Genomic DNA, 113,829 nt, shown 5'->3' with positions numbered 1-113,829 from the left:
CTATCCGCCAGGGGCTGGCTACGCTGCACCTGTTCCCAGTCGAAATCGAAATGCCCCTCGGGGCCCAGCGGCAGACGGATGGTGGGCAACCCGGGTTTCAATCCCGGGGCCATGCCCGGCCAGTCATCGAGCTTGCCGATGAAGGCCAGGGCCGACTCGGAATGCTCCAGCACCTGGGCCACCGAATCGGCTGTGAGGTTGGGATACAGCGGCACCGACACATGCCCGGCCATCCAGATCGCCAGGTCGCTGATGATCCAGTGCGCAGAGTTCTTGCCAATGATTGCAATGTGGCTGCCAGGAGCCAGCTGCCGTTCCCGCAGCCACTGGGCGGCACGACGGGCCTGCTGGCCGACGTCGAACCAGCTCAACGCCTGCACCTGCCCTCCGGCGCTGGGCTGCACCAGGAAACGTTGCAGGGGATGACGAGCTTCGCGCTCGTAGAACACTTGCAGCGGCAAACGAAAAGCAGCAGCCATGACTCGCTCCTTTGTTTTTATTCTGTTCGCGACACCAACCAAGCACTTGCTTGGCTGACTATTCCACGCACAAAGGAGCGCTGCAAGTTAAGAAATGTAGCGGATCACGACCCGATACCGAGCGGGGGCAAAAGGTCATGACGGCCAGGGGATTCCCTGGCCGCCGCCAGCGTCAAGGGTGCTTGACGCCGTTGAGGGTCATCAGCCCCGCCAGAGGCCAGTCGCCTTCCAGCTCCGCCAGGCTGGCGGTGTTCATGGGCTGGGGATCACGCAGATGGCCATGCTGCAACAGGCCGATCAGGCTACCCACCAGGGGTTGATGGCTGACCAGCAGCAGATTGTCCGCACCGTCCAGTTGCTGCAGCACCTGCAGCGGATTGGCCTCCGGCGTCAGCCAGGACACGGTGCGGATCTCTGCTTCGAACCCCAGGGCCTCGCGTACCAGCTGGGCCGTTTGCTGGGCTCGTACATAAGGGCTGGCGATGATTGCGCTGATGGGCTGGCCAATCAGTTGCGCGGCGCTGCCCAGCACTTCCTCACGGCCGTGGGCGGTGAGATTGCGTTGGGCATCGGTGGGCGCGTGGGATTCGGCCTGGCCATGGCGCAGGACCCACAGTTTCACAGCTTGGGCTCCTCATCGCGCACCGGATGGGGCGCTGGCGGCACGCTATGGGGAGCCTCCCCTTCAGGTGCTCGTGGGGTTGGCCAATCCGAGAACGGCCAGGGCTTCTGTTCGGTATGGAAGCTGCCGAAACGGCCGATCTGAGCCAGGAACTGACTCAGGCTGTCACCGAAGTTCATCAGGCCGGCATTGGGTGCGCCGTAGATCAACCGATAAACAAGCTGCACCAGGACCAGGGCGCCAAGGAGGAACTGCGCTACCTGCCACACCATCACGAACACCAGCATCCACAGCACGCGCAGGAGGATGGATTCGTATTTGGCTTCGGAATTCGTATCGTTCATGTCTGGCTCCTGTGCTACTCAGTTGAATCCGCTGGTGGAGATAAAATCGACGTCGGTTTTCGGCTCGCCGCGCATCAAGAGTTCGATCACCTGATTCAGCGTACGCCCTTCGAACAGGATCGCGTGCAGCCCGGCTACCAGCGGCATGTAGACCCCCAACTCCTGAGCCTTGACCTTGAGCACCTTGAGGGTATTGACGCCCTCCGCCACTTCGCCAAGACGCGTCACCGCCTCTTCCAGGCTCAGGCCCTGGCCCAGGGCAAAGCCCACCTGATAGTTGCGGCTCTTGGGCGAGGAACAGGTGACGATCAAGTCACCGACACCCGCCAGACCGAGAAAGGTCATGGGGTTGGCACCCTGGCTCACGGCAAAGCGGGTCATTTCCGCCAGCGCGCGAGTAATCAGCATGCTCTTGGTGTTTTCCCCCATGCCCAGGGCCACCGCCATGCCGGCGATGATCGCGTAGACGTTCTTCAGCGCTCCGCCCAGCTCCACGCCAAAACGGTCGGCACTGGCATAGACGCGGAACGTCCGGCCATGCAACACCGCCTGGACCTGCTGGCACAGTTCTTCGTCTTCGCTGGCGACCACGGTGGCGGTCAGGGCGTGCTCGGCCACTTCGCGGGCCAGATTAGGCCCAGAGAGCACGCCGATCCGCGCTTGCGGGGCGATATCCTCGAGGATCTCGCTCATCAGCTTGAAGGTCTGGGCCTCGATGCCCTTGGTCAGGCTGACCAGCATCTTGCCGCTCAACAGTTGTGCGTGGGGGGCCAGTACCGAGCGCAGGGCGCTGGAAGGCAAGGCGACAAAGCACAGGTCACTGTCATTCAGGGTGGCCAGCAGATCGGTGACCGGCTCCACCGCCGGATGAATCTTGATGCCCTTGAGATAGCGCGGATTCTCGCGATTGACCCGAATGGCCTCGGCCTGTTCGGGGTCTCGCATCCACTGCCGCACCGGGTGACCGTTCTCGGCCAGCAGATTGGCCACGGCGGTACCAAAACTTCCGCCTCCCAGGACCGCAATAGGGCGCTGTTGTGTCATATGCAATCCGTTTATCCATAGCAGTGGCGATGGCGGCATTATACGGGGCGGTTTTCCCACCACCAGCCCCAGCGGCCATTCAGACGATCTGTCGGGAACGGGTGGACTCATTCGGGGAATGTCGGGCTTATCGACTGGAAAACTCGACTTTCTCGGTTAACATGCGCGCCATCTTTCAAGATTCAAGGCTGTGCCGTGTCCATTGGCCCCTCACCTCTTCGTCTGTCACTGCTGCTGGGCATGTTGTTCGGCTATCCAGCGCTGGCCGACGATTTGTTCATGGATGGCAGCGCCCTGCCCGAGGTCCTCACCGCCACGCGCCTGAAGCAATCCCCTGCCGCAGTGCCCGGCAGCATGACGGTGCTCGACAATGAACTGATCAAGGCCAGCGGCGCTCGGGACATCAGCGAACTGCTGCGCCTGGTGCCAGGGATGATGGTCGGCGCCATCAGCGGCAATCAGGCCACGGTCAACTACCACGGCACCAACGCCAGCGAAGCCCGGCGCATGCAGGTACTGATCGATGGGCGCTCGGTGTATCGCGCGGGCCTGGCCACGGTGGACTGGAGCGATATTCCGGTAGCCATGGAAGACATCGAGCGCATCGAAGTGTTTCGCGGCCCCAACACCGTCAGCTACGGCGCCAACGCGCTGATGGCGGTGGTCAACATCATTACCCGCTCACCCGCCAACAGCCACGGCACGCGCTTCAAGGTGACCAGGGGCCAGCGCGGCATCAACGACTGGTACGCCAGCCAGGGCACTGGCTGGGAAAGCGGCGACCTGCGGCTGTCGTTGTCGGGGCAGGAAGACGATGGCTTCGACAGCCGCCTCGACGGTTCGGACTACCGCGACAGCAGGCGCTTGAATCGTGTCAGTCTGTCGGTGAGCCAGATGTTCAATGAACAGCAGAGCATCGATTGGCAATTGAACGCCAAGGAAGGGACTAATCAGCGGCCTTATACCTATAAACCAGTTTTCAAAGACTATGCCGAGAAAGGCTACAACTCTGACATTGTCGCCAAGGACTACGCAGGATCTCTACGCTGGAATCTGGAGATCAATCCACAACACAGCCTTTATGTACAGGGCTCGGCCCAACACTGGGACCGCCAGCAGACATGGAGAGCCTGCGATGCCGCAGTTTCCTTCAGCCCTGAACTGACGCGTCTTTGGCAACTCAATCCCTATTACGCCGAGCGCCTGGCGAGGAATATGCCAAGTACCTTGAGCGGTGCGCCCTCAGGAACTGCGGCGGAACGGGCATTGGCAAGCCAAATCATCGATCAATGGAATGATGGTGGCCAAAACCCCGTCTGCGGCAATATCGACCAGAGCGCCCGGGAGACCCGCTACGACCTGGAGTTGCAGGACACCCTGAGCCTCAGCGATAACCTGCGGCTGGTCAGCGGCATGAACTATCGTTACGACCGGGCCGACTCCGAAACCTACTTCAACGGCACCCTCGACGACACCACCTGGCGCCTGTTCGGCCAGTTGGAGTGGCGGGCCAGCGAACACTGGCTGATCCAGGGCGGGGCTATGTACGAAGACACCCAGCTGACCGGCAACTCGCTGACGCCACGGATCGCCGTCAACTACCTGATCAACCCGCGCCACGGGCTGCGCGCGGTGTATTCGGAAGCCATCCGCTCTGCGGACATGTTCGAGAACAACGTCAACTGGAGCTACCGGGTCACCGGCCTGAGCGCTCCGGTCTATGGCCAGAACAGCGCCCAGTACTTCGTCAGGACCCGTGGCCCCGGCAATCTTGACCAAGAGCACATGCGCTCTCGGGAGCTGGGCTACAACGGCTATTTCAGCGACCAGGCACTGAATCTGGACATCAAGCTGTTCTACGACGAAATCAGCGGAATGATCAGCGAACCGCTGCGCAACAACCAGTACATCGCCAGCAACAACAACTCGGCGCGCTTCTCCGGCACCGAGGGCCAGCTGGACTGGCAACTGAGCCGCGCCGACCGCCTGCGCCTGACCTACGCCTATGTCCACGCGCAAGCCAGCAATCGCCTGGACCAGCACCTGACCGCCAGCAACAGCGGTTCTGCCGGCTGGCTGCGCAATTGGGGCCAGGGCTGGTCCAGCGCCCTCTTCTACTATGGTGACAACGCCCTCAACGGCTACCGCTTCCAGCGCATCGACACCCGCATCGCCAAGCGCCTGGCCCTGGGCAAGGCCAGCCTGGAACTGGCAGGCACGCTGCAACAGCGGCTTGACCATGAGCCCACCACCTTCGCCGACAACCTCTACGACTCACGGCACGTGGCCTACCTCAGTGCCGAGCTGGAGTTCTAGCATGGGCCAGCGCGGGCCCTGGAAGGCCCTGGGCATTCATCGCTGTCTCGGTATCTGCCTGATCCTCCTGGGCATGCTGCTGGCGACTCCGCTGCGAGCAGCCGACGTGTTGCTGACCGCCAGTGAAGGCAGCGACAGCGTGCACACCTTCACCGAGGAACTGGCCACCCAGCGGCCTCAGGATCAGGTGCGCTTCGTGCCATTGGCACAACTGCCGGCACCGAGCCAACTGCCCGCAGCCACGCGCCTGATCCTGCTGGACCTGCAAAGCCTCGACTGGCGCCTGCAAGACCCGCAAGGGCCGGCCACCCTGGTCCTGCGGATCAGCCGCCTGCAGGCCCAGCAGCGCCTGCAAGGCGCGCCTCACCCCAAACTCAGCCTGCTCTGGAGCGACCCACCCTTGAGCCGCCAACTGCGGCTGATCCACAAGGTGCTGCCCCAGGTGCGCCGGATCGGCGTGCTGTACAGCGAGGACAGCCAGTTCCTGCTCAGGGAACTGCGCGACGCAGCGCAATCCATGGACATGGAAATCGTCGCCGAACCCTGGGACAGCACCAATGACAGCCGCCCGCTGCAGAACCTGTTGCGCAACAGCCAGGTGCTGCTGGGCCTGGACGACCCCAAGCTGTACAACCCGAAAACCGTGAAGAACCTGCTGCTGAGCAGCTACGCCCGGCAACAGGCGCTGATCGGGCCCAATGCCGGCTTCGTCAGGGCCGGCAGCCTGGCCAGCACCTACAGCGACCAGCAGGACTGGCTGCAGACCCTGGACAGCCTGCTGGATCAAGCACCAGCCCACTGGCCCAGGGAGCTGTACCCGGCAGCCTTCAAAGTACTGAGCAATCCACAGGTGGCACGCTCCCTGGGCATCGAGGAAATCGACCCGCAAGCCGTCGCGCACCAGTTGAGTGAAGGAGAGAAACGCCCATGACATTGCGTCGCCGGTGGGATATCCAGACCCGCACTCAGCTCATCAGCCTGGGCCCGGCCCTGCTCCTGACTCTGCTGCTGATCAGTTTTTTCACCTTCGTGCGTCTCCAGGATCTGCGCCAGGAGTTGAACCATACCGGCCAACTGATCGCCAACCAATTGGCCCCGGCCACTGAGTACGGGGTGATCTCCGGCAACAACGAGGGCCTGGAAAGCCTGTTGCAAGCCACTCTGGCCACGCCTCATGTGCACTTTCTGGAAGTCCAGGACAGTGCCAACAACATCCTGGTGTATGTCGAGCAGCCGTCCGCCAGTCACAACCATGCCCAGCAGATCAAGGTCTTCCAGGCGCCGGTGCGCTTGCAGCGCATTCAGGTGCACAACGACTTTCTGCAGAATGATCCCGCCAGCCTGAGCCCCCAGGGCGACGGTTACCTGGGGCGGGTCATTGTCGGCATGTCCAATGACGCCTTCAGCCAGCGTCAACAGGAAATCCTCCTCAAGGCCGGGATTCTCGCCCTGTTCGCCCTGCTCTTCACCTTCTTCCTGGCCCGACGCCTGGCAGCCGGCCTGGCGCAACCCATCAGCGCCATGGGCCACGCGGTGAAGGCGATTCAGGAGGGCGACTTCAAGACGCCGCTGCCGATTGTCGACGACGGCGAGCTGGGCAATCTGGCGCGACATATCAACAACCTCGCCGCCGGCCTGGAACTGGCCAGCCGTGAGCAGCAACAGGCAATGTCACAACTGATCCAGACCCGGGAAGATGCCGAGCGGGCGAACAAGGCCAAATCGGACTTCCTGGCGATGATGAGCCATGAGCTGCGTACCCCGATGAACGGCGTACTGGGGATGCTGCAATTGCTGGAAACCACCGAGATGACCCAGGAGCAGAGCGAGTACGCGGCATTGGCCTCGGAGTCCACCGAGCACCTGCTGAAGGTGATCAATGACATCCTCGACTTCTCGCGCATCGAACGCTCGGCCCTGGAGCTGGAACACATTCCGTTCAACCTCGCCGAGTTGATCAGCAGCTGCGCCCAGGCCTTCCAGCACAGCGCATTGCAACGAGGCCTGGACCTGCAACTGCAGCTGCCGCCGGGCATGGAGTCGCTGCAGGTCAAGGGCGACCCTACGCGAATCCGCCAGATCCTGGTCAACCTGATCGGCAACGCGCTGAAGTTCACCGAACAAGGCAGCGTCACCATCGAGCCCCAGTGGCAGACCCTGGATCACGAACTCCTGTGGTTCACCTGCTCAGTGCGCGACAGCGGGATCGGCATCAGCCCGGCCAGCCTGGAACTGATGTTCGATGCATTCCAGCAGGCCGACAGCTCGATTTCCCGACGCTACGGCGGCACGGGCCTGGGCCTGCCTATCGCCCGGACCCTGGCTGAACGCATGGGCGGCACCCTGCGGGCCCAGAGCGAGGAAGGCCAGGGCTCGGTGTTCACCCTGGAAATCCCCCTGGCGCTGTTTCAGCAAAGCCTGCCCGTGCTGGCGCCGCGAGTGAACACGGCCGCTCACCAGGGCGAAGGCCGCAACGTGCTGCTGGTGGAGGACAACCCGGTGAACCAGACCGTGATCCAGGCCATGTTGCGCAGCCTGGGCTTCACCGTCAGCATCGTCACCGATGGCGCCCAGGCGGTACGCAGCGCCGAAAGCCTGATTTTCGAGGCCATTCTGATGGATTGCCGACTGCCACTGGTCGACGGCTACGAAGCCACCCGGCAGATCCGCCAACTGCCCGGCTGCGCTGATTTACCGATCATCGCCCTGACCGCCAACGCCTTGCAGGGCGACCGCGAAGCCTGCCTGGCGGCGGGCATGAACGACTACCTGGCCAAGCCGTTCAAGCGGGCTGATCTGCAGCAAATTCTCCAACGTTGGGTGCAGTAACAGGCTATTTTCCAACAGGTGCGACTGGCGTGACGGGCGAAAGTGCGGCAGTCTTAGGCACCCGACGGGCCCCGAAAAGGCCCTCAAAAAAAATTTCAGTGCACAAGTGTACATTCATGCCCTTTGCGCTGTGACTTTCACTACAACGCAATAGTCTATGAGTAGGCTGCCGGCTCGAGGCATGAACGCTTCGATCGGCCGGGAAGATTGCCCAACCCTGCCGCACGGGACTATTGAGGAGCTCGCATGACCAAACAAAACGCCTTTACTCGGGAAGACCTGCTGCGCTGCAGTCGCGGTGAGCTGTTCGGCCCAGGTAACGCGCAACTGCCCGCCCCCAACATGCTGATGGTGGATCGCATCACCCATATCAGCGAAGAGGGTGGCAAGTACGGTAAAGGTGAATTGGTCGCTGAGCTGGATATCACTCCAGACCTGTGGTTCTTCGCTTGCCACTTCGAGGGCGATCCGGTGATGCCGGGCTGCCTGGGCCTGGATGCCATGTGGCAACTGGTCGGTTTTTTCCTCGGCTGGCAAGGCCTGCCGGGCCGCGGCCGCGCCCTGGGTTCGGGGGAAGTGAAATTCTTCGGCCAGGTACTGCCGACCGCGAAAAAAGTCACCTATAACATTCACATCAAGCGCGTGCTCAAGGGCAAGCTGAACATGGCCATCGCCGATGGTTCGGTCAGCGTTGACGGCCGCGAAATCTATACCGCCGAAGGCCTCCGGGTCGGCGTGTTTACCTCAACTGACAACTTCTAAGGGTTATCCGCATGCGCCGCGTCGTTATCACTGGTCTGGGCATTGTTTCGTGCCTGGGCAATGACAAAGAGACCGTCTCCGCTAACCTGCGTGCAAGTCGCCCTGGCATCCGCTTCAACCCGGAATATGCCGAAATGGGTCTGCGTAGCCAGGTTTCCGGCTCCATTGACCTGAATCTTGAAGAACTGATCGATCGCAAGATCTATCGCTTCGTCGGCCACGCAGCGGCTTACGCCTACCTGGCCATGAAAGACGCCATCGCCGACTCCGGCCTGAGCGAAGAGCAAGTGTCCAACCCCCGCACCGGCCTGATCGCCGGCTCCGGCGGCGCTTCGACCCTGAACCAGATGGAAGCACTGGACATCCTGCGCGAGAAAGGCGTCAAGCGCGTTGGCCCGTACCGTGTAACGCGGACCATGAGCAGCACCGTTTCCGCCTGCCTGGCCACGCCGTTCAAGATCAAGGGCCTGAACTACTCCATCGCTTCTGCCTGCGCCACCAGTGCTCACTGCATCGGTACCGCCATGGAACAGATCCAGATGGGCAAGCAGGACATCGTCTTCGCCGGTGGCGGTGAAGAAGAGCACTGGACCCAGTCGTTCCTGTTCGACGCCATGGGCGCCCTGTCCACCCAGTACAACGAAACCCCGGAAAAAGCCTCCCGCGCCTACGACGCCAAGCGTGACGGTTTCGTCATCGCCGGCGGTGGCGGCATGGTGGTGGTCGAGGAGCTGGAACACGCTCTGGCCCGTGACGCGAAGATCTACGCGGAAATCGTCGGCTACGGCGCCACTTCCGATGGCTACGACATGGTGGCTCCAAGCGGCGAAGGCGCAATCCGCTGCATGCAGATGGCCATGTCCACCGTCGACGCACCGATCGACTACCTGAACACCCACGGCACCTCGACTCCGGTCGGCGACGTTGCCGAGATGAAGGGCGTGCGTGAAGTGTTCGGCGACAAAGCTCCAGCCATCAGCTCCACCAAGAGCCTGTCGGGTCACTCCCTGGGCGCCGCCGGCGTTCATGAAGCGATCTACTGCATGCTGATGATGGAAGGCAACTTCATGGCCGGTTCGGCCAACATCGACGAGCTGGACCCGGAAGTGGCCGACATGCCGATCCTGACCAAGACTCGCGAAGACGCCACCATCAACACCGTGATGAGCAACAGCTTCGGCTTCGGTGGCACCAACGCTACCCTGGTGCTGAAACGCTGGCAGGGCAAGTAAGCCCCGCCGCTTCGCCGAATGAAAAAGCCCCGACTGGTTCGGGGCTTTTTTTCGCCTGGCGTTCGCCGGTAAGCCGACGCCCAAGCAACCTGCACGAGCCTGCTTGCCAGCGAAAGCGCCTCACACCGAGAAGCGCGCCACCATGGTGTTCAGATCCACCGCCAGCCGCGACAGCTCCTGGCTGGCGGCGCTGGTCTGGTTGGCCCCCGCCGAGGTCTGCAACGCCAGATCGCGGATGTTCATCAGATTGCGATCCACTTCCCGCGCCACCGCGGCCTGCTGCTCCGAGGCACTGGCAATCACGATATTGCGCTCGTTGATCAGGGTGAAGGCCGAAGCGATTTCCTCCAGCGCCTGACCTGCCGCCTTAGCCACTTCCAGGGTCGAGCGGGCCCGGCTGTTGCTGTGCTGCATGGAACTGACCGCCTGGTCGGTGCCTTGCTGGATCCCGCCAATCATCTGCTCGATTTCCTGGGTCGACTGCTGAGTCCGATGGGCCAGGGCCCGCACTTCATCCGCCACCACGGCAAACCCGCGCCCGGCATCCCCGGCTCGCGCAGCCTCGATGGCCGCGTTCAGTGCCAGCAGGTTGGTCTGTTCGGCGATGGAGCGAATCACATCCAGCACCTTGCTGATGCCATAGACCTTCTGTGCCAGCTCTTCCACCTGGCTGGCATTGGTCGTCACATCCTCGGCCAGCAACTCGATGGAGAGCACCGTCTGATGCACCTGCTCACGCCCATGCTGGGCGATCCGGTCCGACTCCCGAGAGGCTTCGGAGGTGGCCACGGCATTGCTGGCCACCTCCTCCACCGCGGCGGTCATCTGATTCACCGCAGTGGCCGCCTGCTCGATTTCCAGGCTCTGCTGATGCAGGCCCCGGGTCGCATCCTCGGTCACGCAACTGAGCTCTTCCGAGGCGGAGGCCAACTGGCTGGAAGAGTCGGAAATGCGCCGGATGGTTTCCCGCAGGCTGTGCTGCATGGCCTTGAGCGCCTGCAACAGACGCGCCGGCTCATCCTTGCCAACCACCGTGATGTCACCCGTCAGGTCGCCGCCGGCCACCACCTCGGCGACACTCAGGGACTGGGCCAGGGGCAGGACGATGCTGCGGGTCAGCAACAATGCCAGGCCAATGGTCACCAGCGCCGCCACCGCGATCATGCCCACCACCCAGACCCGCGACTTGCTGAACACGGCCTGGGCCAGGTCCGTGGCCTGGGTCGCGCTCTGCTTGTTCAACTCGACCAGTTCATGCAGGGTCGCCGCCATTTCATCGGCCAATTGATTCATTTCGCCATTGACCACCTTGATCGCCTCTTCCAGCTGGTTCTGGCTGGAAAAGGCCATGACCTGGGCCTGGCGCTGCAGGTACTGCTTCTCAATGGCCTTGAAACGATCGAACAGGACCCGTTCCTGGGGCAGCACGATCAATGACTCATAGCGCCCCTGGGCAACCCCCAGGCCAGTCTTGATGTCGTTGATCTTCTTTTCGTTCTGGACAAGCGCTTGCGGGTCGCGATTGATCAGCAGACGCAGGGTCAGGGCACGGATGCGCAGCAGGTCCTGACTCATGTCACCGACGAACATGACGCTGGGCAGCCAATTGCTTTCCACTTCATCGGACTGCTGGCGCATATTGGCCATCTGCATCAGGGCGAATGCCCCGAGGGCAAACACCATCAGCGCCAGCAAGCCGAAACCCAGGCCTGCGCGCGGCGCGATATTGAGACTTCTAAGGCTCATTCCTCTGGCTCCTTCCTAGAGCGCTGCAAGAACTTGCAGCAGGGTGCTCTTAGACGGTATCGGGCCGTTGGAAAATTGCGTAAGACAAAAACGTGATATCAAAACGCCCTAGCACTCCAATACTTGGGCGTAAAACGATTCAGCGCACAGAAAATCGCTGTTCTGCCAACAAACGGTCGCCCTGAAAGACCATGAAGTGCCATTCGCCGGGCACCACTTCATGGTTCTCCGTGAATTCGTAGGCCATCACATCCTGAGGTGCATTAGGTACCAGTTTCTGGGTGATCTCGAACTTGTCGTGGCGCGCCCCGTCCGGGGTACGGATGCCCGGAGTCAGGTAGAGCAGAGTCAGGGGCTGATCCTCGGCCACCTTGCCCAGCAACTGGTAACGCATACCGAACTTGGTCCCCAGCTTGGCGGGCACCACCGAGGTTTGCTGGATCTTCTCGTTGCTGCGGCGCAGCACCCGCTCCCCCGATTGCAGCTCGGCCTTGGGCCCTTCGAACACGCCGTATTCCACCGGTCCTTCAACACGGACTTCGGCACTGGCCAGGCCAGTGAAGATCATCAGCGCCGCCAATGCGCTTAAACGAGTGAGGTGCATATCGCGCTCCTTGATTGAGATGGCGCGAGCTTATGAAGCAGGCGTGACAGGCTGATGACAGACTGGGGCCTGCTAGGGGCGACTTTTGGCGGGAAGGATGGCGAGGAAATTGTCATGGGCCACCTTGCGCGCCACCTCCTCCGGCAAGGCATCGAGGAAGACATCGAAGCTGTGCAGCTCGCGCCCCAGCTTGTTGAAGCGCCCGACCACATCCGAACCGAGCATGAAGCGCTCCGGGAAGCGCTCCACCAACTGCAGCCAGGCCTGGCTGGGGTTGCCCTGCTCATCCAGCAGATAGGGCGTGAGCAGGCTCCAGGACAGGTCGATGTACAGATTGGGGTAGCTCTCCAGCAGCCGCGTCAGGGTCGGCAGCAAGAATTCCAGGCGGGTCTGGTGACGATGGATCTCGGCGCTGGTGCCAGCGTGGGCCCAGATAAAGCGCGTATGGGGGTAATTGCGCAGCGGCGCTTCGATTTCTGCCAGGTACAGCGGGTTGCGTTCGCGCTTGGAGGTGATGTTGGAATGCAGCATGACCGGCAGGTCGTTCTCCGCCGCCAGGTGATAGACCTTGGTCATCGCCTCGTTGTTGGCCCGTGGCGTGTCTCCGGCAGTCAAGGCCGTGAGGTCGTCATGGCGGGTGAAGACCTCACCGATGCCCTGCCACAGCCCAGGATCAAGGTCGAGCATGCGCTGGATATGCGCCGCGGAGTTCTTGTCATTGGGATTGAAACCGGACAGGAAGGGATGAAAACGCTGACGCTGCTCAGGGGGCAGTTGCTTAACCGCAGCCGCCACCAGCACGTCGGTGGCGCTGTACCAGTAGGCATCAGCATCATCACCGGCGTAATAGCGTGGACGCTTGGGTTCATCCTCGTGCCATTTCTTGGCCACCGGAATTCCGGAAATCATCACCTGTTCAATACGGTTGTCAGCCATGGCCTCGAGCAACGCATCCATGCCCGCGGATTCCTGGAAGAAGTCCACGTAATGCAAGTGAGCATCGCTGTAGCGGTAATCCCGTGCCTGGGCCGCCACGCCGGGCAGCAGCATCAGCAACGCTGCGAGGCAGGTTCCGTATAAATGATTCCAGTACACCGCAGCTTCTCCAAAGGGTTGCAGCCGGGTAGACCCTGCACCCCAGCAGCAGGTTCAGAAAAAAGGGGAACGCCTGTGGCCCCCCATGCTCTATAACTTCAGCACCTTTACAGCCTGATCCGATATTCATCACTGCCTGAGGTTTGCCATGACCATTACCGTCAATACCGAGTCCAGCGAAGGTTTCCGCCACAGCATCCAGGTGGATGACCACCAGTTGTTCACCGACCTGCCCCAGTACGCCGGTGGCGAAGGCACCGCCCCCGAGCCCCATGACTACTTCGATGCCGCCCTGGGGGCCTGCAAGGCCCTGACCCTGAAGCTCTATGCGCAGAAGAAGAACATCCCGCTGACCGGGGTCACGGTGGAGCTCAAGCACGACAACAGCCAGGAGCCGCAAGGCAAATACGCCCTGCATGTAAAGCTGACCCTCAAGGGCGTGCTCACCGACGCCCAGCGTGAGGAGTTGCACCGGGTGGCCGACCGTTGCCCGATCCACAAGCTGATGACCACCAGCGAAGTCAGCATCGAGACTCACCTGTCCGAAGGCGCCTTCAGCCAATAGCGGCAAGGCTGGCACACGCGGGTTATGCTCCCGGGCATAACCCGATCAGCCTGGAATCCGCCATGAACTCACCCCTCGTGATCCGTCCCCGTGCCGAGGACGTTGAAGGCCAGCCCATCCTGCGCCCCCTGCCTTCGGCCCAGTGCCGCAGTGTCGGGCCTTTCGTGTTCTTCGACCATATGCTGGAAACCCGCTACCCGCCGGGCAAGGGCATGAATATCCGCCAACATCCGCATATCGGCCTGTCCACCCTGACCTACCTGTTCGCCGGGCAGATCCAGCACAAGGACAGCCTGGGCTCCGACCAGATCGTGGAGGCCGGAGACGTCAGCTGGATGACCGCCGGCAGCGCCATCGCCCATGTCGAACGCACGCCAGCCCCCTTGCTGGCCCAGGGGTTCGCCATGCACGGCCTGCAGGTCTGGCTGGCCTCGCCCCAAGAGCAGGAGCAAGGCCCGGGGCATTACAGCCATCACCCGGCCAGCAGCCTGCCGGTGAGCGACAACCTGGGGGTGAGCATCCGCATGATCGCCGGCAGCGGCTTCTGCCTGGAATCGCCGGTGCCGGTACTCTCCCCCACCCTGTACGCCGAACTGCGACTGCAGACCGCCACCAGCCTGCTGATTCCCACCGAGCACCCGCAGCGCGCGCTGTATGTACTGGACGGCGCGGCACAACTGGACGGCGAGCCTTTGCCCGTGCACGCGCTAGTGGTATTGCCGGAGGGGGAGAACGCCACGCTGTTCGCCGAAAGCGATTGTCACGCAGTGCTGATCGGCGGCGCGCCCCTGGACGGTCCGCGCCGGATCAATTGGAACTTCGTGGCCAGCGATCCGGCGCGTATCGAGGAGGCGCGCCAACGCTGGGCGGCCGGGGATTGGCCACAGGTGCCAGGAGAAAGCGAGCGCATCGAATTGCCACCCGCCCGCCACTGATCGCTAGGAGCCGGCTTGCCGGCGAACAGGCCCGTGAGTCTGGCGTTGCTCTCACTGACGCCTTCGCTGGCAAGCCAGCTCCGGAATCAGGGGCGACAGGTCAGCCGCGGAAAACTTCGTCCAGCAGGTAATGCATGGTGGCGAAGGCCCGCGCCGAGGTCTTGGCGTCGTACATCATCTTGCCCGGTACATTGGCGTGGGTATCGGTGAAGGAATGCACCGCACCGCCATAGCTGACCAGTTGCCAGTCCACACCCGCCGCATCCATTTCCGCCTCGAAGGCCGGCAGTTGCTCCTTGGCCACTAACGGGTCCGCCGCACCGTGCAGTACCAGTACCGAACCCTTGATATTGTTCGCGTCGCTAGGGTTGGGGGTGTCCAGGGTGCCGTGAAACGACACCGCCGCCTTCACTGGCGCGCCACTGCGGGCCAGCTCCAGGGCGCAGCAGCCACCAAAGCAGAAACCGAAGGTGGCCAGCCTGGAAGTGTCCACCGCTGCTTCGCCCTGACTCTGCAAGGCCGCAAAGGCCGCCTGCATGCGCTTGCGCAACAACGCCCGGTCATCCTTGAGCGGCATCATCGCGGCCCCGGCCTCACTGGCATCGCTGGGACGCAGCGACTGGCCATACAGATCAGCGATCAGTACCACGTAGCCCTTGGCCGCCACCGCCTCGGCGATCTTCTCCGCGCCGGCGCTGACGCCCATCCAGTTCGGCGCCATCAGCAACCCCGGGCGCGCGCCTTGATGGGCGGCATCGAAGGCCAGTCGACCTTCATAGGGCTGGCCATCGATCTGATAGACCACGGAACGCACTGTGATTTGACTCATGACTCAGCTTCTCCAGTAGAGGAACACCAGAATGAAAAAACCCGCCGAAGCGGGTTTTTCTTGCAACGTGGTTAAACCGACAGTTCAACCAGCAGCTTGTTCAGTCGGCGCACATAGGCCGCCGGGTCTTTCAAGCTGTCACCGGCCGCCAGGGCCGCCTGATCGAAGAGGATGTGCGACAGGTCGCCAAAGCGCTCTTCGCTCTGCTCACCGTCGAGTTTCTCGATCAGCGGGTGAGTCGGGTTGAACTCGAAGATCGGCTTGGAATCCGGAACCTTCTGCCCGCTGGCTTCAAGGATCTGGCGCATTTGCAGCCCCAGGTCCTGCTCGCCGATGGCCAGGATCGCCGGGGAGTCGGTCAGGCGGTGGGAAACCCGAACTTCGCTGACGCTCTCGCCCAGGGCGGTCTTGATCCGCTCCACCAGGCCTTCCTTGGTCTTGGCGACTTCCTCGGCAGCCTTCTTGTCCTCTTCCGAGTCCAGGTTGCCCAGGTCCAGGTCACCACGCGCCACATCGACAAAGCTCTTGCCGTCGAATTCGTTGAGGTAGCTCATCAGCCACTCGTCGATACGGTCGGTGAGCAGCAGCACTTCGATGCCTTTCTTGCGGAAGACTTCCAGATGCGGGCTGTTCTTCACCTGAGCGTAGGATTCGCCGGTGAGGAAGTAGATCTTGTCCTGACCTTCCTTGGCGCGAGCCAGGTAGTCGGCCAGGGACACGTTCTGCTCGCCGTCGTCGCCCTGAGTGGACGCGAAGCGCAGCAGGCCGGCGATCTTTTCCTTGTTGGCGAAGTCTTCGGCCGGGCCTTCCTTCATCACCTGGCCAAAGTTCTTCCAGAAGCCCTTGTATTGCTCTGGCTCGTTCTTCGCCAGTTTTTCCAGCATGTCGAGGACGCGCTTGGTCAGTGCCGATTTCATCGAGTCGATGATCGGGTCTTTCTGCAGGATTTCCCGCGAGACGTTCAGCGACAGGTCGTTGGAATCCACCACGCCCTTGATGAAGCGCAGGTACAGCGGCAGGAAGGACTCAGCCTGATCCATGACGAACACGCGCTGTACGTACAGCTTGAGGCCCTTCGGCGCTTCACGCTGGTACAGATCGAACGGTGCACGGGCCGGCACGTAGAGCAGCGAGCTGTACTCCAGCTTGCCTTCGACCTTGTTGTGGCTCCAGCTCAGCGGGTTCTCGAAGTCATGGGCGATGTGCTTGTAGAACTCCTGGTATTCCTCGTCCTTGATCTCGGTACGCGGACGGGTCCACAGGGCACTGGCGCGGTTGACGGTTTCCCACTCCAACGCCGGTTTCTCTTCGCCTTCGGCGGCAGCGGCTTCTTTGGGCAACTCGATCGGCAGCGCGATGTGGTCGGAGTACTTCTTGATGATGTTGCGCAGGCGCCAGCCATCGGCGAACTCGTCTTCACCGGATTTGAGGTGCAGGACGATGCGGGTACCGCGCTCGGCCTTGTCGAGGGTCGCCACTTCGAACTCGCCTTCGCCCTTGGACGACCAGTGCACGCCTTCGCTGGCCGGCAGGCCGGCACGACGGCTGAACACTTCAACCTGGTCGGCAACGATGAACGCGGAGTAGAAACCCACGCCGAACTGACCGATCAGGTGCGAGTCCTTCTTCTGGTCGCCGGTGAGGTTCTTCATGAAATCAGCAGTGCCGGACTTGGCGATGGTCCCCAGGTGAGTGATGACATCTTCACGGCTCATGCCGATACCGTTGTCTTCGAGGGTGACGGTTTTCGCGTCCTTGTCGAAGCTCACACGGATTTTCAGTTCGGCGCCACCTTCCAGCAACTCGGGCTTGGACAGGGCTTCGAAACGCAATTTGTCGACGGCGTCAGAGGCGTTCGAGATCAATTCGCGAAGGAAGATTTCCTTGTTGGAATACAACGAATGGATCATGAGGTGCAGCAGTTGCTTCACCTCGGTCTGGAAGCCCAGGGTTTCCTTTTGAGTTTCCACACTCATGGTCATCAAACTCCAATCAGATGGCTGTGGTCGCGCTCCGGAAGCGGAGAGCGGCGGGATGACATGGAAGTGGGGGTAGCTGACTGGATTTCAAGGGGCGAGACTCTCTTCAATCTTGAAATGTGCCCGGGCGGTAGCAATTGGCTCGTCGGCGGTGCTCTGCCAGGCCGTGATGGCGACGTTGGCCACTCTCCTCCCCTGCCGCCACACCTGGCAGCGAGCGAAGGTGTCACGAAACTGTCCGGCACGCAGGTAGTCGAGGGAAAAATCGATGATCTTCGGCACGCCGGGCGAGCCGGTGAGAATCAGCAAATGCAAGGCTGCCGCCAGCTCCATGAAACCGGCGATCACCCCACCGTGCAGGGCCGGCAGCAGAGGATTGCCGATATTGTCCTTATTGGCCGGCAGGCGAAACAGCAGCTCATCCCCCAGCGGCGTGCACTCGATGCCGATCAATCTGGCGTAGGGAATCTGCTCCAGCAACGCAGCGTAATCGCCCTGCTGACGAGCCTGCTCCAACAACCCTGCAAGACCCACGCTCATGCCCGCTCTCCCTTGATGGAGCCGGCGAACCCACGACTGCCCTTGAGCCCCTTGCCCATGCGCATGAAGGTACCGACCACGTGGGCCACGGGGCGTTCGGGATCGTCCTGATAGGCAAAGCCACGGGTGAAGATCACGTCAGTGGTGACCCGGTAACACTGGGCAAAGCCGTGCACGTCGTGATGAGGCATCGCCGGATGCATATAGTCTATGCGCAGGTCCAGGGTCGGACACACTTCGAACTCCGGCAGCACACAAAGCGTGGCCATGCCGCAGGCGCTGTCCATCAGCGTGGTCAAGGCGCCGCCATGAATGATCCCGGTTTGCGGGTCACCGACAATCTGCGGGCTGTAGGGCAAGGTCAGAGTCATGCCTTCCACCGAGGCGCTGTGTACCCTGATATCCAGCACCTGACAGTGGCGCAGAGCGGAAAGAAAGCGCGTCGCACGCTCGAAAATTGGGTTCTGCACCATGGCTTATGCCTCTTGTTATTGTCAGGAATGTGCATTGAATGAAGCAGACAAAAGTTCCGTGAAACGAATACTTAATATATCTGTGAGCCTCAAGGAACTTAAATCACAAGGCCATGATCGAAAGGCCAGTAGATATCTTCACTAAGGAGAAACACCCCATGCGTAAGACTTTAGCTATTGCCCTGATGCTGACCGCTTCCCTCGGTCTGGCTGCCTGCGACAAAAAATCCGAGGACAAAGCTCAAGATGCCAACCAACATGCTGAGCAAGCTCAACAAAAAATGAACGAAGCTCAGGATAAAGTGAACGAGGCAGCGAAAGAAAACGCCGAAGCCGCCAAAGATCAGGCTGAATCCAACAAGGCCGCTGCTGAAGAAAGCGCCAAGGAAGCAGCACCTAAAACCAACTAAGTCGGTTTTAGCGCAACACCAAAAAGCCCGCCAAGTGCGGGCTTTTTCTTGTCTGCAAAACAACAGCTCAATACAACGGTATTTAGTTGTCGAATAGATAACTAAGCACTGACGCTCAATACCCTGATTCCAGGAACAACTCATTCTGGAGCGGCTCTGCCTGCAACGGGTGTCCAGACACTCCACTGGCTGAAGTCTCCAACCCATAGCGCAAGGAACTGGATACGGGCAATAGCCTGATGGGAAAGTCGTAGTGGGCGGTAAAGGGTGCCAACCACTGGCGAGTCTGGTAATCGACCGCGGTGATACTCATGTAGCAAGGGTGCGGGGTGTCCTGGGGCGCGCGGCCGGCCAGCACCATCACCAGCTCCCAGTCGGTTGCCTGCTCGACCTGGAAGCGTCCGTCCTCGCCAGTCAGGAACTGCGCCCCACACAAGGTGCCCCTGGCCCCGGCGATCGGCATGCCGCTCAATGCATCCACCACCTGGCCACGGGCGTCGCCATTCAGATACAGGGTTTGCACCCGGCAACCGGACAACAAAATGAATGAAAGGCACAGGCACAGGCACAGGCACATCAGGGCACGCAGCTTACTCATTGGCCAACTCCTTTTAACCGGGCAACAGATCAATCGATCAGCCCTCCCCGCTCAGACTGCGTCTTTGGAGCTATCGGCCAAAGGCTGTTCAGTCGGGGTATAGACCATGACGTCAAGTACGTCGGAATGAAACTCCCGCCGGTACAGGACGAACACCACGCCTGCACTCATCAGCATGAACAACCAGGGGCTGACGAACCAGGCCAGCATGGTCATGCCGAAATAGTAGGAACGCAGCCCGAAGTTGAACTGGTTGGCCGCCATGGAAATCACCCGGGCTGCCCGCAAAGCAAACGCCTTGCGCTCCTGTTCGGAGACATGTCGCTCGCCGATCATCGGCGCCGACCCCACCAGCACCGCCGCAAAGTTGTACTGGCGCATGCACCAGCTGAAGGTGAAAAAGGCATATACGAACACCAGCGCCAGGCACAGCAACTTGATCTCCGACATGCCCTGGGACGCCTGCTGCACCAGCGGAATGTCCGCCAGCAGCGACACCGCGCGCTCCGATGCACCGAGCACTGTGAGGATGCCTGCCAGGATGATCAGGGTACTGGAAGCGAAGAACGAAGCGTTGCGCTCCAGGTTGCCGATCACACTGGCGTCGGCGATACGGTTGTCCCGCAGCAGCATGCGACGCATCCAGTCCTCGCGGTACAGGTGCAGGACACTGGCCAGGCATGCCGTGTCCCGGCCCTTCCAGGTGGCATAGCGGGTATAGCCGCCCCAGCAGACGACGAACCACAGAGCGGCCAGTAGATGAATCAGGTTGGCTTGGACAAACGACATGCAAATTCCTGTAAGGCGTTGGCAAAAGACAAGGACACTGCTTCGACGCCACGCCGAGGAAAAAGACACCGCACAAGCCCCATAAAAAATGCCCCGTATCGATGGATACGAGGCATTTTCCTTGGCGCTCATGGATCGCTTGTGGCGATCCAGAGCCATCAGCGGCAGATCAAGCCAGGGCTTGGGCCGGCTTGCCCAGAATACGGTCGAAAACCACCGCAACCGCCAGGACGATCACCGAAGGCACCAGCCAGGCCAGGCCTTGCTCGCTCAACGGCAAGTGGGCCAGCTGGCTAGGCAAACCATCGGCCAGGCCGGCCCCCTTGAGCGCATCGATCAGACCGAACACGAAAGACACCAGCATCACCGGGCCAACGATACGCCGCTGGTCCCGCCAGAAGTCCTTGCAGAAGCTCAGGGCCACCAGGGCAATGCACGGTGGATAAATGGCGGTCAGTACCGGGATCGAGAAGGCGATCAGCTTGGTCAGGCCAAGGTTCGACACCAACAGCGAGAAGACCGCGAGGATCACCACCAGAGTCTTATAGGACAACGGTGTTACGCGGCTGAAATACTCGGCGCAGGCACAGGTCAGGCCCACAGCGGTCACCAGGCAAGCCAGGGAGATCAGTACCGCGAGGAAGCCGCTGCCCAGGGAGCCAAAGGTGTGTTGGACATAGGCATGCAGCACCGCAGCGCCATTGGTGGCACCGGCGGCCACTTCATGGCTGCCCGAACCGAGACGGAACAGGCTGATATAAACCAGGGCCAGACCAACCCCGGCGATCAGACCGGCGATCACCGCGTAACGGGTGATCAGTCGAGGCGACTCGACTCCTCGCGAGCGAATGGCGTTGACGATAACGATACCGAACACCAGAGCGCCCAAGGTATCCATGGTCAGGTAACCATTGATGAAACCTTGAGAAAACGGCGCTGCCACATATTCAGGCGTGGCCTCGCCAACAGTACCCGCTGGCAGCGCGACCGCTGCAATACCCAGAACCGCCAGCGCGATGATCTTCAACGGCGCCAGGAAACGGCCAACGGTATCCAACAAGCGGCCCGGATACAGGGAGATGAAGAACACCAGCAGGAAGTAGGCCGAGCTGTAGAGGAACAGCGCCAGCGGGCTCTCGCCAGTCAGTGGCGCCAGGCCCACTTCAAAGGACACAGTGGCCGTGCGCGGCGTGGCGAACAGCGGGCCAACCGCAAGGTAGCAGACCGCCGCCAACAGACCGCCAGCGACTTTACCGATGGGGCTGCTCAGGGCATCCATGGCGCCACCGACCTTGGCCAGGGCAACCACGGTGATCACTGGCAGGCCGACCGCCGTGATCAGAAAACCTAGCGCCGCCATCCAGACATGGGGTCCGGACTGCAAACCGACGATAGGAGGAAAGATGATGTTGCCAGCCCCAACGAACAGGGCAAAAGTCATGAAGCCGAGTGCCAGAATGTCCTGGCCTTTCAACACTTTCATTAAGGAAATACCACACTACTGAATCGGAATTTAGAGAGGGATTTCCCTTATGGGTGAGGGAAATGCTGTCAATCCGTATAAGACTGACCCGTTTAGCGCGCAGTTACCTTGTGGGCAGCAGACGCAAAAAGAGGCGGCTAGCCTACCGAATCTGCAAGACGAACGCACCGGCGCAATGAGAATTTTCTGATATGCGACATTGGGATGTCGCATTTTCGAAATTATATTTCCATCGGGCTTAATCCCATCCCCGCACACCAGCCAGCATGCTGGGAGCCGAAGCCTATAGAAGCCGAATTAGGTAAGCGCGGCTTGTATAGGAGCTGGCTTGCCAGCGAAGCCCTCCCCCAAGGCAGCAACTGAACTGAAGGCCTCTTCCCAGCAAGCCGGCTCCTACGGCAGAAAGCACAAAGGCCACCCGAAGGTGGCCTTTGTGGTTGAAGCGTCAGTTAAGCGCGAGGCTTACTTGACAGCCCAACCGGTCAGCTCGGCCAGGGCCTTGCCGATGTCTGCCAGCGAACGCACGGTTTTCACGCCTGCGTCTTGCAGCGCAGCGAATTTCTCGTCTGCAGTGCCTTTGCCGCCAGAGATGATTGCGCCAGCATGGCCCATGCGCTTGCCCGGAGGAGCAGTCACACCAGCGATGTAGGAAACAACCGGCTTGGTCACGTGAGCCTTGATGTAGGCAGCCGCTTCTTCTTCAGCCGAACCGCCGATCTCGCCGATCATCACGATCGCTTCGGTCTTCGGGTCTTCCTGGAACAGCTTCAGGATGTCGATGAAGTTGGAGCCTGGGATCGGGTCACCACCGATGCCGACGCAGGTGGACTGACCGAAACCGGCGTCAGTGGTCTGCTTGACGGCTTCGTAAGTCAGGGTGCCGGAACGGGAAACGATACCGACCTTGCCTGGCAAGTGAATGTGACCTGGCATGATGCCGATCTTGCATTCGCCTGGAGTGATCACGCCTGGGCAGTTAGGGCCGATCAGGGTAACACCCAGCTCGTCGCACTTAACTTTAGCGTCCAGCATGTCCAGGGTAGGAATGCCTTCGGTGATGCAGACGATCAGCTTGATGCCGCCGAAAGCTGCTTCCAGGATCGAGTCCTTGCAGAAAGGAGCCGGAACGTAGATCACGCTGGCGGTGGCGCCAGTGGCAGCTACAGCGTCTTTCACGGTGTTGAACACTGGCAGGCCCAGGTGCTCGGTGCCGCCTTTGCCAGGAGTTACGCCACCCACCATTTGGGTGCCGTATTCGATGGCTTGCTGGGTGTGGAAACTACCTTGCGAACCGGTAATACCCTGGCAGATAACTTTGGTGTCTTTATTGATCAGGACGCTCATTATTTGCCCTCCGCAGCTTTGACAACTTGTTGAGCAGCGTCGGTCAGGCTGGTAGCAGCGATGATGTTCAAGCCGCTTTCTGCCAGTACTTTAGCGCCCAGTTCAGCGTTGTTGCCTTCAAGGCGAACAACAACCGGGATTTTCACGCCGACTTCTTTCACAGCGCCGATGATGCCTTCGGCAATCATGTCGCAGCGAACGATGCCGCCGAAGATGTTGACCAGTACTGCTGCGACGTTGGTGTCGGACAGGATGATCTTGAAAGCTTCGGTCACGCGCTCTTTGGTAGCACCGCCGCCCACGTCGAGGAAGTTGGCTGGCTTACCGCCGTGCAGGTTGACGATGTCCATGGTACCCATGGCCAGGCCGGCACCGTTGACCATGCAGCCGATGTTGCCTTCCAGGGCTACGTAGTTCAGTTCGAACTTGGCAGCGTGCGCTTCGCGCGGATCGTCCTGCGACGGATCGTGGAAGGTCTTCAGCTTAGGCTGACGGTACATGGCGTTGGCGTCGATGTTGATCTTGGCGTCCAGGCAGTGCAGATCGCCGTCAGCCTTGATCACCAGCGGGTTCACTTCCAGCAGGGCCAGATCGTGATCCTGGAACAGTTTGGCCAGACCCACGAAGATCTTGGCGAACTGGGCAACTTGCTTGCCTTCCAGACCCAGCTGGAAAGCCAGCTCGCGACCCTGGAATGGCTGAGCGCCAACCAGTGGGTCGATAGTGGCTTTCAGAATTTTTTCTGGAGTGTCGTGAGCGATTTTCTCGATGTCCACGCCACCTTCGGTGGAAGCCATGAACACGATGCGACGGCTCGAACGGTCAACGACAGCGCCCAGGTACAGCTCTTTAGCGATATCAGTGCACGATTCAACCAGGATCTTGGTGACAGGCTGGCCATTGGCGTCAGTCTGATAGGTCACCAGACGCTTGCCCAACCACTGCTGAGCGAATGCCTTAGCGTCTTCTTTGCTGCGAACCAGCTTAACGCCGCCCGCTTTACCGCGACCACCGGCGTGAACCTGGGCTTTGACAACCCACTCGGAGCCGCCGATTTTGTCGCAAGCTTCTGCTGCTTCTTCCGGGGTGTCTACCGCGTAGCCTTTGGATACTGGCAGGCCGTATTCAGCGAACAGCTGCTTACCCTGATACTCGTGAAGATTCATGCTTTTTACCGTCTTCGTTAGGTACTGCGCATTCGGCGCTGCGCTCAAGATTGAGTGCCGCACCACCTGTGACCGCTACTCTCAAACCAGCGCCACACCTGAACCCGGAGCCTGGGCCCCGGTCCAGTGTGTGGCGCTACCTCAAGAGGTCGAGTCCAGCGGATATTCCGCGGTGAGTCTTGCGCACAAGGCTCACGACGGGCCAACCGCCGTGGTTTCTTATTATTGCTTAGCGTTTCTTGCGGTTGGCAATGTGGATGGCAGTGCCATTCACAGCCAGAGCTGCTTCGTGCAGGGCTTCGGACAGGGTCGGATGAGAGAAAACCATCATGCCCAGGTCTTCGGCGCTGGTGCCGAATTCCATGCCGATTGCACCTTGCTGAACCAGTTCCGCAGCGCTTGGGCCAATCACGTGGACGCCCAATACGCGGTCAGTCTTGGCATCGGCGATGACTTTGACGAAACCACCGGTGTCGTTGGCTGCCATGGCACGGCCGCTGGCGGCAAACGGAAAGGTGCCGACGTTAACTTCAACGCCTTCAGCTTTCAAGGCCTGCTCGGTTTTACCGACCCATGCAATTTCCGGGTGAGTATAAATAACCGAAGGGATCAGGTCATAGTTCATCTGGGCCTTGTGGCCCTTGATGCGCTCGGCAACCATGATGCCCTCTTCCGAGGCCTTGTGAGCCAGCATCATGCCGCGCACCACGTCACCAATGGCGTAGACGCCCGGTACGGTAGTAGCGCAGTGATCGTCAACGTGCACGAAACCGCGCTCGTCGAGGGTTACGCCGCAGTCGGCAGCCAGCAGATCGGTGGTCACCGGACGGCGACCAACGGCGACAATCAGCTTGTCGAAAGTGATGGTCTGTTCGCCGTTGGCGTCGGTGTAGGTCACCACGACTTCTTCGCCGTTGACCTTGGAGCCGGTCACGCGAGCGCCCAGCTTGATGTCCAGACCCTGCTTGGTCAGGGTTTTCAGCGCTTCCTTGGAAACAGCGGTGTCAGCTGCCATCAGGAAGGTGTCCAGGGCTTCCAGGACAGTCACTTGCGCGCCCAGACGCGACCAGACCGAACCCAGTTCCAGACCAATAACGCCAGCGCCGATCACGCCCAGACGTTTTGGTACGGCCTGGAATTCCAGGGCGCCGGTGGAGTCGACGATGACATTCTGATCGACCGGGGCCGGTGGAATGTCGATTGGACGCGAACCTGGAGCCAGGATCACGTTTTCAGCTTCGATGACTTCAACCGAACCGTCCGGCTTGGTGACTTCGACTTTCTTGCCGGCCAGCAGTTTGCCGTGGCCTTGGATCGAAGTGACGCCGTTGGCTTTGAACAGGGTGGCAACACCGCTGGTCAGGCCTTTGACGATGTTGGCCTTGCGACCGACCATGGCCGGTACGTCCATGGTCACGCCAGCGTGGCTGATACCGTGGATGGCGAAACCGTCCTGGGCCTCATGGAATTTCCAGGAGCTGTCCAGCAGCGCCTTGGAAGGAATGCAACCGACGTTCAGGCAAGTACCGCCGAGGGCCAGCTTGCCCTCTTTATCGGTGTACTTCTCGATGCAAGCAGTCGTCAGACCAAGCTGTGCTGCCTTGATTGCAGCTACATAACCGCCTGGGCCCGCGCCAATCACTACTACGTCGAATTTCTGAGTCATAAAAAGGTTCCTTTTAACGGCAAGCTAGAAGCCGCAAGCCGCAAGCTTGAAGTCCCTTGCCTTAAGGGCTCGGAACTTGTCGCTTGCAGCTTGCAACTGCTTTTTAGATGTCCAGGAGCAGACGCGCCGGGTCTTCCAGCAGGTTCTTGATGGTCACCAGGAACGTCACAGCTTCTTTACCGTCGATCAGACGGTGATCGTAGGACAGCGCCAGGTACATCATCGGACGGATTACTACCTGACCGTTGATCGCCATAGGACGTTGCAGGATGTTGTGCATGCCCAGGATAGCGGCTTGCGGTGGGTTGACGATCGGGGTCGACATCATCGAGCCGAAAGTACCACCGTTGGTGATGGTGAAAGTACCACCGGTCATCTCTTCCATCGACAGCTTGCCGTCGCGGGCCTTCTTGCCGAAGGTGGCGATGCCGCCTTCGATTTCGGCCAGGCTCATCAGCTCGGCGTTACGCAGAACCGGAACCACCAGGCCACGGTCGCTGGACACCGCAACACCGATGTCGGCGTAGCCGTGGTAGACGATGTCGGAACCGTCGATCGAAGCGTTGACCGCAGGGAAGCGCTTCAGCGCTTCGGTGGCGGCCTTGACGAAGAACGACATGAAGCCCAGGCGCACGCCATTGTGGGACTTCTCGAACAGGTCCTTGTACTTCGAACGCAGAGCCATGACTTCGGTCATGTCGACTTCGTTGAAGGTGGTCAGCATCGCCATGTTCGACTGGGCTTCAACCAGACGCTCGGCAACCTTGGCACGCAGACGGGTCATAGGTACGCGCTTCTCGACGCGATCGCCGGCAGCGAAGACTGGAGCAGCAGCGGCTGGAGCCGGAGCCTTGGCAGGCGCGGCAGCCGGAGCGGCTTTCTTGGCGGCAACGGCAGCCACCACGTCTTCCTTGGTCACACGACCGCCTTTGCCGGTACCGGCAACGGAAGCGATGTTGATGCCGTTTTCTTCAGCCAGCTTGCGCGCGGCAGGAGCGGCGATTGGATCGTCTTCGCCGTCAGCGGCAGCCGGGGCAGCAGCGGCAGCGGCCGGAGCGGCGGCAGGAGCAGCGGTAGCGGCACCGCCTTCAACGATGGAGCCCAGAACTTCGTCGGACAGAACGGTGTCGCCTTCGTTCTTGACGATAGCGCCCAGTACGCCATCAGCGGTGGCCAGCACTTCCAGCACAACCTTGTCGGTCTCGATGTCGACGATCAGCTCGTCGCGCTTGACGGCTTCGCCCGGTTGCTTGTGCCAGGTGGCAACGGTGCCATCGGCAACCGATTCCGGGAAAGTGGGGGCTTTGATCTCGATAGCCATTATCAGTGGTTCCTTAAATTCGGTTTCAGGTGCGCGAAGGCGTTAAACAGTGAAGGCATCTTGCAGCAGTTTTTCCTGCTGCTCGGCGTGCATCGACGCGTAGCCACAAGCAGGCGCAGCAGAGGCGTCACGGCCCGCGTACTCGAGTACGAGCGACTTGTCGTGATTGCCTACGATGCGACGCATATGGTGCTGGCTGCAGTACCAGGCGCCCTGGTTCATCGGCTCTTCCTGACACCAAACCACATGCTTGAGGTTGGTGTACGGAGCCAGGACTTCGTTCAGATCGTCCTCAGGGAACGGGTACAGCTGCTCAATACGCACGACGGCGATGTCTTCACGACCTTCGGCACGGCGTTTTTCCAATAGGTCGTAGTAGACCTTGCCGCTACACAGAATCAGGCGCTCGACCTTTTTCGGGTCCAGTACGTCGATTTCCGGAATCACGGTCTGGAACGAACCTTCGGCCAGATCTTCCAGAGTCGAGATGGCCAGCTTGTGGCGCAGCAGCGACTTCGGAGTCAGAACCACCAGTGGCTTGCGCAGAGGGCGGATCACCTGACGGCGCAGCAAGTGGTAGATCTGTGCCGGAGTGGTCGGCATGCACACCTGAATGTTGTGCTCGGCACACAGTTGCAGGTAACGCTCCAGACGCGCCGAGGAGTGCTCAGGGCCCTGACCTTCGTAACCGTGAGGCAGCAGCATGGTCAGACCGCAGAGACGGCCCCACTTGTGCTCGCCGCTGGTGATGAACTGGTCGATCACCACTTGCGCACCGTTGGCGAAGTCGCCGAACTGGGCTTCCCAGATCACCAGCGCGTTCGGCGTGGTGGTCGAGTAGCCGTATTCGAATGCCAGTACCGCCTCTTCCGACAGGAAGGAGTCGTACAGGTCAAAGCGCGGCTGCCCTTCGAACAGATGCTTGAGCGGCACATAAGTGCTGGCATCTTTCTGGTTGTGCAGAACGGCGTGGCGGTGCGAGAAGGTGCCGCGGCCGATGTCCTGGCCGGTCATGCGGATCGGGTGACCTTCGAACGCCAGGGTCGCGTACGCCATGGTTTCAGCGTAACCCCAGTTGATCGGCAGGCCGCCGGCTTGCATCTTCTGACGGTCTTCGTAGATCTTCGCAACCTGACGCTGAACCACGAAGCCTTCCGGCAGCTCCAGCAACTTGGCGGACAGTTCCTGCAGGGTCTTGAGATCGAAGGTGGTGTCGTGACGTGCGGTCCAGGTGTGGCCCAGGTATGGACGCCAGTCCACGAACAACTCTTTGTTCGGTTCCTTGACCAGGCTCTTCACTACGTGCAGACCGTTGTCCAGCGCATTGCGGTACTCATCGACTTTCGCCTGAACACGCTCTGCGTCGAGCACACCGCTCTGGATCAGGCGATCGGCATACAGCTCACGGGTGGTGCGCTGCTTGGTGATCTGCTGATACATCAGTGGCTGGGTGCCGCTTGGCTCGTCGGCCTCGTTGTGGCCGCGACGACGGTAGCAGACCAGGTCGATCACCACGTCGCGCTTGTACTGCATGCGGTAGTCAATGGCCAGCTGGGTCACGAACAACACGGCTTCCGGATCATCACCATTCACATGGAGGATCGGCGCCTGGATCATCTTCGCAACGTCGGTAGCGTACTCGGTGGAGCGCGAGTCCAGCGGGTTGCTGATGGTGAAACCTACCTGGTTGTTGATGACGATGTGCACAGTGCCGCCGGTACGGAAACCGCGGGTCTGGGACATCTGGAAGGTTTCCATCACCACGCCCTGACCGGCAAACGCCGCGTCACCGTGGATCGAGATCGGCAGAACCTTGTCGCCGGTCTGGTCGTTGCGACGATCCTGACGGGCGCGCACCGAACCCTCGACCACTGGAGAAACGATTTCCAGGTGGGACGGGTTGAACGCCATGGCCAGGTGCACTTCGCCGCCGGCGGTCATCACGTTGGACGAGAAGCCCTGGTGATACTTAACGTCACCGGAGCCCAGCTCGACCTTCTTCTTGCCTTCGAACTCGTCGAACAGCTCGCGCGGGTTCTTGCCGAAGGTGTTGACCAGCACGTTGAGACGGCCACGGTGAGCCATGCCGATCACGACTTCCTTGGTGCCGTAGGAACCGGAACGCTGGATCAGCTCGTCGAGCATTGGAATCAGGCTTTCACCACCTTCCAGACCGAAACGCTTGGTGCCCGGGTATTTGGTACCCAGGTATTTTTCCAGGCCTTCGCCGGCGGTGACGCGCTCGAGCAGGTGGCTCTTGATGTCGGCGGAATAGGTCGGACGGCCGCGTACGCTTTCCAGACGCTGCTGGAACCACTGACGCTGTTCGGAATCGGTGATGTGCGTGAATTCAGCGCCGATGGTGCGGCAATATGTCTGCTGCAACGCTTCGTGAATTTCGCGTAGGCTCGCTTCCTCTTTGCCGATGAACAGGTCGCCGGCACGGAAGGTCGTATCAAGATCGGCATTGGTCAAGCCGTAATGATTGATCGACAGGTCTGCAGGTGCAGGACGCTGCCACAGCCCCAGCGGGTCCAGCTGGGCTGCCTGGTGGCCACGCATCCGATAGGCCTGGATCAATCGCAGCACTTCAACTTGCTTCTTCTCGTGCTCACTGCTCACGCTGCCGGCGGATACCGGTTGGGCGCGGCGCTGGTTCTTTGCCAGCAAGACGAAATGATCGCGGATTGTCGAGTGCGAAACATCGATGGCAGTGCTGCCGTCGGTAGGCAACTTCTGAAAGTAAGTGCGCCACTCTTCTGGCACAGCGTTAGGGTCGTGCAGGTAGAGCTCGTAGAGCTCTTCCACATAGGCAGCGTTACTACCGGATAGGTAGGCGCTGTTCCACATGCGCTGCATCACGCTTTCTTGCATGCTTGGTCACCCTCGGTTAGGGGAACACCACCGGCGAAGACACCGAGCAAGCTTGCAGAAGTCCGAATGCAGCGACCAAAACAAGCCACTTAGGATCACGCTGATAGTCCGGGTACCAGCCCGGATGCCCCTGCTTGTCTCATTTCTTCAAAAATAAAAGCAGCCACTTTGTGAGCTGCTGCTCAGGTTAGAGCCATGACGCGGGTTGAAGCCCGCGCCTTGGCTTTTACGGGTACAGCGGTCCTACGGGTACAACAGCTGAATCACACGCCACTCTGCAGCAACATGTTACGAATGTGACCGATGGCCTTAGTCGGGTTCAGGCCCTTCGGACAAACGTTGACGCAGTTCATGATCCCCCGGCAGCGGAATACGCTGAACGGGTCGTCCAGGGAAGCCAGACGCTCGGATGTCTTGGTGTCACGGCTGTCTGCCAGGAAGCGATAGGCTTGCAGCAGAGCAGCCGGCCCCAGGAACTTGTCCGGGTTCCACCAGAAGGACGGGCAAGAGGTCGAGCAGCAAGCGCACAGGATGCACTCGTACAGACCGTCGAGCTTTTCGCGCTCTTCCGGGGACTGCAGACGCTCGATGGCCGGAGCCGGCGTGTCGTTCTGCAGGAATGGCTTCACCTTCTCGTATTGCTTGTAGAAGATGCTCATATCGACGACCAGGTCACGGATAACCGGCAGACCTGGCAGCGGACGAACAACCAGCTTGTTCTTCTTGACCACGGCGGACAGCGGCGTGATGCACGCCAGGCCGTTCTTGCCGTTGATGTTCATGCCATCGGAACCGCAAACGCCTTCACGGCAGGAACGACGATAGGAGAAACCCTCGTCCTGCTCTTTGATCAGCGCCAGCACGTCCAGCACCATCAAGTCCTTGCCACCGGTGTCGACCTGGAAAACCTGGGTTTTCGGAGCCGAGTCGGTGTCAGGGTTGTAACGATAAACTTCAACTTGCAACATATCGATCACCCTTTAGTAAGTCCGGACTTTTGGTTCAAAAGTCGGAACAGTCTTCGGCGAGAAGTTGACCGCACGCTTGGCAACGCGCTTCTCACCCGGGAAGTACAGGGTGTGGCACAGCCAGTTTTCGTCGTCACGGTCTTCGAAGTCTTCACGGGCGTGAGCGCCGCGGGACTCTTTACGCACTTCGGCAGCGATGGCAGTGGCTTCAGCCACTTCCAGCAGGTTCTGCAGCTCAAGTGCTTCGATACGCGCAGTGTTGAAAGCTTGAGACTTGTCGTTGATCTTGACGTTGGCGATACGCTCGCGCAGCTCAGCCAGCTGAGCAATACCCTTCTGCATGTACTCGCCGGTACGGAATACACCGAAGTAGTTCTGCATGCAGTTCTGCAGCTCGCGGCGCAGGGTTGCAACGTCTTCACCGGTGGTGCGCTCGTTGAGCTTGGCCAGGCGGTTCAGGGCAACGTCGACGTCGGTGTCGCTGGCATCGCGGTATTCGATACCGTCGGTCAGCGCTTTTTCCAGGTGCAGGCCAGCTGCACGACCGAACACCACCAGGTCCAGCAGCGAGTTGCCGCCCAGACGGTTGGCGCCGTGTACCGATACGCAAGCCACTTCACCCACTGCGAACAGACCAGGGATGATGGTGTCTTCGCCAGCAGCGTTCTGAGTGATCGCCTGACCATGAATGTTGGTGGCAACGCCGCCCATCATGTAATGGCAGGTTGGAACGACCGGAACTGGAGCAACCACCGGGTCAACGTGGGCAAAGGTCTTGGACAGCTCGCAGATGCCAGGCAGGCGGCTGTGCAGCACTTCCTCGCCCAGGTGATCGAGCTTGAGCATCACGTGGTCGCCATTCGGGCCACAGCCGTTGCCGGCGATGATTTCCTTGACCATGGAGCGTGCAACAACGTCACGACCTGCCAGGTCTTTGGCGTTCGGAGCATAACGCTCCATGAAACGCTCGCCGTGCTTGTTGATCAGGTAACCGCCTTCACCGCGGCAGCCTTCAGTCACCAGTACACCAGCGCCGGCGATGCCGGTCGGGTGGAACTGCCACATTTCGATGTCTTGCACCGGAACGCCGGCACGCAGCGCCATGCCTACACCGTCACCGGTGTTGATCAGGGCGTTGGTGGTGGAAGCATAGATACGACCTGCACCGCCGGTAGCCAGAACGGTGGCCTTGGAGCGGATGTAGGTGGTTTCGCCGGTTTCGATGCAGATCGCGATCACGCCGACAAAGGCGCCGTCCTGGTTCTTCACCAGATCGACCGCGTACCACTCGTTGAGGAAGGTGGTGCCGGCTTTCAGGTTGCCCTGATAGAGGGTGTGCAGCAGCGCGTGACCGGTACGGTCGGACGCAGCACAGGTACGAGCAGCCTGGCCGCCCTTACCGTAATCCTTGGATTGACCACCGAAAGGACGCTGATAGATACGACCGGTTTCAGTACGAGAGAACGGCAGACCCATGTGGTCCAGCTCGAAGACCGCAGCCGGACCTTCCTGACACATGTATTCGATAGCGTCCTGGTCACCGATGTAGTCGGAACCCTTGACGGTATCGTACATGTGCCAGCGCCAGTCATCGTTCGGGTCCGCCGAGGCGATCGCGCAAGTGATGCCGCCTTGGGCAGACACCGTGTGCGAACGGGTCGGGAACACCTTGGTGATCACAGCAGTCTTGTGGCCGCCCTGGGCCAGCTGCAGTGCGGCACGCATGCCGGCGCCGCCGCCGCCAATGATGATGGCGTCGAAAGAAATGGTTGGAATGTTAGCCATGAATCAGATACCCCAGAGAATCTGCACACCCCAGACGAAGTAAGCGAACATTGCAACGCCGCATACTGCCTGGAAAAGGAAACGCACTGCTGTCGCCGACTTGCCCAGCGCCATCGGCGTCAGGTAGTCAGTCGAGATGGTCCACATGCCGACCCAGGCGTGAGCGCCCAGGGCCACCATGGCCAGCAGACTGAAGATACGCATCCAGTTGTTTGCGAACAGGCCATGCCACTGGGTGTAGTCAATGCCCGGATTCGCTACGAGGTATCCGATCAGGAAAATGAAATAAGCCGCGAGAACGACCGCAGACACACGCTGTGCCATCCAGTCATAAAGGCCCGAACGCGACAGGTTCGTAACGCTGGTTACCATATCCAAACTCCCGCCAGAACGATTACCACCACGGATACGGCGATAACGATTTTCGAGCCCAGCTTGCCGCCTTCCAGCGTCTCACCGATGCCCATGTCCATAATCAGATGGCGTACACCGGCCACCAAGTGATACAGCAAGGCGGACAGGAGGCCCCACGCAACGAATTTGGCCAGCGGACTGGTCAAGCACGCCTTCACCTCGGCATAGCCTTCCTCGGAGCCCAGGGATTTGCTCAATGCATAAAGCATGATGCCGATGCCCAGGAAGAGGATGATGCCGGAAACACGGTGAAGAAACGACGTAACGCCGGTGATGGGGAGTTTGATGGTCCTTAGGTCTAGGTTTACAGGTCGTTGGCTATTCACGGCTTTTTTCACACTGAAGAGCCCCTAACAATCAGGGCAAAGTTGTTGGGGAGTGCACTGGTCAGGTAACCACTACCCAGGGAGTGCGACCCCCAATAAAGCGGGCCCAGAAGCCTACGGAGGTCGGTGGCCGAGTATAGACAGTTAGGCTACTAATGACAACGCAAACACCTTCCCCTAATAGCTGATTGCGTTAGCCTTATAAAAGGCGTAAATGGCGCTGAATTTCGCTAAAAAATCCCTCCCAAAGCCTTCTGGGACAAGACTTTAGGCAAATTGACATTCAGATTTATCTCACTATAGTGGTGCGGGCCCTGCGTGGGGGGTCTGTCTGATGATTTCAAGCATAAATAGGAGGCCACATGGCTGACAAAAAAGCGCAGTTGATCATCGAGGGCGCAGCCCCCGTCGAGCTGCCCATTTTAACCGGCACCGTTGGTCCCGATGTAATTGATGTTCGGGGCCTGACGGCCACGGGCCGCTTCACTTTTGACCCGGGTTTCATGTCGACCGCCTCCTGCGAGTCGAAAATCACCTATATCGACGGCGACAACGGCATTCTGCTGCACCGCGGCTACCCGATCGAACAGCTGGCTGAAAAGTCGGACTACCTGGAAACCTGCTACCTGCTGCTCAACGGTGAATTGCCCACCGCCGAACAGAAGGCCCAGTTCGTCAGCACCGTGAAAAACCACACCATGGTTCACGAGCAGCTGAAGAGCTTCTTCAACGGTTTCCGCCGCGACGCCCACCCAATGGCGGTAATGTGCGGCGTAGTGGGTGCACTCTCGGCGTTCTACCACGACTCCCTGGACATCAATAACCCGCAGCACCGCGAAATTTCCGCCGTGCGCCTGGTCGCCAAGATGCCGACCCTGGCAGCGATGGTTTACAAGTACTCCATGGGCCAGCCGATGATGTATCCGCGCAACGACCTGTCGTACGCGGAAAACTTCCTGCACATGATGTTCAACACCCCGTGCGAGATCAAACCGATCAGCCCGGTACTGGCCAAGGCGATGGACCGGATCTTCATCCTCCACGCCGACCACGAACAGAACGCCTCGACTTCCACCGTACGCCTTGCCGGCTCCTCGGGCGCTAACCCGTTCGCCTGTATCGCTGCCGGTATCGCCGCGCTCTGGGGCCCTGCCCACGGCGGTGCCAACGAAGCCGTACTGACCATGCTCGACGAAATTGGCGATGTCTCGAACATCGACAAGTTCATCGCCAAGGCCAAGGACAAGAACGATCCGTTCAAACTCATGGGCTTCGGTCACCGCGTGTATAAAAACCGCGACCCGCGCGCCACCGTAATGAAGCAGACCTGCGACGAAGTCCTGAAAGAACTGGGCATCAACAACGATCCTCAGCTCGAACTGGCCATGCGCCTGGAAGAGATCGCCCTGACCGATCCGTACTTCATCGAACGCTCCTTGTACCCGAACGTCGACTTCTACTCGGGGATCATCCTCAAGGCGATCGGCATTCCAACCAGCATGTTCACCGTGATCTTCGCCCTGGCGCGGACCGTCGGCTGGATCTCCCACTGGAAGGAAATGCTCTCCAGTCCTTACAAGATCGGCCGTCCTCGTCAGCTGTACACCGGCTACGAATCGCGCGACATCACCAAGCTGGAAGACCGCAAGTAAGACCTGCCTTGCGCACACGTCTTAGCTGCACCGGATACGGCCTCTAACAGAGGTCGTATTTGTTTCTGCTCCCCTCCCCTCCCCTCACCTACCCCCTGTCGGAGCCGGCTTGCCGGCGAAGAACTCCGCAGCCCTGCCTCCCCCTCGAATATGCCTTCGCTGGCACGCCAGCTCCTTGTATCTCGACCATCGCTGCGCCCGCAGCCGAGGGTATCTGAACAGGGCGTGCAGACAAAAAATGCCCCGATCTTTCGAACGAGGCATTTTGCTATTACACAGCCTCTATATAGAAGCCGATACACAGGCCGAGCTTAGTGCGACACCGCCCCACTGGCGCCCAGGCCGGTCTGCGAACGCACGAACTGCGGGAAGAACAAGGCCCGCTCATTGGCCGCCGAGGCCGATTTGTCAGTGATGGAGAAGAACCAGATACTGACAAAGGCAATGATCATCGAGAACAGCGCCGGGTACTCGTACGGGAAGATTGCCTTCTCGTGGTGCAGGATCTGCACCCAGATGGTCGGACCGAGAACCATCAATGCCACCGCACTGACCAGGCCCAACCAGCCGCCAATCATGGCGCCACGCGTGGTGAGCTTCTTCCAGTACATGGAAAGCAGCAGCACCGGGAAGTTGCAACTGGCAGCGATGGAGAACGCCAGGCCCACCATGAACGCAATGTTCTGACTCTCGAAGAGAATGCCCAGGCCGATGGCCAGCACGCCCAAGGCCACGGTAGTGATCTTGGAAACGCGAATCTCATCCTTCTCGTTGGCCTTGCCCTTCTTGATCACACTGGCATAGAGGTCGTGGGACACCGCCGAAGCACCTGCCAGGGTCAGGCCCGCCACTACCGCCAGAATGGTGGCGAAAGCCACCGCCGAGATGAAGCCGAGGAACACGCTGCCGCCCACCGCATTGGCCAGGTGCACCGCCGCCATGTTGTTGCCACCCAGCAAGGCGCCTGCGGCATCCTTGAAGGCCGGATTGGTGCTCACCAGCAGGATCGCGCCAAAGCCGATGATGAAGGTCAGGATGTAGAAGTAACCGATGAAGCCAGTGGCGTAGAGCACACTCTTACGGGCTTCCTTGGCATCGCTCACGGTGAAGAAGCGCATCAGGATATGCGGCAGGCCGGCAGTACCGAACATCAGCGCAAGCCCCAGGGAGAATGCCGAGATCGGGTCCTTCACCAGACCGCCAGGGCTCATGATCGCCTCACCTTTGGGGTGAACCTTGATCGCCTCGGAGAACAGGGTGTTGAAATCGAAGTTGACGTGCTTCATCACCATCAGCGCCATGAAGGACGCACCGGACAGCAGCAGCACTGCCTTGATGATCTGTACCCAAGTGGTGGCCAGCATGCCGCCAAACAGCACATACAGGCACATCAGGATCCCCACCAGGATCACCGCCACATGGTAGTCGAGGCCGAACAGCAGCTGGATCAGCTTGCCGGCACCCACCATCTGCGCGATCAGGTAGAACGCCACCACCACCAGCGAACCACAGGCCGACAGAGTGCGGATCTGAGTCTGCCCGAGGCGATAGGACGCCACGTCGGCAAAGGTGTACTTGCCCAGGTTGCGCAGGCGCTCGGCGATCAGGAACAGAATGATCGGCCAGCCCACCAGGAAGCCAATGGAGTAGATCAGGCCGTCATAGCCGGAAGTGAACACCAGCGCGGAAATCCCCAGGAAGGACGCCGCCGACATGTAGTCACCGGCAATCGCCAGGCCGTTCTGGAAGCCGGTGATCTTGCCACCCGCGGCGTAATAGTCGGCAGCCGACTTGTTACGCTTGGAGGCCCAGTAAGTGATGCACAGGGTGGCCCCGACGAAGACCACGAACATCACGATCGCCGAGACGTTGAGGGGTTGCTTGTGGACTTCGCCAGTCAAAGCGTCAGCGGCCCACAGGGCAGGAGCGAAAGCGGCAAGACCGAGTGCTGAGAATAGACGTCGGATCATTGCTGAGCCTCCTTCAGGATCGCATTGTTCAGGTCATCGAACTCGCCGTTGGCGCGTCGCACATAGATACCGGTCAGGATGAAGGCCGAGACAATCAAGCCGACACCAATGGGAATGCCCCAGGTGATGGATGAAGTTGGACTGAGTTTGGCGCCCAGGATCTGCGGACCGTAAGCGATCAACAGAATGAAGCCCGAGTAAAGCCCAAGCATGATCGCCGAGAGAATCCAGGCGAACCGCTCTCGCTTACTGACCAGCTCCTTGAAACGCGGGCTGTTTTGAATCGAGAGGTAAATGCTGTCGTTCATTGTTTTTATCCTCGCAGCACAGATTTTAGGTAGAACCTAATCCACTCTATGCGGCTGTGAGGCAGGTTCCAGACGACCTTAGTATTAGAACGACATTAGCCACCTCGCCAACTTCCCCCCAAAAAAACACAAGGCCGGCCGCTGATTTCAGCGGCCGGCCTCACAACCCTCGTTCTAGACGCCTGACGGCTATTTAGCAGTCCACTCGGCAACCCGCTCCGGGTGCTTGCTCACCCAGTCCTTGGCTGCCACATCCGGTTTTGCGCCATCTTGAATGGCCAGCATGACCTCACCGATTTCATCCTTCGACGCCCACTGGAACTTCTTCAGGAACGCTGCCACCTCTGGCGCCTTCTTCTCCAGGCCCTTGCTGCCGATGCTGTTGACGGTTTCAGCGGCGCCATACACCCCTTTCGGATCTTCGAGGAAGCGCAGTTTCCACTTGGCGAACATCCAGTGCGGTACCCAGCCGGTCACAGCGATGGATTCCTGCTTATCCTCGGCCCGGGTCAGTTCGGCGATCATCGCCGCACCGGAACTGGCCTGCAGCTTGTAGTCCAGGCCGTAGTCCTTGATCGCCTGGTCGGTCTTGAGCATCACCCCTGAACCGGCGTCGATGCCGACAATCTTGTTCTTGAAGCTGGTATCGGTCTTGAGGTCCTCAATGGTCTTGGCCTTGACGTACTCCGGCACGATCAGACCGATCTTGGCGTCCTTGAAGTTGGGACCGTAGTCGACAACCTTGTCCTTGTTCTTGGTCCAGTATTCGCCGTGAGTCACCGGCAACCAGGCCGAGAGCATGGCATCGAGCTTGCCGGTGGCCACGCCCTGCCACATGATCCCGGTCGCCACCGCTTGCAGTTTGACGTCGTAACCGAGCTTCTGCTTGATCACCTCCGCCGCCACATAGGTAGTCGCCACGCTGTCGGACCAGCCGTCGACGTAGCCGATGCTCAGGGTTTTGCTGTCGGCACTGGCCAGAGTGGAGCTGATGGCAAGTACCAGTGCGGCACCTGCGCCTAAGAGTCGTCGCATCTTCATCGTTACTTCCCCGAAAAGTGCAGTGCCAGGCGGCTGCCGGGCACGTCAACGTATGGTTATGGTGCTCAGCGCCCCCATCACGCCTCACCGCGAACGCGTTCGATCATCAGCGGAGTACTGATGCTTCGATCATCAACCCGCCACCGCCCGCGACCTGCTCTGCCTGCGACCTCAAGGCAACCAGCAACGACATCAGATAGCCAGTAACCAGGTGCTGCGACCTCCCCGACTGAGGGCCCGCCCAAACTTTGCATGTCAAAATCATGCAGGCCACCAAGCTATGGACAAATGCGGGTAAGATGCCCCGCTTTGTTCCACTACGGCCTGACCATGTCCGCCACAGCCCGCTTCCCCACCCTCGCTTATCTGTTCGCCTGCCTGCTCGGCCTGCTGGCCCTTGGTAGTTACTGGTACGGCCTTGGCCGGCCGGTGTCGCTGCCGGACGTCGCCAGCGCCAGCCACAAACTGCAATGCGCCTCCTATACGCCGTTCGACAAGGACCAATCGCCCTTCGACCAGCCGTTCAAACTGCGCCCCGAACGCATGGACGCCGACCTGGCATTGCTGGCCACCCGCTTCGAATGCATCCGCACCTATTCCATGACCGGCCTCGAAGCCCTGCCCGAGCTGGCGCGCAAACACGGCCTGAAGCTGATGATCGGCGCGTGGGTCAATAGCAACCCAGTAGACACCGAGAAAGAAGTCGACCTGCTGATCGCCTCGGCCAATGCCAACCCGGATGTCGTCAGCGCAGTGATCGTCGGCAACGAGGCGCTGCTGCGCAAGGAAGTCACCGGGCCGCAACTGTCGCGGCTGATCCTCAAGGTCAAGGCCGGGGTCAAGCAGCCGGTCACCTATGCCGATGTCTGGGAATTCTGGCTCAAGCACCCGGAGATCGCGCCAGCGGTGGACTTCCTCACCATTCACCTGTTGCCGTACTGGGAAGACGACCCCTCGAACATCGACGCGGCCCTGAACCACGTGGCCGAGGTACGCCAGGTATTCGGCAACCGCTTTGCCCCAAAGGACGTGATGATCGGTGAAACCGGCTGGCCCAGCGAAGGCCGCCAGCGGGAAACGGCGCTGCCGAGCCGAGTCAACGAGGCCAAGTTCATTCGTGGCTTCGTTGCCCTGGCGGAACACAACGGCTGGCACTACAACCTGATCGAAGCCTTCGATCAGCCCTGGAAACGCGCCAGCGAAGGCGCAGTCGGCGGTTACTGGGGGTTGTTCGATGCCGATCGCCAGGACAAGGGCATCCTCGCAGGCCCGGTGTCCAACCTGCCTTACTGGCCACAATGGCTGGGGGCGGGCGCAGTGATATTCCTCGGCACCCTGATCCTGGGTGGCCGGGTTCGCAGCCGACGCGCTGCGCTGCTCTTGCCGCTGCTGGGCGCATTGGCGGCGTGCACCATCGGTACCTGGGGCGAACTGGCGCGGGTCACCAGCCGCTTCACTGGCGAATGGTGCTGGGCCGGACTGCTACTGGGCCTGAACCTGCTGATTCTGGCCCATGCCACCCTGGCCTTGAGCCCTCGCGAAGGCTGGCGTCTGCGGGCCTTCAATGCCCTGGAAAAGCGTGCAGGCTGGTTGCTGGCAACGGCAGGATTCGCCGCCGCGGTGATGATGCTGGAGCTGGTGTTCGACCCGCGCTACCGCAGCTTCCCGAGCGCGGCCCTGCTGCTGCCGGCGCTGGTCTACCTGTGCCGCCCGGTGCGCGTGCCACGCCGCGAAATCGCCTTGCTGACCTTTATCCTGGGTGCCGGCATCGCTCCGCAGCTGTATCAGGAAGGCCTGGCCAACCAGCAGGCCTGGGGCTGGGCTCTGGTCAGCCTGCTGATGGTGGCCGCGCTGTGGCGCAGCCTGCGGGCCCGCATCGCCTGAACTACAGCCCTAGCCGCAGGTTTCGCCTGCGGCTAGGGCTTGGCGGCGCGCACCAGGCGCAAGGCCGCAATCACCACCGCAAACACCGCCAGCGTAGTGTTATACAAGGCCAGGGCCGGAATGCCCGCCAGCAAGGCCAGCACCGCCAGCCACCAGCCCGCCCGACCGGGCACGACAAACCCCAGCAGCGCTGCGCCCAAGGCACTCCAGCCCAGCACCTTGAAGTGGATCATCCAGCCCAGGCTGGAACGTAGCGAACACTCCCAGCGACCGGCCTCATCGACACAGACGCCCACCCACCGAGCATCCTCCATAAAGCCATAGCGCAGGCCATAACTGGCGGCCAGCCACAGCGGCAGGACAACGAGCAGCACAATCACGGGAAGGCGGCGGGACATGAAACACTCCGAACAATCAAAACGGCGCCCAGCATAATCGCCCACGGACGCTTGGCAAGCACGACGCACAGATAACTGTTCAGCAAATAGCGGCAAAGTGTATCGTCCGACTACTATCACCCCCCAACAGGCCTGTGGCCGGGGTTATTTGTGCCCACCCATGGCACTTCGGCAGCAGCGCGGTGGTCATAGCCTGCGAACCTCATTCGGTACCTTCCTTCTAGGGATACAGTCATGCTTCGTTCCTTGCGCCTCGCTGCCCTGTTCGGCGGCCTTATCCTGAGTGCGTCCGCACTGGCGGTGGATGTCGACCCGGCCAGCTATGGCTACCCGTTGACCAACCCCTTTGAAGCCACCATCGCCACCACCCCCCCGGAGTTGCGCCCGGAACTGCCCGCCAACGATGACATCCGTCAGTCCGACTACAGCCTGAACCTGCGGCCGGAGCGCGAGTTCATCCTCCCGGACAATTTCTGGGCGGTGAAGAAGCTCACCTACCGCATCGCCACCCAGGACCACGCCGCGCCACTGATCTTCCTGATCGCCGGCACCGGCGCGCGCTACGACAGCAGCCTCAACGAGTACCTGAAGAAGCTCTACTACAAGGCCGGCTACCATGTGGTGCAGCTATCCTCGCCCACCAGCTTCGACTTCATTACTGCCGCCTCGCGCTTCGCCACCCCCGGGGTGAGCCAGGAAGACGCCGAAGACATGTACCGGGTCATGCAGGCCGTAAGGGCCCAGCACCCCAAGCTGCCGATCACCGAGTTCTACCTCACCGGCTACAGCCTCGGCGCCCTGGACGCGGCGTTCATCAGCAAACTGGATGAGACCCGACGCAGCTTCAACTTCAAGAAGGTGCTGCTGCTCAACCCGCCGGTCAACCTCTACACCTCGATCACCAACCTCGACAAACTGGTACAGACCGAGGTCAAGGGCATCAACAACAGCACCACCTTCTATGAACTGGTGCTGGGCAAGCTGACCCGCTACTTCCAGCAGAAGGGCTACATCGACCTCAACGACGCCCTGCTCTACGACTTCCAGCAGTCCAAGCAACACCTGACCAACGAACAGATGGCCATGCTGATCGGTACCTCCTTCCGCTTCTCGGCAGCAGACATCGCCTTCACCTCGGACCTGATCAACCGCCGCGGCCTGATCACCCCGCCCAAGTACCCGATCCGCGAAGGCACCAGCCTTACCCCGTTTCTCAAGCGCGCCCTGCAGTGCGACTTCGACTGTTACCTGACCGAACAGGTGATCCCGATGTGGCGCGCCCGCACCGACGGCGGCAGCCTGCTGCAACTGATCGACCAGGTAAGCCTCTACGCCCTGCAGGACTACCTCAAGGCCAGCCCGAAGATTGCCGTGATGCATAACGCCGATGACGTGATCCTCGGCCCCGGCGACCTGGGCTTCCTGCGCAAAACCTTTGGCGACCGCCTGACCGTCTACCCCCATGGCGGGCATTGCGGCAACCTCAACTACCGCGTCAACAGCGACGCCATGCTGGAGTTCTTCCGTGGCTAAACATCTCCTGCTTATCGCTGCGTTGCTCTGCGCAGGCTATGCCCAAGCCGACAACAGCAAGGCCCACACCCCCACGGTTCAGGACCCCGACGGCTTCACCGAGCCGTTGAAGAAACTCAAGTTCAACCCGGGGCTGGACCAGCGCGAGTTCGAGCGTTCGACCCTCAATGCACTGAATATCTATGACCCGCTGGAGTCATGGAACCGCCGGGTCTACCACTTCAACTACCGCTTCGATCAATGGGTGTTCCTGCCGGTGGTGGACGGTTATCGCTATGTGACCCCGAGCTTCCTGCGCAGCGGGGTCAGCAACTTCTTCAATAACCTCGGCGACGTCCCGAACCTGATGAACAGCCTGTTGCAGTTCAAGGGCCAGCGCTCAATGGAAACCACCGCGCGCCTGCTGCTCAACACCACCATCGGTGTTGCCGGCCTGTGGGACCCGGCGACCAAGATGGGTCTGCCGCGCCAAACCGAAGACTTCGGCCAGACCCTGGGCTTCTATGGCGTGCCCGCGGGGGCCTATCTGGTGCTGCCGATCCTCGGTCCGTCGAACCTGCGGGACACCGCGGGGCTGGCGGTGGACTACACCGCCGAATCGGCGATCAACTTCCTCAACGTCTCGGAAGTCAGCAGCAATCACCCCGAGATCTGGGCGCTGCGTGGTGTCGACAAGCGCTACCAGACCAGCTTTCGCTATGGCCAGCTGAACTCGCCGTTTGAATACGAGAAGGTGCGCTACGTGTACACCGAATCGCGCAAACTGCAGATCGCCGAGTAACCTGCTGTACCGGTTGCCGACCGCAAGAGCGGCAACCGGCTGACTCGGATCTCAGCCGCGCAAGGCGCGCCAGCCTTTGCCCAGTAGCGCCACGGCCAGCAGTACCAGCCCACCGGCAATGATCCCGGCCACGGCATTGAGCAGGGTCGGCATGATCACCGACACCGGGCCCATGACGGCGGCACTACGCTCGGCCAGGCCCTCGATCAGATGGTGCACGGCAGGTACGCCGTGGGTGAGGATGCCGCCGCCCACCATGAACATCGCCGCCGTGCCGATCACCGACAGACTCTTCATCATCCACGGCGCCGCTCGCAGGATGGCACCACCGATGCGTTTGGCCAGAGCGCCCGGTTTCTGCGCCAGCCACAACCCCAGGTCATCGAGCTTGACGATGCCCCCCACCAGACCGTAGACGCCAACGGTCATGACAATCGCAATCCCCGAGAGCACCACCACCTGCTGGCTCAGGGAGGCGCCTGCCACCGTGCCCAGAGTAATAGCGATGATTTCCGCGGAAAGGATGAAGTCGGTACGAATCGCGCCCTTGATCTTGTCCTTCTCAAAGGCCACCAGATCCACCTGAGGGTCTGCCAGCGCCTGCAAGGTCCGCTCATGTTCGGCCGCATCGTCGCCGTGGGGCAGGTACTTGTGCGCCAGCTTCTCGAAGCCTTCGAAACACAGGTAGGCCCCGCCGATCATCAGCAACGGCGTCACCAGCCAGGGCGCCAGGGCACTGATGGCCAGCGCCGCCGGCACCAGGATCAATTTGTTGCGAAACGAGCCCTTGGCCACGGCCCAGACCACGGGAATTTCCCGCTCCGCGCGAACCCCGGAAACCTGCTGGGCATTGAGCGCCAGATCGTCGCCCAATACTCCGGCGGTCTTCTTCGCCGCCATCTTGGTCATCAAGGCTACGTCATCGAGAACTGCGGCGATGTCGTCGATCAAAACCAGCAAACTGCTTCCTGCCATGGGCCAGGCTTCCCTGCGTGAAATAAGGCGCGCAGCATAGCGCGTCAAAGGCCGGACAAGCGAGATGTCAGAAGCAGGAAAACCGCGGCCAACGGGCATTCTTGAGCCCCTCGCGACCCCGGTGCTACCATGCGCAACCGCCCGAACAGGCAAGGAATCCCCCGGTTTATGAGCACCATCCGCGAGCGCAATAAAGAACTGATCCTGCGGGCCGCCAGTGAAGAGTTTGCCGACAAGGGCTTTGCAGCGACCAAGACCAGCGACATCGCCGCCAAGGCCGGGTTGCCCAAGCCCAACGTCTACTACTACTTCAAGTCCAAGGAAAACCTCTACCGCGAGGTGCTGGAAAGCATCATCGAACCGATCCTCCAGGCTTCCACTCCGTTCAATGCCGACGGCGTACCCAGTGAAGTGCTCAGCGGCTACATCCGCTCGAAGATCCGCATCTCCCGCGACCTGCCTTTTGCCTCCAAGGTGTTCGCCAGCGAAATCATGCATGGCGCGCCGCACCTGAGCCCGGAGCAGGTGGAACAGCTCAACGCCCAGGCCAAGCACAACATCGAATGCATCCAGACCTGGATCGATCGCGGCCTGATCGCCCCGCTCGACCCCAACCACCTGATGTTCAGCATCTGGGCCGCGACCCAGACCTACGCCGACTTCGACTGGCAGATCTCGGTGGTCACCGGCAAGAGCAAACTTGACGAAGACGACTACGAAGCCGCGGCGCAGACCATCATCCGCCTGGTGCTCAAAGGCTGTGAACTGGATCGCTGATCGCGTTTCGGCCCCTTCCCGTGCATTTGTGTTGTTGCTGCAAACTGCGCACAGGAATATCAAGACACCAGCAAGGTCCTGCGGACCTTTTCGCAGCCTCGCGGGCTCGGCAGCGGCTACGGGCCAGGGCCGGGCCCGCGAGGTTAAGGGCTAAGCGCTGACGCCGGCGTCAGCCGCCAGGCCCTGAGCCTCGATCGCGCTGATCGCGCATTGCTCATCGATGTCCGAGGTATCGCCACTGATGCCGATCGCTCCCAGCACCGCCCCCGCCTGATCCCGAATCAACACCCCGCCCGGCGCGGGCACCACGCCGCCCTGTCCCAGGCCATTCAACGCACCGATGAACGCCGGGCGCTGCTGCGCATCCAGCGCCAGCAGGCGCGAGCCCTTGCCCAGGGCTACCGCGCCCCAGGCCTTGCCGATGGCGATCTGCGGACGCAACAGGCTGGCGCCATCCTCCCGTTGCAGGGTCACCAGGTGCCCGCCGGCATCCAGCACCGCGATGGTCAGCGGGGCCGCGTTGATCTTGCGCCCCGCATTGATGGCCTGATTGGCCAGGTTGACTGCGACTTTCAAGGTTAAAGCGCTCATGGGTGCCGTCCTTATCTTGTTATTGAGAAAGCCTGGTGGAAGCTTCTTGCAGGAGAAGTCCGATGCAGCAAATAGAACACAATGAATTTATTTTTTGTATACAATAATTCGAGAAAGGTAGCTCATGCGACAAAAGGACGCCGGTTTATAGGGCCCCATCGAAAGCCGCTACCGTTCAAGAAAATGGATTGACCTGCGCCATCCGCCGTGAATACACTTTGCGCAAAACCACTTGTATACAATTACAAAACGCAAGAGGCACAAAACCATGAGCAAAATGAGAGCAATCGAAGCCGCCGTTCTGGTGATGCGCCGTGAAGGGGTCGATACCGCTTTTGGCATCCCGGGTGCCGCCATCAACCCGCTGTATTCCGCGCTGCAGAAGGTCGGAGGCATCGATCACGTCCTCGCTCGCCACGTCGAAGGCGCCTCGCACATGGCCGAGGGCTACACCCGCACCAAGGCCGGCAACATCGGCGTGTGCATCGGCACTTCCGGCCCGGCCGGCACCGACATGGTCACCGGCCTGTACAGTGCCTCGGCCGACTCGATCCCGATTCTCTGCATCACCGGCCAGGCGCCCCGGGCCCGCCTGCACAAGGAAGACTTCCAGGCCGTGGACATCACCAGCATCGTCAAGCCGGTGACCAAGTGGGCCACCACCGTGCTGGAACCGGGCCAGGTGCCCTACGCCTTCCAGAAAGCCTTCTATGAAATGCGCTCCGGCCGTCCTGGTCCGGTGTTGATCGACCTGCCGTTCGACGTGCAGATGGCGGAGATCGAATTCGACATCGACGCCTACCAGCCACTGCCCCTGGCCAAACCGGCGGCCACCCGGCTGCAGGCGGAAAAGGTTCTGGCCCTGCTGGACCAGGCCGAACGCCCGTTGCTGGTGGCCGGTGGCGGTGTGATCAACGCCGATGCCAGCGATCTGCTGGTGGAGTTCGCCGAACTGACCGGCATTCCAGTGATCCCGACCCTGATGGGCTGGGGCACCATCCCTGACGATCACCCACAGATGGTGGGCATGGTCGGCCTGCAGACCTCCCATCGCTACGGCAACGCCACCCTGCTCAAATCCGACACGGTGCTGGGCATCGGCAACCGCTGGGCCAACCGCCACACCGGCTCGGTGGACGTCTACACCGAAGGCCGCAAGTTCATTCACGTGGACATCGAGCCAACCCAGATCGGCCGGGTATTCACTCCGGACCTGGGCATCGTCTCCGACGCTGGCAGCGCCCTGACCGTGCTGCTGGAAGTGGCTCGCGAATGGCAGACCGCCGGCAAGTTGAAAGATCGCAGCGCCTGGCTGCATGACTGCCAGCAGCGCAAGGCCAGCCTGCATCGCAAGACCCACTTCGACAACGTGCCGGTCAAGCCGCAACGGGTCTACGAAGAGATGAACCAGGTCTTCGGCAAGGACACCTGCTACGTCAGCACCATCGGCCTGTCGCAGATCGCCGGTGCGCAATTCCTCCACGTCTACAAGCCACGCCACTGGATCAACTGCGGTCAGGCCGGCCCATTGGGCTGGACCATCCCCGCCGCCCTCGGCGTGGTCAAGGCCGACCCGAACCGCCAGGTGGTGGCCCTGTCCGGCGACTACGACTTCCAGTTCATGATCGAAGAGCTGGCAGTAGGAGCACAGTTCAACCTGCCGTACATCCACGTGGTGGTGAACAACTCCTACCTGGGGCTGATCCGCCAGGCCCAGCGCGGCTTCGAGATGGACTACTGCGTGCAGCTGTCCTTCGACAATCTCAACGCGCCGGAGCTCAACGGCTACGGCGTGGACCACGTCGCGGTCGCCGAAGGCCTGGGCTGCAAGGCCCTGCGGGTGTTCGAACCCAAGGACATCCAGCCGGCCCTGCGCCAGGCCCAGGAAATGCTCCAGACCTTCAAGGTACCGGTGGTCGTGGAGATCATCCTGGAGCGCGTGACCAACATTTCCATGGGCACCGAAATCAACGCGGTCAACGAGTTCGAAGACCTGGCGCTGGTGGGCAACGACGCCCCTACCGCCATTTCCCTGCTCGACTAAACCCTGTAGCCGCGCCCCCAGGCTGCCATCAGGTTCGCAGAACCTGGCCGGGTCTGCCCCGCACCCTCTTCAAGAGGCACTGCCGGGGCAACTCGACTGCAGCCTTGGCCTGCTCTACAGGCTTCACCGATTCACAGGAGACCACCATGCCGCGTTTTGCCGCCAACCTGTCCATGCTGTTCACCGAACAGGACTTCCTCGCTCGCTTCAAGGCCGCCGCCGATGCCGGTTTCAGCGGCGTCGAATACCTGTTTCCCTACGAATTCAGCTCCGCCGAGATCAAGGCGCAACTCGATGCCCACGGCCTGACCCAGGTGCTGTTCAACCTGCCCGCCGGCGACTGGGGCAAGGGTGAGCGCGGGATCGCCTGCCTGCCCGACCGGGTCGAGGAATTCCGTGCCGGCGTCGACTTGGCCATCGCCTACGCCCAGGTCCTGGGCAACACCCAGGTCAACTGCCTGGCCGGCATCCGTCCCCAGGGGGCTGACGCCGCGCTGCTGGAAAAGACCTTCGTCGCCAACCTCAAGTACGCCGCCGACAAACTGCAGGCGGTCGGCATCAAGCTGGTGATGGAAGCCATCAACACCCGCGACATTCCCGGCTTCTACCTCAACAACACCGCCCAGGCGCTGTCGATCCGCGAACAAGTGGGCAGTGCCAACCTGTTCCTGCAGTACGACATCTATCACATGCAAATCATGGAAGGTGACCTGGCGCGGACCATGGCCAACCACCTCAGCCAGATCAACCACATCCAGCTGGCAGACAACCCAGGACGCAACGAACCCGGCACCGGCGAGATCAACTATCGCTTCCTCTTCGAGCACCTGGACAGCATCGGCTACCAGGGCTGGGTCGGCTGCGAGTACAAACCGCTGACCACCACCGAAGCGGGCCTCGGCTGGCTGAAAACCCACAACGCAATCTGAACCTGGACCTGCGTAGGAGCCGGCTTGCCGGCGAACAGGCCCGCAAGCCTTGCAGCGGCCCTTGCGGCCACCTGCGCTGGCCAGCCAGCTCCTGCAAGGTCCGTTTGAATAGAGGATTTTTATCATGGCTAAAATCGGATTTATCGGCACCGGCATCATGGGTCATCCCATGGCGGCAAACCTGCAGAAAGCCGGCCACTCCCTGCTGCTCTCGGAACACCACGGCAAGGCCCCGGCCGACCTGATCGCCGCCGGCGCGGTGGCCCTGGCCTCGCCCAAAGAAGTGGCCCAGGAAGCCGAATTCGTCATCATCATGGTGCCCGATACCCCTCAGGTCGAAGACGTGCTGCTGCGTGCCGACGGCGTTGCCGCCGGGATCGGCAAGGGCAAGATCGTCATCGACATGAGCTCCATCTCCCCCACCGCGACCAAGGCCTTCGCCGCCAAGATCAACGAGAAAGGCGCGCAGTACCTGGACGCACCGGTATCCGGCGGTGAAGTCGGGGCCAAGGCCGCGACCCTGAGCATCATGGTCGGTGGCGACAGCCAGGCCTTTGAGCGCGCCTTGCCGCTGTTCCAGAGCATGGGCAAGAACATCACCCTGGTGGGGGGCAACGGTGACGGTCAGACCGCCAAGGTGGCCAACCAGATCATCGTCGCCCTGAACATCCAGGCCGTGGCCGAAGCCCTGCTGTTCGCCTCGAAGAACGGTGCCGATCCGGCCAAGGTGCGTGAAGCGCTGATGGGCGGTTTTGCCTCCTCGAAGATCCTCGAAGTGCACGGTGAACGCATGATCAAGGGCACCTTCGATCCAGGCTTCCGCATCAACCTGCACCAGAAGGACCTGAACCTGGCCCTCAGTGGCGCCCGCGAGCTGGGGATCAACCTGCCCAACACCGCCAATACCCAGCAAGTGTTCAGCACCTGCACCGCTATTGGTGGCGGCAACTGGGACCACTCGGCCCTGATCAAGGGCCTGGAACACATGGCCAACTTCTCGATCCGCGATAAGCACTAAGCAGCATCCGTAGCCGCTGCCACAGGCGGCGCCAAGGTTCGCAGGAAACGCCTCACGGCGGGCCAGGGACAGGCCCTGCTGACCTTGTCGCCGCCTGAGGTGGCGGCTACACCCGTTTCAAGCCCCCCATAACAAGAAATCCGGGAGCCCGCCATGTCGGTCGATCCGCAACAATTCCTCCGAGAGCTGTTCGCCACAGCCATCGACGCCGCCCATCCGCAACAGGTTCTCGAAGCCCATCTCCCCAGCGACCGCAGCGGCCGCGTCATCGTCATCGGTGCCGGCAAGGCAGCGGCGGCCATGGCCCAAGTCGTGGAACGCAGCTGGCAGGGCGACGTCTCCGGGCTGGTGGTTACCCGCTACGGCCACGGCGCCCCGTGCACCAAGATCGAAGTGGTCGAGGCCGCTCACCCGGTGCCCGACGCGGCCGGCCTGGCCGTGGCCAAGCGGGTACTGGAGCTGGTCAGCAACCTGTCAGAACAGGATCGGGTGGTTTTCCTGCTGTCCGGCGGCGGTTCGGCGCTGCTGGCCCTGCCCGCCACGGGCATCACCCTGGCCGACAAGCAGGCCATCAACAAGGCCCTGCTGAAATCCGGCGCCACCATCGGCGAGATGAACTGCGTGCGCAAGCACCTCTCGGCGATCAAGGGCGGACGCCTGGCCAAGGCCTGCTGGCCGGCCACGGTCTACACCTATGCCATTTCCGACGTCCCCGGCGATCTGGCCACGGTCATCGCTTCCGGCCCCACAGTGGCCGATCCGAGTACCTCGGCCGAAGCCCTGGCGATTCTCAAGCGCTATGCCATTGAAGTACCCGCAGCAGTACGCAACTGGTTGCAGAACCCCGACTCGGAAACCGTCAAGCCCGGCGACCCGTGCCTGGAACGCAGCCACTTCCAGTTGATCGCCCGCCCCCAGCAATCCCTGGAAGCCGCCGCGGTCAAAGCCCGCCAGGCCGGCTACAGCCCGCTGATCCTCGGCGACCTGGAAGGCGAATCCCGGGAGGTGGCCAAGGTTCACGCCGGCATCGCCCGCCAAGTGGCCTTGCACGGCCAGCCCCTGGCGGCGCCCTGCGTGATCCTTTCCGGTGGTGAAACCACGGTTACCGTGCGCGGCAAAGGTCGCGGCGGCCGCAACGCCGAGTTCCTCCTGAGCCTCACCGACAGCCTCAAGGGGCATCCCGGGATCTACGCCCTGGCCGGCGATACCGACGGCATCGACGGCTCCGAAGACAATGCCGGGGCGATCATGACCCCGGACAGCTACGCTCGGGCTGCGGCCCTGGGCCTGAGCGCCAGCGACGAGCTGGACAACAACAATGGCTATGGCTACTTCGCAGCCCTGGACGACTTGATCGTCACCGAGCCGACCCGTACCAACGTCAACGACTTCCGCGCCATCCTGATCCTCGAGAACCCCAAACATGACGCCTGACAAGAAAGTCAAAATCCTCGCCACCCTGGGGCCGGCCACCGACAGCATCGAGGACATCCGCGAACTGGTGCAGGCCGGCGTAAACATCTTCCGACTCAACTTCAGCCACGGCAGCCATGCCGACCATGCCCAGCGATATGAGTGGATTCGCCAGATCGAACGCGAACTGAACTACCCCCTGGGCATCCTCATGGACCTGCAAGGACCGAAACTGCGGGTCGGCACCTTCGCCGAGGGCAAGGTGCAGTTGGTACGCGGCCAGGCCCTGCGCCTGGACCTGGACCCGACGCCGGGGACCGCCCAGCGGGTCAACCTGCCGCACCCGGAAATCATCGCGGCCCTGGAGCCCGGAATGGACCTGCTGCTGGACGACGGCAAGCTGCGCCTGCGGGTCATCGCCAAGCACGCGGACGCCATCGAGACCACCGTGCTCAATGGCGGCGAACTGTCGGACCGCAAGGGCGTCAACGTGCCCCAGGCAGTGCTCGACCTCAGCCCGCTGACCGCCAAGGACCGCCGCGACCTGAGCTTCGGCCTGGAATTGGGCGTGGATTGGGTGGCGCTGTCCTTCGTGCAACGTCCGGAAGACATCCGTGAAGCCCGTACCCTGATTGGCGACAAGGCCTACCTGATGGCCAAGATCGAAAAGCCTTCCGCCGTGGCCCAACTGCGGGAAATCGCCGAACTGAGCGACGCGATCATGGTGGCCAGAGGTGACCTGGGGGTGGAAGTCCCGGCGGAAAGCGTGCCGCAGATCCAGAAGAACATCATCAGCACCTGCCGTCAGCTGGGCAAACCCGTGGTGGTCGCCACCCAGATGCTGGAGTCCATGCGTTTCTCCCCGGCGCCCACCCGAGCCGAGGTGACCGACGTCGCCAATGCCGTGGCCGAAGGCAGCGATGCGGTGATGCTCTCGGCGGAAACCGCCTCCGGGGAATATCCGCTGGAAGCGGTGCAGATGATGAGCAAGATCATTCGCCAGGTGGAAACCGGCCCCGACTACCAGACTCAACTGGACGTCAGCCGCCCCCAGGCCGAAGCCACGGTATCCGACGCCATCAGCTGCGCGATCCGCCGAGTGTGCAGCATCCTGCCCGTGGCGGTGCTGGTGAACTACAGCGAGTCCGGCAGTTCCACCCTGCGTGCCGCCCGGGAACGTCCTTCGGTACCTATCCTCAACCTGACGCCGAACCTGCAGACAGCGCGCCGCTTGAGCCTGGCCTGGGGTGTGCACTCGGTGGTCAATGACCGCTTGCGCCAGGTGGACGAGGTCTGTGCCACGGCCCTGGAAATCGCCCAGGCCCAGGGCCTGGCCAAACGCGGGGATACCGTGGTGATCACCACCGGCGTGCCGTTCGGCCAGCCGGGAACCACCAATTCCCTGCGCGTCGAAACCCTTCTCTGACCCGCCGCAGCGCCCGCGACCTGCAGCGAGCCTCCCAAAGAGGATGCCGCTGGGGTCGAACGCTGCGGTACGACAACCACCGCATTCGCCGACTCTCGTCATGCCTGCACAGTCTTTCAATGCCTTCTGCCCCGACTGGGCCACTGCCTTGCTCAACGGTTTCAGTCAGATTTTCCTCCAGCGCCACCCGCTGTGCGGCCTGCTGTGCCTGCTGGCGATCCTGATAAGCGCCCCGACCCTGCTCGGGGGCGCCCTGCTGGGTGCCCTGGCCGGCCTGCTCACCGCCCAGCAACGGGGCTATGCCAAGGCCGACCGGCAAGCCGGACTCTTCAGCTATAACGGCGTGCTCCTGGGCCTGCTGCTGAGCCTGTACCTACCCTGGTCAGTGCTGCTGCCGCCGCTGATCATCGCCGCCGCCGGCCTCAGCGCGATCGTCACCCAGCAATGGCTGAAACGGGCCCGCAGCCCCGCCAGCCTGCCGGCCTACACCGCGCCCTTCGTGGGCCTGGGCTGGCTGTTGCTGAGCCTGATGGAACCCATGCAATCCATGCCCCAGGCGGTGCCCGGCCTGTCCCTGTGGAGCCTGCTGAGCGGACTGTTCCAGGGCCTGGGCCAGATCATGTTCCTCAGTCAGCCACTGGCCGGGCTGCTGATTCTCCTCGGCCTGCTGCTGGCCAACCGCCGCGCAGCGACCTGGGCCCTGATCGGTTCCGCCAGCGGCCTGGCCTTGACACTGCTGCTGCATGAGCCCGGCCGTGCCCTGCTGGGCCTGGGCGGCTACAACTGCGCACTGGTGGCCCTGGCCCTGGGCCAAGGGGCCCGACGTCCGTGGCGGCCACTGGCAGGGATGTGCCTGGCGCTGCTGATCACCCCGGGCATCGTCGCCCTGGGGCTAGCGCCCCTCACCGCCCCCTTCGTCCTGGCCTGCTGGCTGATGCATGTCGCCACCCGGGTCCTGGGGCCAGCGCCTGGGGACCACGCACCTTGCGCTCCCCCGGCAACTCCCCCTAGGCTTCGCTGATCTTTGATTCAGGCGACTCCCATGGTTAACCGCGACAACTGGCGCCAGCGCCTCTACGTGATGATCTTCCAGACCGATACGGTGGCCGGAAGACGCTTCGATACGACCCTGCTGCTGATCATCCTCGCCAGCCTGGTGATCGTGATCCTCGACAGCATCGACGAGGTGCACAGCAACTACGCCGACGTCCTGGCGTACATCGAATGGGGCTTCACCCTGATCTTCCTCATCGAGTACGGACTGCGCCTGTATTGCTCCCCCAAACCCCTGCGCTATGCCTTCAGCTTCTATGGCCTGGTGGACCTGCTGGCGATCGTCCCCGGCATCCTCGCCCTGTACTACAGCGATGCCCAGTACCTGTTGATCATTCGTATCATCCGCATGCTGCGGATCTTCCGCGTGCTCAAGCTGTCGCCCTACCTGAAACAGGCCCATTACCTGCTCGATGCCCTGCGCGGCAGCAAGCAGAAGATCCTGGTATTCCTGCTCAGCGTCTGCACCCTGGTCACGGTGTTCGGCACCCTGATGTACGTGGTGGAAGGCCCGGAACATGGCTTTACCAGTATCCCCAAGGGCATCTACTGGGCCATCGTCACCCTGACCACCGTGGGCTATGGCGATATCGTGCCCAAGACCGTGATCGGCCAGATGATTTCGTCCATGGTGATGATCACCGGTTACTCGATCATTGCCGTGCCTACCGGGATCTTCACTGCGGAACTGGCCAGCGCCATGCGCGGCGAACAGCTCAAGCACGACTGCCCAGTGTGCCGCAAGAACAGTCACGAACCGGCCGCGGCCTTCTGCTCGCGCTGTGGCAACGCGCTGTTCAAGAAAATGGAATAAGCAAAGTACTTTTTAATCTTTAAAGAGATATAGCGCCCCGGCTATAGTCGGCGGCAAATTGCCTTCACTCTCGAACAAAAGGAATGCGCAGTGAAAAAACTCTTCAGCGCCTCGCTTCTGGCCGCCGGCCTGGCCCTGGGCAGCGTCGCCCAGGCCGCACCGACCCTGCTCAACGTGTCCTACGACGTGATGCGCGACTTCTACAAGGACTACAACACCGCCTTCCAGAAACACTGGAAAGCCGAGCACAACGAAAACATCACCCTGCAGATGTCCTTCGGCGGCTCCAGCAAGCAGGCGCGCTCGGTGATCGACGGCCTGCCGGCGGATGTCATCACCATGAACATGGCCACCGACATCAACGCCCTGGCGGACAACGGCAAACTGGTGCCGGACAACTGGGTAACGCGCCTGCCGAACAACAGTGCGCCCTTCACTTCGGCCACCGTGTTCATCGTGCGCAAGGGCAACCCCAAGGCCCTGAAAGACTGGCCAGACCTGCTCAAGGATGGCGTGCAAGTGATAGTGCCCAACCCCAAGACCTCGGGTAACGGCCGCTACACCTACCTCTCGGCCTGGGGCTACGTGCTGAAGAACGGCGGCGACGAGAACAAGGCCAAGGACTTCGTCGGCAAGCTGTTCAAGCAGGCCCCGGTACTGGACACCGGTGGCCGCGCCGCCACCACCACCTTCATGACCAACCAGATCGGCGACGTGCTGGTGACCTTCGAGAACGAAGCGGAAATGATCGCCCGCGAATTCGGTCGCGATCAGTTCGAAGTGATCTACCCAAGCGTCTCCGCTGAAGCCGAGCCGCCGGTGTCGGTGGTGGACAAGGTGGTGGAGAAGAAAGGCACCCGCGCTGCGGCCGAGGAATACCTGAAGTACCTGTGGTCGCCGGAAGGCCAGGAAATCGCCGCCAACAACTACCTGCGCCCACGGGACCCGAAAGTCCTGGCCAAGTACACCGACCGTTTCCCGAAAGTCGACTTCCTCTCGGTGGAGAAGACCTTCGGCGACTGGCGCAGCGTGCAGAAGACCCACTTCAACGACGGCGGGGTCTTCGACCAGATCTATACCAACGCCAAGTGACGCTGGTAGCCCGATAAAAAAAGCGACCGTGAAGGTCGCTTTTTTATGCCGCCGATCAGGGAGTCACAGAGCCCGCGCAGAACTGAACTGCGCGGCTTCGGCCGCCTGATAACGCTCATCCAGCACCGCCTCCGCCTCGACTTCGATCAACCACTCCGGCAACGACAGCCCGCTGACGATGATCCATGAGGACGCCGGTGGCTGGCTGGCAAAACGCTCGAGCAATACCGCGCTGATGTGCTCCTGCTGATCCCGCGCCGCTTCGGCGATGTAGATCCGCAACATCACCACATCCGCCAGTTGACCTCCCGCCTCGGCCAGAACCTTCTCGATATTGTCGAAGGCCTGCTCGGTCTGCTGCCGCAGGCCCGGTCCTACGGTGCGCTCCTGCTCATCCACCCCCACCTGACCGGACAGCAGCAGGCGTCGACCGCCGCGCACCTCCACCGCCTGGCTGAAACCGTATTGCAGGGAATTGAACACACTGGCTGGGTTGAACGTTGACTTTTCCATAAGGGACTCCCACCGCACTGAACGACCGGAAACCCTAAACCAAGGCCTCAGCGACTTCCACTGCTAGCGCCGCGCAGCAACATTTGGCAACGCAAGCTTCAGCGCGGGGTTGCCAGCCTTGAGCAGGCTGCCCCCAGGGCCCTGAAGACCATGAGCATGCTATCGAACAAGATGTAAGTAAATGTATCATCAGCCCTCGGCAGCGGCACGCCCCGGCCATCTCCAGAGCCTCATGACTCAGAGATTTATTCCCAACAGGAATGAATGCTATCGCCCCGCCCTCTCTACTGAGTGACCGCGCGGTCTCTTAACCTTGTTCCATCCTTTCGCCGCCAAGAGAAACCTGATGACTTCCACGACCCAGGTGCTGCCCGCCAGCAACGTGACAATGACCCGAGGCATGGTGCTGCTGTTCGCCTTCTGCTGCGGCGCCATCGTCGCCAACATCTATTACGCACAACCGATCATCGAGCTGATCGCACCGGACCTGGGCCTGTCCAGCTCCATCGCCAGCCTGATCGTTTCTCTGACCCAGATCGGCTATGCCCTGGGCCTGTTCTTCCTGGTGCCCCTGGGAGACCTGCTGGAAAACCGTCGGTTGATGATCATCACCACCCTGGTGGCCATCGCCAGCCTGCTGGGGGCTGCCTATACCCAGCAGCCCAACGCCTTCCTCCTGGTATCGCTGCTGATCGGCTTCAGCTCGGTGTCGGTCCAGATCCTCATTCCCCTGGCTGCGCACCTGGCCCCCGAGGAGTCCCGAGGACGAGTGGTGGGCGGCATCATGGGCGGCCTGCTGCTGGGCATTCTCCTGGCCCGCCCGGTGTCCAGCGTGGTGGCCGATCTCTTCGGCTGGCGCGCAATGTTCATCGCCGCCGCCGTGCTGATGGCCGCCATCAGCCTGGTATTGATGCTGACCATACCCAAGCGTCAGCCGGCACACAGCGCCACCTACGGCCAACTGCTGCGCTCCCTGGGCGGCCTGCTGCGCCAGCAGCCGGTCCTGCGCCAGCGAGCCTTCTACCAGGGCTGCATGTTCGCCACCTTCAGCCTGTTCTGGACCGCCGCGCCCCTGGAACTGGCACGGCATCACGGCCTGTCACAAAGCCAGATTGCGATCTTCGCCCTGGTGGGCGCCATCGGCGCCATCGCCGCCCCCATCAGCGGACGCCTCGCGGATGCCGGCCATACCCGCATCGCCTCGCTGCTGGCCATGCTCCTGGCAGCCCTGAGCTTTATCCCGACACTGATCCATCCCGCCTACAGCGTCATCGGCCTGGCAGTGACCGGGGTGGTCCTGGATTTCTGTGTGCAGATGAACATGGTGCTCGGCCAACGGGCGGTGTATGCCCTGGACGCCCACAGTCGCAGTCGCCTCAACGCGCTGTACATGACCAGCATCTTCATCGGTGGCGCCTTCGGCTCGTCGATTGCCAGTGCGGTGTACGAACATGGCGGCTGGCTGGGAGTGGTGCTGGTGGGCAGTGGGTTTCCACTGCTGGCCCTGCTGCGCTTCCTGCTGGTGGCGGACAACCGCCGCGCGGCCCGCGCCTAGGCCGTGCGCCCAGGACCCGGTGAACGTTTTGGCGCACACTGCTCAAGTGCCCCCTTCTCAACCCAGCAAGGACAACCGATGGACCGCCTGGCCGCGATGGAAACCTTTGTACATGTGGTGGAAAGCGGCTCCTTCTCCGCTGCCGCCCGGCGTCTGAACCTGGGTCAGCCCGCCGTATCGAAAAGCATCGCCCAACTGGAGGCCTATCTGCAGGTGCGGCTGTTGCTGCGCTCCACCCGCGGCCTGAGCCCCACCGAAGCCGGCCTGGCCTTCTTCGAACGGGCCAAACGCACCCTGGAGGAAGCCAGCGAAGCGGAAAATGCCGCCCGGGGCTCGGCCTCCCAGTTGCGTGGCACCTTGCGCATCTGTGCGGCGGTGACCTTCGCCCGCCTGCATATCATTCCTCACCTGGGGCCCTTTCTGGAGCAGCACCCCGAGTTGCAGATCGACGTGGTGATGGATGATCACACCATCAATCTGGTGGAGGCGGGAGTCGATGTCGCCTTGCGCATGGGCAGCCTCGCCGACTCGACCCTCATCGCCCGCCAGATCGCCGAGTGCCCGCGCCTGCTGCTGGCCACTCCCGAGTACTTCGCCGAGCACGGCGAGCCGCAGCATCCCGGTGAACTGACCGGGCATCAAGCGGTGATCTACAGCCGGGGGCCCGGTAATCTCTGGCACTTTTCCCAGGGCGACGACGAGCAACGGGTAAGTGTCAGTGGCAGGGTTCGAGTGAATGCCGCAGAAGGCTTGCGCGAATCGGTACTGGCCCACCAGGGGCTGGCAATGGCCTCGCAATGGATGTTTGCCCCGGAGCTGGCCAAGGGTGCGGTCAAGGCCGTGCTCACGGATTGGCAACTGCCCCGGCAACAGCTGTGGGCTGTGTTTCCCGGCGGGCGCCTGGTGAGTGCCAAGGCCCGGGCGTTCGTGGACTATGTGGAGCATTTGCTGGAGCGTCTGTGAAACCCCGGCCTCAGATCCGCTCGCGCACCAGCACTTCGATATTCGCCGCCTCACCCCAGCGCCGCAGCCGGTCGATCAGGCTCAGGTCGGTTTCACCCACCAGATACAGGACGTCGATGGTCTGGATCGCGGCCCACTGGACGAACTCACTGCTGTCGAACTCGCCAAGACTGGCGAGCTGGAACTCGTTCTCGTAGAAACCCGGGATCACCGGGACCGGGGTGTCCTGGGGGCTGGCTCCGGCAATGAACGGGCAGGATAGGTGCACCACGCCCCATTGCGCCACACGCCAGTTCCTCAGGGCTTCGTCCAGGCGCGCGCGGGCACCGCGGACAAAGCCCAGGCCGTCGATCACTACCCGCCGGTTGACGATCAGCCACAGCTTGCGCCGGCGCGGCGCCTTGAGCAGTACCTCGCCGGTCACCTTGGACGCCCGCAGCGCCAGGGCGATCACCAGCAGCAAAGGTGCGCAGTAGCCATAGAGCCTCTCGGTATGACTGGCCTCGGTCAGGCCATGCAGACGATGTACCTCGGCCCGCTGGTGCTCCAGCTCACTGAAGGTGTCCCCCAGACGCTGCAGCCATTGCTGCACCAGCGGCGCTGAATACTCACCACGAAGGTCGCCCAGGGCCTGCTGCACCTTGATCACGGCCAAAGCCGAAAGACGCCCATCGGCAGAACGCTCCAATGTGCCAAAGCGTTCGCACAGGTTGCTGACCTGGGCGGCATCCTGGGGCTCATGCAGCTCCTGCGCCGCCTTGCAGTGAGCGCTGCCGAGCATGTCGTCGATCTCGGCCAGCACTCTGCGCTGCGCTGCGTCCCGGGCGCTTTGTGCCAGCTGGTAGTCACTCTGGAACCAGTCCACCCGCACCGCCTGGGTGGCGCTGATCAGGGCCAGGGCAGCCAGCAGCAACCAGCCGTAGTCGACTTTCTTCCAGCCGACCTCCCCCAAGCGAAAAACCGAGATCAGGCTCCAGCAGAAGAAGTAGTACATGAAGGCGAAGGCCACCAGCAGGTACACCGGTGCCAGGGACAGATAGATCAGCTCCGGCACGTCCGCCGGCCCCAGGCCGTACAACAGCAACAGGACGCAGACCACGGCCAGCCAGAACAGCATCGGCGCGACATAGGGTTTGTTCAGGTCTTTCTTCATCGGGCGCTCAACGGCTGATACTCAGGAACACCCCGCTGTATCGGCCAGCCTGGGCAGGGCTTAAATAATCCGCTGACCATGGCAAGGCCGGCGCCGGCTCTGGCCCGCGCCTTTGCTGTCAGTCGATGGCGTTGAAAATTACTGGAACTGACGCCCCAGCCCTGCGGGTACACCATGGATGTCGGTGTCTTCCCAGGGACCGTCGGGGCTGATGGAGCGGCTCCAGCCGTTGTTCCAACGGTAATAGGTGCGTTGGCGATAGAAGGTGTTGCTCTGGTTATCCAGCACATAGACCCCCAGCCGCGCATCCCAGTGACTGTGCCCGCCGGGTGGCGGAGCAAAGCTCGCGGAGGTGCGTGGCAGGGGCTTGGCGGCGGGAATCGGCGCCCCGGGCTTGACTGGCGCGGGAGCCGTGGACGGGGCCGGGCGCGTACTCGGCCCCGCAGGCGGGATGGGTTCAGAGGAGGTCGGCGCCGGCCGGTGGACCGTACAAGCACTCAACCCCAGGACCAGTGACAACAGGGTGATACGAGCGATGGCGGTCATGGCGGCTTCTCTGATTATTGATCCGGACTGTCGATGGTCAGCTGTTGCGCGGCCGTGGTGCTGCTGGGCAGGGGCTGGCTCTGCCCGATCCACTCACCGGCCGTTGGCTGGCCGGCACGGGAAATGCGCGCAACCAGTTGGACTTCAGGGAAGTTCGACAGTTTCAACTGCGGCATCATCGCGTCGCTATCCCCCAGCTCCACAGTGGCCGGCAGGTCGGCGACGGTCAGGCGCTTGGCCGCCAACGGCGCGGGCGGGCCCTGGGTGGCACGAGCGAAGATGAACACGCTGTCACCCGGCTGGACCTTGGCCTTGAGCTCCGCCGCCAGATCGACCCGGACCTTGAGCAAGGCGCCCTTGGCCTTGACCGCAGGCTCGGCCGCGACCTTGCCACCGGCCGCCAGCAGTTTTTCGCTGGCGCGATCAATGCCTCCCTGCAGCGCGGCACGGGAATTGTCCTGCGGCGGCAGTTGCGCCTGCAGGCGCTTCCAGTAATCGATGGCCTCCTGGAAACGCCCGCCTTCGAAAGCGGCGATACCCAGCAACCCGAGACTGGTGACTTCGTTGGGATCGGCCTTCAACGCTTCATCGGTCAAGCCCTGGACCTTGTCCGACCATTGCTTGTTATCGGCGAAGTATTGAGCCTGGGCCCACTGCCCCAACAGCTCGGGCTGGCGTCCGGCCAGGGCCACGGTACGCTCGAAGATCTTCGCCGCGTCCGCTGGACGGTCCTGGGCCATGTAGGTACGCCCAAGGAAATACAGGCCCTCGGCAGAATCCGGCTGGGCCGCCACTGCGCGCTCCAGGCGCCGGGTCATTTCTTCCATGGACTGCGGCGCCTGGGCGAACTCCCGGGTCAGCTCGACCTTGTCGCTGGCACCAAAATGCAGATACAGACCCAAGCCCAGCACCGGTACCAGCAGCGCCGCCAACAGCGGCAGAGGTTTGCCCAGACGCGAGGTCCGCACTGGGCCGCTGCCTTCGGTGTCCGCCAGCAGTTCCCGGGCCGCTTCCGCGCGCCCCGCGTCCATCTGCTCGGCACTGAGTACGCCTTGCGCTTGCTGGCCATGCAGCTCGGCCACGCGCTCTTCATAAAGCGCCACGTTCAGCGCGGTACGATCCTCCTCACGTTGGGCACGACGCTCACGCAATACCGGGATCAACAGGAAACTCAGGGCGATCAGGAGCAGCAGACCTGCTGCAAGCCAGAAATCAATCATGGGGGGTTTTATCCAGCAGTTGGTCGAGGCGCTGACGCTCTTCGACGGAAAGCGTGTTCGGGCTGTCGCTGCGTTCGACGCGACGACGCCGGACTATCACGGCAATGATCACCAGCCCGCCCAGCAACAGGCCGGCAGGACCGAACCAGAGCAAGGCGGTCTTGCCGGTCAGGGCCGGCTTGTAACGCACGAAGTCACCGTAGCGATCCACCATGAAGTCGATGATCTGCTGATTGTCCTTGCCCTCGCCGAGCATGCGGAAAATCTCCTTGCGCAGGTCGGCGGCAATCGGTGCATTGGAATCGGCGATGTCCTGGTTCTGGCACTTGGGGCAGCGCAGTTCCTTGGTCAGCTCGCGAAACCTTTCGCGGTCGGTGTCATTGGCGAACTGGTAGGTATCGATGGCAGCGTGGGCCACGCCAGCGATGCTCAGGCCCAGGATGGCGGCGGCTAACCAGCGCTTCATGGTTTGGCCTCGTCTACCAGGGCCTGGTACTTGGCCGCCAGCTGTTCGCGCCACACCACTTCGTCGATCACCCCGACGAACTTGTCACGGATGATGCCCTTGGCATCGATGAAGAAGGTTTCCGGGGCGCCATAGACACCCAGATTGAGCCCCAGGGAGCCCTCCTCGTCACGCACATCCAACAGGTAGGGATTGTGGAACTCGGCCAGCCACTTCAGGGCGTCGGCATTGACGTCCTTGTAGTTGATGCCGTAGATCACCACGCCCTTCTCGGCCAGCTTGTTCAGCACCGGATGCTCGACCCGGCAGGAAATGCACCAGGTGCCCCAGACGTTGACCAAAGCCGGCTTGCCCAGCAGGTCAGCGCGGGTCAGGGTCTTGTCGCCCTGCACCGACGGCAGGGAGAACTCCGGGAACGGCTTGCCGATCATCGCCGACGGCAGCTCGGCCGGGTCCAGATACAACCCGCGATAGAGGAACACCGCCACCACCAGGAACACTGCCAGGGGCAACATCATCATCCAGCGTCTCATGCGGCGGCTCCTGTCATGCCCAGCGCTTCGCGCACGCGGCTTTTAACCTTGACCCGATAACGCCGATCCATCGCCGCCAGCAAGCCACCGAACCCGGTGAGCAGGCCGCCGAACCAGATCCAGCGCACGAACGGCTTGACGTGCACCCGCACCGCCCAGGCGCCATCACCCAGGGATTCGCCCAGGGCGACATACAGGTCACGGGTGAAACCGGCATCGATGCCAGCTTCGGTCATCATCGAACTCTGCACGGTGTACAGGCGTTTTTCCGGGTGCAGCACCGCCACTTCCTTGCCGTTGCGCACCACACGCACAGTGCCCTTGTCGGAAGTGAAGTTCGGCCCTTCGAAATGCTTGGCGCCTTCGAAGATGAACTGATAACCGGCCAGTTCCATGGACTCGCCTGGCTCCAGGCGCAGGTCGCGCTCGGCGCTGTTCTGGCTCGACAGCACCACGCCCAGGGCGCAGATTGCAATGCCCAGGTGCGCCAGCTGCATGCCCCAATAACTGCGAGTCAGGCTTGGCAGGCCCTTGATCAGGCCCTTGTGGCGGGTCTTGTCGAAGATGTCACGCACCCCGGCCAGCAGCACCCAGGCCGCCAGCAAGAAGGTCGCCAACACCGCCCAGTTGAAGTCGCCGTAGGCAATGCCGGCCACCACGGCCAGGGCCACGCTGCCCAGCAGCACCGGACCGAGCATGCCCAGCAGCCATTTCACCGGGGTGTCTTTCCAGCGCACCAGCACGCCCACCGCCATCACCACCATCAGCAGGGCCATCAGCGGAATGAACAGCGCATTGAAATACGGCGGGCCCACCGACAGCTTGGCCCCGGTCAGGGCATCCAGCACCAGCGGATACAGGGTGCCCAGCAGGATCATCGAGGACGCCACCACCAGCACCAGGTTGTTGCCCAACAGCAGGGTTTCCCGGGACCACAGGTTGAAGCCCACATGGCTCTTGACCACCGGCGCCCGCAGGGCAAACAGGGTCAGGGAGCCCCCCACTACGAACAGCAGGAAGATCAGGATGAACACGCCACGCTCAGGGTCCGAAGCGAAGGCGTGCACTGAAGTCAGGACCCCGGAGCGCACCAGGAAGGTCCCCAGCAGGCTCAGGGAAAACGCGGCAATGGCCAGCAGCACGGTCCAGCTCTTGAATACACCGCGCTTTTCCGTCACTGCCAGGGAGTGGATCAAGGCCGTGCCCACCAGCCAGGGCATGAAGGAAGCGTTTTCCACCGGGTCCCAGAACCACCAGCCGCCCCAACCCAGTTCGTAGTAGGCCCACCAGGAGCCCAGGGTGATACCGATGCCAAGGAAGGCCCAGGCGACGATGGTCCAGGGCCGCGACCAGCGAGCCCAGGCAGCGTCCAGGCGACCGCCCAGCAGCGCGGCAATGGCAAAGGCAAAGGCCACCGAGAAACCGACGTAACCCATGTACAGCATGGGTGGGTGGACGATCAGGCCGATGTCCTGCAACAGCGGGTTGAGGTCACGACCGTCCGCCGGTACCTGGGGCAGGATTCGCGAAAACGGGTTGGAGGTCATGATCAGGAACAGCAGGAAGCCGGTGCTGATCATGCCCATCACCGCCAGCACCCGGGCCAGCATCACTTGTGGCAACTGGCGCGAGAACACCGACACAGCGAAGGTCCAGCCCCCGAGGATCAGCGCCCAGAGCAGCAGCGAACCTTCGTGGGCGCCCCACACGGCGCTGAACTTGTAGTACCAGGGCAAGGCGCTGTTGGAGTTGCTGGCGACATAGGCCACCGAGAAATCGTCACTCATGAAGGCGTAGGTCAGGCAGCCGAAGGCGAATACCAGGAACGCGAACTGGCCCCAGGCTGCTGGCTGGGCCAGGCTCATCCACAGGCGGTCGCCGCGCCAGGCACCCAGCAATGGCACCACCGCCTGGACCAGGGCAAAGCACAGGGCGAGGATCATCGCCAGATGACCGAGTTCGGGAACGAACAGTGCGGAACTCATGGCTTAACCCTCTTTCGCTGGTGTCGGTGCCGACTGGCCGCTGTCTTGCAACGCCTTGGTGACTTCCGGCGGCATGTATTTCTCGTCGTGCTTGGCCAGCACTTCATCGGCCACCACCACGCCATCGGCGTTGAGCTTGCCCAGGGCGACAATGCCCTGCCCTTCGCGGAACAGGTCCGGAAGGATGCCGCGGTAGGTGATGGCCACTGACTTGTTGAAGTCGGTGACCACGAATTTGACGTCCAGGGAGTCGGCGGAACGTTGCAGGGAGCCGGCCTCGACCATGCCGCCAGCGCGAATCCGCGTGTCCAGCGGTGCTTCGCCATTGGCAATTTGGGTCGGGGTGTAGAACAGGTTGATGTTTTCCTTCAGCGCACTGAGGGCCAGACCGACGGCAATGCCGACGCCCACCAGGATCGCCAGGATGATCAAAAGACGCTTTTTACGCAGCGGATTCACTTACCGTTCTCCCGGCGCAGACGACGCGCCTCTTGTTGCAGATAACGCTTGCGCGCCAGGATCGGCGCCACCAGCTCACGAGCCAGGACGACCAGGCAAATGCCATAGGCCGACCAGACGTAGAGGCCGTGATGGCCCATGGCGAGAAAATCGCTGAAGGATGCAAAGCTCATTGTGCGGTCTCCAGGCTGCGTTGGACTTCGGCCTTGACCCAACTGGTGCGGGCTTCGCGCTTGAGCACCTCAAGGCGCATGCGCAGCAACAGCAGCACGCCAAAGAAACAATAGAAACCCAAGGACGTCAGCAGCAGCGGCAGCCACATTTCCACCGGCATGGCGGGCTTTTCGGTGAGGGTGAAAGTCGCCCCCTGGTGCAGGGTGTTCCACCACTCCACCGAGTATTTGATGATCGGGATGTTCACCACGCCGACAATCGCCAGCACCGCGCAGGCCTTGGCGGCGCTGTCACGATTGCTGATGGCGGCATTGAGCGCAATCAGACCTGCGTACAGAAACAGCAGGATCAGCATCGACGTTAGTCGCGCATCCCAGACCCACCAGGAACCCCAGGTCGGCTTGCCCCAGATCGCCCCGGTTACCAGGGCCAGGAAGGTGATCGAATGCCCGATGGGCGCCGCGCATTGCAGGGCGACATCGGCCAGTTTCATTTTCCACACCAGCCCGACCACACCGCACACGGCCAGCATGACGTAGCAGGACTGGGCCAGCATCGCCATTGGCACATGGATATAGATGATGCGAAAGCTGTTGCCCTGCTGGTAATCCGGTGGCGCAAAGGCCAGGCCCCAGACGACGCCGATACCGATCAGCAACACGGCGGCGACGCTCAGCCAGGGCAGCAGCTTGCCGCTGATGCCGTAAAACCATTTAGGCGAGCCGAGCTTATGAAACCAAGTCCAGTTCATTCATTGCTTCCATCACGGTTGCTCTTCGCGTTCACGAACAGCCAGGGTCTTTACTGGTTAAAAAACAACCAGACCTCATTATTCGCCGACGCTGATCTTCAGGCCAGCAGCTATTGCAAAGGGTGTAAGGGTCACTGCCAGGGCGGTCAGGCTCCCAAGCCACAGCAGATAACCTGTCGCCGGCATGCCCTGCAGTGCCGCCTGCAGGGCGCCACTGCCGAGAATCAATACCGGGATGTACAGAGGCAGGATCAGTAACGCCAGCAGCAAGCCTCCACGCTTCAACCCCACCGTCAATGCTGCGCCCACTGCGCCCAACAGGCTCAGCACCGGAGTGCCCAGCATCAATGAAGCCAGCAACACCGGCAGGCAGGCGGCAGGCAAGCCGAGCATCAAGGCCAGCAAGGGTGCAAGCAATACCAGTGCCAGGCCGGAAAAGGCCCAGTGTGCCAGTACCTTGGCCAAAACCAGAAGAGGCAGGGGGTGCGACGAAAGGACCCACTGTTCAAGGGATCCGTCCTCGAAATCACTGCGAAAAAGCCCGTCCAGCGAGAGCAGGACGGACAATAAGGCCGCTACCCAGACCAACCCGGGAGACAAGGTTTGCAACAGATTTGTCTCAGGTCCCACGGCCAATGGGAACAGTGCAACGACGATGGCGAAGAACACCAGGGGATTGGCCAACTCCGCCGGGCGTCGGAACAGCAAGCGCGCTTCACGGGCCAGCAATTGGGCAAAGACGCTCATGCCGCCCACCGCCCCAGATCCAGATCGCGGTAGCCGGACGGCATACGGGTCAGCGTGTGGTGAGTGGTCAGGACCACCATGCCGCCACGTTCACAATGATTGGCCAGGTGCTCCTCGAGCTGGGCCACCCCCTGTTTGTCCAGGGCGGTAAAGGGCTCGTCAAGGATCCACAGCGGCGGGCCGTCCAGATACAGCCGGGCCAGGGCCACACGACGCTGCTGGCCGGCAGACAGGGTGTGACAGGCGACGTCCTCGAAGCCGCGCAGGCCGACGGCCGCCAGGGCCTGCCAGATAGCGTCGCGCGTTGCCGACTGGTGCAAGGCACAGAGCCAGTTGAGGTTTTCCTCGGGGGTCAGGACATCCTTGATTCCGGCGGCATGGCCAATCCACAACAGATTGCGCGCCAGTTCGGCGCGCTGGGCATGCAAGGGCTGGCCATTGAGCAGCACCTGACCGCTGGTGGGTTGCATCAGGCCAGCGAGCAAACGCAGCAGGCTGGTCTTGCCACTGCCGTTGGGGCCACTGATCTGTACCATGTCTCCGCCGGTCAGACGCAACTCCAGGTGTTCAAACAGCATCCGCCAGTCGCGCTCACAGGCGAGTGCTACGGCTTCGAGAAGAGGGCTGGTCAAGGGATGGTGGGCCTTTACGGGTTCAAGTCGGCAGTGGAGCGGCCGTTAAAGGGATGCAGGATAAATGCATTGGCGGCCTGTTCTAGAGAGCTGCGTCAAACATTTGCAATGTTTTCCCCACTCCCCCAAAGACGGGCGGCATTATACATGCGAAGCCCTACTCTCAAGAGGGCTAATTTCCACAGGTTGTGTCCGAATGACTGGCGAAATAAACATCCTGCCACTGCCCCAGGCGCCCGCTCCCGGCCCCTCGCGCCCTCAGCCGATCAGCGGCGAATTGCTCAAGCTGGTGCCGCCACTGGAAGGCCTGATTGCCGCCGGTCAGAGCGCCAAGGCTGAAGTGCTGTCGCTCAAGCAGACCGACCAGACCTTCCAGCTGCTGCTCAAGGTGACCCTGGACAACGGCCGGCAAACCACCGTGCAAGCCACCAGCAGCCAGCCCTTGCCCCAGGGCACCAGCCTGGCGGTGATCCAGCCTTCGGCCGGCAACCTGGCGATCACCGTGCAGCAGGCCATCGCCTCCAGCGTCGCTGCCCTGACGCGCCTGGATACCAGCCAACTGCCCGCCGGCACCCTGCTCCAGGGCAAGGTGCTGACTACCCAGCTCCTGCCCCAGGGCAGCAATCAGCCGGCGATCTACCGTTCCCTGGTGAGCCTGCTCAACACCGCGCAAAGTGGCGCCACCTTGAGCATCGACAGCCCGCAGCCGCTGCGTATCGGCAGCCTGCTCAGCGCCCAGGTCTCGGATGCACAGACCCTGAACTTCGTCCCTCTGGGCAACCGCCAGGAACAACTGGCCATCGCCGCACAGCTGGCCAGCCAGCAAAGCCGCCAGGGTTCCCTGAACGGATTGATCAACCTCCTGCAGAACCTGCCCGCCGACAGCGAACTGGCCACTTCCTCCGCCGACCTGCGGGCCGCCGTGGAGCGCTTGCTGGCCGGCCTGCCGGACCATCAACAGTTGAGCACCACGCGCGGCGTGGCCCAGGCTCTGCTGGGCAGCGGCCTGTTTCTGGAAGCCAAGCTGCTGGCCGGCACCAATCCCGGTCAGACGCCAGACCTGAAGGGCGACCTGCTGCGCCTGATCGCCCAGTTGACCCCGGGGCTGCCCTCCTCCAGCAGCTTCAATGCGATCATCGCCGCCAACACCCTGGCGCAATCGCTGCCGAGCTTCGTGCGCAGCGCCCTGGGCACCCTCGGCCAGGTCAGCGCCAAGACCTCACCCAGCGGCTTCCCGCTGCCGGAGCGTCTGCTGCAAAGCCTGGAAGGTGAAGGCGATCTGCAACAGTTGCTGCGCCTGGCCGCCGCCGCGGTATCACGCCTGCAGAGCCATCAACTGGCGAGCCTGGAACAGAGCGGCCAGACCGACGATGGCCGGCAACTGACCACCTGGCAGCTGGAAATTCCCATGCGCAACCTGCAGGACATCGTGCCCTTGCAGGTCAAAATGCAGCGCGAAGAAGCGCCGGAGCCTGAGCCGCAACAAAAACGTGAAGAGCGAGAACCCAAGCAGGCCTTGTGGCGGCTCGATCTGGCCTTCGACCTGGAGCCCCTGGGCCCTTTGCAGGTCCAGGCACAACTGATTCAAGGTCGGCTGTCCAGCCAGCTGTGGGCCGAACGCCCCTACACCGCGAGCCTGATCGAAAGCCACCTGGGCAACCTGCGCGAACGCCTGCTGGCTTCAGGGCTGGATGTCGGTGACCTGGACTGCCACCTGGGCATCCCGCCCCAGGGCCCGCAAACTCGATTGGAACAACGCTGGGTCGACGAAACCGCATGAAACACACACCTCCTCCACGCCAGGCCATTGCCCTCAAGTACGACGGCCAGCAAGCCCCGACCCTGACCGCCAAGGGCGACGATGAACTGGCCGAAGCCATCCTGAAGATCGCCCGGGACTATGAAGTGCCGATCTATGAGAATGCCGAGCTGGTGAAGCTGTTGGCGCGCCTGGAGTTGGGCGAGAGCATTCCACCGGAGCTGTACCGGACCATCGCCGAAATCATCGCCTTCGCCTGGAACCTCAAGGGCAAGTTTCCGGCCGGGCATGATCCGCATCAGGTGGCACTGGAGAAAGACATCACCGAGCGCGGTGACGATTATTGAAGAGAAGCTGCGGCAAGCGCTAAGTTGCAAGCTTCCCTCGGGAAGCTTGCGACTTGTGGCTAGCCCTTGTGCAGCTTGCTGACCAGCTCCGCCTCGGCCTGGGTCAGGCCGCAGGACTGGGTCAGCTCGTCGACACTGGCGCCCATGCCCACCAGGCGCGCGGCTTGGGCGAAGGACAGGCTGGAGGGGTCACGCTGCTCCAGTTGGGCCAGTTTGTCCGGCAACGGCGCCACCACCGCTCGCAGCTCATGCAGATCCTCGCCCATGCGCACCGTACCGCTCTGGTAATGATCGACGCGCTTGGCCAGCTCCTTGATCCGCTGGTCGCGCACGGCATCGCCTTCGGCCTGCTGGGCGGCGATCTGCCGCTGATTGCGGGTGTACGACAGGAATAGCGCCACAGTGGCGACCCAAAGGATCGCCAGGACAATCACCGCTACCTCGAGGATCAATCAGATACTCTCCAGTTCCGACCATTCCTCTTCGCTCATCATCTTGTCCAGTTCAACCAGAATCAGCAGTTCGCCGTTCTTGTTGCAGACACCCTGAATGAACTTGGCCGACTCTTCGTTACCGACATTCGGCGCGGTCTCGACTTCCGACTGACGCAGGTAAACCACTTCCGCCACGCTGTCGACCATGATCCCGACCACTTGCTTGTCGGCTTCGATGATGACGATCCGGGTGTTGTCGTTGACTTCGGTCGGCACCAGGCCGAAACGCTGACGGGTGTCGATCACGGTGACCACATTGCCCCGCAGGTTGATGATCCCCAGCACATAGCTGGGAGCACCCGGTACCGGAGCGATCTCGGTGTAGCGCAGGACTTCCTGGACGCGCATCACGTTGATGCCGTAGGACTCGTTATCCAGCTTGAAGGTGACCCATTGCAGGATCGGATCTTCGGAACCCTGTGCAGACGACGACTTATTCATACCCTGACCCCTCAAAAAACCGTTGAAAACGGCGTGTGTTCTGTGTGGCCACGTCCGACGGACATAGCCTGTTGTTGGTTTACTTCGGCTTGTGGGCCGCTTGACTGATAGCCATCTGCTTGGCGCCGCCGGTGGCAATCAACTCGGCCAGTTCAGCAACGTCAAGCAAGGCGCACATATGCTCAATCACCGTGCCGGCCAGCCACGGACGCTGGCCACGATGACTGCGCCACTTGATTTCGTTGGGGTCCAGGCGCAGAGAGCGACTGACCTGATGCACTGCCAGCCCCCACTCGTAGCCCTGGACCGAGATCACATACTGCAAGCCCTGGCGAAAATCATCACGGTAGCGATCCGGCATGACCCAGCGAGCGGTATCCAGGACTTTCAGATTACCGGCCTGGCTCGGCAGGATGCCGAGGAACCATTCCGGCTGGCCGAACAGCGGTGTCAGCTCCTGCCCTGCCAGGGAATAGATCGACCCCAGGCACACCAACGGCACTGCCAGGGTCAGGCCGGCGACATCGAACAACAGGCACTCGAAAGGTTCGGCCGCCCAGCTGGGACGGTCGCTACCGGAAACCGGAGGCGGTGTATTGTTCGGCGGCAGATGAACTTCCACCAGTGGCGGCACCAGGGCCTGGAGCATCGGCACCACCGGCGAGATCGAGCTCGGCAAGGGTTCCGGCGCCTCCATTACCGCAGGTGCAGGTGCAGGTGCAGCATCCCGGACAGCAGGTGCCGCCTGGTGCTGGGCCTGTGCGTCCCGCGCCTGCTCTTCCAACACTGCAGCCTGGAACTCATCCAGCACTTCGCTGGAAGCCTGGGACATTAGCGGCGGGACCGGCGGAGCAACCTGGACCGGAGGCTCCGGTAGCTGTTCCTCTTCGGTAGCATCCTGCAGCAAAGCGTCCAGGTACGATTGCAGCGCCAGCTGAGGCCGGCTCTTGATATCCAGAGGACGGTTCATGAGGATGCCCACGCCAAAACCCCGATACAGTGATCTGTAGGGGTTATCGGCCGAGCAGTCGAGTGACTTGAATAGCGCTTCACGTCAAGCCACCTGCGCCACGAGTTGTTGGGCCAGCAGATGCTTGAGCAAGGCCTTGTAGGCCAGTACACCGCGGCTCTTGCCATCGAACTGAGATGGGGTGACCCCTGCCCGGCTGGCATCCCGCAAGCGGGTATCCACCGGGATATAGCCCTGCCAGATTTCGTCGGGAAACTTGTCCCGCAGGATCCGCAGAGTGCCCAGGGAAGCCTGGGTCCGGCGGTCGAACAGGGTCGGCACAATGGTGAACGGCAGCGGTTGCTTGCGCGAGCGATTGACCATCGCCAGGGTGTTGACCATGCGCTCCAGCCCCTTGACCGCCAAGTGCTCGGTCTGCACCGGGATCACCAACTGCTGGCTAGCCGCCAGGGCATTGACCATCAACACACCGAGCAGCGGTGGGCTGTCGATCACCGCGTAATCGAAGTCCTGCCACAGCTGTGCCAGGCTCTTGGCGATCACCAGGCCCAAACCACTCTGCCCCGGTGACTGACGCTCAAGGGTGGCCAGGGCGGTGCTCGACGGCAACAGTGAAATGCGCTCATGGCTGGTGCCCAGCAACAACTGGCCCGGCAGGTCCTGGGGCACATTGCCCTTGTGCAGGAACAGGTCGTAGCTGCTGTGCTCCAGGCTGTCCGGGTCATAGCCGAAGTAGCTGGTCATGGAACCGTGGGGGTCGAGATCGACCACGACCACGCGCTTGCCCGCCTCGGCCAGCAAACCGGCTAAAGCGATGGAACTGGTGGTTTTACCGACACCACCCTTTTGATTGGCAACTGCCCAGACTCTCATTCGGTTTGTTCCTCCCGCCCGGCCACAGCGGGGCGAGACATAGCGCTAAGTTATAAAGCAGGTGACGGAGAATTGACGGCGCTTCCCTGTACCGGCGTTTTCACTGGGGTTGGTGCAGTTTGTGTGCCAGCACGCTTGAGTGCCGCATCCGGTGTCGCGTTGGCGGTTCCGGTACCGGTCAGGCTGCGACGCACATCCAGGTTGCGCGATACCACCAGCACCACCCGGCGATTGCGTGCCCGGCCTTCGACGGTGGCATTGTTGGCCACCGGCTGGAACTCGCCATACCCCACCGAAGCCATTCGCGCGGGGTTCACCCCCTGCATCGCCAGCATCCGCACGATGCTCGCCGAGCGGGCCGAAGACAACTCCCAGTTGGTCGGGTACTGCGCGGTCTGGATCGGCAGGTTGTCGGTGAAGCCTTCGACATGAATCGGGTTGTCGAAGGGTTTGAGGATCTTCGCCACCTTGTCGATGATGGTGAACGCCTGATCGCTGGGCATGGCATCGCCGCTGCCGAACAACAGGCTGGAGTTGAGTTCGATCTCCACCCACAACTCATTGCCACGCACGGTCATCTGGTTGGAGCTGATCAGGTCGCCAAAAGCGGCGCTGATGTCGTCGGCGATGCTTTTCAGCGGGTCACTGCCACCGGAAATCCCGGCGTCGGTCTGTTCGCTGTCCTTGACCAGCGGCTTGGCCGGGGTCACGGTCTTGGGCCGCTCGTCACCGATGGGAATCGGCTTGAGACTGCGATCGGAGTCGGTGAAGACCCCGATCAAGGCTTCGGAAATCACCTTGTACTTGCCCTCGTTGATCGAGGAGATGGAGTACATGACCACGAAAAACGCGAACAGCAAGGTGATGAAGTCGGCGTAGGAAACCAACCAGCGTTCGTGGTTGACGTGTTCTTCTTGCTGGCGACGACGAGCCATAATCAGTCCATGAAGCCTTGCAGCTTCAACTCGATGGAGCGAGGGTTTTCGCCTTCGGCAATCGACAGAATGCCTTCGAGCAACATTTCCCGGTAACGGGACTGGCGCAAGGCAATGGCCTTGAGCTTGGCCGCGATCGGCAACAGCACCAGGTTGGCGCTGGCCACACCGTAGATGGTGGCGACGAAGGCCACGGCAATACCACTGCCCAACTGCGATGGATCAGCCAGGTTGCCCATCACGTGGATCAGGCCCATCACCGCACCGATGATGCCGATGGTCGGCGCATAGCCGCCCATGCTTTCGAAGACCTTGGCAGCCTCGATATCCCGGCTTTCCTGGGTGTAGAAGTCCACTTCAAGGATGCTGCGGATGGCTTCCGGCTCGGCACCATCGACCAACAGCTGCAAGCCTTTGCGCGAATAGGTGTCAGGCTCGGCGTCCGCCACACCTTCCAGGCCCAGCAGACCCTCCTTGCGCGCGGTCAGGCTCCAGTTGACCACCCGATCGATGCCCCCGGGCAGGTCCACCCGAGGCGGAAACAGAATCCACACCAGGATCTGCATGGCTCGCTTGAAGGCACTCAACGGCGACTGCAGCAAGGCCGCGCCGATGGTGCCGCCGAGCACGATCAGTGCCGCCGGGCCATTGGCCAGGGCCGACAGGTGACCCCCTTCCAGGTAGTTGCCGCCAATGATGGCGACAAACGCCATGATGATCCCGATTAGGCTGAGCACATCCATCAGAGACAGGCCTCGACCAGATGCCGGCCGATGTCGTCCAGGCTGTACACCGCGTCCGCCAGATTGGCTTTGACGATGGCCATGGGCATGCCATAGATCACGCAGCTGGCTTCATCCTGGGCCCAGACCGCGCTGCCGCCCTGCTTGAGCAGGCGGGCGCCTTCGCGACCGTCGGCGCCCATGCCGGTGAGGACCACCGCCAGAACTTTGTCGCTGTAGGACTTGGCCGCAGAACCGAAGGTGATGTCCACGCACGGCTTGTAGTTCAGACGCTCATCGCCAGGAAGAATCTTCACCGCGCCACGACCGTCGATCATCATCTGCTTGCCGCCCGGCGCCAGCAGCGCCAGGCCTGGACGCAGGATGTCGCCATCCTCCGCTTCCTTGACGCTGATCCGGCACAGCTTGTCCAAACGCTCGGCAAAGGCCTTGGTGAAGGCCGCGGGCATATGCTGAATCAGCACGATAGGTGCCGGGAAGTTGGCCGGCAGTTGGGTCAGGACCCGCTGCAGCGCCACCGGGCCACCGGTGGAAGTACCGATCGCCACCAGCTTGTAGGCCTTGCGCTTGGGCGCTGGCGATGCCGGGCCGGCAGCCGGTGCAGGAGCACGGACAGGAGCAGGCGCAGGCGCCGGACGACTGCCGCCAAAGCTCGACGGCGCCGGAGCCGGTGCAGCCGGTTGCGGCGCCGGGGCGCTGTAGCTGCTGAAACGGCGATTACTGCGCGAAATGCTGTGGACTTTCTCGCACAGCAGTTGCTTGACCTTCTCGGGATTGCGCGAGATGTCTTCGAAATTCTTCGGCAGGAAATCCACAGCCCCGGCATCCAGCGCATCGAGGGTCACTCGAGCGCCTTCGTGGGTCAGGGAAGAGAACATCAGGACCGGCGTCGGGCAGCGCTGCATGATATGCCGCACTGCGGTGATGCCATCCATCATCGGCATCTCGTAGTCCATGGTGATCACGTCCGGCTTGAGGGCCAGGGCCTGATCGATCGCCTCTTTACCATTGGTCGCCGTACCGACGACCTGGATATTCGAATCCGCTGAAAGAATTTCCGAGACGCGGCGGCGGAAAAAACCCGAATCGTCCACCACCAGGACTTTGACTGCCATAAACACTCCGTTAGGTGGGGCGAGGCCAACCGCCCCTCCCCGCCGAATCAAATACGCCGTGCGGCGTAACGCTTGAGCATGCTCGGAACATCGAGAATCAGAGCGATGCGGCCGTCACCGGTAATGGTGGCGCCGGACATGCCCGGGGTTCCCTGAAGCATTTTGCCCAAGGGCTTGATGACCACTTCTTCCTGGCCTACCAGTTGATCGACGACAAAACCGATCCGCTGGGTGCCCACCGAAAGGATCACTACGTGGCCTTCACGCTGCTCTTCATGAGCCGCGGAACTGACCAGCCAGCGCTTGAGGTAGAACAGGGGCAATGCCTTGTCACGCACGATCACCACTTCCTGGCCATCCACCACATTGGTGCGGGACAGGTCGAGGTGGAAGATTTCGTTGACGTTGACCAGCGGGAAGGCGAACGCCTGGTTGCCCAGCATCACCATCAGGGTCGGCATGATCGCCAGGGTCAACGGCACCTTGATGACGATCTTCGAACCCTGGCCCTTGGTCGAGTAGATGTTGATCGAGCCATTGAGCTGGGAAATCTTGGTCTTCACCACGTCCATGCCCACGCCACGGCCGGAGACGTCGGAGATCTCGGTCTTGGTGGAGAAGCCCGGGGCGAAGATCAGGTTGTAGCACTCGGTGTCGCTCAGGCGGTCGGCCGCGTCCTTGTCCATCACGCCGCGCTTGACGGCAATGGCTCGCAGAACGTTGGGGTCCATGCCCTTGCCGTCGTCGGAAATCGACAGGAGGATGTGGTCACCTTCCTGCTCCGCCGCCAGCACCACTTTGCCGCCACGGGCCTTGCCCGAGGCTTCGCGCTCTTCCGGCGACTCGATGCCATGGTCCACCGCGTTGCGCACCAAGTGCACCAGCGGATCGGCCAGGGCCTCGACCAGGTTCTTGTCGAGGTCGGTTTCTTCCCCCACCAGCTCCAGGTTGATCTCTTTCTTGAGCTGTCGGGCCAAGTCGCGAACCAGACGCGGGAAGCGCCCGAACACCTTCTTGATCGGCTGCATGCGGGTCTTCATCACCGCGGTCTGCAGGTCGGCGGTCACCACGTCCAGGTTCGACACGGCCTTGGACATGGCTTCGTCGCCGCTGTTGAGCCCCAGGCGCACCAGACGGTTACGCACCAGCACCAGCTCGCCCACCATGTTCATGATTTCGTCCAGGCGCGCAGTATCGACCCGCACCGTGGTTTCTGCTTCGCTGGCAGGCTTTTCCGCTGGTGGCGCCGCTGCGGCACGAGCCGGTGCCGGCGCTGCAGCCGCTGCCGGTTTGGCCGCCTCGGCCTTGGCTTCGGGCTTCTTCGCCACGGGCTTGGCGACGGCGGTGCTGGTTGCAGCAGCCGGTGCCGCAGCAACAGCCGCTGCCGGTTTGGCCGCACCCGGAGCCTCAGAGAACTTGCCCTTGCCGTGCAGCTCATCGAGCAGGGATTCGAATTCGTGATCGGTGATCAGGTCGCTGCCGGCTGCGGCGGCGCTTGGCGCCGGCGCGGCAGGCGCCGCGGCCACTGCTGACTCCAGTGCGTCCACGGCAAAGTTGCCCTTGCCATGCAACTGGTCCAGCAGGGCTTCGAATTCGTCATCGGTGATTTCGTCGCCAGCCGCGGCAGCACCAGCGGCAGCAGGAGGAGCTGCGGGAGCTACAGCATCGGGTGCGAACTGCCCCTTGCCATGCAGTTGGTCCAGCAGGGACTCAAACTCGGCATCGGTGATCTCGTCGCTGGCAGGCGCAGCCTCGGCCACCGGTGCGGCAGCAGGCGCAGCCTCTGCGTCGGCCTTGGCGGCATTCAGCGAGTCGAGCAAGAGTTCGAATTCGTTATCGGTGATATCCCCTGATGGGGCCTCAGCCTCGGGCTCAGGCTCGACAGCGACTTCGGCCACTTCTTCGACCGCCGGCGCTGCAGGTTCGGCACCGGCAGGCTCAGCGAGGCGCGCCAAGGCGGCCAGCAGCTCAGGTGTCGCGGCAGTGATTTCGGTGCGCTCACGGACCTGGCTGAACATGCCGTTCACCGCGTCCAGCGCCTCGAGCACCACGTCCATCAGCTCCGAATCGACCCGTCGCTCACCCTTGCGCAGGATGTCGAAGACGTTCTCGGCGATGTGGCAGCACTCCACCAGCTCATTGAGCTGGAGGAAGCCGGCGCCCCCTTTAACAGTGTGAAAACCGCGAAAAATTGCATTGAGCAAGTCCGCATCATCTGGCCGGCTTTCCAGCTCGACCAGTTGTTCAGACAGTTGCTCTAGAATCTCGCCGGCCTCAACCAGGAAATCCTGAAGGATCTCTTCATCGGCGCCGAAGCTCATTAATGGGTGCTCCTAGAATCCAAGGCTGGAAAGCAAATCGTCTACATCGTCCTGACCGGACATAACGTCTTCCCGTTTATCGGCATGAATCTGCGGACCTTCACCCTTGGCGAGATGTTTTTGCGGATCTTTTTCAGCGAGGATCGATTCACGGTCATGTTCGATGCCAGCGAAACGATCGACCTGACTGGCCATCAAGACGAGTTTGAGCAGATTGCTCTCGACTTCCGTGACCAACTGGGTCACACGCTTGATCACCTGACCGGTCAGGTCCTGGTAATCCTGCGCCAGCAGAATGTCGTTGAGGTGGCCCGAGACGGTGCGGGTTTCCTGCTCGCTACGCGTCAGGAAACTGTCGACCCGGCGTGCCAGTTCGCGAAACTCTTCAGCGCCGACCTCGCGCCGCATAAAGCGCCCCCAGTCTGCGCTCAAGGCCTGGGCTTCAGTGCTCAGGCCATTGACCAACGGAGTGCTGATCTCCACCAGATCCATGGTGCGGTTGGCGGCGGCTTCCGTGAGCCGGACCACATAGGACAGGCGCTCAGTGGCATCCGTGATCTGTGAAACTTCCTCGGCTTGCGGCATGTGCGGGTCAATCTGGAAATTGACGATCGCGCTATGCAGCTCGCGGGTGAGCTTGCCCACTTCCTGATACAGGCCGCGGTCACGGGTCTGATTGAGCTCATGGATCAATTGCACCGCTTCGCCAAACCTGCCCTTTTCAAGGCTTTCGACCAGTTCCAGCGCATGTTTTTTCAGGGTCGACTCAAAGTCGCCCAGTGAAGATTCGTTATGCTCCATAGCTCCCCCGTGGCGGAATGGCTACGTACATCAACCGATGCGTTCGAAGATCTTTTCGATCTTCTCTTTCAACGCCTGAGCCGTGAATGGTTTGACGACATAGCCGTTTACGCCGGCCTGGGCCGCTTCGATGATCTGCTCGCGCTTGGCTTCAGCAGTCACCATCAATACCGGCAGGTGCTTGAGTTTTTCATCGGCCCGCACGTGGCGCAGCAGGTCGATACCGGTCATGCCCGGCATGTTCCAGTCCGTTACCAGAAAGTCGATGCTCCCGCTGTTGAGTACCGGAATGGCAGTAGTGCCATCGTCGGCCTCGACCGTGTTGGTGAAACCCAGATCACGCAACAGGTTTTTTATGATCCGCCGCATCGTTGAAAAGTCATCAACGATGAGGATTTTCATGTTCTTGTCCAATTCGACCTCCAAGCAGTCTTAAACGCATCCAGCACCTGAACGCGCCATTCAATCAATTCGGCATAACACACAACGACTGCATGGAGCACATACTGCAAGACCGGTGCAGCGCTTGCTTCACCGGTCCTGATCGCAGTGTCCCCACACTGCCTGTCAGCGCGCTCGCCACTCCCCCAAACGCCCCCGCAAGCGGGCTGCGCACTGGCTGTGTAACTGGCTGACCCGCGACTCGCTGACCCCCAGGACCTCACCGATTTCCTTGAGGTTCAGCTCTTCGTCGTAGTACAGCGCCAACACCAGTCGCTCGCGCTCCGGCAAATTGGCAATCGCATCCGCCAACGCAGCCTGGAAGCGTTCATCCTCCAGGTCCCGTGACGGCTCGAGATGAGCACTGGCGCCATCCTCATGCAGCCCTTCATGTTCGCCGTCCTGTAACAGATCGTCGAAACTGAACAGGCGGCTGCCCAAGGTGTCGTTCAAAATCCCGTAATAATCGTCGAGACTCAATTGAAGTTCGGCCGCAACTTCGTGATCTTTAGCATCGCGACCGGTTTTAGCTTCAATTGCGCGAATGGCATCACTGACCATGCGCGTATTACGGTGCACCGAACGCGGTGCCCAATCGCCTTTGCGAACCTCGTCAAGCATCGCCCCTCGGATACGGATACCCGCGTAGGTTTCGAAACTCGCCCCCTTGCTCGCGTCGTACTTGGTCGACACTTCGAGCAAACCGATCATTCCGGCCTGAATCAGGTCTTCCACCTGAACACTGGCCGGCAACCGCGCCAGCAGGTGATAGGCAATACGCTTGACCAGTGGCGCATAGCGCTCAATCAATTCGTATTGGCTGTCACGTGCCGACTTCTTGTAGAGGTTGTAGCCGCTGGCAGTCATAGCACCGGTCCCGCTGTTTGATGCACTAGGCGCTCGACAAAAAACTCCAGATGCCCGCGTGGGTTCGCCGGCAACGGCCAGGTATCGACTTTTTGCGCGATGGCCTTGAACGCCAATGCACACTTCGAACGAGGAAAGGCTTCATAGACCGCACGCTGCTTTTGCACGGCCTTGCGTACGCTTTCGTCGTAGGGAACTGCGCCGACGTATTGTAAGGCCACGTCCAGGAAACGATCCGTGACCTTGGTCAATTTTGCAAACAGGTTGCGCCCTTCCTGAGGACTCTGGGCCATGTTGGCCAAGACCCGGAAACGGTTCATGCCGTAATCGCGGTTGAGCAACTTGATCAGCGCGTAGGCGTCGGTGATGGAGGTCGGTTCGTCGCAGACCACCAGCAACACTTCCTGGGCTGCGCGGACGAAACTGACTACCGAGTCACCAATGCCCGCAGCAGTGTCAATCACCAGCACATCGAGATTGTCGCCGATGTCGCTGAAGGCCTGGATCAGGCCCGCATGCTGGGCAGGACTCAGGTGCACCATGCTTTGGGTGCCCGAGGCGGCCGGAACGATGCGAATGCCGCCAGGCCCCTGGAGCAGCACGTCGCGCAGCTCACAGCGCCCTTCGATGACATCCGCCAGGGTGCGTTTGGGGGTCAGACCCAGTAGGACATCGACGTTGGCCAGTCCCAGATCGGCGTCCAGCAGCAAGACCCGCCGACCGAGCTCAGCCAGAGCCAGGGACAAGTTCACTGACACATTAGTCTTGCCGACGCCACCTTTGCCGCCGGTCACCGCAATCACCTGTACGGGATGCATGCTGCCCATGTTCTTTCTTTACCTTGTCTTACTTAGACGGGGCCACATAACTGGCTGCGCGTTCACCATTGGAACAATGCATGGCAGACCATCGATGTAGATACACTGCAATCTATTCATGTCTACCTCAGCCGACCCGCTTGGTCGGGCTGTGATAGAGGTCAGCGAACATGTCGGCCATGGCTTCTTCGCTGGGTTCTTCCTGCATCTGCACACTGACAGCACGACTCACCAACTGGTGGCGGCGAGGCAGATGCAAATCGTCGGGAATCCGTGGGCCATCGGTGAGATAGGCCACTGGCAATTCGTGACTGATGGCCAGGCTCAAGACCTCGCCAAGACTAGCTGTTTCATCCAGTTTCGTGAGGATGCAACCGGCCAGACCGCAGCGCTTGTAGCTGTGGTAGGCAGCCGTCAGCACCTGCTTCTGGCTGGTAGTGGCCAGCACCAGGTAATTCTTCGCCCGAATCCCACGACCGGCCAGGCTTTCCAGTTGCATGCGCAACGCCGGGTCGCTGGCTTGCAGGCCGGCGGTGTCGATCAACACCACGCGCTTGCGCAGCAGCGGGTCCAGGGCTTGAGCCAGGGACTGACCAGGATCGACATGGGTCACCGACACATTAAGGATGCGCCCCAGGGTCTTGAGCTGCTCCTGGGCGCCAATACGGAAGCTGTCCATGCTCACCAGAGCAATGTTCTGTGCGCCGTACTTGAGTACATAGCGCGCTGCCAGCTTGGCCAGGGTAGTGGTCTTGCCCATGCCGGCAGGGCCGACCATGGCAATCACGCCCCCCTCTTCGAGTGGCTCGACTTCCGGGGTCTGGATCATCCGCGCCAGGTGCGCCAGCAACATGCGCCAGGCCTGGCGGGGCTCGTCGATTTCGCTGATCAGTGCCAGCAGGTCGCGCGCCAGCGGGCCGGACAGGCCGATGCGCTGCAGGCGACGCCAGAGGTTGGCCTGCTCCGGGCGACTGCCCTGCAACTGGCTCCAGGCCAGGGAGCCCAACTGCACTTCCAGCAGCTCACGCAGACCGTTGAGTTCGAAACGCATGGAGTCCAAGGCCCGGTTATCGGGCGCCGGAGCAACAGGAGCCGGGGCCGGACGCGGACGCTCGGTCAGGGTCGGCTCGATCAGCGGCTCGGCGGCAGTCAACGGCAGACCGGCGAACAACTGGCGATTGGTGATCGAGGCACTGTCGCCCTCGCCCCGCAGGCTCAGTTCGGCCTGGGCGGTGACGATACGCGACTGGGTCTTGCGCAACTCGTCTTCAAGTTCCATGTTCGGAACCCGCGGCGACAAGGCTGACAACTTGTAATCCAGGGCAGCCGTCAACTCGACGCCCCCGGCAATCCGCCGGTTGCCGATGATGGCGGCTTCAGCGCCCAACTCATCACGAACCAGTTTCATGGCCTGACGCATATCGGCGGCGAAAAAACGCTTAACTTGCATAACCCACTACCTCAGCCGTTGGGCCCTACTGTCGCAACGATGGTCACTTGCTTGTTGTCGGGAATTTCCTGGTACGCCAGCACATGCAACCCGGGAACGGCGAGACGCCCGAACCGCGAGAGCATGGCGCGGACCGGACCCGCTACCAACAGAATCACCGGTTGACCTTGCATCTCTTGACGCTGCGCCGCTTCGATCAGCGAACGTTGCAGCTTTTCAGCCATGCTTGGCTCCAGCAGAACGCCTTCTTCCTGGCCTTGTCCTGCCTTCTGCAAACTGCTGAGCAAAATTTGTTCCAACCTTGGCTCCAAGGTAATCACAGGCAGCTCAGACTCAGTACCTACAATGCTTTGGACGATGGCGCGAGACAAGCCGACCCGAACCGCGGCAACCAAAGCGGCAGTATCTTGACTCTTGGCGGCATTGTTGGCGATCGCCTCGGCAATGCTGCGGATGTCCCGTACCGGCACCTGTTCGGCCAGCAGCGCCTGCAACACCTTGAGCAACTGCGACAACGACAGCACACCCGGCACCAACTCCTCCGCCAGCTTCGGCGAACTCTTGGCCAGCACTTGCAGCAGCTGCTGCACCTCCTCGTGACCAATCAGCTCGCTGGAGTGCTTGTACAGAATCTGGTTCAAGTGGGTGGCGACCACGGTACTGGCGTCCACCACGGTGTAGCCCAGGGACTGCGCCTGAGGCCGCTGGCTGATTTCGATCCACACCGCCTCCAGGCCAAAGGCCGGGTCACGGGCCGAGATACCGTTGAGGGTGCCGTAGACCTGCCCGGGGTTGATCGCCAGTTCGCGATCCGGATAGATCTCGGCCTCCGCCAGGATCACCCCCATCAGGGTCAGGCGATAGGCACTGGGGGCCAGGTCCAGGTTGTCACGGATATGCACAGTGGGCATAAGGAAGCCCAGGTCCTGGGACAGCTTCTTGCGCACACCCTTGATCCGCGCCAGCAGTTGCCCGCCCTGGTTGCGATCCACCAAAGGAATCAGGCGATAGCCAACTTCCAGGCCGATCATGTCGATCGGAGTCACATCGTCCCAACCCAGCTCCTTGGTCTCCATGGCCCGAGCCGGAGAAGGCAGCAAGTCTTGCTGACGCTGGACTTCTTCCTGAGCCTTGACCTTGACCAGGTTCTGCTTTCTCCAGAGCAGATAAGCCGCACCACCGGCCACTGCCGCCAGACTGAGGAAGGAGAAGTGCGGCATGCCCGGCACCAGCCCCATCACCGCCATCAGGCCCGCAGCCACTGCCAGCGCCTTGGGCGAAGCGAACATCTGCCGGTTGATCTGCTTGCCCATATCTTCGGAGCCCGAAGCACGAGTCACCATGATGGCGGCCGCGGTGGACAGCAGCAGCGATGGCAACTGCGCCACCAAACCGTCACCGATGGTCAGCAAGGCATAGACCTTGCCGGCGTCGGCAAAGGTCATGTTGTGCTGGAAGATACCGACCGCCATGCCGCCGATCAGGTTGATGAAGAGGATCAGCAGGCCGGCGATGGCGTCGCCGCGAACGAACTTGCTGGCACCGTCCATGGAGCCGTAGAACTCGGCCTCCTGGGCCACTTCCAGACGGCGCAGCTTGGCCTGATTCTGATCGATCAGGCCGGCGTTGAGGTCGGCGTCGATGGCCATCTGTTTGCCGGGCATGGCATCCAGGGTGAAGCGCGCGCTCACCTCGGAAATCCGCCCGGCCCCCTTGGTCACCACCACGAAGTTGATGATCATGAGGATCGCGAAGACCACGATACCCACGACATAGTTACCGCCGATCACCACCTCACCGAAGGCCTGGATCACCTTACCGGCGGCGGCATGGCCTTCCTGACCGTGGAGCATCACCACCCGGGTCGAGGCCACGTTGAGTGCCAACCGCAACAAGGTGGCTACCAGCAGAATGGTGGGGAACACCGCGAAATCCAGTGGTCGCAGGGCGTACACACAGACCAGCAGGACTACGATCGACAGGGCGATGTTGAAGGTGAAGAACACATCCAGCAGGAACGCCGGTACTGGCAGCATCATCATGGCCAGCATGACCAACAGCAGCACAGGTACACCCAGGTTGCCTCGACCGAGGTCAACCAGGTTACTGCGAGCCGTGTTGATTAACTGAGAGCGATCCACCGATTTACCCCGTTCCGTAAAGCAAACTTTTGACGCCTGAAGCGGCTCGGGGCTGCTACTGCAAGAAGCCTTCCAACTTTGCCAAAGCGGCGCAATCCCACCCTTGACCAGGAAGAACCGGGCTACCGGCGAACAAGATCGCGGGACCACCATTGCCGACTAGCGAAGCGCCCTGGGCCAGCTGCAAGAAACAAGGTTACAAGGCGAAATAATGGCAATTAGCCATTTTTCTGACGAAAGCAGGACGCACTCGTTGGCAAGCCAGGCCCTGCATACCTACAGCTACAGAGGCTCGATGGGGCCGCCCGAGGATTGCTTGCCGCCAGTGTCGCGCCGCAGATCTGCCGGAATCGGCAAGTCCTTGAGCGGATCCGGACGCTTGCCCTTGCCCGCGCGGTGCTGGCGGATCTGGTAGACGTAGGCCAGGACCTGCGCCACCGCCAGGTACAGGCCCGCAGGGATTTCTTCTTCAAGCTCAGTGGAGTAATAGATGGAACGCGCCAAAGCCGGCGACTCCAGCAGCATCACTTCATGGGCCACGGCAATCTCGCGGATTTTCAGGGCCAAGAAATCGCTGCCCTTGGCCAGCAACACCGGAGCCCCACCCTTCTCGGCGTCATACTTGAGGGCAACGGCGTAGTGAGTCGGGTTGGTGATCACCACGTCAGCCTCGGGGATTGCCGCCATCATCCGCCGCTGAGACATCTCGCGCTGGGTCTGGCGAATCCGCTGCTTGACCTCAGGACGACCTTCCTGGTCCTTGTGCTCGTCACGCACCTCCTGCTTGGTCATCAACAACTTCTTATGGGCCTGGTAAATCTGCACCGGCACATCCACCGCCGCGATCAGGATCAGCCCGCACGCCATCCACAACGTGCTCCAGCCCACCACCTGGACGCTGTGAATGATCGCCAGTTCAAGCGGTTCGTGGGCAATGCGCAGCAGATCATCAATGTCCGCCGACAGCACCGAAAGTGCCACGAACAGCACCAGGCCGAACTTGGCCAGGGCCTTGAGCAGCTCGATCAACGCATTGGTGGAAAACATCCGCTTAAGACCACTCGCCGGATTCATCCGACTGAACTTGGGCGCCAGACTCTTGCCCGCGAACAACCAGCCCCCGAGGGAAATCGGCCCGATGATGGCCGCCAGCAGCAAGGTCAGCAGCACCGGCTGCACCGCCAGGATGGCGATCTTGCCCGAGTGCAGCAGGTACTGCCCCATGGCTCCCGGGCTGAGCAGCACCTCCCGGGGCAAGGAGAAATTCAGACGCATGATTTCCAGCAGGTCCTGGGCTAGACCACCGCCATACACCAGCAGACCGCCCGCCCCTGCCAACATGACGGCCAGGGTATTGAGCTCCTTGGAACGGGCAATCTCACCCTTTTCCCGGGAGTCCTTCTTGCGTTTCTCCGTGGGGTCTTCTGTCTTGTCCTGACCGCTCTCGCTTTCTGCCATGGCTCAACGCGCCTTTGCCAGTTCGCGTAAAAACTGCAGGGCCTCGGAGGCCAGCGGTTGATACTGATTGAGAATGTCAGCCAGGCTGACCCAGACAATGCCCATGCCGAGCACCAGCGTCAGGGGAAAGCCGATGGAGAAGATATTCAATTGCGGGGCGGCTCGGGTCATCACGCCAAAGGCGATGTTGACCACCAGCAGCGCGGTGATCGCCGGCAGTACCAGCAACAGCGCAGCCCCCATGACCCAACCGAGCTTGCCCGCCAGCTCCCAGTAGTGGTTGACCATCAGGCCACCGCCCACTGGCAGGGTGGTGAAGCTTTCGGTAAGGACTTCAAAGACCACCAGATGGCCGTTCATGGCCAGGAACAGCAGGGTCACCAGCATGGTGAAAAACTGCCCGATCACCGCCACCGAGACGCCGTTGGTAGGGTCGACCATGGAAGCGAAGCCCATGCCCATCTGGATCGCCACGATCTGCCCGGCGACCACAAAGGACTGGAAGAACAGCTGCAGGGAAAACCCCAGCACCGCACCGATCAGAATCTGCTCGGCAATCAGCAGCAGGCCGCTGAGATCCAAGGCACGCACTTCGGGCATGGGCGGCAGGCCGGGGACTATGACCACGGTAATCGCCAGGGCGAAATACAAACGCACGCGACGCGGCACCAGAGTGGTTCCGAATATCGGCATCACCATCAGCAGCGAAGTGACCCGGAACAGCGGCAGCATGAAGCTCGCCACCCAGGTACTGATCTGAGTGTCGGTCAGCGCCAACAGGGACATCGGCTCAGCCGATCAGCTGAGGAATACTGCCGTACAACTGACGGATGTATTCCATGAAGGTTTGCACCAGCCAGGGACCGGCGACAATCAGGGTCACCAGCATCACCAGCAAGCGCGGCAGAAAGCTCAGGGTCTGTTCGTTGATCTGGGTGGCCGCCTGGAACATGGCCACCATCAAGCCCACCAGCAGGCTGGGCACCACCAGCACTGCCACCATCAGGGTGGTCAGCCAGAGGGCTTCGCGAAACAGGTCTACCGCGACTTCAGGAGTCATTGTCGAGCACCCGCAAACAAGGTTTTAAACACCGCCGAAACTGCCTGCCAAGGTGCCAATGATCAGGGCCCAGCCATCCACCAGGACAAACAGCATGATCTTGAACGGCAAGGAAATGATCAGCGGCGACAGCATCATCATGCCCATGGCCATCAGCACACTGGCCACCACCAGGTCGATGATCAGGAACGGGATAAAGATCATGAAGCCGATCTGGAAGGCTGTCTTGAGCTCCGAGGTGACGAACGCCGGCACCAGGATGGTCAGCGGTGCCTGGTCGGGGCTGGCAATGTCGGTGCGCTTGGACAGGCGCATGAACAACTCCAGGTCACTGCTGCGAGTCTGCGCCAGCATAAAGTCCTTGATCGGCACCTGGGCCTTGGCCACCGCCTCCTGGGACGTGAGTTTTTCCGCCAGGTAAGGCTGCAAGGCATCCTGGTTCACCCGGTCGAACACCGGAGCCATGATGAACATGGTGAGGAACAGCGCCATGCCGGTGAGGATCTGGTTGGACGGCGTCTGCTGCAGACCCAGGGCCTGACGCAGGATCGAGAAAACGATGATGATCCGGGTGAAGCTGGTCATCAGCATGACGAACGCCGGGATGAAACTCAGCGCGGTCATGATCAGCAGGATCTGCAGGCTGACCGAGTATTCCTGCTGACCGTCGGCATTGGTGCCCAGGGTAATCGCCGGGATCGACAACGGGTCGGCCGCCAGCGCCAGCGGCGCCACCAGCATCAGTGCCAACGTCAAGATGATGCGCAACGGCATTACTTCTTATCCTTATGATCCTTGCCCAACAGCTCCATCAGGCGCTGGGCAAACTCGGGCGTCGCCTGCTCGGCACTGGGCACCTGCACCGGTTCTTTGAGTACATGCAGCGGGGTGATGGTGCCCGGGGTCAGGCCCAGCAGAATCTGCTCGCTGCCCACTTGCACCAGCACCAGGCGATCGCGCGGCCCCAGGGCCCGGGAGCCGATCAACTCGATCACCTGCCCCTTCCCGGCGGGACCGGCCTGCTGCACCCGGCGCAGCAGCCAGGCGAGGAAGAAAATCAGCCCGATCACCAGCAGCAGGCCCAGCACCAGCTGGGTCAACTGCCCACTGACGCTGCCCACTGCCGGGGCTGCAGCCGCAGCTGTCGCCGCCGACTCTGCAGCCAGGGCGCCCAGGGGCAAACCGAGCACGACCACGCCAAGCAGCTTGTTCACTTAGCGCAGCTTCTTGATGCGTTCGCTGGGGCTGATCACGTCAGTCAGGCGAATACCGAACTTCTCGTTGACCACCACCACCTCGCCATGGGCGATCAGGGTGCCGTTGACCAGCACATCCAGCGGCTCGCCCGCCAGGCGATCAAGCTCGATCACCGACCCCTGGTTGAGCTGCAGCAGGTTGCGGATGTTGATGTCGGTGCTGCCCACTTCCATGGAGATCGATACCGGGATATCAAGAATCACGTCCAGGTTGGGACCGTCTAGCGTGACCGGCTCATGGCTCTTGGGCATGCTGCCGAACTCTTCCATCTGCAAACGCCCGGAGCCGGATGCGGCGCCTGCATCGGCGGCCAGCAAGGCGTCGATATCGGCCTGGCCGGCATCACCGGTTTCTTCCAGTGCAGCAGCCCATTCATCGGCCAGTGCCTGGTCGTCCTGGGAGTTAATTTCGTCAGCCATCTTGGGTCCTCGACGGGCAAAAATTCATTGAACAGCAAACAGGTTGGAGCGCCGCTCAACGGCGCTCGATCGGCTCGATCACTTGCAGCGCCAGGTTGCCCTTGTGGGAACCCAGCTTGACCTTGAACGACGGTACGCCGTTGGCACGCATGATCATGTCTTCCGGCAGTTCCACCGGGATCACATCGCCCGGCTGCATGTGCAGGATGTCCCGCAGGCGCAACTGACGACGGGCCACGGTGGCGCTCAGCGGCACTGCCACATCCAGCACGTCCTCGCGCAGGGCCTTGCTCCAGCGCTCGTCCTGGTCATCCAGGTCAGACTGGAAGCCGGCGTCGAGCATTTCGCGGATCGGCTCGATCATCGAGTACGGCATGGTCACGTGCAGGTCGCCGCCACCGCCATCGAGTTCGATGTGGAAGGTCGACACCACGATGGCTTCGCTGGGGCCGACGATGTTGGCCATGGCCGGGTTCACTTCCGAGTTTATGTACTCGAAGTTGACCGGCATGATCGCCTGCCAGGCTTCCTTCAGATCGACGAAGGCCTGCTCCAGCACCATGCGCACCACCCGCAGCTCGGTAGGCGTGAATTCACGCCCTTCGATCTTCGCGTGGCGGCCGTCGCCGCCGAAGAAGTTGTCCACCAGCTTGAACACCAGCTTGGCGTCGAGAATGAACAGCGCCGTGCCACGCAGCGGCTTGATCTTCACCAGGTTGAGGCTGGTGGGCACATACAGCGAGTGCACGTACTCACCAAACTTCATGACCTGCACGCCACCTACCGCCACATCGGCGGAACGACGCAGCATGTTGAACATGCTGATCCTTGTATAGCGGGCGAAACGCTCGTTGATCATTTCCAGGGTCGGCATGCGTCCGCGGACGATGCGATCCTGGCTGGTCAGGTCGTAGCTTTTGACACTGCCGGGTTCGGCAGCATGTTCGGTCTGTACCAGACCGTCATCGACGCCATGGAGCAGCGCATCGATCTCATCCTGGGACAGCAGGTCCTGCACGGCCATGTCGTGTTCCTACTGCAGTACGAAGTTAGTAAAGAGCAACTGCTCGACCACTACTTTGCCCACCTCTTTCTGCGCCACTTCCTGGACGCTGGCAGTGGCCTTCTGGCGGAGCATTTCCTGGCCAACCGGAGTCGCCAGGGTGTCGAAACTCTGTCCAGAGAACAGCATCACCAGGTTGTTGCGGATCACCGGCATGTGCACTTTCAGCGCATCCAGGTCGGCCTGGTTGCGCGCCAGCAGGGTAATGCTCACCTGCATGTAGCGCTGACGACCGTTCTGCGTGAAGTTGACGACGAAGGCCGGGGCCATGGGCTCGTAGATCGCTGCCGGCTTGACGTTGCTGGCGGCTTCCGCAACCGGCGCAGGCTTGCTCTGAGCACTGTGCATGAAGTACCAGGTGGCGCCGACCGACAAGCCGATGGCCAGCAACAACGCCAGAACAATCAAGAGGATAAGCTTGAGTTTGCTTTTCCCTGCGGTGGGTTTTTCTGCTGCTTCGCTCTTCGCCATGCCAATAATCCGTCACTATTCGGGGGTTCACAGTCGCACGGCAAGGCAAGAGCAAGTGTTATGCCAGATTTGTCCGAAATGGGGGGATAAGCAGCGGGGAAGGAGAAGCAAGGGGCATGGCGAGCTCTCTCGGCCACGCCCCCTCTGTCACTCAATCAGGCGTAATAGTCCACAGCGCTGGTGCCAATCACGGTCTGCACCGGGGCAGCCACTTCAGCCACGCCATGGGGCAACTCTTCGTCGCCACCGTCCAGGCGCGTGCCACTGGTGCTGGAACCACTCCTGCGGTTCTGCTCCTGTTGCGCCTGTTCCTGACCTTGCCAGCCGCGAGACTGGTCGGAAACGTTGACGTCCACCTGCCCCAACCCCTGCTGGTTGAACATGTCTCGCATACGGTGCATCTGCCCTTCCAGGGCTTCACGGACACCGGCATGAGCACTCATGAAGGTCACCTGGGTCTGCTGATCAGGAATCATGTGTACGCGAATATCAAGGCGTCCCAGCTCCGCAGGTTGCAACTGAATGTCCGCCGACCTGAGGTTGGCGCTGGACAGGTACATCACTCGATTGACCACTTCATCGGTCCAACCGCTCTGGTGCATGGCCAGCGGCTGGTTGACCGGCACCGCATTGGCGGTCTTCGGCGTCGCGGCCTGAGTCAGGGCCGCCAGACGATTGGCGAAATCATCCACCCGGGTATCGCTGGAAGCCCCCTTGAGGTCTTTCAGGCCGTCGGCAATCAGGCCAGTGAAGGCCTTTTCGCCGCCCTGCTCGGTACTGTTCTTGCTGGTGTGCTGCTCAAGCATGCCGGCCATGCCATTGGCGAAGTTCTGCACCGACGTCAACTGACCGTCGGCATCGGCATTCGCGGGTGCAGCCTTGGGCTGAGACTGACTGGAAGCCGATACATGCCCGCCTTGCTCCATGGCCAGACGCAGCGCTGGCAAGGCATCCAGCGGATCAGCCTCAGGATCGAAGGCCTCCTTGGGCGGCTCCGCCACAGGCGCCACCGTCGGCACTACCGCTGCCACCACTCCAGCGGGCGGCGCCACGGGCACTTCCACCTGAGGTTGCGCAGCCACTACCGGCGGCGGCACTTCGGCGACCTGAGGTTGCGGCTGGATCGTCGGCAACAGACTCGGGTCCACCGGCGCCGGATCCACCGAGGCGTCGGCCTGCGTGGTATCGGCCGGCTTGCTGTCATCACTGGCGGCAGTGGCGGGCTTGCTGTCGCTGCTCACCGGCTTATCGGCAGGCAAGGTTTTGCCGCTATCGGCAACCGCTGGCTGCGGCGCGGCAGACTGATCGCTGGCAACATCCTTCTTCGGACTGTTGTCGACGCTCTTGTCCCGTACGGGCTTGGGCGAGTTGTCGGCGAGGGCCGGCGACTTGTTCTGCGGCTTGCTCTGAGACTCCTTGGCATAGAGCTGCGCGAAGCTGGACGCCTTGTCCCCAGGCTCGGCAACGCTTGCCAGAGGGCTGGCAGGGGCCGCTTGAGTCTTGGACTTAGCGTTGGCCTGAGCTGTGGCCTGAAGAAGCGAATTAGGGGTAACAGCCATGGGACAGTCTCCGCTGCACGGGGATCAAAGGTACAGTTCAGAGACTTGACTGCAAAGGTCGAGCCAGCTTTATCAACCCGCTGACAAAAGGTCGTTTCTCAGCAGTGGAAGCGCTGCAATTCCTGCTCGCACAAGCGCCGGACAATGGCGAACTCGCCATCGATCTCCCCCACCAGCTGGCGAATGCCATCAACGGCCGACTGTCCGGCCCGCACCTCAAGCTCATGACAGAGCTCAGCCAGGCGGATCGCCCCCATATTGCTGCTACTGCCCTTGAGACTATGGGCGGTCGCCACTAGCTGCAGAGCATCCTCGGACTTGCGCAACAGCCGCACTCGTTCCTCGGAGTCGCAGACGAAAGTGTCCAGCAGGACGGGGTATTCATCCTCCATGACCTCCTGCAATGCGTTGAGCACCGTGTGGTCCAGATGTATCTCAGCCACTTGTTCACTCCTTGATCAAGAACCCCAGGATTATGCCAGAGCCTCCCAGGAAAACTCCACGCAGACACTGCGCCCATCGTCCGCCCACTCCGCCTGGCGACTCATCTGTCGGATCAGGCTGACACCGCGCCCCGACAAGCGCCCGGTATCGTTGGGCCGAGCCAGGATCGCCGCGACATCGAAGCCCTCGCCACTGTCTTCGACCCGCACTATCAGGCGCCCTCCCGCCTCCAGAGGCTGCACCTGCAAATGCACCCGCACAAAGCCATCCTCTAGCTCCGCCAGCCTCACGGATCGCTCGCGGTAATAGCGACTGAAGCCCTCGGCATCCCGTTTAAGCCGGGAGTCGAGCTTGAGCACACCGTGCTCCAAGGCATTGGAATAGAGTTCGGCCAGCACGCTGTACAGAGCCCCGCTCTGGGAGCGCAGGCCGTGCACCTCCAGCAACAACTGCAACAGATACGGCAAAGGATTGAAGCGCTTGAGGGTAGCGGCGCGGAACTCGAAGCTCACCGACCAATCCAGCGGACAGGACTGGCCGCTGTCGGAGTACACCGGGGCCGGCGGCGCCAGCCTGGGAAATTCTGGCAAGCCGACTTCGACCATGCTCACATCGTCCCGGGCACTGCCACCAAAGTCCTCCAGGGCCTGCTGAATCTCCTCGAACAGTCGCTCCTGCTCGCGGTTGGCGGCAAACACCCGGTGCAACCGCTCCACACCAAACAACTCATCGGCGGTGTTGCAGGTGTCGATCACCCCATCGGACAGCAGGAATACCCGATCCCCCGGCGCCATGGGGAACACTTCAGTGCGATCTTCGAAAGCCTCGGCACTCAGCACCCCGAGGGGCAGATGTCGCGCCACCAGGGGCGTACGCGCACTGCCGGCATGACGATACAGATACCCCTCGGGCATGCCGCCATTCCACACCTCCACTGACCGTCGCTGGGTACTCAGGCACAGCAGGGTCGCACAACAGAACATATCCACCGGCAGAATGCGCTTGAGCTTGGCATTCATCTCCCGCAGGGTTTCCGGCAGCCCGTAACCCTTGGCGGTCATGCCATAAAACACCTCGGCCAGGGGCATGGCCCCCACCGCCGCTGGCAATCCATGACCGGTGAAGTCCCCCAACAGCACATGCATGTCACCCGCCGGGGTGTAGGCCGCCAGCAGCAAATCGCCATTGAACAGCGCGTAAGGCGACTGCAGGTAGCGGATGTTCGGCGCATCCAGGCAACCGGAGTGGGCGACCTTGTCGAACACCGCCTTGGCCACCCGTTGCTCGTTGAGCAAGTAATCGTGGTGACGAGTGATCTGGTCCCGCTGCGCCAGCACGGTTTCCTGCAGGCGCCGCAAACGGTCCATGGCGTTGATCTTGGCCCCCAGAATCACCGGGTTATAGGGCTTGGCCAGAAAGTCGTCGCCACCTGCCTCCAGACAGCGAGCCAGCGCCTCCCCTTCACTCAGGGAGGTGAGGAAGATGATCGGCACCAGGGTCTCGCCCGCCAGGGTCTTGATCCGTCGCGCCGCCTCAAAGCCGTCCATCACCGGCATCATCGCGTCCATCAGCACTATGTGCGGACGCTGCTGCTCGAACAACGCCAGGGCCTCGGCCCCATTACTGGCCGCCAGCACCTGGTGCCCCTGGCGCCGGATAATGCCAGACAGCAGCAAGCGGTCCGCCGCGCCATCTTCGGCGATCAGCACACACAGGGGCTCGGTCATCGAGCGCATACCGCTCAACTGATGTCGAAAAGCTTGTCGAAATTGGAGATGGCAAGGATCTTGCGCACATCCGAGTTGCTGTTGATCACCCGGACATCGGCATTGTCGCCACCGGCATGATCACGCAACAGCAACAGCATGCCCAGGGCCGAGCTGTCGAGGTAGGTGGCTTCCTTGAGGTCCACCACAATGGACTCCGGCGTCCGGTTCAGGCGCTCATAGGATTCACGAAACTCCTGGTGGCGCCCGAAATCGAAGCGCCCCCTGATGGAAATCGTGAGTTTTTGTCCGTCCGGGGATATTTCTGTAACGACCGACATGTGACTGCTTCCTTGTCATTGACGACGTTTAAAAGGTTTAGCACCCACTGACCCGGCGAACAACCTGCGGACGAAAAATGAGCGCTCTCAATAAGGGTTCTGACGGGGCAGACGCTGGGAAAGTTCATCCAGCAGCTTCTGTTCGCGCTTGTCCTCAAGCGCTCGAGCCTCATCAATGTAACGCTGCACCAGCTTGCGCAGCCCTTCCACCCGGGCATAAGCCTGCTGCCAGGCCTCGCGCGCGCGATCGAGGTTGTTTTGATGCCAGGCAAGGCTTTGCCGCTGCTGGGCCACGGCGGTATCCAGCTGACTGAGAAAATACTGGTAGTTCATCAACCAGTGACCACTGACGCCGAGCTTGCCGCGCTCGACCCACTGCTCCTGGTAGTCGCCACGAAAACGCTCCAGGTCCCCGAGCTTGCTCTGGGCCACACGCACCTGGCCGTGAAAGTACTCCAGACGCTGGGCAGCGGTACGCTCGGCGTTTTCCGCCATGTCCACCACCGGCGCCAGACGCGCCGCACGGCTGTCGGCCATGGCCGGTTAGCCCCCCGTCGCTGGAGCGAAAAGCATTTCCAGGTGGGTCTGGCTATGACCCAGGCTGACGTTGTCGTTAAGGCCCTGGCGCAGGTAGGCAACCATCGCCGGCTGCAGGGAGATTGCGGTGTCGGTATCGCGATCGCCACCGGCGACGTAAGCGCCAACGCTGATCAAGTCCCGAGCCTGCTGATAACGCGACCACAACTGCTTGAAGTATTGCGCCCGAGCCATGTTGTCGGGGCTGATCACCGCCGGCATGACCCGGCTGATGGAGGCCTCGATATCGATGGCGGGATAATGCCCTTCTTCGGCCAGGCGCCGGGACAGCACGATATGCCCGTCGAGCACGCCCCGAGCCGAGTCGGCGATCGGGTCCTGCTGATCGTCACCCTCGGACAGCACGGTATAGAACGCGGTAATCGAGCCACCACCGGCCTCGGCATTACCGGCCCGCTCCACCAGCTTGGGCAGCTTGGCGAACACCGAAGGCGGGTAACCCTTGGTGGCCGGCGGCTCGCCAATGGCCAGAGCGATCTCCCGCTGGGCTTGGGCGAAACGGGTCAGGGAATCCATCAGCAACAGGACGTTCTTGCCCTTGTCGCGAAAATACTCGGCGATCCGCGTGCAGTACATCGCCGCCCGCAAACGCATCAACGGCGCATCGTCCGCTGGCGAAGCCACCACCACTGAACGCTTGAGCCCCTCTTCACCGAGAATGTGCTCGATGAACTCCTTGACCTCACGACCCCGCTCGCCGATCAGCCCGACCACGATGATGTCGGCCTCGGTGAAGCGAGTCATCATGCCCAGCAGCACACTCTTGCCCACGCCGGTACCGGCGAACAGACCGAGGCGCTGGCCGCGACCTACCGTCAATAAACCGTTGATGCTGCGAATGCCCACATCCAGCGGCTGGCTGATGGGGTCGCGCTTGAGGGGGTTGATGGTAGGACCGTCCATCGGCACCCAGTCCTCGGCACGCATGCCGCCCTTGCCATCCAGAGCGCGTCCGGCGCCATCCAGCACACGCCCGAGCATGGCCATGCCCATGGGCAGGCGCCCGGTATCAGCCAGAGGGACAACCCGAGCACCAGGAGCGATCCCGGCCACGCTGCCCACCGGCATCAGGAACACCTTGCTCCCGGAAAAGCCCATGACTTCCGCCTCGACCTGAACCGGGTGATAGCTGTCATCGTTGATCACCAGGCAACGGGTGCCCATGGCGGCGCGCAGGCCCTCGGCTTCAAGAGTAAGGCCGACCATGCGCAGCAGGCGGCCTTCAAGAATCGGCTGACCTGGTAGCTTGACGGCCTCAGCGTAACCTTCCAGGCGCTTGCCGAAACTGGTGCGTTCAAGGCGCATCGGGGTGCTCCGCAGGCTCGGCCTGCTCTGGAACGCTGGACTCTGCAGCGTCGACATCCGGCGCCGACGGAGTCCTTGGGCCGAGGTCCAGGCTCAGGTCCGCAGCCGCCGGGTGCAGCGACTGCTCATGCAACTGATCGGACAGTTGATCCAAGGCCTGGGTGATCCGGGTTTCGATGCTGGCGTCGATGCGACTGTGCTCGGTCTCGACTCGGCAACCTCCGGGCAGCAGCGCCTCGTCCTCGACGATGCGCCAGCTTTCCTCGTGCCGCTCGCGCAGGCTCTTGACCTGCTCGAAGTCCTGCGGATTGACATAAAGACGTACATTGCCAACCCCCAGCGGCAATAGCTTGAGGGCCTCGCGCATGACGTGTTCGATCTGACTGGAATCCATTACCAGCTCACGCTGGATCACCTGCCGGGTGACGTGCTTGACCAGATCCACCAGGGTTTGTTCGATCTGCGTATCTTGCTCGGCGATGGGCTCGAACAAATTGACCATCAACTGTTCGAGCGCCTGCAACTTGGCGACCAGGGCGACTTCAGCCTCCTGGCGAACCTTGAGCGTGGTGCTGTGGAAGCCTTCCTTCTCGCCGGTGGCGAAACCTTCGTTATAGGCTTCCTGGCGAATGCTCTCGAGCTCTTCCAGGGTCAGTGGCTGGACTTCTTCCAGCGGCACTTCCTCGATTTCTTCCGGCACCTCTTCAGGCTCCGGCTCAGGCTCGGGCGGCTCGGGATCGAAACTGGGCAGTGCCCAGACGTCAAAACCCTCGACGTCCCGGGCACGAATCAGTTCGCTTTGGGACTCATCACTGCTGGACGACATAAAGCGACCTTAGATCATTTCTTCGCCGCCCTTCCCACCGAGAACAATCTCTCCGGCTTCGGCCATACGGCGGGCAATAGTGAGGATTTCCTTCTGCGCAGTTTCCACGTCGCTGACGCGAACCGGGCCCTTGGCTTCCAGGTCGTCGCGCAGCAGCTCCGCCGCACGCTTGGACATGTTCTTGAAGATCTTTTCCTTGACCCCTTCGTCCGACCCCTTGAGGGCCAGAACCAGGACATCGGAAGACACTTCGCGCAACAGGGCCTGGATACCGCGGTCATCGACATCGGCCAGGTTGTTGAACACGAACATCAGGTCTTCGATCTGGCCAGACAGGTCTTCGTCGACTTCGCGGATCGAGTCCATGAGCTGGCCTTCAATCGAGCTGTCGAGGAAGTTCATGATGTCGGCTGCGCGCTTGATACCGCCCAAGGTGGTACGGGACGCGTTGGAGTTGCCGGAGAATTGCTTCTCGAGAATCTGGTTCAGCTCTTTCAGGGCCGCTGGTTGCACAGTATTGAGCGAGGAAACCCGCAGAATGATGTCCAGGCGCGCCTTGTGGTCGAAGTTGCCCAGCACTTCACCGGCCTGATCCGGATCGAGGTAAGCCACCACGATGGCCTGGATCTGCGGGTGCTCGTAACGGATCACGTCGGCCACGGCCCGTGGCTCCATCCACTTCAGGCTGTCCAGGCCACTGGTGTTGCCACCCAGGAGGATACGGTCGATCAGGCCGTTGGCCTTGTCTTCGCCCAGGGCCTGGGTCAGCATTTTGCGCACGTAGTCATCGGAACCGACGCCGAGACTGGTTTGATCGCCGACAATGTCGACGAACTCGCTCATCACCTGCTCGACCTGCTCACGGTGCACGTTGCCCATTTGCGCCATGGCCACACCCACACGCTGAACCTCTTTGGGCCCCATGTGGCGCAGCACTTGCGCGGCATCGGTGGAACCCAGGGACAGCAGCAGAATCGCGGCTTTGTCGACCCGGGTCAGTTTGGCGGTAGCGGCTCGGTTATCACTCATCTGCATTAATCCACTCTTTCACGACCTGAGCCACACGACCCGGGTCTTCAGCCACCAGACTCTTGATTGCGTTCAACTGAGCGTCATAACCCTCGCTCGGGCTCGGCAGCAGAATGCTTTGCGGACCGCCCAGGCTGACGCGGTCGTTGGCCAGCTCGCCGTCCAGGCCGCCCATGCCGCCCAGCTCGACGTCGCTGCCCAGCCCTGCCAGTTCCTTGTTCTTGCCGCCGCCAGTGATGTTGTTGAGCACCGGGCGCAGCACGCCGAACACCAGCACCAGGATGAACAACACGCCCAGCACTTGCTTGACGATGTCCCAGAACCACGGCTGCGAGTAGAACGGAATGTCGGCGATCACTTCCCCGCGCTCGGCGGAGAACGGCACGTTGATTACGCTGACACTGTCGCCACGGCTGGCATCGAAGCCCACTGCGTCCTGCACCAGACGAGTGAAGCGCGCCAATTCATCGGCGCTCCAGGGAGCGCGACTGGTTTCGCCGTTGGCCGGGTTGACCTTGACCTGATCATCCACCACCACCGCTACCGACAGGCGATTGAGACGCCCCTGCTGCTGCTTGGTGTGGCTGATGGAACGATCGAGCTCGAAGTTCTTGGTGGATTGTTGACGCTTGTCCGACGGGTACGGTGCCAGCATCGGCTGGCCGGTAGCCGGATCCATGATCTGCTGACCGTTGGCGTCCAACAGCGGCTGACCTGGCTGCACCATGCCTGCGGCGGCGGTAGCACCACCGGTGGTTTGCGGCGCCGAAGCCGGCGAAGGCGGCTGGTTGCTCAGAGCACCCGGAACGCCTTGCGGACCATTGCTGCTGGAGCGCTGCTCGTTGACCGACTGCTCGCTGCGCAAGGCCGGCTGGTCCGGGTTGAACTGTTCAGAAGTGGATTCAACGGCGCTGAAGTCGACATCCGCCGAGACCTCAGCCTTGTAACGATCGTTGCCCAGCACTGGCTGCAGGATGTTGTGCACCCGCTGGGTCAGCATGCCCTCCAGGCGACGACTGTAGTCGAACTGCTTGCCGGCCATGGTCAGCGCGGAGTTTTCCGCTTGATCGGAGAGCAGATTGCCCTTTTGGTCGACCACTGTGACTTGGGACTTGCTCAATTCGGGGACGCTGGTAGCCACCAGGTTAACGATGGCCATGACCTGGCCTGGCTCCAGGGAGCGGCCGGAATACAGTTCTACCAGCACCGAAGCACTGGGCTTGCGCTCGTCGCGCACGAACACCGAGCTTTTGGGAATCGCCAGGTGCACCCGGGCGCCCTTGACATTGTTCAGACTGGAGATTGTGCGGGCCAGCTCACCTTCCAGGCCGCGACGATAACGGGTCGCTTCCATAAACTGGCTGGTGCCCAGGCCTTGCTCTTTATCAAGGATCTCGAAGCCGACGTTGCCGTCACCCGGTGCCACACCGGCGGCAGCCAGTTTAAGGCGGGCACGAGACAGGTCATCGGCCTTGACCAGCAAGGCACCGGAGTTGGGCTCGACGGTGTAAGGAATGTCGGCAGAAGCCAGGGTGTCCATGACTTGCTTGGCGTCCATCCCGGCCAGGCTGCCGTACAGCGGCCGGTAATCGGGCTGCTGAGACCACAGCACCACGGCAAAGCCGATCGCCACGCTGGCGGCCAGGCCTACCAACAGGCCAACCTGACGCAGCATGGTCATCTGGGACAGGTTTTCCAGGAAGGACAAACCGAACAGCGGCGGTTTACCGTCTATCGGGGTGGCCTTGGCCGGTACGTTATCGGCGACTGCTTCTGCCATGACTCAATCTCGTCCTTAAACCGGCATCTGCATGATGTCTTGATACGCTTGAACCAGCTTGTTACGAACCTGGGTCAAGGCTTGAAAAGACACGCTGGCCTTTTGCGAGGAAATCATCACATCCGTCAGGTCCACACCGCTTTTGCCGATCTCGAAGGCACTGGCCAACTGATTGGACGCCTTCTGGGTATCGTTGACCTTGTTCACGGCCTGGCCAAGCATGTCAGCGAAACTGCTGCCGCTGACCTCTGCCACTGCGGCGGATTTAGGCTGCGACATCGCGTCCATTTGCATGGCCCGCATATCCAGCATCAACCGATTAAATTCAACACCTTGGCTCATGGTCTACTCTCTCTGACGACCCGCAATTTTTTGACGCTCACCGTGCGGTTAGTGAGGTGTTAGCAACAAGGGTGCCAGCTCCATGGCCCAACTCAACAAAAGCCCATCCAGGACTTTGCATATCAGTCATCAGGTCGCAAACAGATAGGCCTCGACGTCCATTCCGGCGTCACGCATCTGCGCCAATTTGTAACGCAGGGTGCGCGGACTGATCCCCAGACGCTCCGCCGCCTCCTTGCGCCGCCCACGCTCGGAACGCAGGGTATCGATGATCATCTGAAATTCCCGGCGCCGCAGATCATCCCCCAGGCCACCCGACTCCTGAGGCACGCCCTCATCCTCGCCGACCACGCCGCGCAACGCCGACTGACCGGCAGGAGCCAGAGCCGGCAGGGGTGCACAGGCCACCGGCCCGGCCAGGCAGAAATCTTCCGGCTGGATCAGGCCGCCCTGCTGCAGGATCAATGCCCGCTGCAAAGCGTTGTCCAACTCCCGGACGTTGCCCGGCCATGGATAGGCCAGCAGACATGCTTGCGCCTCAGCCGAGAGCCTGGCGGCGGCATGTTTCATTTTATTGACGTGTTTGGCCAGCAGACGCTCGGCCAGCGGCAAGATATCGGCGGTACGCTCGCGCAAAGGTCTCCAGGCCAGAGGAAACACCGAAAGACGGTAATACAGATCCTCGCGGAAGCGTCCGGCCGCCACCTCTCCTGCCAAGTCGCGGTTCGTGGTGGCCACTACCCGGATATCCAGAGCGATAGGTTTACGCGCCCCCACCCGTTCCACTTCACGCTCCTGCAACACCCGCAGCAACTTCGCCTGCAGCCCCAGGGGCATTTCGGAAATTTCGTCCAGGAGAATAGTGCCGCCGTCGGCCTGCTCGAACTTGCCGGGCTGCGCGGCGATAGCCCCCGTGAAAGAACCCTTCTCATGCCCGAACAGGGTGGCTTCGAGCATGTTGTCGGGAATCGCCGCACAGTTGATGGCGATAAAGGGCTGGGCACTTCGATGGGAATGCTGGTGGATGTAACGTGCCAGCACTTCCTTGCCTGTACCGGACTCGCCGGAAATCAGCACAGTGGAATCACTACGGGCCACGCGCGCGGCCAGTTCCAGCAATTGCGCACTGGCCGGCTCAAAGGCTACAGGCCCCTCATCCTCGCCCGCCCCCAGGCAACCCAGGGCATGGCGCGCCACCAATTCCAGCAGGGCACGAGGCTCAAAGGGCTTGACCAGATAATCGGCAGCGCCTTGACGCATGGCCTCCACGGCTCGCTCGACGGCGCCATGGGCAGTCATCAGCAACACCGGCAACTGCGGTTGGCGGGCACGCAACAGACCCAACAACTGATGACCATCCATGCCAGGCATGTTGACATCGCTGACCACCAGGCTGAAGGACTCCACGGCGACCGCTTCCAGCGCCTCTTCCGCACTGCCGACCGCCTTGTAGTCATGGCCGGCCAGCAGCAGAGTGTCCGCCAGGGCCTCGCGCAACGCGCGATCGTCTTCAACCAGTAGAACCTTGATTGCCATTACCTTCACTCCACTCCATGAGCACTGGAGAACAGAGGCAATGTCACCAGCGCACAAGTACCGCGCCCAGGACGGGAACGCAGCGACAATTCTCCCTGATGCGCACGAGCCACCGCCTTGACCACCGTCAGGCCAAGTCCGGTCCCATTGGCCTTGGTGGTGAAAAACGGCTCTCCCAGACGCTCCAGCACCGCCGCATCGATGCCACTACCGCTGTCACTGATGCACAGCCGCAGGGTGTCACCACGACTGTACAGGTGCACCTTGAGCCGCGCCGCGCCGGCACTGGCTTGCACGGCATTCTCGATCAGGTTGAGCAAGGCACCCACCAGGGTGTCGCGATTGCACAGCAACTCTCCCTGATGACTGTCGCACTGCCAGCGCACGGCAACATCCTGGACATGGGTCAGGGCCGCGGCCTGCAGTGATTGCAGCAGCGACTTGGGAGTCAGGCGATCAGTGAGAGGCAGCTCACCACGAGCGAACACCAGCATGTCGCGCACCTGGTGCTCCAGCTCGTGCAGTCGCTCCTTGAGGCGCCCAGCGAAACGCTGATGAGTGGCCACTGGCAGTTCATGCTCGGTGAGGTGACTGGCATACAACAGGGCCGCCGAGAGCGGCGTGCGAATCTGATGCGCCAGAGAAGCGACCATCTTGCCCAGGGAGGACAGGCGCTCGTGACGGGCGAGTTGATCCTGCAGATGACGGGTTTCAGTCAAATCGTTAAGCAGCACCAGTTGCCCGGGTTCGGCATCCAGTGAGCGGGTAGCGATCGATAGGCGCCGGCCATCGCGCAGGGATATTTCATGACCGTCATCCTCGCGGGGAGCAAAGCTGCGGGCGATGATGTTGCGCCACAACTGCCCTTCCAGCGGCAGCCCCAGCAAATCACACGCCGCCGGGTTGGCCTCGCTGACGATACCCTGGCCATCAATGACGATGACGCCACCGGGCAACAGGTCGAGAAGGTTTTGCAGACGGTTGGCCAGACGCTCTTTTTCCGCCAGCTCCTGCATCCGCTGGGCACTGACCACAGCCAACTCGCCCTTGAGCTCAGTCACCCGAGCCTCAAGCATGCTGTAGGAGTCAGTAAGTTGGCTCGACATCTGGTTGAACAAGGCGAAGGCCTGCTCAAGACCCAGCCGGCTTGCCTGCTCTACGGACGACGATTGCCCCGAAGTATCAGGGACAGGAGACATCTGGGCGGCTTGGGGCATCGTGCTTTCTCGCGTGGCTGACCGTCAGTTAAACGGAACGTTGCAAGAGACTTAGCAATACCCGTGCCTAAAAAAAACCGCCCTTTTTTCAACAACTTGAAAAACAGGCGTCAATCATCCGCCTGTTCATCACCTTCACGACGACTCATGCCGTACTTGCGCATCTTCTCCACCAGGGTGGTGCGACGAATGCGCAGGCGTTCTGCGGCTCGAGCCACAATACCATTGGCATCGTCCAGCGCTTGCTGGATCAGACCCTGCTCCAGGCTACCGAGGTAATCCTTCAGATCCAGGCCTTCCGGCGGCAGCATGGCGGTGGCAGCAAAGTCCGGCGCATGGCCATTGATCGCCACGCGCTCTTCCAGGTCACTGCGCAGACTGTCCACCAACTGCTCGTCTTCATCATCGACGTAGCGAAACTTCTTGGGCAGCTCGACCACACCGATCACGCCGTACGGATGCATGATCGCCATGCGCTCCACCAAGTTCGCCAGTTCGCGGACGTTACCCGGCCAGCCATGCCGGCACAGGGACATAATGGCCGCGGAGTTGAAGCGGATCGAACCGCGTTTCTCATGCTCCATGCGCGAGATCAACTCGTTCATCAGCAACGGAATGTCTTCCACTCGCTCACGTAACGGCGCCATCTCGATGGGGAAAACGTTGAGGCGGTAGTACAGATCCTCACGGAAACTGCCCACTTCAATCATGCTTTCAAGGTTTTTATGGGTGGCTGCGATGATTCGCACATCGACACCCTGGGTCTTGTTGCTACCTACGCGCTCGAAGGTACGCTCCTGCAGCACCCGCAACAGCTTGACCTGCATTGGCAGCGGCATATCACCGATTTCGTCGAGGAACAGGGTGCCACCGTTGGCCAGCTCAAAGCGCCCGGCACGACTGGTAATGGCCCCGGTAAATGCGCCCTTCTCATGGCCGAACAACTCGCTTTCCAGCAACTCTGCAGGAATGGCTCCGCAATTGACCGGAACGAATGGCGCGTCACGACGCTTGGAATGGTAGTGCAGGTTACGAGCTACCACTTCCTTGCCGGTCCCGGACTCACCAAGGATCAGCACGCTGGCATCGGTATCCGCCACTTGCTGCATCATCTGCCGCACGTGCTGGATCGCACGACTGGTGCCTACCAGACTGCGAAACAGGTTGGGCTCGCGGTGACGACCGCGCTCGCGGGCCTGATCGTACATTTCACGATAGACCTGGGCACGGTGCAGGGAGTCAAGCAACTTGCTGTAGCTAGGAGGCATTTCCAGAGTGGAAAGCACTCGACGACGCTGGTCTTCTGGCAAGTCGATGGAAGAATTTTCGCCCATTAACAAAACCGGAAGGAACTCATCCCAGGTTGAGAGTGTCTTTAACAGGCCCAAAAGCGCACCAGGAGCATTTACAGTCCCAATGAGGACGCAAATTACTTCACGACTTGACGACAAAGAGCCGACAGCCTGCTGCCAGTCATGGCTACCGCAGGGTAAATTTTCTTCACCGAGAAAATTTAAAATCACCGCCAAGTCGCGGCGGCGCACGCTATCGTCATCGATCAGCAGAATTTTGGTTTCACGCCACATGCAATAGCAACTTCCCTAGTCAACTCAATGCCCAGAATGAGGGGCAAGCTAGACGCGCTTTAGGCATTTTCTGCCTTATAGACGCCTGAAATCTGAAAACAGCCACTAGTTAAGTCAAAAATGCGTGCACAGTCAAATTTATGGCGCGCAACGTTCGGATTAACTCAACATTAACCGAACAAATGGTAAACCTTTGCTGCGTTCTGTGCTTGGGTGATCTGCGACATCTCGTCGACTATTGCCTGACGCTCACCGGTTGCCACCTCAAGCAGCTGCCGGTAAACACCCAGCAACTCCTCCAGATTGTCCCGCAAGGCGACCTCGTCAACCTGAGCCTCACCAAGCACATCTTCCATGCACGAACGGCAGGCAAGATCCAACTCGCCAATGGCTTGCCAGTTGCGCTCAGCCAAGGCACCAACCAGGGCTTCGCGGGTTTCTTCGATGCGTTGCAGGACAGCACTCATGGTGTTCCTCCTTAGAACTGCGGACCCGGTGCAGCGATGGCATCCCAGCCTTCCTTGACCGTACGCAGCAGATCAGCGACCTCATCGAGAATCTTCGGATCGGTCTTGATATTGGCTTCAGTCAGACGCTTCATCATGTAGGTGTAGAGACCATCCAGATCCCCCAGGGTATCCATGGAGTTTTCCAGGTCCAGCCCCTCACGCAAGCCACCGATGATGCCAATGGCCTTGCCGATGAACACGCCCTTGTTGGCGATATCCTTGCGCTCCATCGCGCCCTTGGCCTGCGCAATACGATCCAGACCGCCTTCCATCAACATCTGTACCAGACGATGCGGACTGGCTTCTGAGGTCTGTGCCTGTGCACCCACCTTCTGGTACTGCCGAAGGGCTAACATCGGATTCATGTGATACCTCTTCAAAAATCAAGGGTTCGTATAAGCAATGTATCGACGCAACGTCAAAAAACTTTAGATCAAATGCAAAAGCCCGGAGCGCTGAAAAAACGCTGCCGGGCTTTTGGCGCAGGCTGGATATTAGCCTTTTTTCTGTGCGTTCAATGCTTCGAACATCGACGTGATGTTACTGGCGGTGGCCTTCAACTTGCCCACCAAAGTATCCATGTCGTTGTACTTCTTGGTCAGTACCGCGGTCAGCGTCGCCACACGGCGATCCAGAGCTTCCTGCTGATCGCTGAGCTTTTTCTTGGTGATATCCAGGGTCTTGGTCCGAGTGGTGAGAATCCCCTCGGTCATACTGCCTACGCCCTGAGTGAACGGCTTGATAGCGGAAGTCATACGATCAAGCAGGCCCGGATTGGTGCCATCACCGGAAAACAGCTTCTGCACCTCGCCACCGAGCTTTTTATCGGTCATGGCGGCAGTGAACTTCTTATCGTCGAAGTCCAGGGCGCCAGTCTTCTGGTTGGTGGTAATCCCCAACTGCGCCAGCACCGTCAACTTGTCACCCGCCCCCACTTCCGACAACGGCGCACGAATCGCCGCCAGAATCGAACGAGGCAGAGCGTCACCGGTCAACTGAGCTGGGACCGTCAGCTTGCCGTCGTCGTCCAGCGAGGGCTTGGTCAGGGTCGAAATACCATTGGCCACGGCGTTATAGGCATCGACAAACTTCTGAATCGAAGTTTTCAGACCTTCTGTATTGGTCGCAACAGTGATAGTGATCGGCTTATCGGTCTGTGTCGGGGCCAACAAGTTGAGCTTGAGACCGGAAACAGCCTGAGTGACGGTATTGGTCTTGCTGGTCAGTTGCATACCATCGATTTTGAAAACCGCATCCTTGGCCAGCCCACCAATGTTGCCCGATGCCGCGGCGCCCGCCCCCATGGATTGGGTGCCGTCAATTTCCAACCCGGCGATACCGCTGACAGAAATATCAGAGCCCGCACCGGTCTTGTCAGAGCCAATCACCAAACGCGAGCCGAACGAGTCAGTCACAATGTTGGCACTGATTCCGGACATGGCCATCTTGGAGTCGGCGTTGATCGAGTCACGCACCGACTGCAATGTCGCATTTGCGCCGATCGTCAGCGGATAGTTAATGCCATTTTGAGTGATGTTCAACGTACCACTCGGAATGGCACTGGTATTTCCTCCGGCAAAAGCCTTACTGGCCACTTTTGACGAAGTTGCAAGGTTGGACACCTCAACAGTGTACTTGCCAGCTACCGCATAGTTGTCGGCTGTGGCATCCACAATTTTATTGTCGCTGGAGGTCGCCGCAAAGCCGGCAAAGGAGGGATTGACCGAACTTCCAAGCCCTGTGACCGACAGGGTGCTCTGAAAAGTCGACAACAGCGATTGCAAGGTGCCGATACCGGAAATGCTCGCACTGTTGCTGGCAGTTGCACGGTCGATCTGACCCTGCTTGGCCGCTTTATCAGCCGCAACCAACGCCTTGACGATAGCACCGGTGTCGAGGCCGGAACCCAGACCGGTACCCGGTAGAATTGGACTTGCCATGTGTTTCTCCCTTCAGTGTGCCGCCGGACTTTTGACCAATACAACGTCCAAAAGAACACAGCAACAAGTTTCATGCCAGCTATCAGACTTTCGCGCTGAACAGCAGACTGCTGGCGTCATTCAAGCTATTGGCCAATCTCAGCACTTCTTCGTTGGGGATCTGACGAACCACCTCACCCGAATCACTGGCAATCACCTTGACCACAACCTGGCCGGAGGGCTCGTCGATCGAAAACTCCAGATTACGCTTGACCGACTGGACGAATTTCTCGATTTCCTGAACGGCCATCTTCAACTTATCCTGCTCGGTCTGAGCGTCTTTCTTGCTGTCCTGACTGGCAACTTCAACCACAGCAGGCACCACCTCTCGAGGCTTCTCCACGGGCTTGTCAGCAACGGGCGTCACTGGCTTGGCCGCTGGATAAGACAAGTTCAGCTTCACGCTCATATCCATGTCCATCACCTCTTAAAGTAAAAAAGCGAGAGAGCACGACCAGCGCACTCCCCCGCCAAAGCTTAGCCAGCTATTACTGAAGCAGTTTCAGTACAGCGGACGGCAGTTGGTTGGCCTGGGCCAGAACTGCGGTCGAAGCTTGTTGCAGAGTCTGCTGCTTGGTCAGCTGGGCAGTTTCAGCAGCGAAGTCGGTATCTTGTACACGACCCAGTGCAGCACTGGCGTTTTCGTTGATGTTCTGCAGGTTGGAGATGGTGCTGGTCAGACGGTTCTGGGCAGCACCGAGGTCGGCACGGCTGGAGTTGATGGTCTGCAGCGCCTTGTCGATGGCGTCCATGGCAGCTTTGGTGCTGGCTTCAGCAGTGGTGCTGTCAGTACCGGTAATGGCGATGGTTGCGGAGCCCACGCTCAGGGTTGCAGCGTCAAAGCCGCTGGCCAGAGTGATGGTGATCTGGTTGGTAGCGCCAGTGTTGGAACCAACCTGGAAGGTCATGGTGCCAGCAGTACCGTCGATCAGGTTCTTGCCGTTCAGGTTGGTCGACTTGGCGATACGGGTCAGTTCGTCCGACATCTGAGCAAATTCTTTGTTCAGAGCAACACGGTCTTGAGTACCGTTGGAGTCGTTTCGTGCCTGAACAGCCAGTTCACGCATACGCTGCAGGATGTTGGTGGATTCTTGCATCGCGCCTTCAGCGGTCTGGGCGATGGAGATACCGTCGTTGGCGTTCTTGATAGCCATGGTCTGACCACGGATCTGCGAAGTCATACGGGTAGCGATCTGCAGGCCGGCGGCGTCGTCTTTTGCACTGTTGATTTTCAGGCCGGAAGACAGGCGAGTCATCGAAGTCGACAGAGCGTCGGAAGCGCGGTTCAGGTTCTTCTGAACGTTCAACGACGTGACGTTAGTGTTTACTGTTAAAGCCATGACGAATTCCTCGTTGGTTGGGTACTGCGGCTTCCGGCCCTGGCAACCGCCGGGTAATGGCCTAGAGAACCTTCGTAATAGTTATCGTCGCCAATGCAAGTTGCTTTAGGGCTTTTTCAAAAATATTTGCCATCACCCTGCCACCCCTTGGAAAACAAGGGGTTAAGCCCATCAACAAGCGAAAAAATGACGCCAGAAAACCCACGCAAAAACCAACTTTGAGCCCTCAGATGGGATACCCCGTCAACCGTCGAGCCCAACCTGCAGCCAATCCAACATTTCATATTCAAGATAATCAGCCAGAGCCAACCAGTTCTGCATTTCCTGGCAGGCCAGCATCAGGCCCAGCAGCCGAGCCCAGTCCTGCTGAACCGAAACCGGCGCACTGTCCACCCACAACTGTATGGGCTCGAACAACTCCACCATGCCCCCTACAGCTTCTACATCCCGGCCCAGCCGGAACAGATCGGCAACTTCCCGCGCACGATCAAACACAGGCTCAAGTCGCGTCATTGAACAAAGTCCCCATGGAAGGTGGCGCCCAGGATCATCGCGCCACTGCGACTGGTATTGAAGAACGCCACTTCAGGCCGACTCGCGATGTAACGCTCCAGCTCGCACAGATAGCTGCGAAAGTTGAGCTGAGTCTTGACCCGCTGCCCGTAACCGTCCATCACCCAATGCCGGGCCACGCCGGCCTGAGGCCCGAGCTCACCGTCCTGCCAACCGGCGTGAGTACGATTCTGAGGAAAAGCGAAATCAGCACCAAACAGAGTGATCCGCCTGCCTCCCATCTTCACCGCGAGATCCACGGCCGGATGAATCACGCTGCCTCCGGCATGCAACTGCGCCCGCGGCAGCCGCTGGCGCAACGCCTGGAATACCGGACTGGAGGAATAGCCCACATACCGCGGCCCTTGCCACCCTTCAAGAACCAGCGGGTCCGCCAGAGGCATATAGACCAGGGTGACGCCTTCACTACCCTGGCCCGGCAGGTGACGCGTGGAGATTCGCTGATCGATACTGACCACCAGGTCCACCCGGATGCCTTGCTTGAGCAGAGGCAGATAGGCTGTATCCACACAGATCAACAACGGCCGCTCAGGTTGTCCGGCCACGGCCCGCAATGCCGGGTAATGCTGTTCCAGACTTGGTCCCGTAGCGATCACGAACACCTCGCGCCCAGGATGAAGATCGAACAGTTCGGCAACATCTCGATCTGCCCGAACCCAAGGTTCGATGGTGGCCAGACGCGCGGCGATATCCGGCGTATCGGCCGAGAACAGACGATTGTTGAAGGACAGATGGGTCTCGCTGATCAGCCGATCACGAATCTTCGCGCTGTAATCATCGGCCAGCACCAACTCGGCTGGCAGGGCAAAGAACGGCAGTTGAATCTCTGACAGATCGCCGGCATACAGCAACTCGACCCGCGGATCGGCCAGCCAGTCCTGCTGATCAAGCAGTTGCAGCACCAGCCTGAACACCGCGCCATTGAGGATGTGCACGTACAGGCGCTTCAGCTCCGGCCGCTGGAGCAACGCCCGTTGCAGATCCCCCAAGCCACAGCCGTACAGATGCAGGACCGGCGCCTCAGGCAGGCTGGCGGCCTGGGTATGCGCCTCACGGGTGCGATCATGACGACTGGTGAGCTGAATACCTGCAATGCTCAGGGTCGAGCCCAGCCCCTCAACCAGATCGGCCTGCAGCGCACCACTGTCTTCAGCCAGCAGCCGCTCCAGCAGCACCGGCCAGCGCTCGCCCAAAACCCGGGCATTGTGTTCCAAGCTGTCGCTCATGCTGCCTCGCTTATCACTCGCGCAAAAAAATAGCGCTCAAGATTACACCTTGAGCGCTACGTGTGCCGCTGGAAGCTGAGCGTCAGGAGCGATAGATGATCGCCGACCCCCAGGACAAGCCAACGCCGAAACCACTCAAGGCAACGCGCTTCCAGCTGGAATCGAACATGTGTTTTTCCAGCAACAGCGGAATGCTCGAGGAAACCGTATTACCGGTTTCCACCATGTCCTTGATGAACTTGTCCGGATCGCCCTCAAAGCGCCGGGCCACGGCGTCGACAATCGCAGCACTGCCCTGGTGAATGCAAAACGCATCGATATCGTCCGGCTGCAAGCCCGACTCGGCCAGCAACTCGTGCAGGTGGGCAGGCACCTTGAGCAGCGCGAAGTTGAACACCTGGCGGCCATTCATGAAGAACACGCCGTCGCTGACTTTCAGGTGCGGAGCACCGGAGCCATCGGTGCCGAACTTGGCCTTGCCCAACTGCCAGGTCGCGCCCTCACCCAGCCAGGTGGCGGTGGCGGCATCGCCGAACAGCATGGTGGTGTTGCGGTCTTCGGGATCGACGATCTTCGAATAGGGATCGGCGGTGACCAACAGGCCGTTTTTCAGGCCCGCAGCTTCCATGAAGCCCTTGATGGCATAGATACCGTAGACATACCCGGAACAGCCCAGGGAGATATCGAAAGCCGCGACTGTCGTCGGCAGGCCCAGTTTGTCCTGAACGATCGCGGCAGTGTGAGGCAGCCCCTCCTCGTCACCGTTCTGGGTGACCACGATCAATACGTCGATAGCTTCGCGCTTGAGTTCCGGGTTGCTGGCGAACAGGGCATTGACCGCTTCGACACACAGATCGGAAGTCTCTTGCCCGTCGTCTTTGCGCGGCAAAAAAGCAGAACCAATCTTGCCCAGGATGAAATCTTCATCCTTGGCGAATTTTGCACCTTGTGCGTAATTGTCCACGCCGGCTACAGGCACGTAGCTCGCAATGCTTTTTATGCCAATCATTACGGCTTCCCAATAATAAACAGCTCAATACCCCCGCTCAGTCACTGAGCAGGGGCTGCCGAAAGAAACACAGATACTTGCGCCGAACACAACGGCATCGGGAAGAACCAAGGGCTATCACGGGTCCTGTCACGCAGGGCTGGCGCCATCTTCCCGGGCAATACAATACAGTGAAGATGCACGTTATGACTCACAGGTCACGCTATTTTGCCGAATCAGCCACACAAAGGCCTATTCGATGAGCGCCCAGTCCAGTGCCGTGCCGCGCTTGAGGGCCTGACGCGCACGACGGCCGAGCAGCGCATCGTAGTGCTTGGGAGCCAGCCCCAGCCCGGGACGGATTGCCCGCACGTTGTCGGCACTGAACAGCTCCCCGGCCTGCATGTCCCGGGTGACATACAACGACCGGCGGTACATCAGCGACTTGCTCTCGGCCTGAGTAGCGCCATAGCGCACTTGCCCCATGGCCTGCCAGGCCCGCTCGGTTTCCACCACCAGGCTGGCCAACTCCCCTGGCTCCAGGGAAAAACTGGCGTCGACCCCACCGGCCGAACGGTCCAGGGTGAAGTGCTTTTCGATCACCGTGGCGCCCAGGGCCACAGCAGCCACCGAGACCCCAACCCCCATGCTGTGATCGGACAAGCCCACCTCACAGCCGAACAGTTCCCGCAGATGAGGAATAGTCAGCAGGTTGCTGTTGGCCGGCGAAGCCGGATAGGTGCTGGTACACTTGAGCAATACCAGATCCCGACAGCCGGCCTGCCTGGCGGCCTGCACGCTTTCGTCCAGCTCGGCGATGCTGGCCATGCCGGTGGAAATGATCAGCGGCTTGCCGGTGGCAGCGACCTGGCGAATCAGCGGCAGGTCGGTGTTCTCAAAACTGGCGATCTTGTAGGCCGGAACGTCGAGGCTCTCGAGAAAGTCCACCGCGCTCTCGTCGAACGGTGTGGAAAACGCCAGCATGCCCAACTCACGTGCCCGAGCGAAGATCGGCTCGTGCCACTCCCATGGCGTATGGGCACGCTGGTACAGGTCGTATAGCGATGAACCGGCCCAAAGGCTGTCCGGGTCCTTGATGAAAAACTCGCCCTGATCCAGGTCCAGGGTCATGGTGTCGGCGGTGTAGGTCTGCAACTTCAGGGCATGGGCACCGGCCCTGGCTGCGGCCTCGACAATCTGCAGGGCCACATCCAGTGACTGATTATGGTTGCCGCTCATCTCGGCGATGATCAACGGCGCCGCACCCGCGCCCACGCAGCGCGAGCCGATCTTGAAACTAGTCATCCAGATGTTCCTTCAACACACGGGTGAATTCACAGGGCGCCTGGCAATAGCCGGCCCGGCGAAACAATGTCAGCGAAACCTGATTCTCTGCCAGCACCCTAGCCCCCAGACGCTGCACATCGGGCCAATGGCGCATCAGCCAAGCCTCGCCCTGCTCCAGCAGCGTCCGCCCCCAGCCCAAGCCCAGGTGCTCGGCAAACAGGTAGATCGACACATCCACCTGAACGCCTTGGCGGTCATAGCGCAGCACCCCCACGGCCCCCGCGGCTGTTTCCGCTATCAGCAACAGCCGCTGCGGATCTCTCACAGCGGCCTCCAGCCAGCGCACATGGTCCGGCCACTCAAGCGCCTCAGGCTGCAGGGACCAACGCCTGACAGGCTCAGCATTGCGCCCGTCGAACAGTAGCCGGGCATCCTCCACAGTCGCCGGACGCAAGCGCAGTACTGCTGTGAACAACGCCGCCGCCACTCGCTGCACGCCCCGACCATCCACCAGCTCGCGGGCCCGGCGAGACAGGCTATGCCGCAGCCCCGGATTGCCCAGCAACAGGCTCAGGGCCTGGCGCACCTGCTCCACGCTGACCTGCTCACAGGCCCCCAGGTACAAGTGGGCACCCGCCTCGGCCAGCAACCGGGCATTGGCCTCCTGGTTAGCGGCCACGGTGATGCACAGCGTAGGCACGCCCAATACCGCCCGCTCCCAGCTGGTACCGCCCCCCGCGCCCAGGCACAGGTCGGCCTCGGCCAACAGCCCGGCAAAATCCTTCACATAGCTGTGCAGTCGCCAGTGCGGCCGTTCGGCAGCCAGGGCCTGCATGGCCTGCCAGTCCGGGTTGCCGCTGCCGGCGACGAAGTCCACCTGCAGATCGTGAAATTCCAGCAGCGCCAACATGGCCTTGCGGGTCTGACCGGCGGCATCGAAGCCGCCGAAGTTCACCAGCAAGCGCCGCGCCTGTGGCCGGATCGATATCGGTGGACGGCGGAACTCTTCGCGCAGCAAGGCGTAGTGCGGACCGAACAGGGTCCGGCACGACGCATCGTGCAATCCGGAATAAGCCTGGGCACTGCCGCTGAAATTCTGGTCCAGCAACAGGTCCACGGCATGCTTGCGGTTGGCCAGATCATCGATCGCGGCAATCCTCGGCGCCCATTGGCGAGCGGCGCTCTGCCATTGATGATCAAGGCCGTAATGATCCACCAGCACCCAGTCGAAGGCCGGCTGAGAGGCCAATGCCAGCTGCAGCGCGGTAATGTCCGCCTGCCAGGGCAAGGGCGCCTCGATTCCCAGTTCTGGATGCTCGCCGACGTAGCACTCCGGCAATTCAAAGGCCTGGAAGCCCTCGGCCCGCAGCGCCTCCAGGCGATGACCGGGCAGACGCCGACAGGCGAACGCCACATCAGCGCCCTGACGGCGCAGTTCCTGGGCCAGGGTCAGGCAGCGGGCCACGTGGCCACTGCCGATGGCCGGCGACGCGTCGGCGCGAATCAGCACCCTCACTCCAGCTCTCCTGCGGCCTTCAGCGCGGCATACAGGTATTCAGCTCGCTGCCAGTCCTCTTCGGTATCGATGTCCTGCACCAGATGACGGGGCAGGATCACCGGCAGGCTGCGGGGCGAGAACAGCACCTCCCCCTCCAGCCAGGCCTGGCTCCTGCCCCAGTAGAACTGCCCGGCATCCTGATAGGCCGGTGGCAGATCCTGGGAACGGCTCTGGCGAAATTCCGGGTACAGGGCATTGAGCGCCCCTTGCTCATCGAGAGTCAGCGCCCGCTGCACGGGAAAGCCGAAGCTGCATACCGAGAAGGCGAACGCCTTGTCCGGGTGCTGCACCAGCGTCTCCAGCCCCTGGCGCAGATAACGCACCTGCAGCAAGGGCGCGGTGGCGTAGATACAACACGCGTACTCAAACACCTGCCCCTGCTCCTGCAACGCCTGCAGGGCATGGACAATCACCGCTGCCGTGCCGGTGAAGTCATCTGCCAGGGACTGCGGCCGAATAAATGGCACCTCGGCGCCACAGGCGAGCGCCAGTTCGGCGATCTCTGGATCGTCGGTGCTGACCACCACTCGCTGGAACAATCCGCAACTCAATGCCTTGTCGATGGAGCGAGCGAGCATCGGCACGCCGTCAAAGGCCCTGAGGTTCTTGCGCGCGATACGCTTGCTGCCGCCTCGGGCAGGAATCAACGCCACACAATTCACTGGCCTGGCTCCAACTTGCACGCCCCTGACTCAGGCTGGCAGCCTGGAGCGGTCGCAGCCGCTTGAACGTAGCGCATCCCAGGCCAGGAAAAAACCGTCATCACTACCTCTCAATCCAGAATCCGCTGCAGGTGCGTCACCACTTCGTCTTGCAACTCATCGGTCAACTCTGGATAAAGGGGCAGACTGAGGGCTTCCCGGAAGTAACGTTCGGCCTCGGGGTAATCACCCTCGGCAAAGCCCTGTTCTTGGTAATAAGGC

At 61.3% G+C, this 113,829-nt stretch carries 113 protein-coding genes and 1 pseudogene (2 of these 114 only partly in view); 25 read left to right on the top strand and 89 right to left on the bottom strand.

The window, feature by feature from the left end; all coding sequences use genetic code 11:
• The 4 genes from DWF74_RS24710 to DWF74_RS24695 all read right to left on the bottom strand — a co-directional run.
• Window positions 1-479: the beginning of an AMP-binding protein gene (locus DWF74_RS24710; RefSeq protein WP_115581886.1), read on the bottom strand. The gene continues 1,189 nt to the left of window position 1, outside the view; only the first 479 of its 1,668 coding nucleotides appear in the window; the start codon lies at window positions 477-479; its stop codon lies off the left edge, out of view.
• A gap of 172 nt (window positions 480-651) precedes the next feature.
• Window positions 652-1,101 carry a phosphohistidine phosphatase SixA gene (gene sixA, locus DWF74_RS24705; protein WP_102863951.1) on the bottom strand — a complete coding sequence of 150 codons (450 nt, stop codon included), beginning with the start codon at window positions 1,099-1,101 and terminating at the stop codon, window positions 652-654.
• Complete coding sequence (locus DWF74_RS24700; RefSeq protein ID WP_102863952.1) at window positions 1,098-1,445, bottom strand: DUF4389 domain-containing protein; 348 nt, start codon at window positions 1,443-1,445, stop codon at window positions 1,098-1,100. The genes sixA and DWF74_RS24700 overlap by 4 nt, the downstream gene beginning before the upstream one ends.
• 18 nt (window positions 1,446-1,463) lie before the next feature.
• Window positions 1,464-2,489 (bottom strand): NAD(P)H-dependent glycerol-3-phosphate dehydrogenase, encoded by a 1,026-nt coding sequence (locus DWF74_RS24695; RefSeq protein WP_102878901.1) that lies wholly within the window; start codon window positions 2,487-2,489, stop codon window positions 1,464-1,466.
• A gap of 195 nt (window positions 2,490-2,684) precedes the next feature.
• Here DWF74_RS24695 and DWF74_RS24690 point away from each other — a divergent pair, with 195 nt between their 5' ends.
• The 5 genes from DWF74_RS24690 to fabB all read left to right on the top strand — a co-directional run bounded on the left by DWF74_RS24690 (window position 2,685) and on the right by fabB (window position 9,628).
• Window positions 2,685-4,805: a TonB-dependent receptor plug domain-containing protein gene (locus DWF74_RS24690; RefSeq protein ID WP_115581885.1), complete on the top strand. Its 2,121-nt coding sequence runs from the start codon at window positions 2,685-2,687 to the stop codon at window positions 4,803-4,805.
• Between the two features lies 1 nt (window position 4,806).
• Window positions 4,807-5,736 (top strand): ABC transporter substrate-binding protein, encoded by a 930-nt coding sequence (locus DWF74_RS24685; RefSeq protein ID WP_102863955.1) that lies wholly within the window; start codon window positions 4,807-4,809, stop codon window positions 5,734-5,736.
• Window positions 5,733-7,634, top strand: coding sequence for an ATP-binding protein (locus DWF74_RS24680; protein ID WP_102863956.1), 1,902 nt, complete (start codon window positions 5,733-5,735; stop codon window positions 7,632-7,634). The genes DWF74_RS24685 and DWF74_RS24680 overlap by 4 nt, the downstream gene beginning before the upstream one ends.
• 246 nt (window positions 7,635-7,880) lie before the next feature.
• Window positions 7,881-8,396, top strand: coding sequence for a 3-hydroxyacyl-[acyl-carrier-protein] dehydratase FabA (gene fabA, locus DWF74_RS24675; protein WP_011060067.1), 516 nt, complete (start codon window positions 7,881-7,883; stop codon window positions 8,394-8,396).
• A gap of 11 nt (window positions 8,397-8,407) precedes the next feature.
• Window positions 8,408-9,628 (top strand): beta-ketoacyl-ACP synthase I, encoded by a 1,221-nt coding sequence (gene fabB / locus DWF74_RS24670; protein ID WP_115581884.1) that lies wholly within the window; start codon window positions 8,408-8,410, stop codon window positions 9,626-9,628.
• A 120-nt stretch (window positions 9,629-9,748) separates the two neighbouring features.
• Here the strand turns inward: fabB and DWF74_RS31090 are convergent, their stop codons facing one another.
• The 4 genes and pseudogenes from DWF74_RS31090 to DWF74_RS24655 all read right to left on the bottom strand — a co-directional run bounded on the left by DWF74_RS31090 (window position 9,749) and on the right by DWF74_RS24655 (window position 13,028).
• The gene (locus DWF74_RS31090) at window positions 9,749-10,612 is read right to left on the bottom strand and encodes a methyl-accepting chemotaxis protein (protein WP_375538615.1); all 864 of its coding nucleotides are present in this window, start codon (window positions 10,610-10,612) and stop codon (window positions 9,749-9,751) included.
• Window positions 10,604-11,374, bottom strand: a pseudogene (locus DWF74_RS31085) (MCP four helix bundle domain-containing protein); the annotation flags it as partial. The pseudogene DWF74_RS31085 and the gene DWF74_RS31090, both read right to left, overlap by 9 nt.
• Before the next feature lie 139 nt (window positions 11,375-11,513).
• Window positions 11,514-11,978, bottom strand: a complete 465-nt coding sequence (locus tag DWF74_RS24660) for a DUF3859 domain-containing protein (RefSeq protein WP_102863958.1) — start codon at window positions 11,976-11,978, stop codon at window positions 11,514-11,516.
• Window positions 11,979-12,050: 72 nt separating this feature from the next.
• Complete coding sequence (locus tag DWF74_RS24655; RefSeq protein WP_115581883.1) at window positions 12,051-13,028, bottom strand: amidohydrolase family protein; 978 nt, start codon at window positions 13,026-13,028, stop codon at window positions 12,051-12,053.
• Window positions 13,029-13,221: 193 nt separating this feature from the next.
• On the opposite strand from DWF74_RS24655, the gene DWF74_RS24650 reads away from it, so the two are divergent.
• Together DWF74_RS24650 and DWF74_RS24645 are read left to right on the top strand one after the other, a co-directional pair.
• The gene (locus DWF74_RS24650) at window positions 13,222-13,638 is read left to right on the top strand and encodes an OsmC family protein (protein WP_102863960.1); all 417 of its coding nucleotides are present in this window, start codon (window positions 13,222-13,224) and stop codon (window positions 13,636-13,638) included.
• A gap of 62 nt (window positions 13,639-13,700) precedes the next feature.
• Entirely contained in the window at window positions 13,701-14,573 is an 873-nt protein-coding gene (locus DWF74_RS24645) for a pirin family protein (protein ID WP_102878894.1), read from the top strand.
• A gap of 100 nt (window positions 14,574-14,673) precedes the next feature.
• Here DWF74_RS24645 and DWF74_RS24640 read toward each other — a convergent pair whose 3' ends face one another.
• The 4 genes from DWF74_RS24640 to DWF74_RS24625 all read right to left on the bottom strand — a co-directional run bounded on the left by DWF74_RS24640 (window position 14,674) and on the right by DWF74_RS24625 (window position 18,394).
• Window positions 14,674-15,402 (bottom strand): dienelactone hydrolase family protein, encoded by a 729-nt coding sequence (locus DWF74_RS24640; protein ID WP_115581882.1) that lies wholly within the window; start codon window positions 15,400-15,402, stop codon window positions 14,674-14,676.
• Between the two features lie 71 nt (window positions 15,403-15,473).
• Entirely contained in the window at window positions 15,474-17,378 is a 1,905-nt protein-coding gene (gene htpG / locus DWF74_RS24635; protein WP_102864108.1) for a molecular chaperone HtpG, read from the bottom strand.
• A 90-nt stretch (window positions 17,379-17,468) separates the two neighbouring features.
• The gene (locus tag DWF74_RS24630) at window positions 17,469-17,921 is read right to left on the bottom strand and encodes a PaaI family thioesterase (protein ID WP_115581881.1); all 453 of its coding nucleotides are present in this window, start codon (window positions 17,919-17,921) and stop codon (window positions 17,469-17,471) included.
• Window positions 17,918-18,394 carry a PaaI family thioesterase gene (locus DWF74_RS24625; RefSeq protein ID WP_102863964.1) on the bottom strand — a complete coding sequence of 159 codons (477 nt, stop codon included), beginning with the start codon at window positions 18,392-18,394 and terminating at the stop codon, window positions 17,918-17,920. Before DWF74_RS24625 ends, DWF74_RS24630 begins: the two co-directional genes overlap by 4 nt.
• 158 nt (window positions 18,395-18,552) lie before the next feature.
• Between DWF74_RS24625 and DWF74_RS24620 the strand changes: the two genes are divergently transcribed.
• Entirely contained in the window at window positions 18,553-18,804 is a 252-nt protein-coding gene (locus DWF74_RS24620; protein WP_016968094.1) for a hypothetical protein, read from the top strand.
• Between the two features lie 115 nt (window positions 18,805-18,919).
• Here DWF74_RS24620 and DWF74_RS24615 read toward each other — a convergent pair whose 3' ends face one another.
• The 12 genes from DWF74_RS24615 to sdhC all read right to left on the bottom strand — a co-directional run bounded on the left by DWF74_RS24615 (window position 18,920) and on the right by sdhC (window position 33,550).
• Window positions 18,920-19,402 carry a hypothetical protein gene (locus tag DWF74_RS24615; protein ID WP_240321960.1) on the bottom strand — a complete coding sequence of 161 codons (483 nt, stop codon included), beginning with the start codon at window positions 19,400-19,402 and terminating at the stop codon, window positions 18,920-18,922.
• Window positions 19,403-19,453: 51 nt separating this feature from the next.
• A complete protein-coding gene (locus tag DWF74_RS24610; protein WP_102863966.1) occupies window positions 19,454-20,191 on the bottom strand; it encodes a DUF599 domain-containing protein in 738 nt (245 codons plus the stop codon).
• Between the two features lie 169 nt (window positions 20,192-20,360).
• Complete coding sequence (gene brnQ, locus DWF74_RS24605; RefSeq protein ID WP_115581880.1) at window positions 20,361-21,674, bottom strand: branched-chain amino acid transport system II carrier protein; 1,314 nt, start codon at window positions 21,672-21,674, stop codon at window positions 20,361-20,363.
• A 462-nt stretch (window positions 21,675-22,136) separates the two neighbouring features.
• A complete protein-coding gene (sucD, locus tag DWF74_RS24600) occupies window positions 22,137-23,018 on the bottom strand; it encodes a succinate--CoA ligase subunit alpha (RefSeq protein ID WP_068587916.1) in 882 nt (293 codons plus the stop codon).
• Window positions 23,018-24,184, bottom strand: coding sequence for an ADP-forming succinate--CoA ligase subunit beta (gene sucC, locus DWF74_RS24595; RefSeq protein ID WP_009047768.1), 1,167 nt, complete (start codon window positions 24,182-24,184; stop codon window positions 23,018-23,020). Before sucC ends, sucD begins: the two co-directional genes overlap by 1 nt.
• A gap of 229 nt (window positions 24,185-24,413) precedes the next feature.
• Window positions 24,414-25,850, bottom strand: a complete 1,437-nt coding sequence (gene lpdA, locus DWF74_RS24590; protein WP_102863968.1) for a dihydrolipoyl dehydrogenase — start codon at window positions 25,848-25,850, stop codon at window positions 24,414-24,416.
• A 103-nt stretch (window positions 25,851-25,953) separates the two neighbouring features.
• The gene (odhB, locus tag DWF74_RS24585; protein WP_102863969.1) at window positions 25,954-27,171 is read right to left on the bottom strand and encodes a 2-oxoglutarate dehydrogenase complex dihydrolipoyllysine-residue succinyltransferase; all 1,218 of its coding nucleotides are present in this window, start codon (window positions 27,169-27,171) and stop codon (window positions 25,954-25,956) included.
• A gap of 42 nt (window positions 27,172-27,213) precedes the next feature.
• Complete coding sequence (locus tag DWF74_RS24580) at window positions 27,214-30,045, bottom strand: 2-oxoglutarate dehydrogenase E1 component (protein WP_102863970.1); 2,832 nt, start codon at window positions 30,043-30,045, stop codon at window positions 27,214-27,216.
• A gap of 263 nt (window positions 30,046-30,308) precedes the next feature.
• Complete coding sequence (locus DWF74_RS24575; RefSeq protein WP_011060051.1) at window positions 30,309-31,013, bottom strand: succinate dehydrogenase iron-sulfur subunit; 705 nt, start codon at window positions 31,011-31,013, stop codon at window positions 30,309-30,311.
• Between the two features lie 12 nt (window positions 31,014-31,025).
• A complete protein-coding gene (sdhA, locus tag DWF74_RS24570; RefSeq protein WP_102878886.1) occupies window positions 31,026-32,798 on the bottom strand; it encodes a succinate dehydrogenase flavoprotein subunit in 1,773 nt (590 codons plus the stop codon).
• A gap of 3 nt (window positions 32,799-32,801) precedes the next feature.
• Window positions 32,802-33,170, bottom strand: coding sequence for a succinate dehydrogenase, hydrophobic membrane anchor protein (sdhD, locus tag DWF74_RS24565; protein WP_011060049.1), 369 nt, complete (start codon window positions 33,168-33,170; stop codon window positions 32,802-32,804).
• Window positions 33,164-33,550 (bottom strand): succinate dehydrogenase, cytochrome b556 subunit, encoded by a 387-nt coding sequence (gene sdhC, locus DWF74_RS24560; protein ID WP_015634665.1) that lies wholly within the window; start codon window positions 33,548-33,550, stop codon window positions 33,164-33,166. Before sdhC ends, sdhD begins: the two co-directional genes overlap by 7 nt.
• 350 nt (window positions 33,551-33,900) lie before the next feature.
• Here sdhC and gltA point away from each other — a divergent pair, with 350 nt between their 5' ends.
• On the top strand, window positions 33,901-35,190 hold the full coding sequence (gene gltA, locus DWF74_RS24555) for a citrate synthase (protein ID WP_011060047.1): 1,290 nt from the start codon (window positions 33,901-33,903) through the stop codon (window positions 35,188-35,190).
• A gap of 311 nt (window positions 35,191-35,501) precedes the next feature.
• Here the strand turns inward: gltA and DWF74_RS24550 are convergent, their stop codons facing one another.
• From DWF74_RS24550 to DWF74_RS24540, 3 genes are all read right to left on the bottom strand, one after another.
• Window positions 35,502-37,160 (bottom strand): cation acetate symporter, encoded by a 1,659-nt coding sequence (locus DWF74_RS24550; RefSeq protein ID WP_115581879.1) that lies wholly within the window; start codon window positions 37,158-37,160, stop codon window positions 35,502-35,504.
• The gene (locus DWF74_RS24545) at window positions 37,157-37,468 is read right to left on the bottom strand and encodes a DUF485 domain-containing protein (RefSeq protein WP_102863973.1); all 312 of its coding nucleotides are present in this window, start codon (window positions 37,466-37,468) and stop codon (window positions 37,157-37,159) included. The genes DWF74_RS24550 and DWF74_RS24545 overlap by 4 nt, the downstream gene beginning before the upstream one ends.
• A gap of 189 nt (window positions 37,469-37,657) precedes the next feature.
• Window positions 37,658-38,509 carry a glycine betaine ABC transporter substrate-binding protein gene (locus DWF74_RS24540; RefSeq protein WP_102863974.1) on the bottom strand — a complete coding sequence of 284 codons (852 nt, stop codon included), beginning with the start codon at window positions 38,507-38,509 and terminating at the stop codon, window positions 37,658-37,660.
• 330 nt (window positions 38,510-38,839) lie between these two features.
• Here DWF74_RS24540 and DWF74_RS24535 point away from each other — a divergent pair, with 330 nt between their 5' ends.
• A complete protein-coding gene (locus DWF74_RS24535; protein WP_102864109.1) occupies window positions 38,840-40,393 on the top strand; it encodes a beta (1-6) glucans synthase in 1,554 nt (517 codons plus the stop codon).
• Window positions 40,394-40,425: 32 nt separating this feature from the next.
• Here the strand turns inward: DWF74_RS24535 and DWF74_RS24530 are convergent, their stop codons facing one another.
• A complete protein-coding gene (locus DWF74_RS24530; protein ID WP_102863975.1) occupies window positions 40,426-40,791 on the bottom strand; it encodes a hypothetical protein in 366 nt (121 codons plus the stop codon).
• 234 nt (window positions 40,792-41,025) lie between these two features.
• Between DWF74_RS24530 and DWF74_RS24525 the strand changes: the two genes are divergently transcribed.
• Window positions 41,026-42,324: a serine/threonine protein kinase gene (locus tag DWF74_RS24525; RefSeq protein WP_102863976.1), complete on the top strand. Its 1,299-nt coding sequence runs from the start codon at window positions 41,026-41,028 to the stop codon at window positions 42,322-42,324.
• On the top strand, window positions 42,317-43,105 hold the full coding sequence (locus tag DWF74_RS24520; protein WP_102863977.1) for an MlaA family lipoprotein: 789 nt from the start codon (window positions 42,317-42,319) through the stop codon (window positions 43,103-43,105). The genes DWF74_RS24525 and DWF74_RS24520 overlap by 8 nt, the downstream gene beginning before the upstream one ends.
• A gap of 51 nt (window positions 43,106-43,156) precedes the next feature.
• Here the strand turns inward: DWF74_RS24520 and DWF74_RS24515 are convergent, their stop codons facing one another.
• The gene (locus tag DWF74_RS24515; protein ID WP_115581878.1) at window positions 43,157-44,080 is read right to left on the bottom strand and encodes a DUF808 domain-containing protein; all 924 of its coding nucleotides are present in this window, start codon (window positions 44,078-44,080) and stop codon (window positions 43,157-43,159) included.
• Between the two features lie 168 nt (window positions 44,081-44,248).
• On the opposite strand from DWF74_RS24515, the gene DWF74_RS24510 reads away from it, so the two are divergent.
• A complete protein-coding gene (locus DWF74_RS24510) occupies window positions 44,249-44,857 on the top strand; it encodes a TetR/AcrR family transcriptional regulator (protein ID WP_115581877.1) in 609 nt (202 codons plus the stop codon).
• A 150-nt stretch (window positions 44,858-45,007) separates the two neighbouring features.
• Here the strand turns inward: DWF74_RS24510 and DWF74_RS24505 are convergent, their stop codons facing one another.
• Window positions 45,008-45,448: a GlcG/HbpS family heme-binding protein gene (locus DWF74_RS24505; protein WP_115581876.1), complete on the bottom strand. Its 441-nt coding sequence runs from the start codon at window positions 45,446-45,448 to the stop codon at window positions 45,008-45,010.
• Window positions 45,449-45,716: 268 nt separating this feature from the next.
• Between DWF74_RS24505 and gcl the strand changes: the two genes are divergently transcribed.
• The 8 genes from gcl to DWF74_RS24465 all read left to right on the top strand — a co-directional run bounded on the left by gcl (window position 45,717) and on the right by DWF74_RS24465 (window position 55,237).
• On the top strand, window positions 45,717-47,492 hold the full coding sequence (gcl, locus tag DWF74_RS24500) for a glyoxylate carboligase (RefSeq protein ID WP_102863981.1): 1,776 nt from the start codon (window positions 45,717-45,719) through the stop codon (window positions 47,490-47,492).
• Between the two features lie 146 nt (window positions 47,493-47,638).
• On the top strand, window positions 47,639-48,421 hold the full coding sequence (gene hyi, locus DWF74_RS24495; protein WP_102863982.1) for a hydroxypyruvate isomerase: 783 nt from the start codon (window positions 47,639-47,641) through the stop codon (window positions 48,419-48,421).
• Window positions 48,422-48,545: 124 nt separating this feature from the next.
• Entirely contained in the window at window positions 48,546-49,439 is an 894-nt protein-coding gene (locus DWF74_RS24490) for a 2-hydroxy-3-oxopropionate reductase (RefSeq protein ID WP_102863983.1), read from the top strand.
• 153 nt (window positions 49,440-49,592) lie between these two features.
• A complete protein-coding gene (locus DWF74_RS24485; protein WP_115581875.1) occupies window positions 49,593-50,873 on the top strand; it encodes a glycerate kinase type-2 family protein in 1,281 nt (426 codons plus the stop codon).
• The gene (gene pyk, locus DWF74_RS24480; RefSeq protein ID WP_115581874.1) at window positions 50,863-52,278 is read left to right on the top strand and encodes a pyruvate kinase; all 1,416 of its coding nucleotides are present in this window, start codon (window positions 50,863-50,865) and stop codon (window positions 52,276-52,278) included. Before DWF74_RS24485 ends, pyk begins: the two co-directional genes overlap by 11 nt.
• Before the next feature lie 100 nt (window positions 52,279-52,378).
• Window positions 52,379-53,299: an urea transporter gene (locus DWF74_RS24475; RefSeq protein WP_115581873.1), complete on the top strand. Its 921-nt coding sequence runs from the start codon at window positions 52,379-52,381 to the stop codon at window positions 53,297-53,299.
• A 21-nt stretch (window positions 53,300-53,320) separates the two neighbouring features.
• Entirely contained in the window at window positions 53,321-54,145 is an 825-nt protein-coding gene (locus tag DWF74_RS24470; RefSeq protein WP_102863987.1) for an ion transporter, read from the top strand.
• Between the two features lie 90 nt (window positions 54,146-54,235).
• Window positions 54,236-55,237, top strand: coding sequence for a sulfate ABC transporter substrate-binding protein (locus tag DWF74_RS24465; RefSeq protein WP_058433729.1), 1,002 nt, complete (start codon window positions 54,236-54,238; stop codon window positions 55,235-55,237).
• A gap of 63 nt (window positions 55,238-55,300) precedes the next feature.
• On the opposite strand, the gene DWF74_RS24460 is transcribed toward DWF74_RS24465, so the two are convergent.
• On the bottom strand, window positions 55,301-55,750 hold the full coding sequence (locus tag DWF74_RS24460) for a RidA family protein (protein ID WP_102863988.1): 450 nt from the start codon (window positions 55,748-55,750) through the stop codon (window positions 55,301-55,303).
• A gap of 346 nt (window positions 55,751-56,096) precedes the next feature.
• Between DWF74_RS24460 and DWF74_RS24455 the strand changes: the two genes are divergently transcribed.
• Both DWF74_RS24455 and DWF74_RS24450 read left to right on the top strand, forming a co-directional pair.
• Entirely contained in the window at window positions 56,097-57,305 is a 1,209-nt protein-coding gene (locus DWF74_RS24455; RefSeq protein WP_115581872.1) for an MFS transporter, read from the top strand.
• A 78-nt stretch (window positions 57,306-57,383) separates the two neighbouring features.
• Complete coding sequence (locus tag DWF74_RS24450) at window positions 57,384-58,268, top strand: LysR family transcriptional regulator (RefSeq protein WP_115581871.1); 885 nt, start codon at window positions 57,384-57,386, stop codon at window positions 58,266-58,268.
• A gap of 10 nt (window positions 58,269-58,278) precedes the next feature.
• Here the strand turns inward: DWF74_RS24450 and DWF74_RS24445 are convergent, their stop codons facing one another.
• The 11 genes from DWF74_RS24445 to ccmA all read right to left on the bottom strand — a co-directional run bounded on the left by DWF74_RS24445 (window position 58,279) and on the right by ccmA (window position 66,934).
• The gene (locus tag DWF74_RS24445) at window positions 58,279-59,421 is read right to left on the bottom strand and encodes a hypothetical protein (RefSeq protein ID WP_115581870.1); all 1,143 of its coding nucleotides are present in this window, start codon (window positions 59,419-59,421) and stop codon (window positions 58,279-58,281) included.
• A gap of 138 nt (window positions 59,422-59,559) precedes the next feature.
• Window positions 59,560-59,967, bottom strand: a complete 408-nt coding sequence (locus DWF74_RS24440) for a hypothetical protein (RefSeq protein WP_115581869.1) — start codon at window positions 59,965-59,967, stop codon at window positions 59,560-59,562.
• Between the two features lie 14 nt (window positions 59,968-59,981).
• Window positions 59,982-61,187 (bottom strand): c-type cytochrome biogenesis protein CcmI, encoded by a 1,206-nt coding sequence (gene ccmI / locus DWF74_RS24435; RefSeq protein ID WP_102863993.1) that lies wholly within the window; start codon window positions 61,185-61,187, stop codon window positions 59,982-59,984.
• Window positions 61,180-61,653, bottom strand: coding sequence for a cytochrome c-type biogenesis protein (locus tag DWF74_RS24430; protein ID WP_102863994.1), 474 nt, complete (start codon window positions 61,651-61,653; stop codon window positions 61,180-61,182). The genes ccmI and DWF74_RS24430 overlap by 8 nt, the downstream gene beginning before the upstream one ends.
• The gene (locus DWF74_RS24425; protein WP_060838164.1) at window positions 61,650-62,186 is read right to left on the bottom strand and encodes a DsbE family thiol:disulfide interchange protein; all 537 of its coding nucleotides are present in this window, start codon (window positions 62,184-62,186) and stop codon (window positions 61,650-61,652) included. Before DWF74_RS24425 ends, DWF74_RS24430 begins: the two co-directional genes overlap by 4 nt.
• On the bottom strand, window positions 62,183-64,171 hold the full coding sequence (locus tag DWF74_RS24420; protein WP_110595165.1) for a heme lyase CcmF/NrfE family subunit: 1,989 nt from the start codon (window positions 64,169-64,171) through the stop codon (window positions 62,183-62,185). The genes DWF74_RS24425 and DWF74_RS24420 overlap by 4 nt, the downstream gene beginning before the upstream one ends.
• Window positions 64,172-64,174: 3 nt before the next feature.
• A complete protein-coding gene (ccmE, locus tag DWF74_RS24415) occupies window positions 64,175-64,630 on the bottom strand; it encodes a cytochrome c maturation protein CcmE (RefSeq protein ID WP_115581868.1) in 456 nt (151 codons plus the stop codon).
• On the bottom strand, window positions 64,627-64,803 hold the full coding sequence (gene ccmD, locus DWF74_RS24410) for a heme exporter protein CcmD (RefSeq protein WP_011060018.1): 177 nt from the start codon (window positions 64,801-64,803) through the stop codon (window positions 64,627-64,629). The genes ccmE and ccmD overlap by 4 nt, the downstream gene beginning before the upstream one ends.
• Entirely contained in the window at window positions 64,800-65,555 is a 756-nt protein-coding gene (locus DWF74_RS24405; RefSeq protein WP_102863997.1) for a heme ABC transporter permease, read from the bottom strand. The genes ccmD and DWF74_RS24405 overlap by 4 nt, the downstream gene beginning before the upstream one ends.
• 78 nt (window positions 65,556-65,633) lie before the next feature.
• Complete coding sequence (ccmB, locus tag DWF74_RS24400; RefSeq protein ID WP_102864110.1) at window positions 65,634-66,302, bottom strand: heme exporter protein CcmB; 669 nt, start codon at window positions 66,300-66,302, stop codon at window positions 65,634-65,636.
• Window positions 66,299-66,934: a cytochrome c biogenesis heme-transporting ATPase CcmA gene (gene ccmA, locus DWF74_RS24395; protein WP_115581867.1), complete on the bottom strand. Its 636-nt coding sequence runs from the start codon at window positions 66,932-66,934 to the stop codon at window positions 66,299-66,301. The genes ccmB and ccmA overlap by 4 nt, the downstream gene beginning before the upstream one ends.
• 196 nt (window positions 66,935-67,130) lie before the next feature.
• Here ccmA and DWF74_RS24390 point away from each other — a divergent pair, with 196 nt between their 5' ends.
• Window positions 67,131-68,714, top strand: a complete 1,584-nt coding sequence (locus DWF74_RS24390; RefSeq protein ID WP_102863999.1) for a flagellar hook-length control protein FliK — start codon at window positions 67,131-67,133, stop codon at window positions 68,712-68,714.
• Entirely contained in the window at window positions 68,711-69,040 is a 330-nt protein-coding gene (locus DWF74_RS24385; protein WP_102864000.1) for an EscU/YscU/HrcU family type III secretion system export apparatus switch protein, read from the top strand. The genes DWF74_RS24390 and DWF74_RS24385 overlap by 4 nt, the downstream gene beginning before the upstream one ends.
• 59 nt (window positions 69,041-69,099) lie before the next feature.
• Here DWF74_RS24385 and DWF74_RS24380 read toward each other — a convergent pair whose 3' ends face one another.
• The 47 genes from DWF74_RS24380 to pseC all read right to left on the bottom strand — a co-directional run.
• The gene (locus DWF74_RS24380; protein WP_102864001.1) at window positions 69,100-69,492 is read right to left on the bottom strand and encodes a DUF2802 domain-containing protein; all 393 of its coding nucleotides are present in this window, start codon (window positions 69,490-69,492) and stop codon (window positions 69,100-69,102) included.
• A complete protein-coding gene (locus DWF74_RS24375) occupies window positions 69,493-69,975 on the bottom strand; it encodes a chemotaxis protein CheW (RefSeq protein ID WP_011060011.1) in 483 nt (160 codons plus the stop codon).
• 79 nt (window positions 69,976-70,054) lie between these two features.
• Window positions 70,055-70,945 carry a CheW domain-containing protein gene (locus DWF74_RS24370; RefSeq protein ID WP_115581866.1) on the bottom strand — a complete coding sequence of 297 codons (891 nt, stop codon included), beginning with the start codon at window positions 70,943-70,945 and terminating at the stop codon, window positions 70,055-70,057.
• A gap of 84 nt (window positions 70,946-71,029) precedes the next feature.
• The gene (locus DWF74_RS24365; protein ID WP_102864003.1) at window positions 71,030-71,818 is read right to left on the bottom strand and encodes a ParA family protein; all 789 of its coding nucleotides are present in this window, start codon (window positions 71,816-71,818) and stop codon (window positions 71,030-71,032) included.
• A gap of 50 nt (window positions 71,819-71,868) precedes the next feature.
• Window positions 71,869-72,756, bottom strand: coding sequence for a flagellar motor protein MotD (gene motD / locus DWF74_RS24360; RefSeq protein ID WP_430757476.1), 888 nt, complete (start codon window positions 72,754-72,756; stop codon window positions 71,869-71,871).
• A complete protein-coding gene (locus DWF74_RS24355; RefSeq protein ID WP_102864005.1) occupies window positions 72,756-73,496 on the bottom strand; it encodes a flagellar motor protein in 741 nt (246 codons plus the stop codon). Before DWF74_RS24355 ends, motD begins: the two co-directional genes overlap by 1 nt.
• Window positions 73,496-74,611: a protein-glutamate methylesterase/protein-glutamine glutaminase gene (locus tag DWF74_RS24350; RefSeq protein ID WP_102864006.1), complete on the bottom strand. Its 1,116-nt coding sequence runs from the start codon at window positions 74,609-74,611 to the stop codon at window positions 73,496-73,498. Before DWF74_RS24350 ends, DWF74_RS24355 begins: the two co-directional genes overlap by 1 nt.
• Window positions 74,612-74,658: 47 nt before the next feature.
• Window positions 74,659-76,932 (bottom strand): chemotaxis protein CheA, encoded by a 2,274-nt coding sequence (locus tag DWF74_RS24345; RefSeq protein WP_115581864.1) that lies wholly within the window; start codon window positions 76,930-76,932, stop codon window positions 74,659-74,661.
• A 12-nt stretch (window positions 76,933-76,944) separates the two neighbouring features.
• On the bottom strand, window positions 76,945-77,733 hold the full coding sequence (locus DWF74_RS24340) for a protein phosphatase CheZ (protein WP_102864008.1): 789 nt from the start codon (window positions 77,731-77,733) through the stop codon (window positions 76,945-76,947).
• Between the two features lie 30 nt (window positions 77,734-77,763).
• Window positions 77,764-78,135: a chemotaxis response regulator CheY gene (locus DWF74_RS24335; RefSeq protein WP_003183998.1), complete on the bottom strand. Its 372-nt coding sequence runs from the start codon at window positions 78,133-78,135 to the stop codon at window positions 77,764-77,766.
• Window positions 78,136-78,300: 165 nt separating this feature from the next.
• A complete protein-coding gene (fliA, locus tag DWF74_RS24330; RefSeq protein ID WP_011060003.1) occupies window positions 78,301-79,041 on the bottom strand; it encodes an RNA polymerase sigma factor FliA in 741 nt (246 codons plus the stop codon).
• Window positions 79,038-79,868, bottom strand: a complete 831-nt coding sequence (gene fleN / locus DWF74_RS24325; RefSeq protein ID WP_016963180.1) for a flagellar synthesis regulator FleN — start codon at window positions 79,866-79,868, stop codon at window positions 79,038-79,040. Before fleN ends, fliA begins: the two co-directional genes overlap by 4 nt.
• 118 nt (window positions 79,869-79,986) lie before the next feature.
• Complete coding sequence (gene flhF / locus DWF74_RS24320) at window positions 79,987-81,309, bottom strand: flagellar biosynthesis protein FlhF (protein WP_102864009.1); 1,323 nt, start codon at window positions 81,307-81,309, stop codon at window positions 79,987-79,989.
• Window positions 81,310-81,320: 11 nt separating this feature from the next.
• On the bottom strand, window positions 81,321-83,450 hold the full coding sequence (gene flhA, locus DWF74_RS24315; RefSeq protein ID WP_102864010.1) for a flagellar biosynthesis protein FlhA: 2,130 nt from the start codon (window positions 83,448-83,450) through the stop codon (window positions 81,321-81,323).
• A gap of 282 nt (window positions 83,451-83,732) precedes the next feature.
• Entirely contained in the window at window positions 83,733-84,908 is a 1,176-nt protein-coding gene (gene flhB, locus DWF74_RS24310) for a flagellar biosynthesis protein FlhB (protein ID WP_102864011.1), read from the bottom strand.
• Window positions 84,909-84,911: 3 nt separating this feature from the next.
• Entirely contained in the window at window positions 84,912-85,694 is a 783-nt protein-coding gene (fliR, locus tag DWF74_RS24305; protein WP_102864012.1) for a flagellar biosynthetic protein FliR, read from the bottom strand.
• A 4-nt stretch (window positions 85,695-85,698) separates the two neighbouring features.
• On the bottom strand, window positions 85,699-85,968 hold the full coding sequence (gene fliQ, locus DWF74_RS24300) for a flagellar biosynthesis protein FliQ (RefSeq protein ID WP_102864013.1): 270 nt from the start codon (window positions 85,966-85,968) through the stop codon (window positions 85,699-85,701).
• Window positions 85,969-85,992: 24 nt separating this feature from the next.
• The gene (gene fliP, locus DWF74_RS24295; protein WP_102864014.1) at window positions 85,993-86,742 is read right to left on the bottom strand and encodes a flagellar type III secretion system pore protein FliP; all 750 of its coding nucleotides are present in this window, start codon (window positions 86,740-86,742) and stop codon (window positions 85,993-85,995) included.
• On the bottom strand, window positions 86,742-87,182 hold the full coding sequence (fliO, locus tag DWF74_RS24290) for a flagellar biosynthetic protein FliO (protein WP_102878864.1): 441 nt from the start codon (window positions 87,180-87,182) through the stop codon (window positions 86,742-86,744). Before fliO ends, fliP begins: the two co-directional genes overlap by 1 nt.
• Complete coding sequence (gene fliN / locus DWF74_RS24285) at window positions 87,183-87,644, bottom strand: flagellar motor switch protein FliN (RefSeq protein WP_102864016.1); 462 nt, start codon at window positions 87,642-87,644, stop codon at window positions 87,183-87,185.
• Between the two features lie 55 nt (window positions 87,645-87,699).
• Window positions 87,700-88,668, bottom strand: coding sequence for a flagellar motor switch protein FliM (gene fliM / locus DWF74_RS24280; RefSeq protein ID WP_011059984.1), 969 nt, complete (start codon window positions 88,666-88,668; stop codon window positions 87,700-87,702).
• Window positions 88,669-88,677: 9 nt separating this feature from the next.
• On the bottom strand, window positions 88,678-89,178 hold the full coding sequence (gene fliL / locus DWF74_RS24275) for a flagellar basal body-associated protein FliL (protein ID WP_115581863.1): 501 nt from the start codon (window positions 89,176-89,178) through the stop codon (window positions 88,678-88,680).
• 155 nt (window positions 89,179-89,333) lie between these two features.
• The gene (locus tag DWF74_RS24270) at window positions 89,334-90,737 is read right to left on the bottom strand and encodes a flagellar hook-length control protein FliK (RefSeq protein ID WP_115581862.1); all 1,404 of its coding nucleotides are present in this window, start codon (window positions 90,735-90,737) and stop codon (window positions 89,334-89,336) included.
• 98 nt (window positions 90,738-90,835) lie between these two features.
• Entirely contained in the window at window positions 90,836-91,180 is a 345-nt protein-coding gene (locus tag DWF74_RS24265) for an Hpt domain-containing protein (RefSeq protein WP_102864019.1), read from the bottom strand.
• A 30-nt stretch (window positions 91,181-91,210) separates the two neighbouring features.
• The gene (locus DWF74_RS24260) at window positions 91,211-92,917 is read right to left on the bottom strand and encodes an ATP-binding SpoIIE family protein phosphatase (protein ID WP_102864020.1); all 1,707 of its coding nucleotides are present in this window, start codon (window positions 92,915-92,917) and stop codon (window positions 91,211-91,213) included.
• A gap of 5 nt (window positions 92,918-92,922) precedes the next feature.
• Window positions 92,923-93,228 (bottom strand): STAS domain-containing protein, encoded by a 306-nt coding sequence (locus tag DWF74_RS24255; protein ID WP_011059979.1) that lies wholly within the window; start codon window positions 93,226-93,228, stop codon window positions 92,923-92,925.
• A gap of 87 nt (window positions 93,229-93,315) precedes the next feature.
• Window positions 93,316-93,765, bottom strand: coding sequence for a flagellar export protein FliJ (gene fliJ, locus DWF74_RS24250; RefSeq protein WP_102864021.1), 450 nt, complete (start codon window positions 93,763-93,765; stop codon window positions 93,316-93,318).
• 6 nt (window positions 93,766-93,771) lie between these two features.
• Window positions 93,772-95,130, bottom strand: a complete 1,359-nt coding sequence (fliI, locus tag DWF74_RS24245; RefSeq protein WP_102864022.1) for a flagellar protein export ATPase FliI — start codon at window positions 95,128-95,130, stop codon at window positions 93,772-93,774.
• Window positions 95,120-95,956, bottom strand: a complete 837-nt coding sequence (gene fliH, locus DWF74_RS24240; protein WP_102864023.1) for a flagellar assembly protein FliH — start codon at window positions 95,954-95,956, stop codon at window positions 95,120-95,122. Before fliH ends, fliI begins: the two co-directional genes overlap by 11 nt.
• A gap of 9 nt (window positions 95,957-95,965) precedes the next feature.
• A complete protein-coding gene (gene fliG, locus DWF74_RS24235) occupies window positions 95,966-96,985 on the bottom strand; it encodes a flagellar motor switch protein FliG (protein WP_011059975.1) in 1,020 nt (339 codons plus the stop codon).
• Window positions 96,978-98,765, bottom strand: coding sequence for a flagellar basal-body MS-ring/collar protein FliF (gene fliF / locus DWF74_RS24230; RefSeq protein WP_102864024.1), 1,788 nt, complete (start codon window positions 98,763-98,765; stop codon window positions 96,978-96,980). The genes fliG and fliF overlap by 8 nt, the downstream gene beginning before the upstream one ends.
• 15 nt (window positions 98,766-98,780) lie before the next feature.
• Window positions 98,781-99,107: a flagellar hook-basal body complex protein FliE gene (fliE, locus tag DWF74_RS24225; RefSeq protein ID WP_102864025.1), complete on the bottom strand. Its 327-nt coding sequence runs from the start codon at window positions 99,105-99,107 to the stop codon at window positions 98,781-98,783.
• Between the two features lie 129 nt (window positions 99,108-99,236).
• Window positions 99,237-100,643: a sigma-54-dependent transcriptional regulator gene (locus DWF74_RS24220; protein ID WP_102864026.1), complete on the bottom strand. Its 1,407-nt coding sequence runs from the start codon at window positions 100,641-100,643 to the stop codon at window positions 99,237-99,239.
• Window positions 100,644-100,648: 5 nt separating this feature from the next.
• The gene (locus tag DWF74_RS24215) at window positions 100,649-101,842 is read right to left on the bottom strand and encodes a sensor histidine kinase (RefSeq protein WP_162884116.1); all 1,194 of its coding nucleotides are present in this window, start codon (window positions 101,840-101,842) and stop codon (window positions 100,649-100,651) included.
• Between the two features lie 128 nt (window positions 101,843-101,970).
• The gene (locus DWF74_RS24210; RefSeq protein ID WP_011059970.1) at window positions 101,971-103,446 is read right to left on the bottom strand and encodes a sigma-54 dependent transcriptional regulator; all 1,476 of its coding nucleotides are present in this window, start codon (window positions 103,444-103,446) and stop codon (window positions 101,971-101,973) included.
• Between the two features lie 170 nt (window positions 103,447-103,616).
• Entirely contained in the window at window positions 103,617-103,913 is a 297-nt protein-coding gene (locus DWF74_RS24205) for a flagellar protein FliT (protein WP_102864028.1), read from the bottom strand.
• An 11-nt stretch (window positions 103,914-103,924) separates the two neighbouring features.
• Window positions 103,925-104,320, bottom strand: a complete 396-nt coding sequence (gene fliS, locus DWF74_RS24200; protein WP_102864029.1) for a flagellar export chaperone FliS — start codon at window positions 104,318-104,320, stop codon at window positions 103,925-103,927.
• A gap of 129 nt (window positions 104,321-104,449) precedes the next feature.
• On the bottom strand, window positions 104,450-105,895 hold the full coding sequence (fliD, locus tag DWF74_RS24195; protein ID WP_102864030.1) for a flagellar filament capping protein FliD: 1,446 nt from the start codon (window positions 105,893-105,895) through the stop codon (window positions 104,450-104,452).
• Between the two features lie 82 nt (window positions 105,896-105,977).
• Entirely contained in the window at window positions 105,978-106,349 is a 372-nt protein-coding gene (locus DWF74_RS24190) for a flagellar protein FlaG (protein WP_102864031.1), read from the bottom strand.
• Window positions 106,350-106,422: 73 nt separating this feature from the next.
• Window positions 106,423-107,274: a flagellin domain-containing protein gene (locus DWF74_RS24185; RefSeq protein ID WP_102864032.1), complete on the bottom strand. Its 852-nt coding sequence runs from the start codon at window positions 107,272-107,274 to the stop codon at window positions 106,423-106,425.
• Between the two features lie 243 nt (window positions 107,275-107,517).
• Entirely contained in the window at window positions 107,518-107,787 is a 270-nt protein-coding gene (locus tag DWF74_RS24180) for a hypothetical protein (RefSeq protein WP_102864033.1), read from the bottom strand.
• Window positions 107,784-109,073, bottom strand: a complete 1,290-nt coding sequence (locus DWF74_RS24175) for a motility associated factor glycosyltransferase family protein (RefSeq protein WP_115581861.1) — start codon at window positions 109,071-109,073, stop codon at window positions 107,784-107,786. Before DWF74_RS24175 ends, DWF74_RS24180 begins: the two co-directional genes overlap by 4 nt.
• An 82-nt stretch (window positions 109,074-109,155) precedes the next feature.
• On the bottom strand, window positions 109,156-110,082 hold the full coding sequence (locus DWF74_RS24170) for a ketoacyl-ACP synthase III (protein ID WP_102864035.1): 927 nt from the start codon (window positions 110,080-110,082) through the stop codon (window positions 109,156-109,158).
• Between the two features lie 231 nt (window positions 110,083-110,313).
• Complete coding sequence (pseI, locus tag DWF74_RS24165; protein WP_115581860.1) at window positions 110,314-111,366, bottom strand: pseudaminic acid synthase; 1,053 nt, start codon at window positions 111,364-111,366, stop codon at window positions 110,314-110,316.
• Complete coding sequence (gene pseG, locus DWF74_RS24160) at window positions 111,359-112,864, bottom strand: UDP-2,4-diacetamido-2,4,6-trideoxy-beta-L-altropyranose hydrolase (RefSeq protein ID WP_115581859.1); 1,506 nt, start codon at window positions 112,862-112,864, stop codon at window positions 111,359-111,361. The genes pseI and pseG overlap by 8 nt, the downstream gene beginning before the upstream one ends.
• A complete protein-coding gene (gene pseF / locus DWF74_RS24155; RefSeq protein WP_115581858.1) occupies window positions 112,861-113,568 on the bottom strand; it encodes a pseudaminic acid cytidylyltransferase in 708 nt (235 codons plus the stop codon). The genes pseG and pseF overlap by 4 nt, the downstream gene beginning before the upstream one ends.
• A 110-nt stretch (window positions 113,569-113,678) precedes the next feature.
• On the bottom strand, window positions 113,679-113,829 hold the 3' portion of the coding sequence (pseC, locus tag DWF74_RS24150; RefSeq protein ID WP_115581857.1) for a UDP-4-amino-4,6-dideoxy-N-acetyl-beta-L-altrosamine transaminase. 1,019 nt of this gene lie beyond the right edge of the window; the window shows 151 of its 1,170 coding nt (coding positions 1,020-1,170); its start codon lies beyond the right edge, outside the window; it ends in the stop codon at window positions 113,679-113,681.

This window comes from Pseudomonas protegens (assembly GCF_003363755.1).
GTDB classification, from domain to species: Bacteria; Pseudomonadota; Gammaproteobacteria; order Pseudomonadales; family Pseudomonadaceae; genus Aquipseudomonas; species Aquipseudomonas danubii.
Note: the sequence above shows the minus strand (reverse complement) of the source record. Positions and strands in the feature narration are given on the sequence as shown.

Coding starts and splice junctions, on each gene's coding strand:
- pseI (WP_115581860.1), bottom strand. CDS start 111,366: ATGACTAGTTTCAAGATCGGCTCGCGCTGCGTGGGCGCGGGTGCGGCG.
- DWF74_RS24220 (WP_102864026.1), bottom strand. CDS start 100,643: ATGGCAATCAAGGTTCTACTGGTTGAAGACGATCGCGCGTTGCGCGAG.
- DWF74_RS24685 (WP_102863955.1), top strand. CDS start 4,807: ATGGGCCAGCGCGGGCCCTGGAAGGCCCTGGGCATTCATCGCTGTCTC.
- DWF74_RS24205 (WP_102864028.1), bottom strand. CDS start 103,913: ATGAGTGCTGTCCTGCAACGCATCGAAGAAACCCGCGAAGCCCTGGTT.
- DWF74_RS24655 (WP_115581883.1), bottom strand. CDS start 13,028: ATGCTGCTGCCCGGCGTGGCGGCCCAGGCACGGGATTACCGCTACAGC.
- DWF74_RS24535 (WP_102864109.1), top strand. CDS start 38,840: ATGTCCGCCACAGCCCGCTTCCCCACCCTCGCTTATCTGTTCGCCTGC.
- DWF74_RS24215 (WP_162884116.1), bottom strand. CDS start 101,842: ATGTCTCCTGTCCCTGATACTTCGGGGCAATCGTCGTCCGTAGAGCAG.
- DWF74_RS24385 (WP_102864000.1), top strand. CDS start 68,711: ATGAAACACACACCTCCTCCACGCCAGGCCATTGCCCTCAAGTACGAC.
- fliD (WP_102864030.1), bottom strand. CDS start 105,895: ATGGCAAGTCCAATTCTACCGGGTACCGGTCTGGGTTCCGGCCTCGAC.
- DWF74_RS24550 (WP_115581879.1), bottom strand. CDS start 37,160: ATGATCCGACGTCTATTCTCAGCACTCGGTCTTGCCGCTTTCGCTCCT.
- ccmI (WP_102863993.1), bottom strand. CDS start 61,187: ATGATTGATTTCTGGCTTGCAGCAGGTCTGCTGCTCCTGATCGCCCTG.
- DWF74_RS24175 (WP_115581861.1), bottom strand. CDS start 109,073: ATGAGCGACAGCTTGGAACACAATGCCCGGGTTTTGGGCGAGCGCTGG.
- DWF74_RS24210 (WP_011059970.1), bottom strand. CDS start 103,446: ATGTGGCGTGAAACCAAAATTCTGCTGATCGATGACGATAGCGTGCGC.
- DWF74_RS24375 (WP_011060011.1), bottom strand. CDS start 69,975: ATGAATAAGTCGTCGTCTGCACAGGGTTCCGAAGATCCGATCCTGCAA.
- lpdA (WP_102863968.1), bottom strand. CDS start 25,850: ATGACTCAGAAATTCGACGTAGTAGTGATTGGCGCGGGCCCAGGCGGT.
- DWF74_RS24510 (WP_115581877.1), top strand. CDS start 44,249: ATGAGCACCATCCGCGAGCGCAATAAAGAACTGATCCTGCGGGCCGCC.
- DWF74_RS24470 (WP_102863987.1), top strand. CDS start 53,321: ATGGTTAACCGCGACAACTGGCGCCAGCGCCTCTACGTGATGATCTTC.
- DWF74_RS24450 (WP_115581871.1), top strand. CDS start 57,384: ATGGACCGCCTGGCCGCGATGGAAACCTTTGTACATGTGGTGGAAAGC.
- fliJ (WP_102864021.1), bottom strand. CDS start 93,765: ATGGCCGACAGCCGTGCGGCGCGTCTGGCGCCGGTGGTGGACATGGCG.
- DWF74_RS24545 (WP_102863973.1), bottom strand. CDS start 37,468: ATGAACGACAGCATTTACCTCTCGATTCAAAACAGCCCGCGTTTCAAG.
- fleN (WP_016963180.1), bottom strand. CDS start 79,868: ATGGGCAGCATGCATCCCGTACAGGTGATTGCGGTGACCGGCGGCAAA.
- DWF74_RS24615 (WP_240321960.1), bottom strand. CDS start 19,402: ATGAGTAAGCTGCGTGCCCTGATGTGCCTGTGCCTGTGCCTGTGCCTT.
- DWF74_RS24530 (WP_102863975.1), bottom strand. CDS start 40,791: ATGTCCCGCCGCCTTCCCGTGATTGTGCTGCTCGTTGTCCTGCCGCTG.
- DWF74_RS24260 (WP_102864020.1), bottom strand. CDS start 92,917: ATGCGCTCGATGACCGAGCCCCTGTGTGTGCTGATCGCCGAAGATGGC.
- fliE (WP_102864025.1), bottom strand. CDS start 99,107: ATGAGCCAAGGTGTTGAATTTAATCGGTTGATGCTGGATATGCGGGCC.
- DWF74_RS24490 (WP_102863983.1), top strand. CDS start 48,546: ATGGCTAAAATCGGATTTATCGGCACCGGCATCATGGGTCATCCCATG.
- DWF74_RS24420 (WP_110595165.1), bottom strand. CDS start 64,171: ATGAGTTCCGCACTGTTCGTTCCCGAACTCGGTCATCTGGCGATGATC.
- fliP (WP_102864014.1), bottom strand. CDS start 86,742: ATGCCGTTGCGCATCATCTTGACGTTGGCACTGATGCTGGTGGCGCCG.
- brnQ (WP_115581880.1), bottom strand. CDS start 21,674: ATGAAAGTGTTGAAAGGCCAGGACATTCTGGCACTCGGCTTCATGACT.
- fabA (WP_011060067.1), top strand. CDS start 7,881: ATGACCAAACAAAACGCCTTTACTCGGGAAGACCTGCTGCGCTGCAGT.
- fliL (WP_115581863.1), bottom strand. CDS start 89,178: ATGGCGAAGAGCGAAGCAGCAGAAAAACCCACCGCAGGGAAAAGCAAA.
- DWF74_RS24505 (WP_115581876.1), bottom strand. CDS start 45,448: ATGAGCGCTTTAACCTTGAAAGTCGCAGTCAACCTGGCCAATCAGGCC.
- DWF74_RS24475 (WP_115581873.1), top strand. CDS start 52,379: ATGCCTGCACAGTCTTTCAATGCCTTCTGCCCCGACTGGGCCACTGCC.
- fliI (WP_102864022.1), bottom strand. CDS start 95,130: ATGCGCCTTGAACGCACCAGTTTCGGCAAGCGCCTGGAAGGTTACGCT.
- DWF74_RS24430 (WP_102863994.1), bottom strand. CDS start 61,653: ATGAAGCGCTGGTTAGCCGCCGCCATCCTGGGCCTGAGCATCGCTGGC.
- DWF74_RS24390 (WP_102863999.1), top strand. CDS start 67,131: ATGACTGGCGAAATAAACATCCTGCCACTGCCCCAGGCGCCCGCTCCC.
- hyi (WP_102863982.1), top strand. CDS start 47,639: ATGCCGCGTTTTGCCGCCAACCTGTCCATGCTGTTCACCGAACAGGAC.
- DWF74_RS24355 (WP_102864005.1), bottom strand. CDS start 73,496: ATGGATGTGCTCAGCCTAATCGGGATCATCATGGCGTTTGTCGCCATC.
- DWF74_RS24620 (WP_016968094.1), top strand. CDS start 18,553: ATGCGTAAGACTTTAGCTATTGCCCTGATGCTGACCGCTTCCCTCGGT.
- DWF74_RS24445 (WP_115581870.1), bottom strand. CDS start 59,421: ATGAAGAAAGACCTGAACAAACCCTATGTCGCGCCGATGCTGTTCTGG.
- DWF74_RS24345 (WP_115581864.1), bottom strand. CDS start 76,932: ATGAGCTTCGGCGCCGATGAAGAGATCCTTCAGGATTTCCTGGTTGAG.
- DWF74_RS24645 (WP_102878894.1), top strand. CDS start 13,701: ATGAACTCACCCCTCGTGATCCGTCCCCGTGCCGAGGACGTTGAAGGC.
- DWF74_RS24515 (WP_115581878.1), bottom strand. CDS start 44,080: ATGGCAGGAAGCAGTTTGCTGGTTTTGATCGACGACATCGCCGCAGTT.
- DWF74_RS24405 (WP_102863997.1), bottom strand. CDS start 65,555: ATGAACTGGACTTGGTTTCATAAGCTCGGCTCGCCTAAATGGTTTTAC.
- fliN (WP_102864016.1), bottom strand. CDS start 87,644: ATGGCTGACGAAATTAACTCCCAGGACGACCAGGCACTGGCCGATGAA.
- DWF74_RS24630 (WP_115581881.1), bottom strand. CDS start 17,921: ATGAGCGTGGGTCTTGCAGGGTTGTTGGAGCAGGCTCGTCAGCAGGGC.
- DWF74_RS24580 (WP_102863970.1), bottom strand. CDS start 30,045: ATGCAAGAAAGCGTGATGCAGCGCATGTGGAACAGCGCCTACCTATCC.
- DWF74_RS24340 (WP_102864008.1), bottom strand. CDS start 77,733: ATGGAGCATAACGAATCTTCACTGGGCGACTTTGAGTCGACCCTGAAA.
- DWF74_RS24695 (WP_102878901.1), bottom strand. CDS start 2,489: ATGACACAACAGCGCCCTATTGCGGTCCTGGGAGGCGGAAGTTTTGGT.
- DWF74_RS24190 (WP_102864031.1), bottom strand. CDS start 106,349: ATGGATATGAGCGTGAAGCTGAACTTGTCTTATCCAGCGGCCAAGCCA.
- fliS (WP_102864029.1), bottom strand. CDS start 104,320: ATGAATCCGATGTTAGCCCTTCGGCAGTACCAGAAGGTGGGTGCACAG.
- DWF74_RS24170 (WP_102864035.1), bottom strand. CDS start 110,082: ATGATTGGCATAAAAAGCATTGCGAGCTACGTGCCTGTAGCCGGCGTG.
- sucD (WP_068587916.1), bottom strand. CDS start 23,018: ATGAGCGTCCTGATCAATAAAGACACCAAAGTTATCTGCCAGGGTATT.
- DWF74_RS24270 (WP_115581862.1), bottom strand. CDS start 90,737: ATGGCTGTTACCCCTAATTCGCTTCTTCAGGCCACAGCTCAGGCCAAC.
- ccmB (WP_102864110.1), bottom strand. CDS start 66,302: ATGAGCGTCTTTGCCCAATTGCTGGCCCGTGAAGCGCGCTTGCTGTTC.
- DWF74_RS24660 (WP_102863958.1), bottom strand. CDS start 11,978: ATGCACCTCACTCGTTTAAGCGCATTGGCGGCGCTGATGATCTTCACT.
- DWF74_RS24485 (WP_115581875.1), top strand. CDS start 49,593: ATGTCGGTCGATCCGCAACAATTCCTCCGAGAGCTGTTCGCCACAGCC.
- odhB (WP_102863969.1), bottom strand. CDS start 27,171: ATGGCTATCGAGATCAAAGCCCCCACTTTCCCGGAATCGGTTGCCGAT.
- DWF74_RS24610 (WP_102863966.1), bottom strand. CDS start 20,191: ATGTCGTTTGTCCAAGCCAACCTGATTCATCTACTGGCCGCTCTGTGG.
- DWF74_RS24575 (WP_011060051.1), bottom strand. CDS start 31,013: ATGTTGCAAGTTGAAGTTTATCGTTACAACCCTGACACCGACTCGGCT.
- gltA (WP_011060047.1), top strand. CDS start 33,901: ATGGCTGACAAAAAAGCGCAGTTGATCATCGAGGGCGCAGCCCCCGTC.
- DWF74_RS24540 (WP_102863974.1), bottom strand. CDS start 38,509: ATGAAGATGCGACGACTCTTAGGCGCAGGTGCCGCACTGGTACTTGCC.
- DWF74_RS24350 (WP_102864006.1), bottom strand. CDS start 74,611: ATGGCAGTCAAAGTCCTGGTGGTGGACGATTCGGGTTTTTTCCGCCGC.
- sucC (WP_009047768.1), bottom strand. CDS start 24,184: ATGAATCTTCACGAGTATCAGGGTAAGCAGCTGTTCGCTGAATACGGC.
- fliM (WP_011059984.1), bottom strand. CDS start 88,668: ATGGCCGTGCAGGACCTGCTGTCCCAGGATGAGATCGATGCGCTGCTC.
- flhB (WP_102864011.1), bottom strand. CDS start 84,908: ATGGCAGAAAGCGAGAGCGGTCAGGACAAGACAGAAGACCCCACGGAG.
- sdhD (WP_011060049.1), bottom strand. CDS start 33,170: ATGGTAACCAGCGTTACGAACCTGTCGCGTTCGGGCCTTTATGACTGG.
- fliR (WP_102864012.1), bottom strand. CDS start 85,694: ATGTCCCTGTTGGCGCTGACCGACACTCAGATCAGTACCTGGGTGGCG.
- DWF74_RS24255 (WP_011059979.1), bottom strand. CDS start 93,228: ATGTCGGTCGTTACAGAAATATCCCCGGACGGACAAAAACTCACGATT.
- DWF74_RS24640 (WP_115581882.1), bottom strand. CDS start 15,402: ATGAGTCAAATCACAGTGCGTTCCGTGGTCTATCAGATCGATGGCCAG.
- DWF74_RS24455 (WP_115581872.1), top strand. CDS start 56,097: ATGACTTCCACGACCCAGGTGCTGCCCGCCAGCAACGTGACAATGACC.
- DWF74_RS31090 (WP_375538615.1), bottom strand. CDS start 10,612: ATGCAGCACAGCCTGCGGGAAACCATCCGGCGCATTTCCGACTCTTCC.
- sdhA (WP_102878886.1), bottom strand. CDS start 32,798: ATGGCTAACATTCCAACCATTTCTTTCGACGCCATCATCATTGGCGGC.
- fabB (WP_115581884.1), top strand. CDS start 8,408: ATGCGCCGCGTCGTTATCACTGGTCTGGGCATTGTTTCGTGCCTGGGC.
- DWF74_RS24700 (WP_102863952.1), bottom strand. CDS start 1,445: ATGAACGATACGAATTCCGAAGCCAAATACGAATCCATCCTCCTGCGC.
- fliQ (WP_102864013.1), bottom strand. CDS start 85,968: ATGACTCCTGAAGTCGCGGTAGACCTGTTTCGCGAAGCCCTCTGGCTG.
- DWF74_RS24365 (WP_102864003.1), bottom strand. CDS start 71,818: ATGAGAGTCTGGGCAGTTGCCAATCAAAAGGGTGGTGTCGGTAAAACC.
- DWF74_RS24335 (WP_003183998.1), bottom strand. CDS start 78,135: ATGAAAATCCTCATCGTTGATGACTTTTCAACGATGCGGCGGATCATA.
- DWF74_RS24625 (WP_102863964.1), bottom strand. CDS start 18,394: ATGGTGCAGAACCCAATTTTCGAGCGTGCGACGCGCTTTCTTTCCGCT.
- gcl (WP_102863981.1), top strand. CDS start 45,717: ATGAGCAAAATGAGAGCAATCGAAGCCGCCGTTCTGGTGATGCGCCGT.
- DWF74_RS24425 (WP_060838164.1), bottom strand. CDS start 62,186: ATGAGACGCTGGATGATGATGTTGCCCCTGGCAGTGTTCCTGGTGGTG.
- DWF74_RS24680 (WP_102863956.1), top strand. CDS start 5,733: ATGACATTGCGTCGCCGGTGGGATATCCAGACCCGCACTCAGCTCATC.
- fliF (WP_102864024.1), bottom strand. CDS start 98,765: ATGGCAGAAGCAGTCGCCGATAACGTACCGGCCAAGGCCACCCCGATA.
- fliG (WP_011059975.1), bottom strand. CDS start 96,985: ATGAGTGATAACCGAGCCGCTACCGCCAAACTGACCCGGGTCGACAAA.
- ccmD (WP_011060018.1), bottom strand. CDS start 64,803: ATGAGCTTTGCATCCTTCAGCGATTTTCTCGCCATGGGCCATCACGGC.
- DWF74_RS24650 (WP_102863960.1), top strand. CDS start 13,222: ATGACCATTACCGTCAATACCGAGTCCAGCGAAGGTTTCCGCCACAGC.
- flhF (WP_102864009.1), bottom strand. CDS start 81,309: ATGCAAGTTAAGCGTTTTTTCGCCGCCGATATGCGTCAGGCCATGAAA.
- DWF74_RS24185 (WP_102864032.1), bottom strand. CDS start 107,274: ATGGCTTTAACAGTAAACACTAACGTCACGTCGTTGAACGTTCAGAAG.
- htpG (WP_102864108.1), bottom strand. CDS start 17,378: ATGAGTGTGGAAACTCAAAAGGAAACCCTGGGCTTCCAGACCGAGGTG.
- DWF74_RS24525 (WP_102863976.1), top strand. CDS start 41,026: ATGCTTCGTTCCTTGCGCCTCGCTGCCCTGTTCGGCGGCCTTATCCTG.
- DWF74_RS24460 (WP_102863988.1), bottom strand. CDS start 55,750: ATGGAAAAGTCAACGTTCAACCCAGCCAGTGTGTTCAATTCCCTGCAA.
- DWF74_RS24370 (WP_115581866.1), bottom strand. CDS start 70,945: ATGAACCGTCCTCTGGATATCAAGAGCCGGCCTCAGCTGGCGCTGCAA.
- DWF74_RS24440 (WP_115581869.1), bottom strand. CDS start 59,967: ATGACCGCCATCGCTCGTATCACCCTGTTGTCACTGGTCCTGGGGTTG.
- fliH (WP_102864023.1), bottom strand. CDS start 95,956: ATGTCGTCCAGCAGTGATGAGTCCCAAAGCGAACTGATTCGTGCCCGG.
- fliA (WP_011060003.1), bottom strand. CDS start 79,041: ATGACTGCCAGCGGCTACAACCTCTACAAGAAGTCGGCACGTGACAGC.
- DWF74_RS24180 (WP_102864033.1), bottom strand. CDS start 107,787: ATGACGCGACTTGAGCCTGTGTTTGATCGTGCGCGGGAAGTTGCCGAT.
- pyk (WP_115581874.1), top strand. CDS start 50,863: ATGACGCCTGACAAGAAAGTCAAAATCCTCGCCACCCTGGGGCCGGCC.